Here is a 115,343-nt window from a genome sequence, read left to right as displayed (position 1 = left end):
GAGTACACGTCGCAGCTTTCTCCGCAGTATCCCTCTCGGTATGGCTGCGCTTTATGAGCTCAAGGCGAATGCAATGAAAGGCGACCCGCAGCGTATTTTTATCGGAACAAATGCAAAGGGCATATACACCGCATTGTGGAATCCTCTAAGCGGCGAAATCGGCGAGCCGGAACTGGCCGCCGAAGTGGCCAGCCCGTCGTTTCTGGCGTTCGGACGCAGAAAGAATTTTCTTTATGCGGTGAACGAAGTCTCATCGGAAGATGCATTCGTGGCGGCTTACTCCATTGCCGGAGGGAAGCTTACACAGCTGAACACGCAGAAGGCGATGGGCAGCGGACCTACTTTTGTTTCTGTGCATCCGGACGGCGGCAGCGTCTATGTTGCCAACTACGCCGGAGGAAGCGTGACCTCATACCGCGTGGATGCGAAGGGCGCTCTGTCGTCGCCCGTCTCGCACTTCCAATATCAGGGAAGCGGTCCAAACCATAGCCGGCAGTCGAGTCCTCATGCGCACTCCGCCGTTGTCTCACCTGATGGACGCTTTCTTCTGGTCAATGACTTAGGCCTGGACCGTATCGTTATCTACAAGGTGAATGCAGCGACTGCGGAGCTTACTCTGCACGATCCTCCGCATTGGAGCGCGCGCCCGGGAAGCGGGCCGCGCCACATTGCATTTCATCCGAACAAGCGGTGGCTCTATAACGTCAACGAGCTTGATTCGACGGTGGACTTGCTCGCATGGGATGCAGCGAAAGGAACGCTGACTTCGAAAAGTTATTTCTCGACACTTGCTCCCGATTTTCCAAAGAACAAAGCTTTTGCCGGAGAGATACTAATTTCCTCCGATGGAAAGTATGTGTATGTCGGCAATCGCATTGGATCGGAAACTATCGCCGCCCTCAAGGTAGATGCTGCAACAGGGAATCTGACTTTAGCGCAGCTGGCTTCGAATGGCGGCAAAACCACGCGCCATATCGGACTCGATCCGACTGGAAAGTGGATGGTAGCTTCGAACCAGGACAGCGGGAACCTTGTAGTCCTTTCACGTGATATCAGTACAGGAAAGCTATCCAGTCCTGTCCACACGTATTCATTGGAAAAGCCCATGTGTGTCGTATTTGCGTAGTTATTCTGCAAGGGAATCTGCCGCATGATTCAAGTAAACCGAGAGGACGCAAGATACAAGACACTGCGCAAAAGCCGCAACCTGCGCTGGCCTGCTTCAGAGTCTGAGTTCGCAGGACAGATTGTGCTCTGTGAAAGCGAAGATGAGGTTGCAGAGGCTCTACAGCGCATTGTGGATGCCGGCATGCGTCCTACAGTGCGGAGCGGTGGCCACTGCTATGAAGACTTCGTTGTCAATAATCCGAATGGCGCCATCATCGATCTGAGCCTCCTGAAGACGCCTCACCTGCCGAATGAAACTCATCCTTACAAGATTTCAGCAGGGATGCAGCTGGGCGAGGTATATCTCGATCTTTACAAGCGCCATGGAGTTACCATTCCTGCCGGTAGCTGTTATACGGTCGGCGCTGGCGGCCACATCAGCGGAGGCGGCTACGGAGTGCTGTCCCGCTTGTTCGGGCTCACCGTCGACTGGGTTTCAGCGATGAATATTCTCACCGTCGATGGAAAAGGGAAAGTCGTCAAACGGAAAATCGACAAGCATACCGATGCCGATCTTTTCCGTGCATGCCGCGGCGGCGGATGCGGGACGCTCGGAATCATAACGAGCTTTTTCTTTGAGAAGCTGCCTCCCGCTCCGACCGAAGTTGTATCCGCAGGCGTTTCTTTCGACTGGAAGGATATGACGGAAAGTAAATTCATCTCCATCCTGCAGACATACGGAAACTTCTGGGAGACGCGCGGGAAAGAGCCGGACACATGGGGCATGTTTGCTCTGATGGGCCTGACACATTCATCAGCGGGTCGATTTGGAATAGGGATGGAGTTTTGTAATCCTGACGGAACATGCCGCGATTTATCGGTTGTGAAAGAGTTCCTGGATTTGTTTCAGCCCTTCAATCCGCAAACCGGCGCCGGCGATTGGCATGGAGACAGAAGAACCGGCCGCGGTGTTTCCACTTCGCAGGAATATGCAGGCACTCATCCTGTGAGCAGGCATGAATGGCTGGTAGCAACGGTTCGTCCTGAAGGTGGCGGAGAAGGGCGCGCAAAGTATAAGTCCTGCTACATGAAGCGGAATTTCACTGCCGAAGAAGCAAGACGCATTTATAAGCATCTAACCCAAGACGCTGAAGGAGTAGACCTGAGAGGGTTTAATCTTGCGGTCGATTCTTATGGAGGCGCTACGAACAAGCAGGAAATTGGCAATGAAACTTCTATCTGGCAGCGCTCATCGATCATGAAGCTGCAGTACCAGTTTTACTGGTCAGATGCCGCCGATGATAAAGCCAACCTGAAATGGTTTGACGAGCTTTACAGCGATGTTTACTCAACTACGAATGTAGATTCGCGCTATACTTCTACTCCTTATCCGGGCGATTACTATGAAGGATGCTATATCAACTATCCCGATGCCGATATGTTGAGGTACTCATTCTGGCCACAGTTGTACTTTGGAGAAAGAGGTCTCTATCCATTTCTCCAGGAAGTAAAGCGTAAGTACGATCCCAATAATATCTTCCATCATTCCATGTCGATTCGCGCATAGTTGTACCGGGAGAAGAGCCATGCAGTTCAGCCGTCGAAGATTTCTTCAGAACGCAGGGCGACTTTCCGCGGCCCGGCTGGCTGCAGCTGTGTTGCCCGGTTTTTCAGAAACTGCGAATTCCATTCATTCGAAGTTCGCCTATGTCGGTGCGCGGCGCGGAATCCATGCATTTGCGCTGGATGGCTTGAACTGGAATCCGGTGCAGTTTGTCGAAAGCGCTGCTCCGGTCAGCCTGTGCCTTCATCCGCTGCAGCATGTGATCTATGCAGCCAATGGCATCGACAATGATCAGGGCCTTCCCTGTGGGACGATCGAGGCCTTCGCGATTGATTCGCGCAGCGGCAGGCTCTCCTTATTGCGCAGGCAGAGACTTTCTCTCTCTGGCATTCATCCGCGACATCTCGCGGTTTCTCCCGATGGCGCTTACCTGGCAGTAGCCACTCGCAGTGGGACCTACAATCTTATTTCACTCGACAAAGATGGAGTGCCTGAAGGAGTAAGTGCCATCTTCAAAGAGGCTGGATGCGGGCCACATCCATTGCAGCAGTCTGCCGCTCCTCGCTATGTAAGCTTCGATAGCCGCGGGCGACTGGTGGCGACTGACCGCGGATGCGATCGGGTATCTGTTTTTTCAGCAAGACGTGGTGCGCTGGTCCGCGAGCAGAGATTGGATGCAGCTATTGGCAGCGGACCTGCTTCGATGGCTATGAGCTCACGAACCGGCACACTCTATCTTGTTCATGAGCTGGATGGCTCTGTAACAACGCATAATTATGCCGAGTCTGAAGGGAAGCTGGGCGGCAAAACCCGGAGCTATCCCATTCACAATGACCAAATAACCGCAGGCCATTCAGCCATTGCGTTGCATCCTTCAGAAAGGTTCCTCTATGTATCTTTTTTGCAGGATAGAGGCAGGCATACAACCAGCGTATTCGAAGTATCAGGCAGTGATGGCAGCCTGACCCCGCAGCAAATGCTGGACAACATATCCATGCACGCTGTTGCCATCGACAAAGGCGGCGAAGTGCTTTTTGCCGCAGACCGGGCAGCGAATCGAGTTCTCTGTGCGGCGATTGAACCTGAAAATGGAACACTGAAGCAGCTCTCTCCTTGCGTCAGTGTGGACAGCCCTGTCTGTCTCGCGCTGAAGAATGCATGATCAGACCTGCAATACTTGATGAGGTATAGTTAGTCGAATCGTTACCATGTGATTTAACTTAGTTTCGAGAGACTGCAGATCGACTGACTCCTCATTCAAGGTTGCTTGGGTTCTATGAGTAAAAAAAAGACCAGCGGCAGCAACGGTTCGGAGCCTGTAACTCTAAAGGTCCTGGCAGCGTATCTGAAGCTTGATCCCGCAACTGTTTCTGTCGTGCTGAATAATGTTCCGGGCCGGTCGATTCCGGAGGCAACGCGCGAGCGCATACGGGCAGCCGCGAAAAAGTTCAACTATCAGCCAAGCTTCGTAGCGCGATCTCTGCGCAATCGCCGCACCATGACCATCGGCATCCTTGTTCCTGTTCTGGCGGATGGCTATCACACTGAGGTGATGAGCGGTATCGGCGATGAGCTGCTGGAAGAGAATTACTTCTATTTCATCGCGCACCACAGGCATCGCACCGATCTCATCGAGCAGTATCCGCATCTGCTGGTAGGCCGCGGGGCCGAGGGGATCATCACCATTGATACGCACCTGAACCATAAGCTCACTGTGCCTGTCGTGGCCGTTGCCGGGCATCGCAAAATCAGCGGCGTGACCAATATTGTGCTCGACCACAACACTGCCGCAGAGCTCACATTGCGGCACCTCTACGATCAGGGGCATCGCTCGATCGCGTTTATGCGCGGGCAGCCCTACAGTTCTGACTCGGAAGTGCGCTGGCAGGGGATCGTCAAGGTGGCTCGAGAACTAGGTCTCTCGATCCGCAGCGAATTGACCATACAACTGACGAAAGATCTGACTTCGCCCGAGTTGGGATATCCGGTAGTTCAGCAGTTGCTGGCGCATCATCGCCGTTTTACAGCCATTGTCGGCTTCAACGACATGGCGGCCATTGGGGCGATCCGCGCGCTGCATGATGCGCAGCTTCGCGTGCCGGAAGACATTTCTGTAATTGGCTTCGACGATATTCCTCAGGCAGCATTCCAGACGCCGAGCCTTACTACGATCCGGCAGCCTCTGCATGAGATGGGAAAACTCTCGGCGCAACTGCTGCTGCAGCGCCTGGCCTCGAGCGATGCCATACCGCCGGAAGTCGCGGTGAAGCCGCAGCTCATCGTTCGTGAATCCACCGGCCCTGCGCGCGATCTCGCAATCCGGAAGCATTCCAATAACAAGCGGCGGCCTACCAGGCAAGCGTCGTAATCGAGTCCGGCGGAAGCGTAAGCGAGAGCGACTGCTCTTGCAGCGCGCACTGCACTGTCTGTTCGCGGCCGGTATTCGTGAGCACTAGAACGCGGCTCCCATCCGGGTTCTCAACGGCAACATGATGGATGTCCTGCAAGTCTCCGGATGATGCAAAGACACGAGCGCCGCGCTGCATCAATTTGTAGTGAGCGAAGGCCCAGTATTGCCCACTGCGCGTAATCTCATGCGTCTTTGAGTTGAGAGTAACGACGCCTCCGCAAGTGAAGGGCCCGATATCCGGCTTGCCGTTTTCATCAAGCACGAGGTTCCAGCTCGTAATGCAGCGCGCCCAGTTACGCAGAATTCCAGTAAATGTCTTCGACCACTTGGCCCAGTCCGTAGCGTAGTCGGGAGCAGTGTAGTCGGGGCCGCCTTCGGTCCAGTAGGCGTGTTTTTCCGGAAACATATCGTGCACGCGCGTCATCGCCGCGGGCGGACCGAAATATCCGTGCCAGGCCACGCCATCGACCGCCTTATAGACATCCGGATCGCTGAACTCATCCACCACGCGCCCCCAGAGCGAGTAGTTATGGTCGAGAATCCATATCTTTGTATCGAGCGAGGCCTGTCGCAATGCAGGCGCCAGGTGCTCCTTGACGAATTCGATCTCATATTCCTGTCCCCAGAGGGCCTGCGGCATGCGGCCATCCTGATCGGTGTCCACTTCGTTCTGCACGGTTACGGCCTTGATGTTCACGCCGTCGGCGGCATAGCCCTGCAGGAACTTCACAAAGTATTGCGCATAGGCGTTGAAGTAATGCTTGCGCATCGAGCCGCCCAGCAATGAGCCTCCCGTCTTCATCCAGCCCGGAGGGCTCCACGGAGAAGAGAAGTAAAACAGCTCAGGATTGACCTGCTGTGCCTGTTTTAACAACGGGAGAATGTACTTGCGGTCGTGGTCAATGCTGAAGTGTTTGAGCTCGGGATCAGGCTCCTGCGTGTCGTCGTAGCTGTAGGCGTTCAGGGAGTAGTCGCTCGATCCGATCGTGGTGCGCGCGACAGAAAGGCGAAGTCCGGATGCGCCGAAGCACTCCTCGAGAATCACCTTGCGCTGTTTCTCATCCAGCTGCTCCAGCAGATAGCAGGAAGCATCAGTAAGCGCGGCCCCGAAGCCGAGCAGCTGCTGGAACTTCTGGTCGGGATTGAGGCGGATGCTCATGGGTGATGTAGCCGCCGATGCGTGCCATTCCGGAGGGTGGATCGTTTGCCAGCGCTGTTGACCCGTAGTGCGCCAGGCTTTTATAGGCCCAGTAACAGGCTCGGCGAAAGCTCTGCGTATGAACGGGGGACAGGCAGTAGATGCGGCGGTCAGGGCAGAGAGCTTGAGGAAGGTGCGGCGATTCTTGTTTTCCATAGGTTGACCTGCGGTTTCGCCTTCTCACTATAAGACAAAGGTTTGTCTAGATAAAAACAAAAAATAATTTTCCTTGACAACCGTATTTCTGAATTGTTCTGATTTCGACGGTCTTCAAGCGTGGCCGTTGGTGTGTATAGAAAACAAACGCTTGTCTTTAACCAAGCCCAGCTACTGTGTGGAGAAGCTATAGATAGCGACCGAGCGCAGAAAGAAATAGATGCTGGTTTTTTCAGGGGGCACTATGTGGAAGAGCATTTTAAGAGGCGTTGCCATTGCCGGAGCATTTTCTGCAATTACCTGCTTCGCCCAGAACACAAATTCCGGTGATATTCGCGGCGTCGTCACGGACGCTTCAGGCGCTGTCATTCCGGGCGCGACCGTGAAGGTCGAGGACGTCGACAAGGGAATATCTCACATCTACACAACCGACGGAGCCGGCCTTTACGATACCGGCTCCATTGTTCCGGACAACTACCTGATTACGATCACGGCGCCGGGTTTCCAGAGCTATGTCCGGGGCCCGATCACGCTGCACGTAGAGACCGTCACGATCAACGCGGCACTGTCTGTCGGCGCCGCTACGCAGGAAGTCGTTGTTAAGACCGATGTGCCTCTGTTGAAGACGGAAACCGGAGCACAAACGACCACGCTTGAATCGACGCAAATGCTTCAGTTACCGCAGGTTGGAGCCAACTGGGAGAACTTCGTCCAGTTGCTGCCGGGCGCATCGAGCGTGAATCCTAATGGCAGGACAGGTCAGGCGGCGTCGGTCAACGGCAACCTGCCCTATAGCACAGTGCTGGCGGACGGCGCGACCACTACTCTGCCGATGAGCCAGAACGCCGATGTGATGGTGCTGGAGACGGTCGCTGAATTGAAGGTCGATACGTCGGCGTTCTCCGCGCAATACGGCATCGGCGGGGTAACCTACAACCAGATCAGCAAGGGCGGCACGAACCAGTTCCATGGCGCGGCGTATGAGTATTTCCAGAACAATGCATTGAATGCTGCTGACTATGCCTTCGGCGCGAAGAGCACGGTTGGGCTCGTCCGCTACAACAATTTTGGCTTTTCGGTTGGCGGCCCGATCATCAAGGACAAACTGTTCTTCTACTTCAACTACGACAAGATAATCAATCCCGGAAGCGCCTCGACAGGTTTTGAAAATGTGCCGACGCCGGCGATGCTCAGTGGTGACTTCACGGGCTTTCCCACGATCTACGATCCAACGACGCAGACGGTTGATGCAAGCGGGGCTGTACATCGCAGGTCTTTCATAGACGAGTATGGAAACGGCAACAAGATTCCTGCGAACATGATTGATCCGGTTGCGGCCGCAATTTCGAAATACTATCCGGCGCCGAATACGGGCTCAGGCATCAGCAACAACTTCTTTTACAACGTGCCCAGTTCCAACCCATTTACGAAGTTTTTCGGACGGATCGACTATCAGCTCAATCCGAACAATCACTTCATCATTTCTGAAACAGAAAGCGACAACCCGGCGTCGTATCACAACCAGGGAATCTGCCCGGTCAATTGTCAGAATGGCGATGTGAGCCGCGACAATGCCCAGGTCTCCTGGGTATGGACTATCAGCCCGAATACGATCAATGAAGCTCGCATGGGTTTCACGGACCAGATGAACTTCTTTACGCCGTTCTCGATTAATCAGGGCTTCCCCTCCCAGTTGGGCTGGAAGTTCTCCAAGGCAGATACATTCCCCGATATCCAGATTTCAGGCAACGGCAATATGTACGAACTGGCCCCGCAATCGAATGCGGTTTATAAGGAATTTGTTTTTGATCCTTCGGATGTAGTTACGCTGATCCGTGGGCGGCACGTGCTGCATTTCGGAGGCGAGTTCCTGATCAATCGCGCGGACTCCACCGCATGGGGCAATCTCAATGCTGGCACGATGGCCTATACCGGCGTCTATACAAACTCCACCAATGGAGATACGGCAACCGGAATGGGCTTTGCAGATTTCCTGCTTGGTTATACGCAGAAGTGGAGCGCAAATGTGACTCCGGAGTGGGGCGGGCGACTGAAGAGTCCGCAGTTCTTTGTTCAGGACGACATCAAGCTGCGCCCGAATCTGACACTGAATGTGGGCCTGCGCTGGCAGGGTATGACCGGCTGGCATGAAGTGAAGGGCAACATGGCCTCCTTCGATCCGACAGTAACGAATCCCGCAGACGGTTCGCTGGGCGCCATGTGGTACGGCACGACGAAAGCAAACGGGCGTGACAGTCTGCAGGCGCCGAACTGGAGCACATGGCTGCCTCGCGTGGGATTCTCTTACGGCTTTAAGCCCAAGACGGTCATTCGCGGCGGTATCGGATTGTATGGCTACAGCTGGAGCGATGATACTTATGGTCCGGGCATGGGCGGCGCCTTCGGATCCAGCGGCAGTCTTTCGGACAACACGAACGGTGTGAATCCGGTCGTGCTTCTCTCCTCTGACGGAAATACGAATTATCAGGGGCCAGGAGGGCTGAGCGTGAATCAGGCTTACGTCACTTCCCCAACAACTCCGGACGCCAAGAACGGTACGAACCCTTCGTATCAGGCATACCACACGCCGGTGCCAAGGATACTTCAATGGAACGTTGAAGTGCAGCAAGAGTTGAATGCCAACACGATTGTGACTCTGGCCTATGTCGCTAGCCACGGTTACAACCTTCTCTTCCCGGTGGACATCAACCAGGTGCCGGAAGCCAACCTGGGGCCGAATGATGCCTCCCTGCGGCCGTACCCCTTGTTCCAGTCAATCGACAGTGGTAGTGGTAATACTGGGTCGGGTGGAACCAATAAGGGCGTCTCCAATTACAACTCGTTGCAAGCCACAGTCCAGCAGCGTCTCTCAAGAGGTCTCGATTTTCAGGCGAGCTATGTGTGGTCACACATGCTGGATACCATCGACTCCTCCGGATGGGGCAGCAGTTCAGGGAATGACTATTACCAGAGATCCTACGATCCGAGTGCGAACTATGGCGCGTCGAACTTTGATGTTCGCAATGCCTTCAAGACTGCTGTGCTCTACGATCTGCCAGTGGGTAAAGGCCGCCAATTCCTGAATAAGAGCTCGCTCCTGGATACGCTAATTGGCGGATGGCAGGTTGCGCCAACCATCGTATGGACCTCCGGTAGTCCGTATACCCTGACCATGAGCACTGACAATTCTTTCTCGCAATCAAATAATAGCCAGCAGTATCCAAACCAGGTTGGAAGTCCCCTCCTGTCCCACAGGGATCTCCAGCACTGGTTCAATACTGCCGCTTTCACGCAGCCGGCTCCTGCTACATTCGGCAACACGCAAAGAAATAACCTGTACGGCCCGAACTTCCTCCTGATCAATGGCGCACTTGGCAAGACGTTCCATCTTCCCTGGGAGAACATGGGCATTGAGATTCGGGCATCCGCAAACAACGTCATCAATCATCCCAGCTTCTCCCCGCCGAATGCGGTTATCAATGGTGGAACGGAAGGCCAGATCAACAGCCTCACCGTCAAAGGCCGTACCATGCAACTTTACGGGCGAATCTTCTTCTAGCTTTGCCTGCTGCAACCGAAAGGACGGCGCAACCACGCCGTCCTTTTTCTTGTGAACCCCCGGTATGATGTGAGTGTTATGTCCGCCAAAGCTGTGTTGTTTACCTTGATTTTTCTGGCGCCGTCTGTCCCTTCTGCTCTTTGTCAGACAGCGGCGAGCCGGCAAGACCAGATCAACCAGCACTCGCAGATGGCGCAGCAGTATTTGAGGCAGCAGCGTCCCGATCTCGCGATCCCCGAGCTGCAGGCGCTGGTTGAGCTTGAGCCCGAAAATGTCGATGCCCAGGCGAATCTTGGCGTGCTGCTTTTTTTTCGCGGTGATGCTGCCGGAGCTGTCCCGCATCTGCGCACTGCGGTCAAACTGCAGCCCGGCCTCTGGAAGATTCAGGGGTTGCTCGGCCTTGCCGAAACACGATTGAAGGATTTGAGCGCCAGCCGCGCCGATCTTGAAGCGGCTTTTCCTCATCTTGAAGAAGAGAAGTTCAAGATCGAAGTAGGCAAGATTCTTATCGATAACTACACTGCAACTGGCGATCTCGAAAAGGCGGCGGCAACCGTATCCGCTTTGCTGGCTTCGCAGCCGACGGATACAACTCTGCTTTATGACGGATATCGCATCTATTCCGATCTTGCAGGCAAGGCCATGATCACCATGGCGCTGGCTGCGCCGCACAGCGCGCAGATGCACCAGATCATGGCGCGTGAGCTGGCGCGTCATGGCGATGAAGCTGCGGCAATTGCCAACTATCGTGAAGCGATCAAGATTGATTCCACACTTCCTGGAATCCATTACGAGCTTGGGGATTTGCTCAACAGCTCTCAGGAAGAAGACCAGCGCAATGCAGCCGAGGGAGAATTCAAAGCGGCACTCGCGCAAAATCCGAATGATGAAAAATCTGAATTGATGCTGGGTGAGATCGCCGCGAAGCGCGGAGACACGAAGTCAGCGTATCAGCACGAGTCGCGCGCAGTGGAACTGCAGCCCAATGATGGAGACGCGCGCACGGAGTTCGCGAAAACACTGCTCCTGATGGATGACCGCGATAAGGCGCAGCAGCAGCTTGAACGCGCAGTCGAGATTGATCCGTCAGACTATGTTGCTCACTATCGCCTGAGCACGATCTATCGCCAGCAGGGAAAAACGGAAGCGGCGAAGAAAGAGCTGGATGACTACAGAAAGTACAAGGACATGAAAGAGAAGCTGCGGGGCATCTTTCATGACATGCGCGTCAACACAGGTGAGAAGCAGCCTGAGGACGCTGATCTTCCGAAGTAGAAACTTGTCTCGTCAGGACAGGTACTCTTTCAGAAATGGATCGTCTGAGTGCACGAGGTCGTGTGTTGAGCCATCGAAGGCGAGCCGTCCTTCATTCAGGACCAGGAAGCTGGTCTGCGGATCAGATTGTCCTTCCGGCAGAGGTTCCATCTCGTTGGTTTCCTGATTGAAGCGGTGTGAAGCCAGCAGGAAGGCGTCCTGCAGGCGGTGTGTCACCAGCAGGGAACTGGTGCGGTAGACATCGCGCTGCTTGACCACCAGCTGAATAATGGTGGTTGAGGTAATGGGATCAAGGCCGCCTGTTGGCGAATCGTAGAGCAGAAGATCAGGCTGGCTCACGATGGCGCGCGCAATGGCGACGCGTCGCCGCATGCCTCCGGAGAGCTCGGAAGGGAATTTAGCCAGCGTGTGCTCGAGCTCGACGAATCGCAACGCTTCGGTTACACGGCGCGTGATTTCGTCATCAGGCACCTGCTCTTCCATAAGCCGGTAGGCGACGTTGTCACGCACGGTGAGCGAATCGAAGAGCGCGCTTTCCTGGAAGACGATCCCGATGCGTGAGCGCAATGCGTACAAATCTTTTTCGCGCATGCTGCTGACTTCTTCGCCGAAGACGAAGATGCGGCCTTTATCAGGCTTGAAGAGGCCGTCTGCCAGTTTCAGAAGAACGCTTTTGCCCACGCCCGCGGGCCCGAGAAGAATACGCGTCTCGCCGGGTTTGACGATGAAGGAGATGTCCTTGAGCACTTCCTTGCCTTCAAAGCCAATGGAAACATTCTCAAAAATGATTACCGGCTCGTCCGGCGGGCGCTGTTCCATTGCAGGAGCAAGTGCGGCCTGGCTCATCTGTGCCTCATCTGCCAAAGATGCCGATCATGAACCGGCTGATGACAAAATCACAGGCAATGATAAGCACCGATGAGACAACCACTGCCTGGGTAGTCGAGCGGCCTACACCTTGCGTGCCGCCGCGGGTGGTCATGCCGTAATAGCATCCGATGGTAGCGATGATAAAGCCAAAGAAAATCGGTTTGATCAGCCCCTGAAGGATATCGGCATATCGCAGGGACTGGTATGTAGTGTGGAAGTACTGTGAACCATCCTGCCCAAGCATGAAGACCGAAACAGCTCCTCCGCCAAGAATACCGATCGCGTCGGAGATGATCGTCAGGAAAAAGAGCATGATGACGGTGGATACGATGCGCGGCATCACCAGTTTCTTGAGCGGATCGGTACCGAGAGCGCGCATGGCGTCAATCTGCTCGGTCACCATCATGGAGCCCAGCTCGCTGGCCATGCCCGAAGCATTGCGTCCGGAGACCATGAGGCTGGTCAGCACCGGCCCGAGCTCCTTGATCATCGAGAAGCTGACAAGCTGGCCGGTGACGGCTGCTGCTCCGAACTGCGCGAGCGTTGACGCGGACTGCAGCGCGAGCACGCCGCCGGTGAAAAATCCGGTAAGGATGACGATGGGAATCGAGCCCACGCCAATAATGTCTGCCTGCGTGACGAGATCCGCGCCATAGAAAGGGCGGCGGAAAAGATTGCCGAGAGCGCGGCCCGAAAGCAGTGCATATTGCTGGACTGCGCTGACGCCTTTCTTTGCAGCTCGATCCAGCGTGGCTAGTGGCATTGTTCCGTTCATTCGCTATGATCCGGCTTACAAAGTGAAGATTAACACAGCGTACAGCGCTCAGGGTGCAGCGTACAGGTTTGCAGGGGCCCAGTGAAAAGCAGGCTCTTCTTCTTCACTCCATTCAGAATCTGGATGGCAATTTTGGCAGCTGTACCTCCGTGCCCTGCACGCTGAGCGCTGTACGCTACTCCTTCACCCGTTTCCTGATCTCGATATTCAACCGCTTGATCTTCTGGTTGAGCGTGGAGAGCGGAATGCGGAATTGTTCGGCGGCATCTGTCTGGTTCCAGTTGCAGCGTTCCAGCTTGTCGATGATGATGCGCCGCTCCACGTCTTCGATGATGTCGAAGAGCGATGCGTTGGGATTGTGTTCCAGCAGGCTGGTGGAGTAATTGCGCCCCGTCAGGTGGCCGGGCAGCAGATCGGAGCCGATCGTCTGGCCTGAGGAGAGCACCACGCCGCGCTCGATGATGTTCTCCAACTCGCGCACATTTCCCGGCCAGTCGTAATCGATGAGCGCGCGTATGGCATCCGGAGAGAGCAAACGCAGCTGCAGGTTATTCTCGTCGGAGAAGCGCTTGAGGAAGTGTGTTGCCAGCAGTGGAATGTCTTCGCGGCGGCTTCGCAGCGGCGGCAGATCGATAGTGATGACGTTCAGCCGATAGTAAAGGTCTTCGCGGAACTTGCCTTCACGCACTGCCTGGCGCAGATCGACATTGGTGGCGGCGATGATGCGCACGTCCACCTGGATCTCCTGCACGCCGCCGAGCTGCATGAAGCGGCGGTCCTGCAGTACGCGCAGGATTTTGGCCTGGGTGTCGATGCCCATGGTGGCAATTTCATCGAGGAAGAGCGTGCCTCCATTCGCAACTTCAAAGAGGCCTTTCTTGGTTGCGATGGCTGAAGTGAAAGCGCCTTTCACGTGGCCGAAGAGCGTTGATTCAAGCAGCTCTGAGGGCATGGCACCAGTGTTGACGGCGACGAATGGCTTGTCGCGCCGCGGCGAGTTCGCGTGCAGCGCTTTCGCAATCAGCTCTTTGCCTGTTCCGCTCTCACCCTGAATCAGCACCGTGGAGCGGCTGGGCGCAACCTGCGCCACCAGATCGAAGATGCGCAGCATCGGCTCGCTCTTGCCGACGATGTTCTCGAAGTTATAGCGCTGCTTGAGAGCGCGTTTTAACTGGACGTTTTCTTCTTCAGCGCGATAGCGCGCAATGGCCGAGCGGATGTCGGCGAGAAGCTTTTCATTGTCCCAGGGCTTCTGGATGAAGTTCTGCGCTCCGGTGCGGATGGCTTCGACAACATTGTCGACTGTGCCGTACGCAGTGATCATGATGACCGGCAGCTCAGGATACTGCTGGCGGATGAGCGGCAGTATTTCGAGGCCGTTTTTACCAGGGAGCGCGAGATCGAGCAGAACCAGATCATAAGAAGCGCGGCCAAGGCGATCGAGTCCCGATTCTCCTTCCGGTGCGGTGTCGACAACATAGCCTTCCAGCGTCAACAACGTCTCCAGCGATTCGCGGATAGCAGCTTCATCATCGATGATCAGGATGCGGTGCGCAGGCTCTGTGTGAGATGAAGTGGTAGAGGCCGGTACTGCGAGGATGCCTTCAGACATGCGCATGTTTCCTTAACATGGGGAATTCAAGAAAGAACGTTGTGCCGGAACCAACCTGGCTTTCAACGTGGATTTTTCCGGCGTGCTCCTGGATGATGCCGTAGGTGACAGCAAGGCCCAGTCCGGTGCCGCGGCGCTGGCCCTGCCTGGGCGCAGTCTTCGTGGTGAAGAATGGATCGTAAATGCGCTGCAGATGCTCGGGCGCAATACCGGCGCCGCTGTCGGCGATCGAAACCGACACATGGCCGTTCATTTCTGTAGAAATGCGCAGCGTGCCGCCGTCGGTCATGGCGTCTTTCGCATTGAGAAACAGATTCAGGAACACCTGCTGCAGCTTGCCTGCATTGCCGAGAATCGGCGGCAGACCGGGATCAAGCGTAACCACGGCTTCGACCTGTGCTGTCTTGAATTGATGCTCAAGCAGCGTGAGAGTTTCGCGGATGATGGCATTCAGGTCGGTCTCGCGGAACTCCGTGCTGCTGGTGCGTGAGAAGTTGAGCAGGTTGTTGACAATCTCCGAAGCGCGGAAAGTCTGCGACGTGATCTTTTCCAGCAGCGGAGAAAGCCGCTCATCTCCACGCAGCTGTTTGGAGAGCATCTGCGTATAAGAGGAGATGACGGCCAGCGGCGTATTGACTTCGTGCGCGACGCCGGCAGCGAGCAGGCCGATGGACGAAAGTTTTTCTGACTGGCTCAGCTGCGCTTCGAGATCTGTGCGCTCGGTGATGTCATCGATCAGGATGATGCGCCCCACGGTTTCAAAGCTGCGCGAGACAAGCGGCGCAATGGCGATGTTTGCCGTGCGGGTTTCGCCTTCGCGCATCTCCAGCCGGAACTTATAGAGGTTGTGAACGCCCGGCTCGTCCTTGACGTGATGGAACTCCTCCATGAATGCAGCGGGGAAGACTTCTGAGAGATGCTTGCCCAGGGCCTCGCGACGGGGCAGCGCGCACAACACTTCCATCTGCGCATTCCAGCTCTCGATGTGCTCTTCGAGATCGACAGCCAGGATGCCGACGTTGATCGATTCGACGATGTTCTCGTTGAATTCCTTGAGGCGCTCGTACTCGGTGATTTTCTGCTCGAGGCTCTGATAAAGGCGGGCATTCTGGATGGCGATGCCGATGTAGCCGGCCAGCGATTCGAGCAGCTCCATGTCTTCGCTCGAAAGGAAATCGCCGTCCGTGGTGCGGCCCAGTCCGATCACGGCAATAGTGCGGTTCTGCAGGCGACAAGGCAGGTAGTAGTTCAGGTCGAGCAGCTCGGCCGTGCGGCGCTCGCTCTCGGTCAGATGCAGGGCCTGCTGCGGATTTTCTAGAAAGATGTGCGATCCCGCATCCGGCTGATCGAAGTCCAGGAAGCGGAAGTCGAGCTGTTCGCTGCCGTCGAGCGTTGACTGCGGGATTCCGTGACCTTCCGCGAGGCGGTACTGTCCGGGCTTCTCGGCAAGCAGAACGGCAACACGCGCTACCAGGAGCGTGTGCGGCAGGCCTTCGACAATCGAGCTGAGCAGGGCTTTCAGATCGGTCTGCGAGCTGAGGCCGCGTCCAAACTCGATCAGCGTGTCGCGGTAGTCATAGCGCTTGCGGTCAAAGACGCGGTCGACGCGCTCCTGAATGGCGCGCTTCAGAGGATCGAAGAGCTGCGCAGTGATGATGATGGCCGCAATCAGCCCCCAGACGCCGGCGCTGGGCAGGTTCGTGTGGACAATCTCCGCTGCAACCGCAACCACGGCGAAATAGAGGCCGACCAGAGTCGCCGTCGCCAGTGTGTAGGTAACGCCGCGCTTGAAGATGAGATCGGTGTCCATCAGCCGGTAGCGGATGATGGCCCAGCTGAAGGTCAGCGGCAGAAAGAGCAGCGAGATGGCCGCGATCTTGGTCAGCAGATCAGGAACTGTCCAGTCCGCCATGAAGGGAATGGCATAAAGCAGCGTGAAGGGGACAATCGCGACCACCGTGCCGCGCGTGAGCCACTTCAGCTGCTGGCGGCGCAGCGGCTGGTCTTCACGGTGATACTTGGCAAAAAAGACCGCGGCGGCCAGCACATAGTAGAACGCGAGATAGCCGGTGCCGAGCTGATCCAGCCGGTGCTGCAGAATCTCGGTTGCTGACCACTGTGTGATCGCAACCACCTGTAGTCCCACCAGCAGACACGCTGGCAGGTAGATGAGGGTCGTCAGCCAGCGCTGATTGCGGCGTCCTTCTGCGAAAGCCTGGGCAAAATGGAGAAAGAGCGCAGGCTGCAGGGCAATGGCGCAAATATTGCTCCAGTTGACGATCTCGTCGAATGTGTTGAGCTTGCCGGTGTACTTGAATGCATACAGGACGAACGACGCGAGGCAGAAGATGTAGAAGTGCATCGCGTGCGGCGCTGTCCAGCGGCGGAAAAGCACGTAGAAACCGATGCCCAGATAAACCAGCGCAATCAGGCGGAATCCCTGATTGATGCTGCGATCCTTTACGTTCAGATAGACCTGGACATTGGAAAGCTTTACGCCTGAGCGTTCAATCGTGTAATTGATCGTGCCGAACGGCCCGGTGAGGAACATTTCCCTCGCCAGCGAAGCGGAACGTGGCAGAGGCTTATCGTTGGCGAGAATGAGAATATCGCCGGTTTTGATTCCGGCCCGCTCTCCTGGACTGTCCTTGAAGACGTGTTTGGCTTCCAGTCCACCCTGGGTTTCCACCCACCAGACTCCATCGGTGGGCAGAGTGTAATTATTTTCCTGGATGAAATTGAAGACCGCAAAGACGACAGCAGCAACCGTAAAGAAGGCCAGCAGAAGAACAGTAAGCCGGGTTTGGAGCGACCTTTCCATGCGATGCAATGCTTGTCTTCAAAAGAGACGGGTGCAACGTTACCAATGCAAACCGGTTGCCATTGAGTGAACGCCCCTGACGCTTCCTAGTATAACGTTGATTTTGGTAGAGATATTGAATTTAGCGAGGAATCAAAATCATTCGTAATCTGGAACTTAGCCCATAAAAACTGAACTTTTTCAGATGCGATCTATGAAAAATCATAGAATGCTCTAGCGCTGATTTTTACAAAGTATTTTTCCCACAGGGAATCCACAAGACAAATACAGGAAAAGAAGCATCTTTTCCTTGAGAATTTTTGTCCAACATAGAGTTAATATTTTGTTAATTTATCTTTGGGGCGGCTTCCAGCTCGCCACAGCAGATTCTTGAGTTGAGGCAGAAATGGCATTGGCAAGTTGGATGCTGCTGGCGGATGGGCCACAGCCTGAGGAAAAAGATATCTGGGTCGACGGCCACCGGATGCATTGCCTGGTAGCGGGAAATGGGCCGTCTCTCCTTCTCCTGCATGGGTTACTGGGCGCGGCGGAAGCCTGGCTCCCCAGCCTGTCCTGGCTCGGCGACGAGTCATCGGTCTATGCAATTGACACTCTCGGCATCGGGCGCTCTGAGCGTGTGCCTGGCCTGAATGCAGGCCTGGCCGCACAGGCCGACCGCCTGGTGAAATTCATGGATGAGGCCGAAATCGACCAGACTGACGTTGTAGGCACATCCCATGGCGGAGCGATTGCCATGATGCTGGCTGCGCGTCATCCGGAACGCGTGCGCAGCCTGGTGCTGCATGCTCCGGCAAATCCCTACTCAAACCTGGCCGATCCGCTGCTGCATTTCTATCGCTCACCGCTGGGGCAGTGGTTCGCTCAGTTTGTGCCCAATATGCCGGAGAAGCTACAGGAGTTCGCACTGGGCCGCATGTACGGCAACTGCCAGCTCATCCGCGATGAAGTGCGCGAGATGTATATGCGTTCGCTGCGCGTGCCCGGAACAGTCGACCATGTGCTCGACATCCTGAACCGCTGGTTCAACGATATGCGTGCTTTGGAGCGCGCTCTGCACGCGATCCGCAATGTGCCGACACTGCTGGTGTGGGGAACGTGCGACCGCGCCGTGAGCCTTACTTCCGGGCGCATGCTGCAGAAGGTTCTGACCCACGCTGAAATGGCCATGCTGCAGGGGGTAGGCCACCTGCCGTATGAAGAAGCGCCGGACGCCTTTGCCGAGGCGGTCAATGATTTCCTGCGCAAAGAGCGCGGCAGCAGCGTGCACAAAGGCCTGCAGCTCGTACGGTCTTAGTTGTGAAACAGGCGAGGGCTTTAGCCCTCACGATTGCACCAACGAATTCAGTGGGCTTCAACCCCTGAGGTTCTCAGTGCGTGTCGTCCGCCTTGCGGCTTGCCCAGAGAATTCCGACGATAAAGATAGTCACAAAGCTGGCGATAGCAAACAGAGCCAAGGTGCGTCTCCTTCAGAAGAAAAAACTGACGCAATCAGCATAGCAAGAGAAGCAATCCTCTGTCAGAAGCCTTCAGCTCAGGAATTGACGGAAAGCAGAATCCGCAGATCGCGGAGATTGTTGCCCGTTGGCCCGGTGACGATGGTGTCGCCCAGCGCAGTGAAAAGCGGGCAAGTGTCGAAGCGCGAAAGATTTCCTTCCGGATCGAAGCGGTACGCGCGCGCCCTGGAGATGGTCGTCGTGTCGGCAATCGCGCCCGCGGCAGGGCTGTTGCCGTCGATGCCGTCCGACCCGGCGCTCAGCACAACCATGGGCTGGCCTTCATGCTTCACCAGCTCAAAAGCGGCTGCCAGCGCAAACTGCTGATTGCGCCCGCCGCACCCCGGTTCCGGACTCAGCTCAACCGTGACTTCGCCGCTCGAAAGCAGGCAGAGGCGTGGATGCTCCGCGCGCAGTTCATGAAAGCGCTTGAGGAGGTAACGCGAAGCATCGGCATAATCCCAGTCGTCGCAGGTGTTGTCGATAAATACTCGGAAGCCAAGTTCCTGGGCGCAGTCCCGCGCCGCATTGACGAAATCATGGTTGGAGAGCAGCGTATCGAACTGCGTGTGCTGGAATGCCTCATCGGCCGTGGCGCTGCGGATTTCTGCAGCTACCTCAGGCGGAAGCGATTCAAAGTACTCCCGCACTGCTGACGGAAATTTTTCGAGCAGATGATATTTCGCAAGGACCTCGCGGCAGCGCTCCGGTGTGGACTGGTCCGGAAGAGTGGGCGATGACGCAACCGAGCCCAGGTCCTTCAGAGGAACATCGGCCAGAAGCAGCGACAGCTTCTCTGCTTCAGGAGCAGCAAGCGCCAGACGCCCGCCTTTGACCGCGGAAAAATATTTGCGGACGGTGTTGATCTCGGTAATCGTAGCGCCGGAGGCAACCAGCGTTTCGTGAAAGGCGATGGTGTCTTCGAGCGAGATGTTGCGGTCGCGCGGCATCTCGAACATCGCCGAGCCTCCGCCGCTGATGAGGAAGAAGACAAATGTATCCTTGCGCGCGCGCTTGAGCAGCTTGAGTGCTGTTTCGGCTGCCGCGAATGAGTCTTTGTTCGGCAGCGGATGTCCGCCGGTAAAGTAGCGGATGCGCCAGTTGCGCTTCTTCGGCATCTCAGGAGCAGAGCAGACCCCTCGCAGCTGGATCTTCTTTGGCAGCCGTTCGAGCAGGGCGTCGAGCATCGTCAATGCTGCCTTGCCGAAAGAGATGACGAAGACCTTCTTGTATTTGTCGAGAGGGATCGATACAGGTTCGACTACAGTGGATGGATGACGGACGAGCGTTGTTCCATCAAAATGCAGGTGCCGGTCAAATGCCTTGCCGACATCGCAGGCATCCAGTGCGTGGCGAAAAATGTTTTCTGCTGCGGAATGGAGGTCGTCGAGCGTGGTACCTGTTTCTAGGCTCATGAGACTTTGGGGGGAACAAAGTGTGCCTGCACCCAATTGCGGATGGCGGCCTGCACCTCGTCCAGTTTACCCACGAAGAAGTGTTCTGCGCCGTCCACCCAGACAATTTCTGCCGGCTGCGCAGCAGACTGGAAGACAGTCTCAAGCTGCGCCTGCGGGCCGTACTGGTCGCGAGTGCCGCTGATAAAGAGCTTCGGCTGCGTGCAGGAACCGAGAAAGCTGTAACGATAGTCGCGTCCTTCAGCGTGCGTGGGAAGCCCAAGGGCGATCAGGCCCTTCACCCGCTCATCGCCGCAGCAGGCGCGCAGACCCATGGCAGCGCCGAAAGAAAATCCTGCAAACAGAACCGGCAGATTGAATTCACGTTTCAGCCAGTCGAGCGCGGCGCGGATATCGTCCTGCTCGCCATGTCCATTATCATGCGCGCCTTCGCTCAATCCTGTTCCGCGAAAATTGAAGCGCAGCACCGGCAATCCGAGGGACTGCAGCGCCTTCATCGCGTGATACACAACCTTGTTGTGCATCGTGCCGCCGCCCAGCGGATGGGGGTGGCAAACCAGCGCAGCATACGGAGCATTCGCTGCGCCGGCGTTGAGTAAAGCTTCCAATTTGCCGGCAGGGCCGCTCAAATCATCAATGGTCCGCAGCGCAGCGGCGCCGGGGTGAATCGTTGTCATCGTCTCTCATTGTATGCTTCAGACAGGATGACATTTGACCCTGTACAGCTGACGAGACGGCTGATCGATATCGAGTCGATCACATTTAATGAAGGCGCGGTTGGTGCATTCCTCGCCGATTTTCTTCAGGAGCGGGATTTTGCTGTCGAGCGCATGCCTGTCGAAGAGAATGGCGCGCGCTTTAACGTGTATGCGGGCAAAAATGGGCAGATGCCGGACGTCGTGCTCTCGACCCACATGGACACGGTGCCGCCTTTCATCACAAGCAGCGAAGACGAAGAGTTCATTTATGGGCGCGGCGCATGCGACGCCAAGGGAATCATCGCGGCCCAGATTGCGGCCGCCGAGCGGCTGCGCGACTCTGGCGTAAAAGTCGGCATGCTGTTTGTCGTAGGCGAAGAGCGCGATTCCTATGGCGCAAAGGTGGCGAACGAGCAGCCGAAGGGCAGCCGTTTTCTCATCAATGGCGAGCCCACGGATAATCGCCTCGCGCTTGCGTCCAAGGGAACACTGCGCGCAGTTGTGAAAGCGAAAGGGAAGATGGCGCACTCGGCGTATCCTGAACTGGGCGAGAGCGCGATTCACAAGCTTATCGAGGCACTGGACCGTATCCTCGAAATCAAGCTGCCGGTCACGGAAGGCGTTGGCCCCAGTACGATGAACATCGGCCTGATCGAAGGCGGCCGCGCGCCGAACGTCATCGCAGACCATGCAGAGGCTCAGGTCATGGTGCGGCTGGTTGGACCATCCGATGAGACGCGAAAAGCAATTCTCGATGCGGCAGCCGACCTTGTCGATGTCGACTTCGTATTGGAGATTCCCTTCATGCGCCTGCGCTCGCTCGATGGCTTGCCGACCATGGTCGCCGCTTTCACTACCGATATTCCCGCGCTGACCAACTGGGGCGAGCCATTGCTGCTCGGGCCGGGTTCCATTCATGTGGCGCACACGCCGCATGAAAAGCTTGCGAAGCGCGAGCTCTTCGAAGCCGTGGACTTGTATACGGAAGTCGCAAAACGCCTCGTCAGCTAAAGCGATACACTGCGAGAGATGAGCCAACTCAACTCGCTCGAACACGCCGCGTCCTCTTACCTGCGTTCTGCCATGCACCAGCCGGTGAAATGGCATGAGTGGTCGCCGGAAGCCTTTGCTCTGGCTGCGAAGGAAGACAAGCCTGTTCTGCTGGACATAGGCGCGGTGTGGTGCCACTGGTGCCATGTCATGGATCGCGAGTCTTATGAAGATCCGTCACTGGCCGAGGTTATCAACGACCACTACATCGCCGTCAAGGTAGACCGCGACGAGCGCCCTGATGTGGACAGTCGCTATCAGGCTGCTGTTTCCGCCATGAGCGGACAGGGCGGGTGGCCGCTGACCGCAATCCTCACCCCCGATGGAAGGCCCTTCTTCGGCGGAACATACTTTCCGCGCGACGAACGCTACGGCCGGCCCGGATTCGAGCGCGTTCTGCGCGCTCTCTCCGATGTATGGAAGACGAAGCGCGATGAAGCATTGGAAACCGCAGGCAGTGTGATCGCAGCCATTGAGCATGGCGAAAGCTTTTCCGGCCGCTCTGGGAGCCTGAGCCTCGACTTAGTAGACAAACTTATTGCCAGCGCGCTGCGTCAGTTCGATCAGCGCTATGGTGGATTCGGCTCGCAGCCGAAGTTCCCGCATCCGGCGGCCATGGATCTGCTGATAGACGTAGCCGCGCGCACCGGCAATGAGGCGGCAAAGCAGGCTGCAGTAGTCACGCTCGAAAAGATGGCTGCCGGCGGAATCTACGACCATCTTGCCGGAGGCTTCCATCGCTACTCGGTCGACGAGCGCTGGGTCGTTCCGCACTTTGAAAAGATGCTCTATGACAATGCGGAGCTGCTGAAGAACTACGTGCACGCCTTTCAGACATTTGTCGATCCGCAGTTTGCCCGCGTCGCCAAAGACATCATGCGCTGGATGGACGAATGGCTCACCGACCGCGAGCACGGCGGCTTCTATGCATCGCAGGACGCTGATATTTCGCTTGATGATGACGGCGATTACTTTACCTGGACGCCAGAAGAAGCCGCCGCTGTTTTAACCGATGAAGAGATGGCCGCAGCTGCTCTCTATTTCGATATCGGCGAGATGGGCGACATGCACCACAATCCTAAAAAGAATGTGCTGCATGTTAAGTATTCGCTCCATGAAATTGCGCAGAAACTCTCGCGCGATGTGAAGGAGGTCGAGCGCGATCTTGCATCCGCGAAGAAGAAGCTCTACGCCGAGCGCCTCAAACGGCCTACGCCGTTTGTCGACAAGACCGTCTACACAAGCTGGAATGCGCTTGCCGTTTCTTCCTATCTGGAAGCAACACAGGTATTGCAGTTGCCGTCAGTACGGAGCTTTGCGCTCAAGACGCTCGACCGGATTCTCCGCGAAGGCTGGAGCAGGGAAGACGGCCTGGCGCATGTGATTGCCTATGCCGATGGGCAGGCTTCCAGGCAGCGCGTTGCCGGAGTCCTCGATGACTACGCGTCTCTGATTCATGCCTGTGTTGACGCATGGCAGTCGACCGGTGAGATGCGCTATTACAGCACTGCGATCGAATTGGGAGAAGCGGTAATCGAGCGGTTTTATGACAAGGAAGGCGGCGGATTTTTCGATACCGAAAAACCGAAAGGCGAGGTGCTGGGCGCATTAACCGCGCGCCGCAAACCGCTGCAGGATACGCCTACGCCTGCCGGAAATCCCGCGGCTGCTTCCGCACTTCTCCGCCTCGAAGCATTAAGCGGGCGACAGGATTTCCGCGAGAAGGCCGAAGACACTCTGGAGCATTTTGGCGGCATAGTGGAACATTTTGGCCTGTTCGCAGGAACTTATGGACTTGCTCTGGTGAGGCTGCTGTTGCCTCCGGTGCAGGCTGTCATCATTGGCAATGATGAACAGGCACAGCATCTGGCGACGATGGCGACGGCCCGTTATGCAGTGAACAAATCCGTGATCGCATTGCAGTGCGATCAGGTGACTGCCGAAAACCTGCCGCCCGTCCTGGCAGAAACACTGCCCGCCCTGCCGCAGCTTCATTCACAGACCAGTTTCGCAACGGTGTGCCAGGGGAATGCCTGCCAGCCTCCGACAAGCGAGCCGGAGGAATTGCTCAGGGAACTGAGTGGCGTCTAGAAAACTTACCTGAAGATTTCTTCCAGCCGGTCCATATCGAAGCCGATCATGACCTCGTCATCGACAACGATGGTCGGCGTCGAGCGGCTGTTCAGCGCAACCAGCTCGCGCAGCGCCGCCGGATCCGTGGTCACGTCCTTGTACTCGAACGGAATCTCGTGGGTAGAAAAGAAATGCTTGGCAGCATAGCAGGGAGGGCATCCCGGCTGGCTGTAGAGAATGACACGCTTCTGAGACATAGCAAATAGTTAGATGCCGCGGCAGAAGTACGGGATTCAATGTGCCGCACGCACTGCTGCAGCAATGCGCATCGGTGGCCGTTGACCGGGCAGGTCACTGGGGAATGCTTCACCATCCTTGCCGGTGATCGCAGCCCGCATAAAGTCCATCCAGATCGGCAGGGCGGCCTTGGCTCCAGTTTCCTTGTCGCCGAGAGACTCGCGGCTGTCATAGCCAACCCACACGCCGCAGGTCGTCGAAGGCGAGAAGCCGACGAACCAGGCATCGGTATAGTCGCTGGTCGTGCCTGTCTTACCGCCGAGCGGATGATTCAGCGCAGCAGCCGCAGCGGCTGTTCCACTGTGCGTTACTTCGCGCAGAAAGACCATCATCGTCCGCGCTACCTTGGCGCTGGTTGCTTCGTTCACGTCGGGCTTGTCCTCCATCAGCGGAACGCCATCCGCTGTGGTCACACGCCGCACCAGACGCGGAGCGATGCGGATACCGTCGTTCGGGAAGGCAGAGTAAGCCGCCACCTGTTGCTCCAGCGTTGCCTCGACTGAGCCGAGCGCCACGGGAAGATACGCGGGGATGTTGGTCGTGATGCCGAAGTTGTGCGCTGTATCGATCACCTTGCGCATGCCCACGCGCTCCGCCAGCTTGATCGCTGGAATATTGCGTGAATCAGCGAATGCCTTCAGCAGCGTGATGTTGCCGAGATAATTGCCCTCGTAGTTATGCGGCGTGTAATTGCCGAAGGAAGTCGGCGCGTCGAGAATCTTCTCTTCAGGATTGGCCCCGGCTTCGACCGCAGCCGTGTATACATAGGGTTTGAACGACGATCCTGTCTGCCGCTCTGCCTGCGTTGCGCGGTTGAACTGCGACATGTTGAAGTCGCGTCCGCCGACCATGGCCAGAACATCGCCCGTGGCGTTGTCCATAGCCAGCAGCGATCCCTGCGGGCCTGAATCTTCCTCAAGCGTGCCGCGCAATACATTGCCGTCAGGCTGCCGCAGGTGAACATAGATGATGTCGCCCTGCTTGAGGAAAGCATCGCCCGTCTTGAATCCGGTCCACGCCCAGTCTTCCGGGCCGAGCACCAGCTCGCGGTTTCCAAAGCGCGCCGTCACCTGGTACGGCAGCACGCCGGTCACAAGCGCATGCACATAATCTCCAGCCTGCGGTGGAACAATCCAGTCCGGATGCTTGAAGCCTTCCATGCCCACTCCGCCCGAGATGACGTTGAGCAGCCGCCCGCGCCATCCGTGCCTTCGCTCATAGGCAACCATGCCGTCGAGCACCGCACGGTTCGCCACCTGCTGCAGGTCAAGATCGAGCGTGGTGTAAACCTTCAACCCGTCTTCATGCACCTGGTCGGGCCCAAACTTGTGCTCCAGTTCGCGCCGCACCTCCTCCACAAACCATGGAGCGACAGAGTTCGGCGGCGGTTGAATATGCAGCCCCAGCGGAGCTGAGCGCGCCACGTTGGCCTGGGCCGCGGTGATCTTGCCGTCCTCAAGCATTGCGTTGATGACCATGTTGCGCCGGCGGAAGGCTTTGTCCGGATTGAGCACCGGCGAGTATTCGACCGGTCCCTTGGGAAGGCCAGCCAGCAGCGCTGCTTCAGGAAGCGTCAGGTCATTGGCATGCTTGCTGAAGTAGTACTGCGAGCCTGCTTCAAAGCCGTAGACGCCATGCCCCAGGTAGATCTGGTTCCCGTAGAGCGTAAAGATCTGCTGCTTGGTCAGCGCGCGCTCCATCTGGATCGAGAGCAGCACCTCCTGCAGCTTGCGCCCGAAGGTCCGTTCATTGTTAAGGAACAGGTTCCGCGCCAGCTGCATCGTCAGCGTCGAGGCGCCCTGCGCGCGCGTCTTTGAAGTGAGGTCGTGATACGCCGCTCCCAACACGCGGAAGACGTTCACGCCCCAGTGGCTCTCGAAGTTCTTGTCTTCGATCGAAACGACAGCCTCACGCAGCAACGGCGAGAGACCATCATAGTTCACAGGAATGCGGCGCTCGAGCGCAAATGAGCCAAAGACGCGCCCATGCGTGTCGTAGAGCTCCGTGATGGTATTGGGGCGATAGCGCTCAAGGTCCTCAATCTGCGGCAGATTGACCGTATAGACCAGCATGAGCCCGCTGAGCGAGCCGACTGCCGCTGCGAGCAGAAGCAGTACAGCCAGCGCGACACCGCCGGCCACTTTGCGCCGCCCCGCACCGGGGCGAAAGGCGCCAGACGTAACTTGAGCGCGTTCGTTCAACAATTATGTCCAGATAGAGAGGGCCCGGCGCCGAGTTGCCTGGGGTCCCTAGACGTTCTTCTGTTTCAGCAAATCAAGTGCTTTGTTCAACTGGTCGTCGGTATGTGTTTCCGGCTTGGGAGTTGCAGCTTCATCTTCCGGCACATCCTGATCGCCACGGGATGCAACCACGACATTCGGTGTTACCGCTTCGTCCTGGATTTTCTTGCCCGAAGGAGATTCGTATTTCGCAACAGAAAGGATCAGGGCCGCGCCGTCGGGCAGCTCAATCGTCTTCTGCACGCTGCCTTCGCCAAAGGTGCGGTCGCCCACAACATCGCCGCGCTTGTTGTCGAGAATCGCAGCCGCAACCAGCTCGCCCGGGCCCGATGTCCCGCGGTTGACCAGAACAGCCAGCGGGGAAGCGGTGATGAACTTGCTTGGATCGGCGGAGAAAGTCTCCTTGCTGACCTTCTGGCCTTCCAGCATGGCAATCGTGCCCGTCTTCAGGAAGGCGTTCGACAGCCGCACTGCCTGCTGCTCGTCACCCGAGGCCACATCGCGCAGGTCCAGCAACACTTTCTTGTTGCCGTTCTTCTGCATAGCCTTCAGATGGCTCTCAATCTCGTCGACGCGCTCTTTCGTCAGCACAACGGGCTTGAGGTAGAGAATGCTCGAGTTTTCATACTGCTGTTCGCCCAGCGAAGGAGTGCCGATGACCGAGCGCGTCAGCGTAATCTTGTCCGGATCGTACTTGCCGCGGCTGGGGCGCACCAGTGAGAAGGTTACCTGCGTTCCCGGCTTGCCTTCCAGCAGCAGCTGAACCATGGCCAGCGACATCTCCCGGGTTGCCTGGTCTCCGATGGCGACTATGATGTCTCCATCCTGAATCTGTTCGTGTTCAGCCGGGCTTCCCGGCATGACCGAAATAACCGTCGCGTAGCCGCCGCGCTTTGAAACATTCAGGCCAACCTGCGCCGTTGCATGCTCGCTGGTATGCGTCTTGTAAGTGGTGTATTCGGCGGGAGTCAGGTAGCTCGAATCAGAGTCCAGGGACTCGAGCAGCCCATGAAGCGCGCCCGTGGTCACGTTGGTGAGGTTCGGCTCCGAGACATAATCACTCTGGATTTTGTGTAGAACCTCTTCGTAAACGCCCATCTGGCGGTAAGCGCCGTCGCTCTGCGAGCCCGCGCGCACGCCGTTCAGCCCAAAGCCGCCAAGAAAGACAACCGCAATAAGAAGGACGGAAATTCCGAGAACTGCGCGCTTGAAACTTTTAGACATGAATCCACTCAGACAGCCGGGAGCTGATAACGTCCATGATACTCCAGCTTATGGTTAGACGCTCATTTTCGGCGAGGGGCTATGGTCTCGGTGATTTTTCAAGCTTATGCGTGGCAGGCTCGGCGCAGGAGCACGCTTTCACCACACAGTAGTCAATCTTATAGTGCTTTCGGATCAGCTTGGCATACCCGCGCTTGAGCAGAGTCTGGCGCGTCGCTTCTTCGAACTGGAAAGATTTCGCCAGCCGCTCCACGGCTTCTTCTTTTGAGTCATAAACTTCAGAAAAATCAGGCTCCGGCGCATCGTGCAGGCCGCCATAGGCGATGTAGTGCTTTGGTGGAGTGGTCATAATATTCTGCGTCTGCCGAATATTATCCTAAAAGTTTTGAAAGGGAACGCTACTGGTGGCGGCGGGTGGGATCGAACCACCGACCTTGGGGTTATGAATCCCACGCTCTAACCATCTGAGCTACGCCGCCTGGTCTCAAAAAAGGAGGGAAGCCGCACAAAAAGCAGCTATTTCTTATGATACGGGCGATGCCCCAGCCGGTCAAACCACGTCTGTCGTTCCCTTATATGTCGTGATGGAAATCATAGAAGACACGAATGAGGTTGCCATCGGGATCGGCGGCCATAAACTCGCGCAACTTCCATGGTTTGTCCTCGGGCTCGGACAGTATCTTCGCTTGCGCGGCCTTCCACTGCGCGAAGAGTTCGTCCACCTGGGCCTTGTTGTCGAGATTCAGCCAGAAAAGAACGGGGCCTGTGTTTCCGTAGGACTCCCGGAAGGAGCGATTGGTAAGAAATAACCTGCAATTCCCCCTGGAGATACCTGCAATGCCGCCTTTGTTGTCTCCCCAATCGAGGGTGAAGCCCAGCGCATTGACATAATAGGCTGCGGATTTGTCGACGTCAGATGACGGGATTTCCGGGACAGCAGCGGGAAAAGTCATGGGGTTGTTGACCTCATCAATGCACAGTGTAGAACAGCGGTTTAACTCCTGGTTATTCTTACGCCTGCTGGTTCTGAGCATCGGGACTGTCTTGCGGCATTTGTATGTCCCCGTTGTCGTAACGATGCAGCTTTCGAAGGCTGGCTCGCGTGAGCGGTTTTCGATAACGGTGGGGCATGATGCTGGCCCGGTAATCCAGCCAGTTTGAAGCCACGATGTAGACGATAAACCATAGAGAAGCTGCCGCCATCAACGAAGTCAGCAAAAGTGACCACATCGAGATCACACCGTTCTGCAACAGTGTTGCCAGGTGTGGAATATTCATGCCGAAATAGCCGGTGATTAAAGCGCCGACGCCCAGGATCACGCTCATCATGGCGAGCCGGTTTACGGCGTCGTTATTGCGCAGCGCATAAAGTCGATCGATGTAGCCGGAAAGTTTATCGATCTGGTCTTCGAGTTTTGCTTTTGCGGTGCCAAGCTGATACGCATCGCACAACAACACAAAGCGCTCGAGTTCCTCGTCTTTGGTAGTCGGTTCGACGTGAAACCAATAGTTATTGAAATAGTGGAAGTCGGCCATTAACTGAGTGGCGAGCTGAATGTGACGATGACGCACCGCCCTTCCGGAAAACACCGGGAAAAGCTGACGGGAAACCAGAGCCGACTCTTTGGCAAACGCCAGCAGGCTGGCCCGGTAGAACAAAGCAATAATCGCGATAATAAAGTTCTTGGTGCGGAACATCCGATGAACCAGTGAGTGTACCGGAACATCCGTTACAACTCCCTTGCGGTGCGAGGGGCCCAGTTTGAAGTTTTTTTGCACTTGTTTCTGACGTTATTTTTCTGTATCTATGCTCGTCGTCGAGGCCGTGGAAATGTGGTAATCCCGAAGGGATTTCCAAAGAGTGTGGGAAGGGCGGGAAGCCGGCACTATGGCTTTCCGTGCTTTCCACACTCTGTCATTTCCATGGCCTGTTTTAAGGGCGTCGAGCGAACTTCAAGTCAACGTTCTACGCTTAGGTTTGGGAATAGACTGTTCAAATGAGCGAGAGAACAGCGAATCGTTTTAACTGGTGGCTTCCGTTTTATGGTTTGTTGGGGGCGGGTATCATCCTTCTCCCAAAGATGGTCCTCGGAAACGACATCGGAACATTTCTGGCGACAGCTCTGGTTACAGCCATCGTCGGCGTTATCCTCTTCGTGATTCTTTTCCGAACTGTGCGCCGCCAGGGCGTGGCTGCGTTGTCCATGGTGGTGATTTTTGGAGTGGCCTCCTGGCTGCTATTCAGGGTTTCTGATGACGTTCGCACGACCGGCCGATGGCTCATTGAATCGCGTAAGTATAAGGCTGAGATTCTTGCCCAACCCGACCCTGCCAACAGTGAACTGAAACATGCAGAATGGGATGGATGGGGATTTGCTGGATCTGGTGACACTACTGTTTACCTAGTATTCGATCCAAATGATTCACTAGCCGCTGCAGCCAAAAGTCGTTCCGCTGGAAAATACAAGGGCATACCCTGCGAAGTTCCTCAGGTCCGACGTTTGGAGAGCCGCTGGTACACAGTCCTGTTCTACACGGACACTGATTGGAACCACTGTAGCTGACGCGCTCGGATGCTCCATCATCGCAACATCTGCCTGGGCCTAAAACGCAGAGCTTCAACGTCGAACTCTCCGATCTCAACCTCACGGAAGAACACCTTGTAAAAGTCTTCCGCTACCAGTTCGAAGCCGAGATTCTCAAAGCGGAATACCTCGCTAATGAAGACCCGGTCCTTGTGCCAGCTAATGTCGCCGCTGTTGTTGACCCTCCGCGTCATAAAACCCGCCGGGTAGACGTACTCGATGGGCGTCCGCGGGAACATCGTGGAACTGGGTTGGTACAGACTGCCTGGCGTTGCATTGTTTAACGCTTCGTGCGGCCGCTCGTGGTTGAATATCTGCCGGAAACGGTCGAACTTCCTCTGCTGAAGCCGTAGCGTTGCAGCTGCAGGGTTCGTCGTGTCCTCCTTGAGAGTCCTATGCATTCGTTCATGACGCCCATTTTGCTGTGGCCTCCCGGGTTGGATACGTTCATGCACGATGCCCATCTTCATCCATTCAAGCGAGAGCTTAGATAATCCCAGTAAGCCCGTTCCAGCAAACGGCGCTCCATTGTCTGTTCGGATCCGCGCTGGCATTCCGTACTCGCGCATCGCTGCTTCGCATACCGCCCGGACCTGACTCAAGTCCATTCTGGAGACGATCTGGCAGCGAATCAGGTAGCGGCTGTGAGCATCAGTAATGGTGAACGGATCGCAACGCGAACCATCACCTGTACTGAAATAGCCTTTGAAGTCCATGCACCAGAGCTGATTGGGCGCAGTGACCTCCGAGAAAGGGTCCGAGTATGGTGTAGTGCGCCGCTTCTTCCGTTTGGGACTGGTCAAGCCAGCTCGCTGAAGAATGTTGCCAAACGTGCTCGCCGCGGGCCATTTTACGCTAGGTTCCAGCTGCTCCAATCTTGCCTTTAATTTCCGCGCTCCCCACGATGGGTGCCTGCTCCGCAAGGAAAGGATCGCGTTCTCGATCTTCTCAGGCGTTGCGTGAGCGCAGCTGTGAGGCCGGCTGCTCAGGTCCAGGAGGCCTTCCGGGCCAACTTCCTCGTAGCGATTGATCCATCGATAGCCCGTTGGCCGCGATATTCCGAACTCGCGACAGAGGTCCGAGACAGACATCTCCTCCTTTTGGTAACTCGACAGGAACTGCAAGCGTTGATCCACGATCCGACTCACTTTCCAGGGCATACCGCATCATCGTGCGTAAGGCCAAAGCTGAGGAACCATCAGGGTTCCGCTTCGCTGTAACGGATGTCTTTGGTCTGTTTTGTAACGCAAGTGCTAAGTACGCTCACCAGCGGATCGCCCCCCGGCGGTCCCGGAGATGCGAGTGTAGAGGTTACGTTGGAGTAGGAGGTCACCCCGTAGAGAGTTCCCTCATGCTGCCATCGTCTATATACCTGCCTTTCCATCTGGCTATGAGTAAACCCCGGATGATAGCGATAGCCTGGCCCGGCCCGGTCGACATAAAGAAGGCGGCTGAACGCAATTTCGTAATCTTCAGAAGTTTCAAATCCACGAGAGAGCCGCGTTCGGTCGAGGCTGACAAAGCTGTTCACGACCATGCGTTCATCCAAAGTGCTCTCAAATTCTTCATGGGTGTAATTGGCAAAGTGGAACAGGCTCAAGATAATCGCTGATAGCTGCGGGCGATAGCCGATTCCACGGCTTGTTTCCCATCGCTCTTGCGCGATAAGACGCTGTCCGCCGTCCGTTTCCTGCACCAGTGCAAGACGACTCGGGATACGCCCTGTCTCGATCTGACGCCCGCTGGAGGGATAAATCTTGCGCATCATTTCGTTGATCCACAGCGCCTGTGAATAAGGGATATTGTGGGCTTCCACGCCGATGGAAAGAATGCCTATTCCATTTGCGAAAATCATCAGCCCCAAATCCGTGATTTCAACCTTAGCGGATACGCCGCAGCCGTCTTCAGCTTCATAGAACAGGCGTGTGCCTGGTTTTGTCGGAATAACGTATCGATGAACAAGCGCTTCATGCTCCTGGTTCGAATCTCCCGTGTCGAAAAATGCCTTGCGGACGAAGGGATGGAAAAACATCATGTCCTCATATGCAGGCGAATGGAAATCCAGGCAGCTTTCCGGGTGCCGTTGCCACCCGCCCAACCGGGCCGCTGCCTCCGCATACTCTGGAACAACATGTCCAGTGACCCAAAGATCCAGTTTTTCGAACCAGGGCTGCGATTCGCGCCAAATCTCCGGATGCTCCTCCATCACCGCGATCCTATCGATCGATACGGGCAACAGAAAATATGTATGCAGATGGATGACTTCGGGCTCTGAGGACAAGCGAATTCCCCCTTCGCCGAAAGATTACGGTGGCGGCTATTTCATGGCATGAACGCTCGGTAAAACTATTGGGGTCGGTATGAATGAAAGGGGCTATGGGCAGAGAGTACTCCTGAGTGAGTGACGAAGCGTATGGATATCTGAGAGTCAGCTTGCCGGAAATGGCCTGCCAGCTGATACCATTCCAGCCATGAACAAACTTGCGCCATTCCTATGGTTCAACGACAACGCCGGAGAAGCCGCCGAGTTCTACCTGAGCGTCTTCCCTCACGCGCGCAAACTCGACGAACTGCGTTCCAAAGGTGTCGGTCCCTGGCCTGCTGGCAAGATTGCCACGATCACGATCGAGCTTGAGGGCCAGGAGATGGTCTTTCTCAACGGCGGTCCCGCGCATCAGCTCAACCCTGCCTTCTCGTTCTTCGTCCGCTGCGACTCCCAGGAAGAGATCGACAATTACTGGGACAAGCTGATTGAAGGCGGCAAAGCCATGGCCTGCGGCTGGCTTACAGACCGCTTCGGCCTGTGCTGGCAGATTGTGCCGCGCAATATCGGCGAGTTGGTCAGTCATCCCAAAGCCATGGAAGCCATGATGGGGATGATCAAGCTGGACCTGCCCGCACTGGAAGCCGCTGCGCGAGAGAGCTGAGAGCCGTTTCCAGTCAGAACATTTGCCGGTTCTGAGCAGGTACGGGCGAGCCGTACCTGCTCAGAATGAAATACGTCCTCCGAATTGCAGTTCACGATTATCCGCAGCTGTGCTCCCAATCGTGCCCACCGTTGCGGGAGTGCTGATGTTTGCTGCCGGGTTGCCGAAGTTCGCGCGATTTAAGACATCGAATGCTTCTGCGCGGAATTGAAAATTCACCCGCTCAGTAATCTTGATGTCTTTGAGCAAGCCAGCATCCCATTCAGAAAAAGATGGGCCAAACATCGAGTTTCTTTGTGAGTTTCCGAAAGTATAGGGTGCGGGTGCTGCGAAGGCAGCCGGGTTGAACCATTGTTTTACGGTTTTCTTTGCAGGATTCGGTGACACGCCGGCCTTCGTATCTGCGCGTCCACTGGGCCAGTTCGTTGTAGTGCTGGTAAAGCTGACGGAGTAGGGAGTGCCGCTCATCGCTTTCCACACGCCTACCATCTTCCAGCCGCCAATCAACCTGTTTAACCAGGGACCTGAGGATCCGAGAAAACGCTGCCCGGTGCCAAAAGGCAGGTTATAGCTGTAATTCAATGCCAAAGCGTGGTGGGCATAGAAATCCAGGTTGCCGTAGTCGTACCTGATGTTGCTGCGGTTGGTCACCAGCTCGTCGTTTGGTCCGTCGATGCCGAGCGCTTTCGTCCATTGATACTCTGCGTCGAACGTGAGCCCGGCAAAGCGGCGGCGGGCTCCCACCTGAAGCTGGTTCAGGTTTGTGCTTTCGCCATATTGATAGTAGGTAATGCCGGCCCATGGTTGAAAGGGCCGCGCTGCCTGCAGAGACGCAGGTTGTCCTGGTCCGCCAACAGGCTGCGGAATCGGATCATTCAGGGGGAAGGGTGTATGCAAATGTCTTCCCTCATTGCCTACGTAGCTGGCACGAAGGGCGATGCCTCCCCATGTCTCACCTTCCATGGAAAGGTTCCATTGTGTATTTCGCGGCGTCTGCAGATCGCGTTGCACGCCGGAAGCATTTGGATTCGCAGTCGCGGTTCCGCTGGACGTCGGGAATGGATTGTCGAATGTCAGTGTCGGAGTGTCTCCTGGAGCCGCGTTGTATGTCGTGCTCAGGACGAATGGCAGCTGATTGGCCATATTGTTCACGAGCACAGCCAGCGACAGGTTGTCGTAGAAGATGCCGAAGCCGCCGCGGATGACGAAGTTCTGATTGTTGAGCGGACGATAGGCAAAACCGATGCGTGGTTCGAGATTCAGGTTCTGCGTCCGGATCCAGTTGCTCATGTTGTATCCGATGGACGGGCCGTCAATGAGGGGATACTTGGCTGCGATATCGGGCGACGGTGTGCCGCGTATCACAACCAGACCGCCCAGATCAGGGTTGAAAGTGGCTAGACCGCCTCGCGTAAGTTGTGGCGTGAACAACTTGTCATAGCGCACTCCGAGATCAAGCGTCAGTTTTGGTGTGAGCGACCAGGAGTCCTTGGCATATAACGCAAAGGTTTTCGCCTGTATGTAGTATGCGAAATCGGCATTTGCCGTACCGCTGGTTGTCAGATTTCCCATAAGAAAGTCGGCAAAGGCATTGACGGGATTGTTCACCTGGCCTTTGCCGTTGTCGTATTGACCCGAGTATCGCCCATCGAAGCTGAATGTGCCTGTGTTATAGGAAGTGCCGGACTCGGCTTCTGCCAGGAATTGGCCGCCAAACTTAAACGAGTGATGTCCATACAGGATGCTCAGGTTGTCGTTTACCTGGGTTGTGTGCTGATGATTGACGCTGCTGCCCGTAGAGAAAATGCGCTGATAATTCGAAACATTCACCGTGGGCAGCAGGCCGAATCCGGAATCTGTTGCGGGCAGGCCGGGAACAAGTGAAGTTGGATCGATGCCGTTGTTTTGATCGATGCGCGGATCCGCTCGCTTATTCAGGCCAATCACAAATTCATTGACGATCGAGTTCGAGATGGTACGGGTGTAATTGCCTGCAAACTGGTTGATGATGTTACCCAGCTCCTTATAGTTTCCGAACTTGTCAGTTCCACCCTCATCGAAAGGCGCCGGATCGCGGCGGTTGTTATAGAAGCGGAACATCAGATGGTCTTTCTGCGTTGCCTGATAGTCGCCGCGTATGGAAAAACGTGGGTCCAGTTCCAGTGTTGGGCTGCTGAACGTAAAGTTGTTGCCCAGGCCGGTAGAGGTTGCCGTGTTGGGCGTGGAATAAAACTTGAAGAAGTTCTGACTGATCGCGCTGATACGGCCCTGCGGAATTTTGTTGTCCGGGAATGGAGTCCCGGTAAGAGGATCATAGATCAGCGAAGGATGACCGGCGTAGGTGGTGTATTGCGAGAAGTCGCCATTCAGGAAGGCGGGCAGCGGCATAGCGTATTGCCGCGTGACTGTCGTCAAGCTGTGAATGTTCTCGAAGGTTGTGAAAAAGAAAAGACGATCGTGGAGAAGAGGCCCGCCAAAGGAAAATCCATACTCATGACGGTTGAAATCAGGAATTCTTGACGTCGGAGTCAGGAAATAGTTGCGTGCCTGAAAGTAGCGATTGCGATTGAAATAGAATGCGCTGCCATGGAAAGTATTCGTCCCGGATTTAGTGACAATGACAACCTGGGCTCCACCACTGCCGTACTCGGCGGGCGCATTTACCCCAATCGTATTAAACTCGGCCATGTCTTCAAGTGACGGCACCTGATCGGACATGCGGGCATTCACGATATCGTCATTCGAAATACCATCGATGGTCTGGTTGGCTCCCCCTTTGAAACTCCCGCCTGAGATAAGCGCATTGGAATTCGGGCGCTGTACACCCGGAGCCAGGCCAAGCAGGGAATAGGCATTTTCGCGGCCGTTCAGAGGTGTCTGCTCGATTTGCTTGCCATCGACGATGTTGCCAACATAGGTGGTGTCAGTCTGGATAAGCGGAGTCTGCGACGTTACCTGTACAGTGGCGCTGGCTTCGCCGATACCAAGTGAGAAATCTTTGCGCAGAACCTGCTGAATATCCAGATTGAGATGACTGACAACCTGCTTTTGAAAGCCGGCGGCTGTGACGCTCAGCTCATAAGTTCCAGGCTGGATATAGCTGAAGGTGTAATCGCCGCTGGCATTGCTCGGCTGTGTCTGAACGACTCCGGTTGCTTCGTTGCGCAAAGTTAACGTAGCGCCTGGAATTACGCTTCCGCTGGCATCCGTGACGTGCCCAACGAAACTGCCGCTTGTTGTCTGCGCATATCCCGGAAGGGAGATAAAGGCTGCTGTAAAAACTAACAAGGCGCAAAAATATGAACTCGCAGGAAGAGCTTTTTTTCTCTTTGCGGGAGAATCCGCCGCCTCAACATTCTTGCCTGGTATCGCTATCAAGTCGCGTACTGATTTAACCAGGACCATTCCTGCCAATAGAACCTCCAGAACGGCCCTATGAGAAACCGCAACGAAAAGCAGATGCTCTGTTGTCATTGATTTTTCCCCGAAATCACGTCATATCCGCAGCACAGGACTAACGATCAGTTCACGCCGGGTGGTAGAACTGACAAGCAGCCGGTTGTTCCCTTGAGCTTCGATATTGGCCATCAGCGGTATCGGAAATTTTGCCATGCCTTATGGAATCGTTACCACGAATAGAACAAAATCTTCGGCTACTCATAAAAGACATGTCAAGATGCAAGAGCAAAAGCGTACCGCTTATCGGGATGATCGATCTCAATGACAGCCTGCATGAACGCAGTGAGCGCTCAGGAATCCCAGGGACGGGTAGTAGCAGTCCTGCGATTTCATAATCCAAAGGGTCGAAGTTCCGGCCGATCCATGGATTCACTGCCAGCCAGTTTTCACTGCTCACATGTGGCAGGAGAAAATTAACTATACACCGTATATCGAATTACTATACAGTGTATATCTAATGAAGGAGCAACCAACAGCCGAACGCATCTCCGAAGAGGCGCTCAGGATTCTCGAAAAGGAAGGCGAGGACGCCGTCAGCATGCGCCGCGTCGCGCAGGCCGTCGGCATCACGCCCATGGCCATCTACCACCATTTCCCCAATCGCGAAGCGCTGCTCAATTTTGTCGTGGATCGCGAGTTCGCCAAGTTCCTCGGTTACATCGAAGCCCGCCCAACGCGCGGCTCCATGGAATCCCGACTGGCGGGCTGCATGGATGCTTATATCGACTACGCCTTCGACCGGCCGCGCATCTTCGACTATGTTTTTTCCGAGCCGCGCCCCAATGCCCGCCGCTATCCCGACGACTTCCGTGCGCGCCGCTCTCCCACACTCAATCCCATTGCCGACCTCGTGGCTCGGGCCATGGATGCCGGCTTTCTGAAACGTCACGACATCTGGGAGATCGCCATGCAGCTCTGGGCGCACGCTCATGGATACGTCACCCTCTATCGCGCCGGACGCTTCAATCTGTCTGAAGATGAATTTCGCGCGCTCACCCGCCGATCCATCAGGAGAATGATCCATGGTCTTAAAGCCCAGTAATTCTGCTCTTGCTGCATTCTGCCTCGCGCTCTCTGCTGCGCTGTTCTTTCTCGGAACAGGCCTCGCGCCCTTCTGGCTGCTTACCTGGCTGGCGCCCGTTCCAGTGTTGTGGATTGCAGCGCGCATCTCAGGCAGTGAAGCCTTCTTTATTGCAGTTGCTGCCTATGCGCTGGGCGGGCTCAATGAGTGGAGCTACTCGCGCAACGTCCTGCCAACATGGGTGGTCGTGTCCATTCTGCTCTTCAGTTCCTGTATTTTCGGAGTGGCCGTGCTGCTCTTCCGCAGCCGCATCTTGCGCGGAAAACTCTGGCAGGCCGCTCTGATCGTTCCCGCCTTCTGGGTTGCCGTCGAATACATTGTTGCCATCACTTCTGTGCACGGCACCTTCGGCAACATCAGTTATTCGCAGATGAATTTTCTCCCCATCGTGCAGATCGCCTCAGTCACCGGCATCTGGGGCATCAGCTTCTCCATCTTTCTTTTCGCCGCTACAGGAGCTGCGCTTCTCAGTTCCGGTTCTGCCTCGGCAAAGGTTCCGCTGGCGGCCGGCGCTTTCGTTTTTCTGGCCGCGGTCCTCGGTTTCGGAATCTGGCGTCTCGCCGCAACACCGAAAGATGCGCCCACAGTCAAGGTCGCGCTCATTGCATCGGATGAAGCAGCAAACCTGGTCGGCCACACTCCTGAACAGGCGCAGCTCATCTATCAGCGCTACGCCGAACAGATGAAGCCGTTAGCTGCGCAGGGAGTTCAGGTCTTCGTTCTCCCCGAGCACAGCGGCCCGGTCACAGACGCATCGCAGGCAGATTTCGACAGCTATTTCGGACAGATAGCAAAGCAGAGCGGAGCGTATGTTGCCATCGGCATCGACCGCAACACATCCAATGCTTCCTGGAATCAGGAGCGGCTGTACTCACCTGAGGGCGCATTTCTCGCTTCCTACAACAAGCATCATCTTCTGCCGCGTTTAGAGCTGCAATCCTCCGGCACCACGCGCACTGTTGTTCTCGAGTCCACCGGTAAATGGGGGATGCAGATCTGCAAGGACATGGACTTTCCCCGTCTGAGCCGTCAATATTCTCAGGACGGCATCGGGCTCCTGCTTGTGCCTGCATGGGATTTTGTAGATGACGGCTGGCTGCATGGGCGCATGGCTGTTCTGCGCGGCGTCGAGGGCGGATTCAGCATCGCGCGCTCCGCCAAGCTCGGCATTCTTACCGCGACGGATGACCGCGGCCGCGTCCTGGCGGAACGCAATACGCTGCAGGTTCCATTTGCAACCGTGATAGCTACAATTCCCGTCCGCCACGATGCCACCATCTATTCGCGCTTCGGCGACTGGTTTGCCTGGCTCGACCTGGTTCTGCTCGTTGCACTGCTGGCGATGCCGCTGGTCCCGCGCCATTGATTACACTAGCTGCAGGAGCATTTTCTTGCCGGACAATCAGCGGATCCTTGCCGTCATTCCCGCACGCCTTGCCTCCACGCGCCTGCCGCGCAAAGTGCTGCGCGAAATTGCCGGTGAGCCCATGCTGGTCTGGGTCTATCGTGCCGCGCGCGCCTGCAGGCAACTCGATGAGGTGCTCATCGCCACCGACTCAGACGAGATCATGGACTTCGCCCACGCGCGCGGACTTCCTGCCGTCTTCACCCCCGAGGATTGCCCCAGCGGGTCCGATCGCGTCTATGCTGTCGCGGAGGCCATCCCCGCCGATATCTACGTCAACATTCAGGGCGACGAGCCATTGCTGCGCTCCGAACATCTCGACGCGCTGCTCGCTCCCATGGAGCGGCCGGAGGTGCAGGTAACCACACTCTCCACGCCCTGCGCTCCCGATCAGATCATGAACCCAAATGCTGTAAAGGTCGTAACTGCTGTTGATGGCCGCGCCCTCTATTTTTCCCGCGCCACCATTCCCTATAACCGCGACAGCGCCGAAGGCATCACCTACCAGAAGCATCTCGGCATTTACGCCTATCGCAGGGCAGCCCTTGAGCGCTTTCCCAAGCTGCCGCCAAGCCAACTGGAGCAAATCGAAAGACTGGAGCAGCTCCGCTTTCTCGAAAACGGCATCGATGTCTTCGTAACCTCCACTCCATACGACACCATCGGCGTCGACACAGAGGAAGATCTTGCGGCTGCCGAACTCCTGCTGCAGCAACGAAAATAAGCGCTGAAATTCACTGAATCTTTCATGAGACCTGCAGAATCCTAATGCCTGTAAGTTGTAAAATACTGAATTAGTTGTTGCAACAAGTTTTAATTGAAAAATCAAAAAATTCCGTCAGTTCTGTCGATTTTTGACGAACTTCTTCGTTATCCGAAGAGAAAAGAAACGCAGAGGAGATATTCCAATGGCAAGCTTACTGTTAGTTGAATCCAGCCCGCGCTCTGGATCGGTTTCGAGCGCCGTGGCCCGCGAATACGTAACTGAGTGGCAGCGCAAGTATCCGAACGGAACCGTCGTCCGCCGCAATGTCGCTGCAGAGCCCGTTCCCCATATCACTGAGGCGTGGGTCGGCGCCACATTTACCCCCGAGGAGAACCGCACGCCGGAGCAGAAGCAACTGCTCGCTCTCTCTGACACCCTGATCAAGGAGCTCGAAGATGCCGGCACCATCGTCATTGCTGTGCCCATGCACAACTTCGGTATCTCCGCCCATCTCAAGACCTGGATCGATCAGATTGTCCGCGCCGGACGCACTTTCACCTACACCGCCGAAGGACCGACCGGGCTGCTCGATGAAAACAAGAAGATCATCTTTGTGCTTGCGCGCGGTGGTGCCTACTCCGGCCAGTCCCCTTACAGCTCCTTTGATCAGCAGGAACCCTATTTGCGTGCTGTCTTCGGTTTCATCGGCCTCAAGAACGTGAACTTTGTTTATGCTGAAAACCAGTCGCGCGGCCCCGAAGCCGCCGAGCAGGGAGTCAAGGCCGGAATCGAAGCCGTCCTGGCCCTCGCGTAAATAGTTGTCATCCTGAGCGAAGCGCGTAGCGCAGAGTCGAAGGACCCGCAGGAACTCGAGAACCTGCCCTGAGTAAAAACCAGAGCGTTCCTGCGAATCGTTGCGAAGCAACGACCGCTTTTCGCTCCGATAGCTCAAAAAATTCTCCCCGGCCCTGTCGATTTTCGGCAGGGCTTTTCGTTATTGGCATGGAACAATTCCCATACAAGGGAATTTCCAGGAGGATAACGATGCCACAATACCTGCTTTTATTGCGCGACAACGGAGAAGCCTGGGCAAAACTCAGCCCTGAAGAACTGCAGAAGACAACCGAGAAGTACATGGCATGGCGCCAGAAGCCATTCACCCTCGACGGCCACCGCCTCGACATGCCGGGCCGTGTCATCCAAAAAAAAGCGAATGGTGTTTCCGTCAGCGACGGCCCTTTCAGCGAAGGCAGGGAAGTGCTCGGCGGATTCTATGCGATCGAAGCTGCGAATTTCGATGAGGCCGTAAAGCTGGCACTCACCAATCCGCACGTCGATTTCGGCACCATCGAAATAAGGGAAATCGTGCAGCGCCCCGACATAGAGCCGAAACAGTCGCACAAGCAACTGGAGCATGTTTCCTGACCACCAATGACCGAATCGAGCAGTCCGGTTCTCCTCGACCACCTCTTCCGCCGTCAGGCCGGCAGAATTGTCTCCTGGCTCGCCGGATTGCTCGGTCCGCAGCATCTCCAGCTGGCAGAAGACTCCGTGCAGGAGGCCATGCTGCGCGCCATGCAGGCATGGCCGTTTCAGGGAGTTCCTGAGAAGCCCGAAGCATGGCTCTTCCGCGTAGCGCACAACTATGCCATCTCGGTTCTCCGGCGTAGCACATCGTTTGAGAGCAAGACCGACGCTCTGACTGCGCTCCTCGAAGGCGGAACGGATAGCCTGGCCGACATCGGCATTGAGCATCACCTCCGCGACGACGAGCTGCGCATGATCTTCATGTGCTGTCATCCCGCGCTTCAGGAAAATGCGCGCGTCGTCCTGGGCCTCAAGCTGGTGGGAGGATTCAGCTCCGGCGAGATTGCGCGTGTCTATCTTGCCGATGAGAGCGTCATCGCGCAGCGCCTCGTGCGCGCCAAGCGCCAGATTCGCGACCAGAACATCGCACTCTCCATGCCGGATGGGACAAAAGCCTGTGACCGCCTCGATTCCGTCCTCAATGTCATTTATCTGATGTTCAGCGCCGGATACGCCGCTCACTCCGGCGAAGAGCTGATGCGCCGCGATGTCTGCATGGAAGCATTGCGGCTCGGCAAGCTCGTTGCCGATTCATCCATGGCCGCGCCGCGCGTCGATGCGCTGCTCGCGCTCATGGCATTGCAGGCTGCACGCTTGCCCGCGCGCACAGATGCTTCAGGCGATCTCGTCCTGCTTGAAGAACAGGACCGCAGCCTTTGGGATGATGCTTTGATCGCGATGGGTTTTCACTATTTCGACCGCTCCGTCACTGGCGAAGAAATCTCCGAGTGGCACGTGCAGGCCGCTATCGCCGCTGAATACGCCAAGGCCAAAGCACTGGGCATGATTGACTGGCTCGCGATTCTCGATCACTACGATCAGCTTGTGGCGATGAATCCATCACCCGTCATAGCGCTGAATCGAGCCGTAGCTGTAATGAAGGTGCATGGAGCAGAAGCTGCATTAACAGAAATCGCCCCACTCGAAATCCATCCCGCGATGCGCGAATATCACCTGCTCCCCGCGGTGCGGGGACGAATACTGGCCGAACTTGACCGCCATCTTGAAGCCGAGCGTGCCTTCCACGCCGCCCTGGCCTGCGACTGCTCTCAACCCGAACGCCGCTTCCTCGAAAAACAACTGGTCGCTGTTTCGTCCCCAAAGAAATAGCAAAGGCTCTGCGAGAACTCTGTGTTCTCTGTGGTGAAAAATGTTTTGTGGCGTATCTTAGCGCCCTTAGCGTCGATCGGGGTCCCCAGCACACGCGATTTTCGTGTGCTGGGGTGATTGGCGGTAGATTTTTGAGTGGTAGTTCAAGGCTGAGGCGACCGATACACCACCCCATCCTTCATCACGAAATCAACCTTCTCCATCACCGAAATCTGATCCAGTGGATTGCCCGGCACCGCCACAATATCCGCGAGCTTCCCTGATTCAATCGCACCGACCTTGTCATCCATCTTCATCAGCTTCGCCGCCTGCAGGGTCGCAGCCTCAATCGCCGCAGCCGGACTCATACCATCGCGCACCATCGCGGCAAATTCCTTTGCCGGATTAGTCGTCCACGGAAAAGCTCCGGCATCCGTGCCAAAGGCGATCTTGATATGCGCATCCATGGCGCGCCGGAACGTATCGGCATGGGTCTTGATCATCTGCTGGTACACGGTGTTGCCGTCGCTGGCGCGGCCTTCCGCCACCGCCTCAAGCGCATAGGTCGTAGGCACGTACCAGATGCCCTTGGCCGCCATTGTCTTCAGGTCTTCAGGAGCGATGTAGTCGCCGTGCTCCAGCGTGTCCACGCCCGCAGTAACGGCGTTGTGAACGCCGTGCAGTCCCATGGCATGCGCGGATACAGGATGGTTCTCCCGGTGCGCCTCATCCACAATCGCTGTCAGCTCATCGAGAGTAAAGGTCGGAATATCATCGAGCACGCCATCCGGACGCAGAAAGTAGCTGTGATCGACATACACCTTGATCCAGTCCGCCCCATAGGAGATCTGCTCGCGCACCGCCTTGCGGCACTCATCCGGCCCATCGCAAAGCTGAACTCCATGCGGCACATCGAGCCCGTAGGTATACCCAAGCAATGGATACGCCCCCGTCACATCAAGCGCGCGCGTCGCCACCTGCATGCGCGGCCCGGGAATGACACCCTGCTCGATGAGGTGCTTGATATCGACATCGGCATAAAGCGCGCCCTCGGTCTCAAGATCGCGGATTGTGGTGAATCCATAATGGAGCGCTTTGCCCGCAGTCGCTCCGCCGACAATGGCCCGGTAGGCGAGCGACTGCTTCAAAAGCTGATTGGCATAGTCAGCCGCCGTAGCATCGCCCTGCAGTATCACATGCGTATGTGTATCGATCAGCCCCGGCAGGCAGGTTTCTTTGGAGAGATCGGTGACAGCCGTACCCGCTGACGCTTGCTCTCCGGGCTGCACGCTCACAATTTTATTCCCCTGAACTTCAATGACAACATTCCTCCGAAGCGTGCCGCTGGCGCTATCGAAAACAGCTCCGCACTTGAGATAGTGTGTGTTCTGCGCGTGCAAAATCCCGCAGGCAAGCAACAAGGCAGAAAAGATCGTACGGCGAACCATGGAAGTCATTGCGGGGAAGATATCACAATCGGCAGAAAAATCTAGTGTTCCATCCGCGATTCAGCACTGCGACTTTAGAGCAGGGTAATTACCTCTGCGAAACCTCTGTGCTCTCTGCGTCCTCTGTGGTAAAAAGCTTTTTCTCTCATTGCCAAAGCTTAATACTCCAGCACAGCCACCCCATACCCCGGAAGCGCCACAGAACTCCGCGAACTGCCCGAAGCAAGTAGATCGTTCATCGCACGCGGCAGCGTGACACTCACATCCGTCTTGTTGTGATTGATCAGAATCAACACCGATCTGCCCTTGCCGGTGCGGAGGCATACTTCGACTCCCTCCGGAGCATTGGGCACAACCGGCTGCACGCTGCTTTGTTCCAGCAGAGATGAAGTCAGCTTCGCCAGCAAAGCATCATCCAGCCATGCTCCAACGTAGGTAATGCTGCCCTTGCCCACCTTGCGCGTGATCGCTGCAGGCTGGTTATCGAGCCAGCCGTTGCTCGCGCCATAATTCAACAGTGTCTTCGTCTCCGGAGATTTGGTGCTGAGCTGCTCCGCCCACATCGAAGCCGTGCCTGATCCCAGCTCTCCACTCACCAGAACCTTGTTGTCCAGCGCATAGAACTGCTCCACGCGCCCGCCAAGCGCCTCCGCCAGCGGCCCCGGCTGGCGCTCGACATGGAGAGCGTTGTACTCATCCTTCATTCCCGAGCGCGGCCCCAGTACCAGATTGCCACCCTGCCTCACATACGCCAGCAGATGTTCGGCAACATCCTTCGGAAGCACATTCAGCCCCGGAGCAACCACAAGCTTGTACTTCTCGAGCGGTGCATGCGCCGAAATCACATCCACTCCCTGCGCCTGGTTGCGCAGAGGCCTGTAAAACGCGACCATCTCCGCAGTAGGGTCGAAATCGCGATTGTGCCGCTGGAAGTTGATCGCCCAGCGGCTGTCAAAATCATTGATCAGCGCAACCGGCGATTCCGGCGAAGTTCCGGCCAACGCCTTGCCCGCCTTCTCAAACTCATCGCCAATCCGCTTCACCTCGTCATATACCGGAACCGGCGTCCCATCCGCGCCCACCAGCACGCCGTGGTATTGCTCCTGTCCGTTGAGAGCGCTGCGCCACTGCCAATACTCCACCGCATCCGCGCCATGCCCGATCGCCTGCCACGCCATATCGCGCACCTGCCCGCGGTCGATCGCCCCATTGATGCGCTGCCAGTTCACAAACGCAGGCTGCGTTTCCATCACCCAGAAATTTTTGTTTTTGAATCCGCGCGTAAGGTCATGCCGCGCTCCGTTGTCGATGTACTCATAATGGCCGCCCACATAGTCGTCCCACGCCGCAATATCAAGCACCGAATGGACGACGTACTCATCGAAGCCATCAAACCAGCCCATCGTGTTCGTCGTAATGAACTGACGCTTGTCCGCATGCGGACGGATCGCGCTGATCTGGTTTTCCGAATAGCTCTTCCACGTATCGCTGACAAAGTGCTTCCAGTCGAGCAGCAGCGCCGGATTCTCTTCTTTCTCCCTTACCGGAATCTCGTCGAAGCTGTCATAGGTCTGGCTCCAGTAAGCAGTCGTCCACTTGTTGTTCAGGTTCTCCACTGTGCCGTACTTCTTCTTGAGCCACTCATGGAACTGCGCCTTCGCCTCAGGATCGAACGACGGCGCAGCGTATTCATTGTCAAGCTGCCACCCAACCACATTAGGATTGTGTCCGTAGCGCTCCGCCATCTTTTCTGCAATTTCATGCGCGAACCTGCGGTAACGCGCGCCGGCAAAGGAAAACTGCTGGCGGTTGCCGTGCTCATCGCGCACGCCATTCTCATCCATGCGCAGCGTGTCCGGATACTTCGTCGTCATCCATGCCGGAGGAGCGGCCGTCGGCGTCCCCAGCACCACGCAGATATGGTGCTTCGCCGCCTGCTCAACCGCATGGTCGAGCCACGCAAATTCGTAGCGGCCTTCCGCCGGTTCCATCGTGCTCCAGGCAAACTCGCCCACGCGCACCAGGTGGATATGCGCCGCTTCCATCAGCGAGAGGTCAGCTTCCCAGCGCGACTCCGGCCACTGCTCCGGATACCACGCCGCCCCCAGCAGAACCGGCGGCATATCAGAGTAAGCCGTGGCCTGCGCCGCAATCGGTTGTGCCGAAGAAACAGAAAGCAGCGCAGCAATAATAGCGGCAGCAAAACAGCGAAGGCACTTCATGTAAGCGATTACCTCCATGAGACAAAGCAGCTACTTTGAATGTGCTGCTCAAATCAATTAGCGAATCAGAATGTCCGCAGCAGGATAATCGATTCCATCTACTTTTGTATCGATTTGCGGAAGGGAAGGAGTCAGCGTGAGCACTTCCGTCGAACCGTTCTCGAGCAGCACCGTATCCTCGACCTTCGCCCCGCGAATGCTCGGGTTCCAGGCGAATGCTTGCGGATCGGCAACCGTTTCGCGGCCAGTAGGTGAGGCTACCCATTCGCGCTCCAGATACCCGGCAGGCCCGCCCTGATGATGCAGCTTTTCTCCGTCTGCATAGCCCGCGTCTTTATATGCCTGTTCAGCAACTGCATAAAGCTGAGCTGAAGTCACTCCCTTGCGGCCGGCATGCAGAAGCTTCGCATTCACATTCGCGCAGGCCGCGAACGCATCGGCCAGTTCCTGCGGGGGAGCGCCGAAATGCACATAGCGGGTGATCGAAACCGCCAGCCCCCATTTGCGTGCGCAGAGGTTCAGCATCCCGTAGCGCTCGAGAACGCCACCCCGCGCCACCGCATGCTTGTATTTGCGAATGCGGTCATCCACCGCCATCAGCAGCACGGTAGGAAGGATTCCTTCACCCAGAAGGCGAGCCGCTACAAGACCGGCCATTTCGTCTTCCGTGATTCCCGGCTCAAGCTCAAACAGTGTTTCCTCTGTGATCTTCGCCGTATGCTGCGCGACCCAGCGGAAGCGCAGGATCTCAGCCTTCGTCAGCGGCGCACGCAGTGGCGCAAGATCAACATCCGTGAAACCTGCCAGAGCAAGGTCAGTTCCTGCTTTGCCCGCACCCACAATTCTCCGGACAGCATTGCCCGTATCAGCCTCATACCAGGGCGACACAACAGCCTCATAGCCCAGGCCCTGAAACTCCTCATCGGCCAGTCGCGCCGCCTCATTGTTCGTCGTCAGATAAAATTTGCGCCCATCGCGCGTTAACAGCAGCGAAACCACCCCGGTTCCCTGAGGAATGGCGACCCGCGCCTCAACCTGTCCCGCCGTGGTCCACGCCAGATTTTCATTGCGCCGGATCAGAATCGCGTCCAGCTTCAATTGATCGAGCAGCCCCGCCAGCCGCGCCTGTTTTTCTTCAAGCTCGGCGGCGCGCAGCTCAGGACTGCTGACGGTATGGAGAAGGTCGATCGTGGTCGGGGCAGCTTGCTGTGTCGGGTTCGTCATAGTCCCTTGAACTAAATCGATTTCACAGGGACAACTCTATCGCGTGCGCCGCAAATGTGCAAAAAAAGACAGCCGCCATACAGGCGGCTGTCTCTCAATCCAGGCGGAATTCTTACCGCTGAAGCCTGATCGAATTACGCAGACGGAAGGTGATGACTGTCTCGGGCCCGAGCGTAATGTCGCGGTTGTTTCCCGTCAATCCCGCTCCAGCCGTTCCAGCACCGCCTCCCGCCAGCGCGCCAATTACTGCGCCCTTGCCGCCTCCGGCCAGGCCGCCGACCAGAGCGCCAAGTCCAGCGCCGCCGCCGATGAATCCAGCCGTGCGCTTGCCCTTGCCGGTGGTCTGCTGGGCAAAGGCGCTGGTCGTGATCGGATAGCTCGTTCCCCGAATATTCACCGACTGCAGAACGATGGCCAGGCTGGCCGCGCCCTTGAATCTGCCCGCCGATTTAGCGTCAGTCACCGTCCCGGATACAGCCGAACCGGCAGGGATTGCTGTAACTCCGCCGACCACGACCGAGTTCGACAGCGTGCCGTTAAAGCCCTCGCCCGGGCTGCTGGTCTTTGAGCTGATTGCATTGCCGAGCCGTACAGACAGCCTGGTGCCTGCGGGAACTACGATTGGTTCAGGAGCAGGTGGCGGAGCCGGAGCTTCGGCAGGCGCGGGAGCTGGAGCAGCCGCAGGCGGAGGGGCTGCTGCCGGCGCAGGTTGCGAGGAAGCGGACTGCGCAGGCGCAGGATTCGACGCAGCCGGTGGTGGAGCGGCCGGCTGCTGGCTCGCATCAGGCTGGGCGGGCTGACTTTGCGGAGTGGCCGCAGGCTGCTGCGCCGCCTGTTGCTGCTGATCTGTAGAAGATTTGTGGCAGCCGGAAAATAGCAAACCCGCCGAGAGCAATGTCGTTAACAGAAGCTTTTTACGGACCATAACCTTTGACCTTTCGTCGTGCACGTGGGTTCTAACACTCTCTACCGCCCGAAGATTACCACTCTTTCCCAATCTCTGCACGCGGGCAAAGACGGTTTGCTTTTCATCGAGATGCGAACAAATCCTGCTCAGTCTGCCTGAGCGCGGCGATTGGAATCGAAGGTCTTCATCGGAAGTGACTCTCCTGAATTTTTGGATGCAACCATGCGGGTCACGGGCATCAACCTGCGACAGGTTCCAGCTGATGGGCTCGATAGCCTTCCTCCTCGCCTGCCGCAAAAGAAGCTGGCTTCTGGCCGCGGCTGTATTGCCGAGGTGAACAGCCCATGACCCGCTTGAAGGCGGTGCCGAAAGCGCTTTCCGATTCGTAGCCGAGCGACAAGGCAATTTCAGAAATGGAATCGCTCGAGTTCGTCAGCCTGTCCCCAGCCAGCATCATGCGCCAGCGCGTCAGGTATTCCATGGGCGATTTTCCGACCACCTCTTTGAATTTCTGGGCAAAGACCGACCGCGACATGCCGATGTGTCCGGCGAGTTCCTGCAATGTCCAGCGGTGTCCCGGATCATCGTGCATTGCGGTGATCGCCGCGCACATCTGTGGATCGGCCAGGGCGAAGAGCCACCCAACTCCGCCTTTAGGTCCTTCCCCGGGGTCCCCAACGTGCGCGATGTTCGCACGTTGGGGTGGATCGGCCAGATGAAGTCTCAGGGCCTGAACCAGAAGCATGTGGGCGAGGTGCTGTGCAACCAGAGAGCTGCCCGGCCGCGGCTCGCGCAGTTCCTGTCTCATTCGCTCAAGCGACCAGCGCAGCGTCTCCTTGTCCGTCTCTTTCCGGATGTGCACGATCGGCGGCAACCCACCCAGCAGAATGCCGGCATGATGCCCGGAAAAGGTAAAGAATCCGCCGACGATAAAGCATTTCCCGCCGCCGTTGAGCGAGGAAATGCTGCCATTTTGCCCCTTCGCAAAAATTGTCTGGGCATCGACAGGCGTCGCGCTCAGATCAGTCGCCAGGCGGAAAGGCCGGCCAAGTGGCAGCAGAAAACAATCGCCCGCCTCAAGGAGCACTGCGTCAGGAATCCCCTCCACGGCAAGCCAGCCTTGGCCCGAGACCACCGCATAGCACTTGATGCCCTCATGCTTGCCGAACTGAACGGATAATTCTCCACCCACATCAAGGCCGCCGCACTTATAGGTGTGCGGTTTCAGCAGCGACAGAACATCAGAAAGCGGATCCATAAATCACCTCGGACGATCGCGAAAATAATACGGATTTTCTAGATAGATCGTATCTCCTCCCTGACCAATCTTACGAATACCCGACTGCAAATGCGGTCTCGGTTATGCAACGAAGCACAAAGGAGAATTCGTAATGCGTGTCTTTGTCACCGGCGCTACCGGTTTTGTCGGTTCCGCCGTAGTTCAGGAACTCATCCGTGCGGGCCATCAGGTCCTCGGCCTGGTGCGCTCCGATGCAGGCGCAAAGTCGCTTGCCGCCACAGGGGCGGAAGTGCATCGTGGCGATCTCACTGACCTTGAAAGTCTGCGCAGCGGAGCAGCCGTGTCAGACGGCGTCATCCACACCGCCTTTATCCACGACTTCTCAAAGTTTGTAGAAGTTTGTGAAGTCGACAAACGAGCCATTGAGGCCCTAGGCTCAGCGCTCGAAGGCTCTGCCCGTCCCCTGCTCGTCACCTCCGGGATCGCGCTTCTCGCCCAGGGCCGCGCCGCAACCGAGGAAGATGCGCCGCCTCCGCCAAATCCCACAACGTACCCTCGCGCTTCAGAAGCAGCAGCCGCTGCGCTCGTAGAGCGTGGCGTGCGCGCGTCGGTAGTTCGTCTTCCACCGACGGTCCATGGCGAGGGCGATCATGGCTTTGTTCCGCGTCTTATCGACTACGCGCGTGAGCAGGGCGCGGCCGCCTATATCGGCGAGGGGCTCAATCGCTGGTCTGCAGTGCACCGGCTCGATTCTGCCGTAGTTTACCGGCTCGCGCTCGAAAAGAACGCCGCCGGAGCCCGCTATCACGCCATCGCCGAGGAAGGCGTGCCATTCAAGGACATTGCCGGCGTTATCGGTCGCCGCCTGAACCTGCCTGTCGTGAGCAAGACCCCCGAGGAAGCAAACAGTCACTTCGGCTGGTTCGTGCGTTTCGCAGGGCTGGACATGGCAGCCTCCAGCCAGCGGACGCGGGAACTTCTGGGCTGGGAACCAAAACAGCCCGGGCTGCTTGCTGATGTCGACCAGCCGTACTATTTCAAAGCCTGAACAGAACAAAGGCCTCCTTCTCAGGGGAGGCCTTTTGACTGAAATGCTGAGGTTAGCTCTTGAAGAATGCCAGGAGATCGGCATTTACCTGGCTCTGGTGCGTGGCAAACATGCCGTGCGGTCCGCCCGGATAATAGATATCCTTCGCGCCTTTCACAATGCGTGCCGTCTTCTGGCCCGAGTCCTTGACAGGCACAATCTGGTCAGCTTCGCCATGCAGAACGAGCGTAGGAATATCGAACTTCTTCAGATCGTCCGTGAAGTCGGTTTCCGAAAACTGCTTGATGCATTCATAGGCGCTGAGGAGTCCGCACTGCATGCTCCACAGCCAGAAGGAATCCAGAATGCCCTGTGAGACCTTGGCGTCCGGCTTGTTTGCGCCGTAGAAGGGAACTGCCAGGTCTTTATAGAACTGGGAACGGTCCTTCAGCAGATTGGCGCGCAGATCGTCGAATACCGATAACGGAAGACCCTCGGGGTTGGCGTCGGTCTTCAGCATGATCGGGGGCACTGCAGACAGGAGCACCGCTTTGGCAACCCGCTTTGTGCCGTGGCGGCCGATGTAGCGCGCCACTTCGCCGCCTCCGGTGGAATGCCCGACCATGATTACATCCTTCAGATCAAGCTCTTCAACCAGCGCAGCCAGATCGTCGGCGTAAGTGTCCATGTCATTTCCGGTGGAGGTCTGTGTGGACCGGCCATGGCCGCGGCGATCGTGCGCAATCACGCGGAATCCATGCTGAACAAGAAATACCAGCTGCGGGTCCCAGGCATCGGCATTCAGCGGCCAGCCGTGAGAAAAGGTTACGACCGGTCCGGTGCCCCAGTCTTTATAGAAGATTTGTGCTCCGTCTTTGGTAGTGATCGTGCTCATACGAAATTCTCCTGAATGGTGCTGGTGTTGCGAAGCGCGAGCATTCGCGGTTGAGGTTTCTGCTTGGTCACAGATTCATATTTACGCTGATCCAGGCTTTCACTAAATTGGCGATAGTGACATTCTCAGAGGCAAAAGTGACACCAGGAAAAAATCGCGATGAATATGTTGGGATCGGTATTGTTAAATATCCCGAATATCTCGAGTCCGGCGTTTTTGGTTTGACCGAACTATTCATTGTTGCCAATCGCTTTGCGAGTTCCCATAAGGACACCCAGCATACATCCATCCGGGTCACCCACTGGCAGGCGTCTCCGGCTAATCCTCAGAGGATTGAACAGGTGTTCGACACTCATCCCGGAATTGGCCGCAGCATTCCCAGGATTCTCATCGCGCCGCCAAGCATCGCCAAGCCCATCACGCGTGAAGCGGCAGCGCCTTACGCCGCATGGCTTGCCCGATTGCATGCCGCCGGCAGCATCATCGCCTCCGTCTGTGGAGGAGCATTCCTGCCGGCAGAAGCAAAGCTGTTCGACGGAAGAACGATAACGACACACTGGTACTATGCCGATGCGCTTCAGGAGCGCTACCCGGCAGTTATCGTTGAACCCGACCGGATTCTCATTGACGATGGCGACATCATTACCGCCGGCGGAATGACATCATGGACGGATCTTGGGGTGCACCTGATTTACCGGGTGCTGGGGGCTGCTGTCATGTTTGAGACAGCCCGCTTTATGCTGGTTGATCCCGCTGGCCGGGAGCAGAGTTTTTACAGCAGCTTCTCGCCGCGCCTGCATCACGGCGATGTAGAAATTCTCAAAGTGCAGCACTGGCTGCAGAAGAATAACTGCCGTCATGTCGATCTGGCGCAGATGGCAAAAATCGCAGGTCTTGAGCTGCGCACATTTATCCGCAGATTCAAGAAAGCGACCAACCTGAAGCCGACGGAATATTGCCAGCGTCTTCGCATCGGGAAAGCTCGTGAAATGCTTGAATCGACCAGGCAGCCCATAGAAAGGATTTCGTGGGCTGTCGGCTATGAAGACCCGGCTTCATTCCGCAGAGTCTTCCATCGGATCGTGGGGCTTTCTCCAGGAGAGTATCGAAGCCGTTTCGCAGTGACACGCGAAGCATCCATATAACGGCAGCCATCAATTGTTCTGTTTTGCGGCCCGACAAGGACTCGATAAGCATGGAGGCTCGATCAAGAGAAATGAGTCGCGCTTATTCGTCGCGGAGAACTCGCATCGGATCGACTCTTGTGGCTCGCCATACGGGCACGAAACAGGCTACGCAGAAGACGATTCCGAGAAACGCGAAGCAAGGCAAGATCGAGGCATCCGAGAAAGCGACACAGGGACGTGCGCTGTCAAGCCCCCTGAATTAGAAGAATTCCCATAACACCCACAACCAAAATCACTTACAAGCCAAAGAAATTTGGCATGTTTTCTACTCGAAATTTGCTATCCTGAAAATAGAGGAAGAATTCAGGAGAAAAGCCCGCAGAAGCGGGCTTTTTGTTTTGTATTTCTGTGCCCTGCGAAGGTAACACTAAAAAACAGACCCCCCGTTAAATATCTGAAAACACTGGAGTAGTGCACAAGCAATAGAAGAATCAACAAGATAGCAGGGGGTAATCCCCAGCTATCTTGTTGAAAATAAATAAAACCATCCGCTACATAGGGGGAGGGGGGTACCCCCCTTTGAGATGCTTATCCCACTTCCTTCGACTGGGTCTGCGAGACGAAGTGAATCCGGCCCGAGGGAGCGGCCAGGATGATATCCCCCTGCGACTCCAGAACAATCGCCGGCCTGCCGGTCTCGTTGGCCTTCTCCGTCATCATGAAGCGGTTGCTCTTCGGGGTGGCCGCAGTGAGCGTCTCCTGTCCCGAAGTGTCGACGGCGGTAATGCGGTGGCCGGACTTGGTGACGATGCGCTTGATATTGTTCTGGGCAAACTCCGAGCCGTTCAACGCTCCCGGCGACCAGTAACCCTGCGTCGGAGGCTGCTGCACTCCATTCCAGAGCGATCCTGCGATGTACGGCCGTTCCGGATCCCCACCCTCGAACAGAATCGCAACTTCGTCGCCGATCTCCGGATGCATCAGCGAGCCGCGCCCTGCGCCGGCATGGCCTGTAATGAGCCGTGCCCAGGTCGTCTCCGACTCATCCTGCCAGTAGTAACGCACCTTGATGCGCCCCTGGTTATGCGGGTCGTAGTTGTCGACAACAGCCGCCGGATAAATGCCCGACAGCGACGGACGCGGCGCGCGGACAGGCTGCGACCAGCGCTGCGCCGGCGTAGCGGTGAACGAGTTCTCGTAACCTTTGGGGGTCCAGTGGTGGGTGCAGGAGATGACTCCGTAGGTCGCATCCACTCCCTGAAGACCGGAAACCGTAACCGTGTCTCCAGCGCGCACCTGCTGCTCGCGGCTCAGCCCATGGCACACCACCGAGGAGGCCAGGGCCCGCCGCGACTCACGCTGCAGCCGCTGGTTGTAATCGCCTTGATTCACAGCGCGGTGGCGCTCGACCACATAGGCAGCCGGCAGCTGCGTGCCCTGCTGCTTCGCTGCCGAGACCAGCTCGGAAGCTCCGCCGTAGACCGGAACGTCATCCGTCACATCGGAGTGACGCTGGCTCTCCATGGGGAGGGGGTCGTAGTGGTAGCCCTCCATCTTGAGGGGACGCAGCCTCGCCCCGGCGCGCCACTCGACGAGTCCGTATTCGCCCTGCCGCCATTCGATCGTCGGCCCGCTCTGGAACGAGGTCTGCACCTCAATGCCGGAGCTCCCGTCCAGGCTGGGACGCAGCCACGCTTCGGTGTCGTCCACCAGGCGCAGCACAAACTCGAAGTCCGTCTCGTCCCACTGGGCGTAGCTCAGCTCCGCGCCGGCAGGCATGTTGCCGGTGATGCTGAGCCCATAGTTTCCGGCCACCTGTTTGGCGGCGCCGCTGGCGGTCTGCTTCTGGAAGTAGGCATGCCTGTCCGCCTGGTCCATCTTCCAGCTGTCGGAAACGGCCTCGACCACTGCGCCGTAGCTGCCGGTGACTTCATAGATCAGCTGCGCTGTGATGATGAAGCCGGAGAAGATAATGCTCTCCTCGCCCAGCAGGCTAAAGGTCGAGACCTTCAGCGGCTGCCCGATGAATTCCTCCACCTTGGGCTTCTCGTCCGGAGTGTTGCGCAGTTCAATGCGGCACGTCCAGTGCTCGTTGAGTGCCTGTCGAACCTGGATGTCTTTCCAGAGCGTGTCGGAAATGCCTTGGGAACTGATATGAACTCGAGCTTGTGCCATAGTTTTCTCTGCGGGTTTCCAGCGATGAATGAAACGACTAGTTAGATGCGGTTTTACAAATGGCGGATATGAAAACCAGATAACATCCGGCGGAGAGCAGAATAGCCAAACTTAGGGGTTGTTAGCAACTTCAAATACAAGTAATTCTTCAAAATATAACCCATGAAATGGGCGAGCCATGAGCCTGTAATCTCAAGACTACAAACAGACTAACTTATTTAGTCGTTTACCCGGATAAGTTTGATAGCCGCGGCCGTACACGATTTTGCGCTTTGTCTGGAAACAGGGAAGTGACGTCGAGAAACCGGCTTTGAACTCCCATCTGTTGCAGTTCCTGTTCTACAGCCTTCGCATGGGAAGGACGTTCCTTCGGTTCTTTTGCCAGCAGCCGCTCCAGCAGGTTGCAGAACGGATGGTGCTCTGTGCGCAATGCATCAGGAATCGGAATGGCCTGATGCAGCTGATGGTCTTCGACTTCCTCGATCGTCTTCCCCTCAAAGGGCGAATGTCCTGCGGACAGATGGAGCAGGAGAATCCCCATCGAATACAGGTCAGACCGGATGTCCGGAGGATTGCCGCGGATTCGTTCCGGGCTCATCGCATATGGAGTGCCTACCTTGAAGCGGCCGGTCCTGTCACTGGACATGTTGAGTGACTGCGAGAGGCCAAAGTCCAGCACCAGCACCCGTCCAAAATGATCGATCCGGATATTTCCCAGCGTAAGGTCTCCATGCAGAATCCCCAGCTCTTCGGCATAGGCAAGCGTCTTCACGGTTTCAAGAGCAACTGTGAGCGTGTCGTCCATGGGAAACTTGCCGCGGCGGTGCAGTGCTTCATCCAGGTCCCACCCGGGCACATAAGGCATCACCAGATAGTGCAGAGCATCGGCTTCGCCTGCGTCGAAGACAGGCACAACATTGGGATGGTCAGCCAGCCGCGCCGTATGAAGCGCCTCGCGATGAAAGGCTTCGCGCAATTCAGAAATCTCAGCCAGAGAGGGATGCAGAACCTTGACGGCAAACAACGCGCCATGCATTCGATGCCGCACCAGCCAGACCGTCGCCATGCCGCCCGTGCCAAGCTGCTGCAGAATCCTGTATTTTCCCGCAAGAATGACGCCAAGCCGTTCCTGTATGTCCTGCGCATCGGCCATCGGGGTCTGACTCAGTGTCACGACAACCGCCTCCTGTGAGGAAGAGAAATACTTTCCCACGTTTCGCTCACTTCGATCCAGGGTTCGCGCGCCAGCGGCAGCCGTGATCGAACCTCTTCTGAACTCTGATACCAGGCAAGCGCTTCAGGCTGCATCAGGTGAGGTGCATCTGCATTGTAAAGACGCCATGAAAGAACAGCCGCGAGTTTGCTCAAGGCATCTGCCGCTGTATTGGCTACCCGATGCCGGCTCCAGAGGCAAACAAATCCATTTATCTTGTCTATGTTTGGATGAAAGACAGGCTCTTTGAGAAATACTTCGCAAGGTAAGGCTGGATAGTATCTGGGAAAGGCAATAGTTACTATGTGCCGGTCTTTTATAGCTGGCTGCCAGTGATCTCCCGGTTGTTCAGCCAATGCCGGCATGCCTGCGACAGAAACGAGAAATGCTTCGTCATCGATGTGCTGCAGTCCGGAAAGCCTGTCTGGAAATTCGGTAACAAGCTTGTGAATCCGGTCCCATTCATAAGCGAGCCTGCGCTCGCGCTGGGAAAGCTGCCTATCCATTCGTAGCAATGGTGGATACGCGAAGCACGTCATTTGCCCGAACCCCTTGCTGGAATAAGGGAAGCGAAAAATCGAGGCTCTGCCCATTCCAGACGACCTGAGGCTCGCCTTCGCCGGTTAAGACATCGCCGCGCTCGCGCAAGTCGAAGAGTATCTCTTCGAGCGTCTCATCGAGCGTTTCATTTTCATCGATATCAACGTTGTAGCGGGTTTCTCCGCGGACAGTATCGAAATAGACCTGATATTTCGGCATCTTCAGTTCTCCATCTGGACCTGGGCTGGTATGTGGACGGCGACGCTCTTCAGCGGCTCCGGCAGGTTTGGCATCACCCATCCGCAGCGGCTGCACTCTCCATTGTTCTGATCCCAGCAGTCACGGCACTGCGCGCGACGGCAATGTCCGCAGTTGCGCAGATCGGACTGTTCGGGGGACGCCATGCAGATCTGGCAGCGTCCCTGTATTACACGAGGACCCATGAATCGATCCCACCACTGGCTCTGCGCGGGCAGGATGGGGACATGGTTTTCATCACACATGCGGCAGCGACGGTGCTCAAAGCTCCAGCAGGTATCATCGCAGACCTCGAGGCCGCAGCGCGGGCACCCAAAAGTGATTGCATGCGGGCCAAGTCTCCGATGACAGAGAGCACAACGGCGTTTCGACATGTTGCTCAGCACGGATGCGCCCACAATAATGGCGAACAATGCCAGCGGGATTGCCCACTCTGCTGAACTGAAATGACGGATCACAGCAAGCACGCCGAGGGCAGCAAAAAGCGTTGCCGTAAGAGCTGTGGGCAGGACCCACCAGCGGCGAAACTGCATGTCGAATGTCTGGGCCAGAAATGGCGCAGCGACGCCGATAAGAACAACGGCGACAGCGAGCGCGGCAAGGCCCGTAAGTGCCGCAAGCAGAAGAATCGTGAATGCAAGAGCAAGCACTCCAGCCTTCTGTGTTGTTGTACCAACGCGTCCCGTCATAGCTGTTTCCTGCCGTTATGATAGACCGGAGCATAAAGATGCTCTGCGGTGAAAGACAAGTCCCCCGGCGAGTATTGCCCGGATGCATCATTTGCCGCGATTCGCGTCAGCATCTGAAAGCGGAAGTGGCTGGATTCTCCGCAGCGTTGGCACCTGGAGTGCCGCCGGACCCATGCCCCCCGGCGCATCGGATTCCACTCGTAGCCGCATTTTAAGCACGTAGCATGGGTTGCAATAGGCCAATCCAGTTCGACTGCCTCCACGTTTAACGCGCGCAAGGATTCCCGAAAAGGCCGGTCAAGCGGTAACGAGATCAAAGTGCCTTTGTCTTCAAACTGGTGAAACGGGCAGGTTGATGATGCGGACAAATCGTGCGCGCGTAGACACGGAGTGTTTTCGAGGCTTATATCCCATGCAAAGGATTGGTCCTTGCCTGCAGACAGGCCATGACGAAACGCGAGGTCGATGGCCATCCCTGCTATGACGGAGGACATTGTCGGCGTGCTGGGCATCTCGAGATTCTCCTCAGTCCATTGACAGCTGAGTGTGGAAGAGTGAGACAGCGCCAGAATTTCGGCGCGGCGGTTTTCAGTCAATTGGCAGAAATAGCAAGCGGCGTCGCGTCCGGATGAGAACCAGGCCGCCCGTCCACGCCAGTATGCAGAACCCAACAGCCCGGCATCAACCATGGGAATATCCAGACGGCAGGCGGCATATGCAGTTTCCACACGTGCCAGGGCGCTGTCTGTGGCACTGAAGATGATAGAACAGCGCGATAAGTGCTCGAATCCAACGTCGGCTATCTCAGATACCAGGGGAATCCACCGGGTTTCTGGGAAATAGATAACTCCCATATCTGCAAGTACTTCTGCTTTTGATCGCGATAAGTTGGATGGATCACGAAAAAATATATTTTGATATCTATTGACTGACTCAACAAGTCCGTTATCAACTAAGGCCACTGTACCGATGCCCAGGAGTCCGAGAAGCCGCGCAATTTCGGACCCCAAGGCGCCAAGGCCCACCAGAGCTATGGACATGGACTCGGTATTGCACCGATGGTAGTCAGTTTTATCTAGCTTTGAAAGAGAACGCATAATAGACAACCTAGAAATCCAAGGTATGATTCTAAGTGTTCTGCGCTAGGGGAGTAAGCGCTGGAATTTTTCCCCAGAAATTTTTGTTAAAAGAACTTGAATTTAAGTTCATCTGATGACAATTACATGGCCTGATAAGGCCTTATTAAGTTAGACGGAACGTATGGGCTTCCTTCCCCTCCTGTATTTCTCCGCTCTGTCTGGAGCATTGGCTGGCCTCGCAGCATGGGGCGCAAATGCGCTGATAGGCGCGGCTGTACAATCGACGTCGGCCGATTGGCTGGCTGACGCGATACTTATTCTGCTGCTCGCCTTACTGCTCACCCCGTTTCTCTTCGTTCAGCTGGATCGTTATTCCGGCAGGTCATTCCGCTGGAAGACCCTTGGTCTCGGAGTCTTGTTCGCTATTGTCACCGCTGCATTCGCGGTTTTGATGCTCTGGTTTCTCCGCACCAATGTATCTGCGGAATCGCCGGTTTTGTACCGATTGGCGAGCTGGGCTCTGGCAGCTTCGATTCTTGGATTGGGCATTGGCATGCGCTGGGTACAGTCAAACCGAATGCGGATCCTTCATGCCTACACGGGCGGCCTTGCAGGCGGTCTGCTTGGCGGCTTGTTGTTTGTCGGCCTCGGCGCGCGCCAGCCTGAACTATGCCAGGCAGCAGGGCTCATGCTTACCGGTGCAGGGATTGGTCTTGGCGCAGGGCTTGCGCCGCTGTTAATCCGCGACGGCGCAGTGCAGTTCATCAGCAGCGCCGACCCGCGCGCGCAAAGCAAATACGGACGCTCGCGCAAGTTCTGGGAGTTGAAGCACGAGGAAACGTATGTCGTGGGGAGCCTGGCTACCTCGCAATCAGAGACACGCTTCCAGCCCGGGGCGGAAATCTTCATTCCCGATGCTTCGATGGCTCCGCGCCATGCCGTGATCTATTCCAAAGAAGGGCGCTTCTATATCGCGAGACACCCTGATGCCGGCGGTCCGGCAGGAATTGCCAAGCACGTTCTCCGTGTTCGTGGAAAGACAGTGACAACTTCACAGGAAGTGACGGAAGCGGACGACATTCTGATCGGACGCACGGCGCTACGATTTACAACGGCGAGGCAGAGCGAATGAAAATACGGCATGTCACTTCCGGAACTCTCGCCGGCGCGCTTTTTCTCTTGTGCGGCGCGCTTGGAGCGGCCACTACCCCAAACACGCTACAGGTGACGGAGCCCCCATCCCTTCAGGACTGCGCACCGGTCACGCTTATACCATGCTTCCGCCTTGGAGTGATCCCGGTAGATAGCACTGGAACTCCGGCAGGCGTGCTGCTTCCTCCCGAGGACAGACTGCTAAAGGCTGTTTCGATTGAAACGCCCGACGGTGCAGTTTCCCCATTCTACGTAAAGGCTGGCGGAACGAACGCAACTGCCAAGCCGAATATAGTGCTCATCGAGGTTGATATCAGCGGAAGCATGAGCCAGCAGGTAGCACCGGGAACAAGCCGCTTTGAGGCCGCTCGGCAGGCCATCCAAAATTATCTCGCAACGATGCAGGATGGCGTGGACGAGGTAGCCATCGTTCCTTTTGAGAGCCATCATGTTGTGCCTACGCTCCAGGCGGCGGTCTTCGCCACCAGGCGCGAGCAAGCCATTGCGCAGCTGAAAGAGCTCCCATCTCCCGGCCCAAAGAACAACACCGCGTTGTATCAGGCGGTATTTACCGGCGTGAATGTGCTGGAGTCCGAAATGTCACGCTTGGAGAAAACCGGTACATCCCGCAGCAACATCACTCCGCAACTCATCGTTATGACCGACGGAAAAAATGAAGTTTTCCGCGGCGACGACGATGCTCTGCTCGATGGGCCTCTCGGGCTGGAACAGGCCACCGCGAAAGTGCGTTCTGCCGGTGCAGAGGTGATCGGAATCGGCTTCGGCAACCCCGCCGATATTGATGTGAATGCGCTGCATGTCTTATCCACGCGATCTTTCCTTGCATCCGATCCGCTGCAATTAGCGCAGGCCTTTCGTTCATCGACTCCAGTTCATCCCAGCAATCTTGAGATTGCATTCCTGGCTCCGGCCAGCGACAGGCAATCACTGTCGGCGCGCAATTCGCATTTTGTTGTAAGCCTGCATTTGCTCGATGGGAAAATCCTGACCAGTCCGGCGATCGAATACGCCCCGCCTGCAATGGCAACACCGATGTACAAGGGACACATCGGTTACGAGGCCCTGCGGGCTCTGTCGGCATTCGAGCCTCCGGCTACTTCCGGATGGAGCACGGTTCTGCGCGGCATCCTCGTTTTCATTGGGCTTGGGGTGCTGCTGTTGCTCCTGTGGTTCTGGGTTCCGCGTATCGTTTGGCGAAATGATCTAAGCGGTGTGACTACTGCGCGACGCCGCTGGAGTAAGGAACCTGCGACAGTCCAGGCGTCGGGAGTGCAGGTGCGCAATGCCCCGAATGGTTTTGATTCCGAGTCCGCGGCCAACCAGCCGCAGCGAAACGCCACGCAGATCACTCAGGTCAGGCTGAGGGAACTGACCAATGCTGGAACCGCAGAACGCAAATAAGAGAACGAAAAAGGAGAAAATAAATGCCGCTGATCAAAGTCGTTCGAAAAGGAATTACACCGCACGTCCGCAAAGTGCCTACTTCGACGTGCGCCATTATGATGCCGATGACGCCTGAACGTGTCGGCGCAGAGGCGGCTTCGGAGAATGAAGAGCTGGCAAAAGTGGAAGACCTGAACGACTCTTTCCGCAAGTTCCAGCCGAAATTGAAATTTACCGGAAATGCCGGGGAAGACGAGGCCGAATTCAAGGCCGAATTCCGCTTCCGCAGCATTAAGGATTTTGATCCCGAGAACCTGCAGAAGAAGCAGGAGATTCGCAAGGAAGACGGCGAGGTGGAATATCTGCGGAATGATATCGCCGACCTGAAATCGAACATCGACCTGCTTTATCGCTTGAAAGACCGCTGGAAACTGCCGACTGTCCGCAGGGCATGGGCCAACGAGGGGCAGCGCAAGGAGATCATCGAGGCTCTGAGCAAACTGCGCGGTGAGCTGGAACGGGTTGCGAACGGGGGTAAACAGTAATGGCTGATACGCAGACACTTACAAAAACAAAAACCACAGAAGAGCTGATCGCGGACTCGCCCGCACGTGAGTTGCTGCAGGATATCTTCGCTGACCTGCATCCGGCTCTGATAGACGAAAAGCGTGAGCTGGCAAGCATCTTCACTGCTCAGTCAGCAAAGGAATTTCTGTCACAGCTGACAAACTTCGATCAGCTTCTGCATGAAACCGACAGCTACAACGACACGGTGAAGAAACTGCAGACGCAGATCGATAAAGCCGAGGGTGTGCGCGATGAACTGCTGTCCCAGGTGTTTGAGCAGGTTCGTCCTATCGAGGAAAGCTATCGTCAGCTGCAGCTTTTCTTTGAAAACAGCAAGGTGATGGACGGCAAGGTGCGGAAGCCGGTTGAAGTCTATGTGCTGAACGTCGATCCCGAAGCGATGAAAGACATTTTCAGCATGAGCGTTGCCGCCATCGAGAACTTCGTGCGCCAGCGCAATGACAACTTCAACTTCCGCGACGACATCTGCAACCTGGTAGTTCCCGGCTTCTATCCGCAGAGCGTCCGCGAGAAGTTCGAGCAGATCGCTAACCAGTGGGGCATGCTGCTGATCGGCGACCTTGATGATGAGAAGTCCTTCAAGAATGTCGAGCGCAACTTCCTGCCCGGCGGGAAATACGAATTTCTAAAGCGCCCCGAAGACCAGGCCGCTGCGGATGTCTGCCTGATGGGCTATCTGCAGCTGCGCGCTCCTTACTGGTTTGAAAAGGACAGCGCGAAGGATGGCCTCTATGCTCCGCCGTCGGTGGCATTCGCCGGCGCGGTAGCGCGTGCAGATGATGCGGCCGGAATGGCGCAAGGCCCGGTGGGATCGCGCTTTGGACGTGTCCATGGTATAGAGAAGGCCCGCATCGAGCCGCTCATCGGCGAGATGGAGCACCTCAGCATGGAGCGCCAGTTGATTCCGGTCATTCGCGACGCCGACAATCACCTGTGCTTCTTCGGCTGCCGTACGCAGGCTGACGACCCTTATGGCGTGCTGAAGTTTTTCACGTCGTATCGCATTCTGCGTTATCTCGAGCGCTGCTGCCGGCATTATCTGCTGCAGGTCGCAGGTCAGGTGCTGACGCGCGATTTCATGGACCAGCAGATTGAAACGCCGCTCAAGAGGCTTCTCGACGAGCAGGTAGAGCAGGGAACCATTCTCAGCTACGACCTGTTTGTCGACAAGGATTCCAACAAGCGCATGCAGGGAATTTGCGACATCACTCTGAGCGTGATGCCCACGGGACCTGCAGAAACTTTCGTACTCAAGATTGATGTGCCGGAATTTTCCAAGCCAACAAACCCTGAGGCGAAACCAGCAAAAGCTTAAACCCATTTTTTGAAAGAGACCTAATGTCTTTCGAGCCGCATAAGCAGAGGATCGAACCGGGAGACAGCGCGCGCAAGGCGGAGCAGGAACCCCGCCCTGCGCCAGTCCGCCGCATCGAAGGTGGTACAGCCGCAAGAGAAGCCGAGAACAGCCGCGACCGTGACGTATCGATCGGCCGCACTGTGCACGGTTTTACTCTCTCTGCCCGTGTTGGCAAACCTTTTCGTTTTGAAGATGGAGCACCAGGCGCAGCAGGCGAAGCTCTGCCTGTGAGCGAAGCAGTCGCTCCACCAATTGAAATCAAGAAAATTACTCAAACAAATCATGAAAAACCTATCAATCAAGCTGCCGACGCAAAAGAACAAGCATCTGAAGGCTCGGCAGAATCTACATTTACTGCCTTTCCTGGTTCTTTTTTGAGAGCCTTATTCCGGCGTCGTAACCAACCGGAACCACGGGAAACCGACAAATCTTAAAACCCAGCAGTGAGCAGGAGAGATCAACGTGGCATCATCACCGTATCGCACCACAGTGACGATTGACGGCACCAAATTTGACGCCGTTTCGTCGAGTGTCCGGTTCAGCACCGAGAAGGACCGGGCGGGAGTTCCGCAAATGGGCAGTCTGGCTACTTCCGTCCGGATCTGGGCTGACTTCCATGACGACCAGAACGTGCCCTTCAGCACGCTTCAGAAGCTGTTCAATCTCGCGAATGTCGTCACCCGCGACAAGATCAAGTCGATCAAAATCGAATACTGGAAAGACGACAATAAGCAGGATGCACTGGTCAGCTACAGCTTCAACGGCTGGATCCGCCGTTTCGAAACCAGCAACCCGCTGGATTTCGTTAAGACATCAGCGACCAACAACGACGAAGAAAACTTCGTCAGCGGCATCAACAACAGCATGAACCATCTGCTTGTTCTGGATGTTGAGCCTGCGCTCAACCAGCAGAACTTCCAGAACGTGCAAGTAAGCAACTAGTAAAGGAGACGAAAAGACATGGCAGCCTCACCGAATCGCAGCACCGTGACCATCGATGGAAATAAGTTTGATGTTGTTTCCGTCTCCGTAGCCCTGCAGACTGAAAAGGATCGCGCAGGCATGCCGCAGATGGGCAGTCTCAGCACTTCCATCAAGGCATACGTTGACTTCCACGATGATCAGAACCTTCCCTTCAGCACGTTGAAGAGCCTTTTTGATCTCTCCAACGTGGTCACGCGCGACAAGATTCGCTCCGTGAAAATTGAATTCTGGAAGGACGACAACAAGCAGGACGCCCTTTTAAGCTACAGCTTTAATGGATGGATTTCCTCATTCCATACGCTGAATCCGTACCAGAACGGCAACGGCAATGGCAGCAGCCCCAACACAAGCACCAGTGATCCTGATCACATCGGTGTGAACCACATGCTGGTTCTTGAACTGGAGCCGGCATTGAATCAGCAGAACTTCAAGGACGTCACGGTCAGCAACTAAGCCGGGCGCAAAAGTGAAAGGGTGAAGAAGTGTTTCTTTCCTTTCCAATGCGGATAGAGGACGGCGGATTTCTTCGGCGTACGGAGCGATCTGCCGCAATCCTCTCTCTGATGCAGTTAATGGCCAGGACTCCGGGAGGCTCATGGCATGCCTGCCCGGATTTTGGCATTCGTGACCTGCTCGAAAGCGGCAGGCAGCGTGCCGACGCACCCAGGATTGCTCTGGAACGGGCAAACTCAGCATTGCAGGAGCTGGGTTTCATTGATTTCACCGTGGAAGAGATCGTGCGCGAAGTTTCCGAGCGTCGCGATTACGACGTTTACACGATCACACTTGTTTCAGGTGCAGACCGTTTCACCACAACAGTTCAATCTGAATTAACTTAGCGATGAGCTTCCAGACCCCTAGCATTCTCGAGATCGACCACAAACTCAGGGAGGACTTTCGCCGCAGACTGAAGGATTTTGGGATCGCTGTCGACGTTCTCGACCCTGTGCTGTCTGTGATCTTCCGCACGTTTGCCCATCAGATCGAATCCGTCTACGCAAATACAGGACGCATTCGCGAGACGCTGCTGGATGAACTGATCTCCGGCGTCAAGCTGCCGCATCGTCATGCGCATCCAGCGCAGACTGTCGTGCGCTTTGTTTCTGCAGGGCCGCACTCCAAGGTACTGCGTGCCGGCACAGAACTGAATGCGAAGGCCTCAACAGGCGAACGTCTCAGTTTCGGAACGGACGTCACCATCGAATTGTCTCCCGCGCGTATTGCTCTGGCGCTCGTCTATCAGGAGCAGCGGTTGCAATTACTGCCTGGCGTTGATATCTCTGAGCAGTTTGCTGCTTACCGGCCTTCCTATGATCCGGTCCGCGTCAATCTTGGACCTCAGCCGGCAATATTTCTTGCGATTGAAGATCTTGCGACAACACATCTCAGCCGGCACGGTCTCTTTTTTGACTTGAGTGCCGGCGCGTATTCCCTTCAGCAGGGGCTTTCTACGGAGCCATGGTGGCTTTTCGGCTCGGAAGGCGATTTAAGCAGCGAAGGCCTGATGCGTCCGCGACGCACCAATCGCGGCGTGCATCAGCTTGAGTGGCAGATTGGAGCGCCTGCAAAGGCGCATAAGGAAGAGGGATTACCCAACCTCTCCGATGGATTTTACGCAGGCCGCGTGTTTATCTTCCCCGAGATTAAGGAAGACCGGCGACTGCTATGCGGTGTGCCGCGTCTGCTGGATGCTCCTCTTTCCCGGATTACAGGTCGCGATTTGCGTACCTTCTTTGAGACGCCGCGCGCGTGGATAAAAATTCCGCTTCCTCCGAATGTGCCAGCACTGCAGACAGCGATTCACAACATCGTGCTGCATGCGACCACTGCATCGAACATCTTCTGCCAAAACCAGACGGTCTTCTTTGACAAGGACGGATACTCCATTCCCATCAGCCGCGACCAGTATGGGCTCCGGCAGATGCTGGTTGCTCCGCTCTCCGTGATCGGTCTCGACAACGAGGTATACCGCTCGAGCCCCGGCAACGCTTTGAGTCCTTCTGATGGATGGTTCGAGCTGACCGATGAACGGATTACGTTGCATCCCGGCGTCCGGCCTGACGGTTCTCCCCAGGAAGGTGCAAATATCCGTCTCTGGCTCACCAACGGCGGGCTCGGCAACCATGTGGCGCCGGGCGATATCACTGGCTTTGGCACGAGCGCCACATTCGATCAGATACGCGTCAATCACCTCACAGCAGCCGCCGGAGGCACGGATGGCGAAATCTACTCTGACGCGCGTCGCCGTTTTGCTGACGCGTTATTGACCCGTGGACGCATCGTGACCCGAACGGATCTTGAATCAGCCACATTGAGTTTTGATCGGCGGATTCTTGGCGTCGATGTGCGAAGTGAAATCGAGCGCGGCGAGCACGGACTGCATCGTGTAGAACGCCTCTGGGTCACGCTCGATATAGATGCCTTTACACATCCGGACCTGGAATTGCCGGTGCTTCAGCAGGAACTGAAGGAGTCACTGGCGGGCCGCATGATGCATGGCACGCATCTTGATGTGCAGTTTGAGTGGAAGCCGAGGGCCAGCGCATGAGCAGCCGTCCTGTACTCTCATCGCTGGTTATGCCTGACTTCATTTCCGGCGGGCACGCGTTCCGACATGATGTGCATTCGGCAATGGCCTGCCTGGCGCGTCTGCATGTACCCGCATCGCGCATCCACATTCAACCTATAGGTTGGCATAGCGTTCCTTCAGGGACAATTGTTGGGCAGTTGCCTGCGGCAGGTCAGCCTCTTGAAGGAGATATTCAGCTCCAGATCGCCGGCCCTGCTTTTCACCACAGCCTGCCTGTCGCTATGTGGGACAGTGGCGGCGAAGCCGAGCCGGGAACGCGGGAACTTCTCGAAGCGCTCGATGATCCGTTGGAGAAGCTGGGCCATTGGATGTACGAAGGCGCATCGCTGCTGCGTCTCTCTCCGGACAATCTTGCGGCCTGTGCGCGCTGGATCAACCTTTTCGGGCTGGCTCCGGAGGACTGGCCGCGCCAGCACTGGTATAAGCTGGCGCTGCTGCTGCTGGACCTGCCGTCTGTTGCCGGAAGCGAAGAGGCTGTCCGCCTTGCCTTTGAGAGAGTGCTGAACCTGCAGGTGCGCACTACAACTTTTCGCCGTTCGCTCGCTGTGCTCAAGCACCCGACGAAAACGCGTCTGACAACGCGGGCATCGCGGCTGGGACTCGACTTTATCGTGGGAGACGCATTTCACGACATGGCGCATCTTCGGGCGGAAGTCGGCCCCGTATCACTTGCAACCTATGAAAAATTTGTGAATGGTGACGGAGCCGAACTGCTCGAGCGCGTGCTTTCGCTGGTGTTGCCCGTACACATGGACTACGAGTTGCGTTGGATTGTGCTTGATCCTGAGCAGGCACCGCGCCTTGGATATGCCGAAGAGAATTGCCGTCTGAACATCAACAGCTATTTAGGATCTGGACGAACACAGACAGATCTCACGTTATAGGAATCGAGGAAGAGATGGATTCGATTCGTTTGCGATCAGTGAACTGGGAACACGGAATGCTTCTCACCCCGGAGCATTTCCTGCGCCTGGAACAATATTTTGAGTCGCTGTTCCATTGGGAACTGCGCTACATGACTACAGGCCATGGCCTTATTGGAGGTGGCACGCGTTTGCCTGCTCCTGATCTCGGCGCAGTGCGGCTCGATCCGATTGTCTATCTGGATGAAAGCACGGAGGCTCTGAATGTCTCTGTAAGCCAGTGCCGTGGCCTCACGTCTGCAGGCTTTTTTGTGGACATTGACGAAAGCGGAACCATCTCCGAACGCTTTGACAAAGAATCGTTGGCCGGAGTGGCTGAGGCTGAAATCTATGTTGTGCTCGATCCGTCGCAGCGAATCAAGGTGGATGGAACCGCCGATGAATTCAATCCTCAAATGAGGAGTGAGCGCGTCAGCAGTTATCGCATTGCACTCAAAGTCACAGCAGCGGAGCGGGAGCGCGCTCTTTCGGTTGCCCGCATACGCCGGCCGGCAACGGGCGCGCACTTTGAAAAAGATGCAGCTTTTATTCCTCCATGCATGACGCTTTCCGCTCATAGCGAGCTCATGGCTGGGTGGCGGAGGATTGTCGACGCGATTCACAGACTTTCTCAAGGGTATGCCGAGCTGCATCGCGCCATGCGCGAGTTCATGGTGCTGTTCACCGAGCGCGGAATAGAGACAGAACTCGACCGCGACGCTATCCAGTTTGCCGAGCGCATGGTCCTGGCATTCGAAGAGATTGCCTATAGCATTCTTGACCGTACGCAGCCGCCACAGACATTTTTCATTCAGGTCCGCAAGCTTCTGCATCAGTCTGCGACATTCTTTGATCTTGCGCCGAATATGCAGCAGTATTACGAAACGCTGCGCGAAACCGGCGAGACAGAATTGGTATCACTCGTCGAAGGCCAGCGTCGTCATCTTGACGTTACCAGGACTCTCAAGCTTGCCGACGACCTGAGCCTTGAAGTGCGCTCAGCTTTGCAATCGCTCACAGCATTGGAAAAACTGGAACGTGCACTTGAAGGCAAGTACATTGATTTCCGCATCAGCCCGTCGCTCGATGGCATGAATTTCATCTTCGATCGTGGCGGCAAGGTGCTCTACAAACTCGCTGCGAAGCCAAGTCGCGTTCAGGGCGTTGCCGACGAACTGACAATTTACTTCTCGCAGCTGCGACTGGAAGGCCGTGACCGCTACCGTCTCATTCTTCTGGGCGAAAGAGATGCTCCTTTCGTTCGCGGCACAGCGATCAGCGCGGAAATCCGTTTGAATGAGGGTACGGGGTTCAGGCGCGAGGCAATTATTCTGTCTGCGGAAGCCAAACTCGACGAGCAATATAACTTCGAGTTTGATTTTGAAGCACCGGATGTTCCTACTATCACCGACGTTCGTGTTACTGTGCAGGCTTTTCATCCGATTCGCACGGCATTGTTGTTCAGCCGCCACCGCTTCTATGCGGGACGTGCGCAGGAACATCAGCCTGTGCGCAACCTGGAGCCGGATTATGGAAACCTGCGGAGCAATATCTCGTCCGCTACAGCGCCAGGTATTCCAACACAGTCTGAAGGATCGGTGCCAGTTGCAAATGGTCGCTCTGTAGCAGTCAAGACTGCTGATCCTGAAGCAAACGAAAAAGCTGAAGAGACTTTGCCGCCGTGGGTTCCGCGAGAGCGGAGTAATGCCGTTTCATCGGATGAGCCGCTGAACCGCCCGCGCCGCCGGAGGCTGGAGTAACGGAGAACCATGCAGCTAGATCTCAGTGCGCTATCTGATGCAATGGAACAGGCCCTGGAGCAGGCCCGCCTTCTCGCGGCCGAACGGCAACAGGCCCTCATTCAGCCTGAACACCTGCTCTACACCTTGCTCGACCACGAAAGCAGCCTCTTCGCACTTCTCGAACGAAATGGCATCGCTGTTGGCCCTCTGCTCGACGGACTGGCCTCGCGCCTGAACCAGAGTGTTTCCGGAAAGCTGGAGCCGGGCCGTCGTCCTGTCGCCTCGAAGGCTCTGCGCAATCTTTTGGAACGCAGTTTTGCCAATGCAACGGAACGCAACTCGCCTTCAGTGGAACCGATTGACGCAGTACTCGCCGCTGTCGATCAAAGTATTGGCGATCTGCGTGACGATGTACGCAAGGATTTGCGCGAAGCGGGCGTGACCAAAGAGAGCGTGCAGAAGATTGAAGGCACGCAGCGCACTCTGAATGAAACCTATCAGCCGGAAAAGAAGGAGCATGGCCACGGTGCGCCGGTTCCGGAAAAGATGCTTGAACGGTACGGACGCGATCTAACTGCAGAAGCTGCGGAAGGGAAGATCGATCCGGTGATCGGGCGCGATGAAGAAATCCGCTCGATGATTCAGACGCTCTTGCGCAAGACGAAGAACAATCCTGTGCTCGTTGGTGATCCAGGGGTAGGGAAGACCGCAGTCGTGGAAGGTCTTGCCCTGCGCATCGCCGCAGGCGATGTTCCTGACAGCCTGCGTGCCTGCCGCTTGTATGCGCTCGATCTGCCGGCGCTGGTGGCCGGTGCAAAGTATCGCGGCGAATTTGAAGAACGCATCAAGTCAGTCGTCGAAGAAGTGCGCGCCCGGCGCGGCGAGATCATCCTTTTCATGGATGAACTGCACCAGCTTGTCGGAGCCGGCGGCACTGAAGGCGGCATGGATGCCGCCAACATCCTCAAGCCTGCATTGGCTCGCGGAGAGCTTCGCTGCGTCGGTGCCACGACATTTGATGAATACCGCGAACGCATCGAGAAAGATGGAGCACTCGCCCGGCGTTTTGAGCAGGTTCAGGTAAAAGAGCCTGACGACGAGGCGATGCTCTCCATTTTGCGCGGCTTGCGCGAGCGCTATGAAACATTTCATGGTGTGCGGCTTTCGGATGATGCATTGCATGCAGCCATCAAGCTGTCCCGACGCTACATCCGTGACCGTTATATGCCTGATAAGGCGATCGATGTGATCGATGCCGCGACTTCGCGGCTGCGCATGCAGAAAGAGTCCACGCCGACGCACATCGATCAACAGGCTCGCCTGCTTACGCGCAAAAGAGCTGAGCTGGAAGCGCTGCGCAATGGCCCTGACAGCACGCAGAAAAAGAAAGCCATACCGCTTCTCGAAAAAGAGATTGCAGAGCTTGCCCCGCAGGTGGAAGCTTCAACCGCAGCATGGCAGGAAGCACGAAACTCTACAGCAGATTTGCAGAAGACGCAGGCTGCAATTGAGGAACAGAACCGTCTGCTCAAGCAGGCTGAAACTTCCGGCGACGTGGCCAAGGCAGCAGAACTCCGTTATGGAAGTCTCAAATATCTCGAGGAGCAGCGCAGCGATCTCGAAGCGCGCGTGAATACACTGCGCGAAAATCCTATGATCCCGTCTGAGGTCACTGCCGAGCATATTGCAGAAGTCATCGGCGAGCGCACTGGTATTCCCATTCAGCGGTTGATGGAAAGCGAGCGCGAGCGTCTGCTCCATCTCGATGAGCGCCTGGCAGCGCGCGTCTTCGGCCAGTCTGCAGCTATTACTGCAGTTGCAGAAGCAGCACGGCGCATGCGCGCCGATCTCGAGCTGCGCCAGACACCGAACTCATTTCTCTTTGTCGGCCCAACCGGCGTTGGCAAAACAGAATTGGCAAAAGCGCTCGCAGAAGGCTTGTTTGACGATGAGCACGCGCTCATTCGCATCGACATGGGTGAGTACAAGGACAAGTCCTCCGTTTCCGGCCTGATTGGCTCACGTCCGGGATTAGTCGGTTCTGACGAAGGCGGCTTCCTCACTGAACAGGTACGCCGCTCTCCATTCTCCATTGTCCTGTTCGATGAAGTAGAGAAAGGTCATCCGGAAATCCTCGATCTTCTGCTCGGCGTGCTGGATGAAGGCCGGCTGACTGATGCGAAGGGCCGCTTCTGTGATTTCTCCAACACCATTGTCATCTTCACATCGAATCTTGGCGTCCGTGAGGCGATGGCGAGCAGTGAAGATCCGGAAGAGCGGCGCAACATCATTCTTGAAGTGGTTCGCGCCAGCCTGCGCCCTGAGCTCTACAATCGCATTGGGCAGATCGTCGCCTTCAATGCGCTTTCTGAAACAGAGCTGGAACGCATTGTCAGAATGCACCTCAATAAGCTTGCGCGCAAGCTGGACGAAGACCGCCAGCTGGTTCTTGACGTAACGCCTGAAGCAATCGCATATCTGGCAAAGCAATCCTACGATCCTGAGTATGGCGCGCGCCCTGCACAGCGCACGATGCAGCAGCTGGTGTTGTCGCCGCTTGCCAGCCTGTTGCTTTCGGAAGAATCGCATCCTGGTGATCGCATCACCATTGATCTCGAAAATGAAAATGAACTGAGCTTCAGTCTTACTGAAGCTGATCAACCTGCAAATCCGGAAGAAACAGTGAGGGTAAGCTGACCATGCGTGTACGAGGCAATTGGAAGAAGTGGCCGGCTGTATTCATATTGGCAAATGTAATGGCATTCTGCCTGTCATATGTTTTCGCGGACCCGCTTACGCCGGCAGAGATGGAAGAAGGCTGGTTACGCCTCTTTGACGGAACATTGTCCGGATGGAATGGGGGCGGCGATTGGCAGACAAAGGACGACATGCTGTCGTCGGACATGGGTTTCACCCGCCACATTATTACGGCATATCCATTGGCCGACTTTATTTTGAAGTTCGATTACCGCATCAATGCAACTCCTTCAAGCGCCGCATTGCGTATTCGTACAAGCCACGACGGCGAGCCCGCCGAAAGCGGTTATCGCATTCCGCTGTCTGACTCAGTAAAAGACTGGCCGGCAGGAAGCGTCGTCAACCGTAATGCCGCACAGCCTGCTCCTGTATCTCTGAACACATGGCACAGTGTCACCGTAGAGGCAAATGGCAGCCATATCAAAGTAGAAATCGACGGCCGTACAACAACTGATATCCACGATGACGCTGTCCATGCCGGATATATCGAATTTGAATCAGCGCGCGGAGCAGGGCTTGATCTGCGGAATCTGCGCGCAAGACCGCTGGACGTAAAACAGGTATTTGACGGAACAGACTTGTCCGGCTGGAAAAATATCCCTTACCAGCATCAGCCCGGCAAAGGTCTGTTTCATGTCTTTGGCGGTGGAAACAGCAAGCCGCATAGTGCCGACTGGAGCGTGAAAGACGGCGCGGTGCATGGAGAAAAAGGTCCTGGCGCGATCGAAAGTGGAACACAGTATGACAATTTCATCCTCAGGTTCAGAGCCACCGCAAACGTCGATGCCAACAAGAAGGATGCCTATCCCGCTCTCTATATCCGCAATCAAGCCGGCACCATCGGTACCGGATATCCATTAGGGATAGGATCGCATGTCGGAGAGATTGGCACGCTGGCGAAACCGCGCAAGCCTGTAGACAACAGCAATGGCAGTGTGCTCGAAACCGTTATCGCAGATGGGCGTTCATTGTTCATTTTCCTGAATGGCGCACTCGCGACCGTCTACACGGACACGCGCCCTGAGGCTGCCGCGCTGCAACAAGGCGCGCGTGTTGGAGGTGGCGCTATCAGTCTTGCCATCCCGCCGGAAGCACATGCTGTTGACTTCAAAGCCATCGCTGCCGCAGCCATTCCACAGGCTGGCGGCGTAGTCAAATACGAACCGCCTGCAGTGGCAAAGGCGACGCCAGCGGCTGCCACAAGCACTAGCACTCCCACTACAACGGATACTTCCGCGCAAACAGCCCAGATCGCAGCTGCTCTTGGTGTCCCGTCTCCCCAGGTGCGTTCGAAGTCCGCTGACTTGATCAGCCGTGCGGTGAAAAGCTCCGATCCGCAGGAGCAGATGAGTCTCTATGATCAGGTCATAAAAATGGATCCAAGCAATGCTGCCGCAATTCAGGGATATAAGGAAGCGCAGCAAAAGCTGGAGCAGCAACAGGCACAGGCGCAGCAGCAGCAACAGCAACAACAGGTGCAGACGCAGACGCAAAGTGAAAAAGAACTGCAACTGCAAAGCAGCCTTGCATCCGCGCAGGCCAGCTTCCTTGGTGGACATATCAAGGATGCTGATCGCTCTCTGCGCATTGCTGAGAGGCTCGCTCCATCCAATCCTATCGTGAGTGATCTGCGGCGGCGCATCGATGCAGCAACGAATCTGCGCCATCGGCTGTTCTTTACCGGAGGCGCTGTAGGCATCGCCGCGCTCTTCGGCGGGAGCTTCTTCCTGTTCCGCAGGCGCCGACTGAGCCGTCACCCAGTGCTCGAAGTGGTGCAGGGGTTGGATCAGGGGCGCCGATATCCATTGGACCGCGATGTAGTGCGCATTGGCGCCATTGTGCAGGATGGAGGACAAAAGAACGACATCGTTGTCCGCGATGTCGAGCACATGGTCTCGCGCTTCCACTGCGAAGTGCAAAGGAAAAACGGGCATCTGCTGCTCAAGGACATGAACAGCTCAAATGGAACCAAAGTCGATGGCAAGCCTGTGCAGCCAGGAGCAGCTGTTCCATTAAGCAGACGGGCGCGCATTGATCTCGGCGGCACCGTCGTGCTTCGTCTCGGCTACGAACGCAAAAAGGCATAACATTTTATGGAGATTCGCATCCGGGCTGCGGCGGAAAGTCATGCGGGCCGCAGACGCATCAATGAAGATGCATTCGGCTTCGATCTTGAGCGAGGCCTGTTTGCCGTGTGCGATGGAGTCGGCGGCAACCGCGCGGGTGAAGTGGCAAGCAGGCTTGTGCTCGATACCGTCCTTGACCATTTTCATCCCGGAGTGAATGGGCATGGCGGCGGCTCTTCCTTGCATCGTGTAGTCCAGAAGGCCAATCACGCATTGCGCGAGGCCGCGGAGCGTGAAGCGCTCTATGCAGGGATGTGCACTACCATCGTCTCCGCGTATCTTGAAGGCAGCCGTATGTGGATTGTGCACGTAGGAGACAGCCGCGCATATCTGTTCCGCAATGGAGCTCTGCACCGATTAACCGAAGATCACTCACTGCTGGCAGAACGTCTTCGGAGCGGATTGAGCGGCCACGCGCCCGAGCTGGAAGGAATTCTGACGCAGGCTCTAGGCGCAGGAGATTTCGTCGTACCGGAAGTCACGTCAGTTCGTGTTCAAATAGGAGACTGTTTCCTCTTGGCTACCGACGGTCTGACCAAACCATTATCCAACTCGGAAATTCTAAGCACCCTGATTGCATCCATTTCGCCTGAACACGCCTGCAGCCAACTGGCAGACGCCGCCACAAGAGCTGGCAGCACCGACAACATCACATGTCTTGTTGTGGCGATTGACTAACTACAGGCCAAGATGCGCGATATGCCTGCCTGTTGTTCGTCTGTTTTTCAAGGTTTATTCAGTACTGAGCGGTAGAGATCAATGGTTTTATCAACCATGGTTTCTATAGAAAATTCTGCTGTTGCGCGTTCTCGTGCCGCATCGCCAAATCGCTTCCGAAGCTCTGCATTATCCAGTAGGCGATTCATTGCCTCTGAAAGAGCTTCCTCACTTCTGGGAGGGACCGTTATCCCAGTCTGCCCATTTAACGATACATCCGGAACTCCGGAGGCAATATCAGTATTAATAATAGGAAGGCCTGAAGCCATTGCCTCTATCTGAACAACTCCAAATGCCTCGGCACGGGTGATGGAGGGGAGCACAAATATATCTGCAGCAGAATAATATGGCGCAATCTCGTGCACATGCCCTAGCATGTGCACTTTGTTCTGCACGCCACACTCACGAATGCAAGCTTGTAACTGATCATGAAGAGGTCCGGTTCCGACCAGGAGCAATGTTCCATTCACGTTTTTCATGCTCCGGATAAGGTATTCAAAGCCTTTATATGGAACGAGACGTCCAACGGACAGGACCAGCCGTTGGCCATACTTCTGACGAACGAGCTTGCTAGCCTGACTTGAGGTTCCTTGAAAAGGGGTTAGGTCTATACCCAAGGGAATGACGTGGCACTTATGCGTCCAATTTTGTAACTCTTCGGAGGACCTCATATAACTCTTGGAAGTGACGATAATTGCCTCTGCACGGTTCATTACTTTATGAACAAATGGATCACTAAAGCGACGGAGTACTTTACGGCCTAAAGTGTCTGCATGATGGGTGACAATCACTTTCCCTTTATGGATACTTAAGAGAAATGCTAAAGCCGCACCCGGATTCGGCACGTGGATGTGCACCAGATCAGTAGGGGATTGTTTTATTATTCCTGCAAGCGAAGGGCAGATCGGCATTGATGCAATCGTTCCCAGGCAAGGAACTCTGGTTACGTATACTCCGTCGATCATTGCTTGTTGATACCGGGCAGAATGATTGGAAACAATCACTTTGACTGATGCGTGCCGTGCCTGGCGTATTGCAAGTTCACGCAGGTGTGTTTCCATTCCTCCCATATGAGGTGGGTAGAATTTTCCCAGATGAAGTATCGAAAAATCGTCGAGCATTGCCTGCTACCTGAGTATAGAGCAGAATGTGGCGATTCAATCGAGTGCAAATAGCTCGATCGGCTGGTCGGCGTAGGCTGTGTGCTCCGTCAGTCGAAATTTCCACGGGCAGAATGTCGCCGCACTGATCCCGTGTTCTTGGTAAAAGCTCGCCATCTTCGTCCAGCCTCGTGCTTCAATGCCCTCATAATGCAGATCCCAACGGGAGATTATTATAGTTATACCAGACATGCATACTGATTTTAGCCAGAATGAAGCAGTGGTCAAAAGGTACAAGGCTAAGTATAAATTCCAAGATGTGATGTTTCGCGTATTGGATGTTATAGCACATCCCTTGCGCGCGGAAGGATATAGCCAAACTTTTGTCGACAAGACTGCTATTAGAAAAATACTCGTCGTTAATGGTGGACATATTGGAGATGTTGTAATTTCGACAGCGTTGTTGCCGCTTTTGCAGAAGGCCATCCCAGGAGTCAGCATTGGCTTCTTGACAGGCACATATTCTAGTAAGGTAATTGAAAAGCACCCTAATATAGCACGCATACATTTTATAGATCATTGGTATCTAACGCGCAGCAGTCAGAGTAGGATGAGGTCAGTTTGGAACTACCATCGCCAGCGACAAAAAGTAATTCGAGAACTTCAAGCGGAAAACTACGACATAGCCATTGAGCTGCGTGCATGGTTTCCAAACTTCATTTCAGTTCTATATGAGGCACATATTCCAATTCGCATTGGCTATGATCGGGTGGGAGGTCGTCCATTATTGACGCATTCTTACAAATATCAATACGACCGCAGACACGAATTGCATCATCAATTGGATTTGCTGAAACCACTAAACTTAGATCCTGATTTAATTAAAAGCGCATGGCCCTGTCTGCCAAATATCTCCGAGGACGTTCCTGACTATATAAATGCCTTGCTTTACGACCAAAGGAAGTTTTGCATCCTGCATCCTGCCTCCAGTACCCCCACGAGGGATTGGCCGCAACAAAATTGGATAAGACTGGCCCAGAACCTCGTTGATCATGGAATTGTTCCTGTCATTACCGGAAAGGGCAGACGAGATGCGGCTATGGCTGAAGAAATATCGTCCGCTGTGCCATCAGCAATTAATCTGTGTAATTCATTGTCGTGGGAAGGCCTGGTGAGTGTAATTAGGAAAGCCGAGGTTGTTTATAGTGTCGAAACATCCATCGGACATATCGCATCGGCCTTAGGGCGGCCTGTAATCTCGATTTACGGCGGCATGGCTGATCCAATGCATTGGGCTCCGCTCGGCGCTCATATTGTGACCAATTTGCTCCCATGCCACCCCTGCTTTAGGAAACAGGGATGCTTGCATCGTTCATGCTTAACGGGGATTACCGTGGATCAGGTGGAGAGCCATAGGAAGTAGCCCGTTCTCTGCAAGTTAACGTCTTGCTTAACGTCTTGCCAAAGCTATTCTCAGTCGCTTAAGCATCTTTCCGCGCAGCAGCAGCCAAATCGCCTCCTTATTACTAATATTGCGAGACAGCAGATGTGTGCCATTTGAGACCGCAGTATAATCCAGACCAAACCGCGTGCCTAAAATCCGCAGTGATTTACGGGAAAATAAAGAGGCATGTCCATTACGTGGTGCTGCGTACCACCATGCCAGACGTGTCTGTAGTGACACTGCCGAGTCATGAATCCCGGTGCTAATTAGCACAATCAGCCGATCAGGTGAGGCTCTCTCTACAATGGCGCCTAGTGCTTTAATGGGGTCTGGTGTGTGTTCGAATACTTCAAAGGCTGAGCAAAAATTATACCTTCCAACTCGTTCTGGAACCATATCTGTGTGCCCGAATGGATCGTATGTGTCATAGGCCCAGCCTCTCTGACGGAGCAATTCAGCGGTCTTGCCATTGCCACCGCCATAATCCAAGCCAATGATCTGCCTTTTTCGACCTAAGAGAAGCGATGCTAACTCTGCTGCATTGTGCAAAGGCCGCCTGTCTAGATATTCGGGGTCAATCTTCGTATAGTCGTCATTGTAAACATAGCGCTGCCATTGCTCACTGCTGAAACCATCAAAGAAGTCGGTGAAGATAAACTGACAATCTAAGCAGATTCTGTAAAAAACTGGAATGCTGGCTAATCCTAGTGGGTACAAACTTGGAGTGCACGATTTATTGAAGTCAACAACATCGAAAAGTTTTGTTTCGCAGCCACAAATCTTGCAGGGTACCGGGATTCGTCCCGTTTCATGAAGTCTGTCAATGGCGTGATTCAGAAGATCTCTTGCCACGTTCTTTCCATCCATATTTGAGACCTCGTATTTGTGGGCGTTAAAAAATGGTTCAGATTCTTTATTGCAAGGCCGATAACAGAGCGTTTCGATAATGCAAGAACACGTAGCTGCCCGCCTCTTCTGAGTAAGAAAATAAACCCCAGGTGAACTGAGCCAAATAGAACAGGACAAGAGAATAGGATGCTAATGGCTGCCAGTTTCGATCTTTCATCCTGGCCAAGATGAGAGGGAATAGCACTATTTGAAAAATTAGAAAGAAATAGGCTAATCGTGTGAGATCTCCAAAGTCGCGAGTCAAATTTAAAATGATGACGCCAAACACAAAAAGATTTAATGGAATATGGGAGGTGCTCTTATCTTGCCTGGGAGTCTGCCAATGGATAAAACACATGGCCAGGAGCGTGTAAATCAGAGATTTTAGAAACTGGCCCGATCCTGCTAAACTCGTTTGAAGTTCTAAAAATATATTGATGTACGCCTGATACTTAGCAGGCAGGAAAGGGTATGCTGTTATCTGTATTAAATATATCAATACAGAAGTAGGGATGAGTAGACTTAGAACGATAAAAAATAAATAGGTGGTAAATGAATAGGTTTTCTTTATTATTTTTTGCGATATGAATAATATTATCCAATATATGATTGCGGAATAATGGAATGAAACCGATAATGCTGCAAAAATCAGACATTTCAGGGTTCTAAACTTTATATCGCTTCGTCCTAATAGACTCGTTGCGTAGAAGGCAATAGCAGCAGCGCTTACTTGCCTCATCTCAACAAACATATTGAGAAAGCAGCCAGGAAGTAGAATATAGAGTAGAAGAGGTAGCTTGATTTGATTTGTATAATTCTTGATACCCAAATAAAGAAACAACAATGTAATAAGGGTATATGTAAAAAAGAGTGCGTGATAATCGAATCCTAGCACGTTGAGCAGTTTCGAGATAAAAAAGAAAGATGGCTCAACTGAGATAGCATTCAATGCACCAACATCTTCGTACATATCTCTATATCGTTCCATGTCTGGTGTCATCACTTCTCTAAGCCCAGCAAAAAATAAGAGAAGTCCCAGTGCTGGCACGGAAAATGCTCGATTCCTTAATAGCTCGCTCTGGAGTGACAGGAAAAAATATATCGCCAGAAGAATTACATAAGGTATCAGGTGTTCAGCATTGGCGAGTAAAAGCTGCATTGTGAAGTCCCCTAAATCTCGCTAGTCTCCAAAGACATCTTTCTGATTACGCAATACTGAGATATAAGAGAAATATTTCATCAATAACGTATAGTTATTTGCGCCAATAATGCGAAGAGTCATCCTGAATAGGAAATGAATGATTTTCAGTCGATAGTCTGTTCTTGGATAAGACATGGATGTATACGATCTAGCCATATCCGTAGAATCTAAAATATGTGACCGCTTGGCCCAGGCATAAATTGACGATGAGGTGCTGAACGGGTTTTCAGAGGCAAACTTTTCAAGATTTGCCGCATACAGTGCTCGTGTCAACCAGTTTATTATCTGGCCATTATCAAACATTCCGAATGCATATGGATATTTGAATGCTTTCCTAATTCCATGAGAAATCAAGTGCTCACGATATTCTTGAAACAATTCCTTTAGCTCGGGGCGGGTTTCCAAAGTAAATTGATCCGTATACTTAGATATACGATTGCCGCCATCTACATCTATGCCGCTAAAATGAAAAAAGATCAAAGGTTGATCGTCTACCAGCCAATCGTAGCCACGTCGCCTAATAGAATGCTCGTGTAAATTCCAATAGGCAACATTGCATCCGGAGTGACGTAAAATATGTACAGCTTCAAAATAAGCGGGAACCAGGTTAATCCATTTTTGGTCTACGAATAAACCTGTTCGCGGTTCATCAAATGCCATATCTAAACACCGTTTTTCCCACCAATCCAAAAAACGCCTGCTCTCTTGAGTATCTGAAATAGCGATAAAACCAAGATTATATGTGCCTGCTACCAGCAGAGATATTTCAGACTCAGGGTTCGTTAAATTCGGAGATGTAGAGTGAGGAATTAGGATAATTGAACACTGATTTAAACAGTCAAAAATAGGATTGAGCGGTGAGTAAATATAGATGTCCGGGTCCAGATAAACCAATTGCTGTATACCTTTGTCGAGCAGGAAATGCATGAAACTCGGTTTCACATTGGTATTCAACGCAATCACGTCATATTTGAAGGCAACTGACAAAAAGTCAGGTATTTTTAGTTCATCTACAAAAACTATCTCAAAGTCGGCTGAGAGAGTTGTATCTGGAGGCAAGCGATCAACTATTAGGACATAAAATTTCCAATCGGTATGGAATTTCTGAAATGACTCATATAGCGTTCGAGCATAAGGCAGATAATTAAGAGATATAATTGTACAAATTGCTCGCGTCATTTCTATAGTTGTCCTTCTTGCAGGGTAAAGGCTGTAAGTGGGCCCGTATAAATACAAAGTAACAAGGATTTCTTAATAAAACAGATACTGCTTAGATTATTAAATCCTTAAGCATGCTATAGATACCTTGAGAGTATAGCGAGTAATTCTGGTATTCTAGTAAAACTGTCTTAAAGCGTTTAGGGCGGCTAGGGTTAAGGTTGGCTCGAAACTTGGAATGTTTAATTTTCATCTGCACTTTGGATCCAAGAGATGGAATACTTTCGAATCCTTCGATCTGCTCCTTCAGAGCCGAGAACTGATCTGCTATGAGATTATATTCTGCAGTCCCGGTAGCTCGGGCCTTCTGTATCCTCTTTTGAAGAGAGGCTGAAGGAACGCCAATCTGTTGCTCTCGATGTACTCGATAGCGGATAAAAGGTGTTGGCAGAAAAGACAGTTTTGAATAAAGGCTAATCATCCAGGCAAACCAACCATCGTGTACCCAGCATTGCGGAATGGGCAATAAACAATCCCGCAAATTCTGCCTGAACATCAGTGTTGCTCCTGTGACGACATTCCGTTTAAGAAGAACGGACGGCCAGTCGCCTTGAACCCAGGCTTGCTGTTCCGTTGGAGTGAAGAAAATAGACTTCCACAACGTTTGTCCAGTTGTTTTAGAACCATCATCCATCAATTCTCCGTCTGTAAAGATCCCTCCAGCTCCTGTGCAATTCATATACTCGGTTAGCGTTTGCAGTTTACGGGGAAGCCAATAATCATCTTGATCGCAAAGCGCAATAAAATCGCCCTCGCAGAGCACAATAGCTTTCTCGAAATTCTTCGTCGGACGCAGGTTCAATTCGTTCTCGTATATCCGGACTCTGAAGGGAGCTGTGGCTCCAAAGTCGCGCAAAATGTCAATGGTGTCGTCGCTTGAGCCATCGTCGCAAACGACAAGTTCGTACGGAAGGAGGGTTTGGCGGGCGATGCTGTCTAACTGCTCGCGGAGGTAGCGCGCGCCATTATATGTACACATTGCAATGGAAATACGTTCAGATGGCTGCACAGTTTATCCTGCCCGTCTCGAGGGTGCTCCGCTTAAGCGTGACCGCTGCAGGTTAAGAACAAGAGCCAATAATTCATTCTGCAAGGGATACCGATTGAACTCCTTATCTCTTTCCTTAACATGCCGGTTGCATGGAACGCAATTGTGACAGTGTTCCACTATCCTATCTCAACAGGCACGCTGCTCTTACGCAGGCGTAGCAGTCTGAAAATTATTGCACTAAGGCGATCCCGGTCTGCACCTGTCAGGGCGATCCAACAAATGGGCAAAAGCAGTTGCTAGATTAAATGCAGCAAGAGTACGCTAAATGAGCTACGACAAGCCTGATATCCGTCGCGCCTTGCTTCGCAAAATACGGAAAAAATCGGCTCCATCGCTGCCCTATGAAGTTATAACAGCCTCTAGAGTCCGGATAGCAGATCGCCTGACACATCGGTTTCCGCTGGTTGTTTGAGAGAGTGCCCATAGATGGCTATATAGCTGTGTGTAAGTATGTAGCAAAAGCTGGAAGCGAAGTTGAAAAAGATGGCTTCGCGCGTCGTTCTGACTCCGATAATAAGAAAAAATCCGACCTGGACGAGCAAAATCAGTGCCAATTCCAGGATAGTTCCTCTCCAGAATATCCATTTGCGCGAACGGTTCATAATCCACATCAGGCCTGCGACATAATTTATACAAGCTGTGGTAATCACCCACCCTGTCAAGTTTTCAAGCGTGTGATACTTGGGGCCCAGTATCCAGATGAAAGGACTAGGGAATAAAAATGAAAATAGGCTGAGAATGGCGGTAGCCAATATTCCCCCGGTCAGCAGTTTCAGATATGTCGCTCGCAGCCTGGCTCTGGGCAACCGAGCCACATATGGCTCAACTATCACAATGTTGAAGGTCATGAAAACCATGGATATCTGGCCCAGTCGACCGAGGGCTGCAACTTGCGCAATGCTAGTGGTAGAGCCGAAAATGCTGATTAGAAAAAGGGAAATCCGATCCTGAAATGCTCCAAGCATTATGACTGGGGCTGCGGGCAGAATATACCGTATCATCTCCTTTTCAGTACTCGGATCATTATGATCAGGCCAATCGAAATGTTTTTTACTTGCTCTGCCGATTAGCCATCCGTTCGCTGCAATGTTTAACGCATTCAATAGGGCCGCTCCCATCGAATTCAGGGATTTCTCGCATCCGAGCGCTAGATACAGAAGGAGACGCCCAAGAGCCCCGAGCGTTTGTGGTGCGTAATAATTCTGTATGCGGCGATGCAGGAAAAGTGGAGCCGAAAAACATGAAACCTTGCCACTTGAATAGAGAGAGAGCAATACAGAAAGCAGCAGAAAGGCTTCGATCTTGATGCCCCAGCCGTGCTTATATGTGGTGAACAGGAAGGCGGCAGTTACAAGCGGAGAAGTTATCCAGAAAATTCGATCGCGCAGGTGCGTTGCAGCGCGTACGTACTTGCCAACAAGGCGGCGGTCTGCAAATTGCTCACCGACCAAAGGTATAATCGTGCTAGCCAAACCAAAGTCCATCAGGGCTGAGGCCGTGGTTTGAAGGCCAAAAGCAATTCCAAACTGGGCATATGCATCTATGCTCAGCGTTCGAACCAGATAGAGGCCTGCGAGCAGTGAAACCCCTTGCAGCGCTCCCTGTCCGAGGAAAAAGGATCCTAGAAGGCGGATTACCCTTTGAAGGCGGCTGCCGTGGTGTCGAAGACCGGACTTCATGCGTAAATAATCAAATTCTCCATGTCCCCAGCCAGGCAGCGATGCTCGTACGCGAATGGCGGAAGTCAAATTGTCGGGATACGCTTGCAAGACTATCCAGCAAAGCCTAACGCTGTCGTCAAGATAACAGATCATCAGCCCGGTTCCTCAGTGGCGTATAGAGAGTTCCGGTTGAAAATCGCTCCAACCAATACGAATGACCCTTCGAGATTTACGCTACAGGGCAATAATCGTTAAACTACATTTTTCCAGCTTGATTTGCCGGCTCTAGCGGCTGTTTTATTGAAGAGTGATATGCACGATTCTCGGTTTCCGCTTGCAGTTCTAATACCTACCTACAACCGGGTTGATACTCTCCTCCAGTGTCTGGACCATCTCGAACGTCAGACATGTAGGGATTTTGAAGTTGTGATTGTGGATGATGGAAGCACGGATGAGACCTGGCCGGCACTCCAGTCGTACGCACATAGGACCTCGTTGCATATGCGCTTTGTGCGTCAGGAGAATGTCGGTCCGGCACGTGCTCGAAATCATGCTGTTTCTTTGGCTGATTCACCTATTTGTCTAATGATAGGTGACGATATTTTTGCTGCTCCACAGCTTATTGAAGAGCATTTGAACCTACATCGATCGCATAATAGTTCAAAGGTTGCTGGACTGGGTTTGACCCGCTGGTGCGAAACAGGCCAGACCGTTACTGCTTTCATGCGCTGGATAGACCAGGAAGGAATGCAATTTCATTACGGCGAGCTATTGCGTGGTGTAAAACCCAACTGGCGGCACTTTTACACAAGTAACCTGTCAGTCAAAACGGATATGCTCAAGAAGTTTCCTTTTGACGAGTCGTTCCCGCACGCGGCCATGGAGGATATCGACCTGGGCTACCGCCTGGAGAAGGAACAGGGGCTGGAAATGGTCTTTCTCCGGGAAGCGGTGGCCTATCACCTGCATCCAACCTCGTATCTTCAGCAATGCCGTCGCATGGTAAAGGTGGGTGAGTCAGTTGCATACTTTAATTCAAAATGGCCGAATGTCATTGAACAGAAATCAAGCATCCGGACGCGTGTTCTCCATGCAGCAATTCTTTCAACCCCTTTTGCCTTGGAGGGCCTTGCAAGATTAGGCAACTGGTCGATTGGAATGGCGTGCCCGAACCGGCTCATGAACTTTGTTCTACGTTGCTACCTAGCGAAAGGTCGGGCTCACTATCTGCATAAGTCATAATAATGAACAATCATCCATCTCAGGTCGGCTCGGTTTGCGCCATCATCATCGCATATAATCCCGGGTCGGATTTGCTGCACAATGTTTCTTTGCTTAACCGCCAGGTGGATGCCATCGTCATTGTAGACAACGCATCATCGGATGCAGCCCTTTATAGAATCAACGAACTGCGAATGACGGTGCCATGCACCGTCATTCGCAATGAGAAGAATCTTGGCATCGCCGCTGCTCTTAATGTCGGCTTTTGCTTCGCCATAGAGCAAGGCTACGAATGGCTTGTCACTTTCGACCAGGACAGCAAAGTCACGGAAGGCTTCATCGATGCTTTGCTGGATGCGGCCCGCAGTTCAGCCGATATCGGAATTGTCTGTCCGACCTACATGGATCAACCTTCCAGGACAGCCATCACACTGCCAAAAACGCCTTCCGGTGAGCCGCTGACCACGATGACTTCGGGCAGCATGTTACACCGCGACACTTTTCTAAGAGTTGGACCATTTGATGAGAGGCTTTTCATCGATTCGGTTGATACAGAATACAGTTTCCGGGTCCGGTCGATGGGGCTGCATCTCGTCCAGAGCGAACGTGCAGTCCTGCTTCACTCGCTGGGGAAGCGAACCATTCACCGTTTTTTGGGAAAAAGATTAATTACGTCGAATCACAGTGCAGCTCGGCGTTACTATATGACCCGAAATCGTCTGTTCATCTTCAGCCGTTTCCCGCAAGAATCGTCCTGGCTCCGTTTTGAATTGCGCGCGATGCTCATGGAGACTGTTGGCATTGTTCTGTTCGAAAAGCACAAGCTTGCCAAACTCCGCTTTATGCTAAAGGGAGCCATCGACTACGCATGCGGCAATTGGGGCCCACAAATCCCTCTTTGAGGCTCTGGGGCAAAAGTCTGGTGGATCGCCTTCATTTTGCGCTGCATGCAGCGCCATCGGCAGGATTCGCCGAGCGTATGTGGGGTGGTGAAGTAGGGCCTTGCCTCAGCCTAGCTTAAGCTCTGCATTGATTATGCTAGCCTACAGCAATGCAACTGGTTTGGCGCTAAACGATTATAGCCAGCTCAAATTCCGGGGAGGGAAAGTTTTGCTCAATTGGGCAGCGCGATATTATCCAATTCTGCGAGTTCTAAAACAACACAACCTGTTTTCAAGGGGCTCTATATTGGAGATCGGTTCTGGGCCTGTAGGGTTGGGGAAATTCCGTAAGATACCTTTTATTGGTTGCGATCTGTCGTTTCCGTGGCAGCCACAATGGCCCATGACCCCCGTCGTTGCTTCAGCAGCAGAGCTCCCATTCGAGGACCACGCCTTCGATGCAGTAATCGCTTCCGATGTGCTCGAACATGTGCCCCCTGAATTGAGAATAACGGTGATTCACGAAAGTCTTCGCGTGACGCGCAACCTGGCGATCTTTTGTTTTCCCTCCGGCAAAGCTGCTCATGATGCGGATCGCGCCCTAAGAGAGACTTATCTGAAGAAACATCTCGAAGTTCCCGTATGGCTGGATGAGCACATGCTCGCGTCCTTTCCTGATGGCTCTCTTTTTGAGGGCCTTCCCGGCTGGAATATTTCCAAGTTCGGGAATGAGAGCATCCGGTTTCATTCATGGATGATGCGGCGAGAATTTCGCCGGTCCTTTGTCCTGGCTTCACTCGCAATTATTAAGTATGCGCCTCGGCTGCTTGAATCTCTGTTACGTTTCGCCGATGGCGAGCCGTATTATCGGCTGATCGTCGTGTTGAGCCGGCAGGCCTGATCCGTTCCCTAGTGGATCGTCTTCATTTTGCGTTGCATGTAGTCCATCAGCAGGTATTCACCTAGTGTGTGCGGAGTGGTGAAGTAGGCCTTGCCGCGGCACATGGCTGTGACCCGCTGCACGAACTGGACGAGGCCGAAGTCGGAGGCGAGCATGAAGGTGTTGATCATGATGCCGGAGCGCTTGCAGTGCGAGACTTCTTCGAGCGTCTCGCTCACTACCAGCGGGTCGAGGCCAAAGGCATTTTTGTAGATGCGGCCGTCGGGCAGAGTGAGCGCCGAGGGTTTGCCATCGGTGATCATCACGATCTGCTTCATATCCTTCTTCTGGCGATCGAGAATGCGCTGGGCCACCCGCAGGCCTTCCTTCGTGTTGGTGTAGTAGGGGCCGACCTTGACCCTCGCCAGCTGCGAGACCGGCATCTCCTCGGCTGAATCGTGGAAGAGCACAAGGGACAGGGAGTCCCCTGGGTACTGCGTGCGGATGAGGTGCGAGAGCGCCATGGCGACGCGCTTGGCCGGGGTGAAGCGGTCTTCGCCGTACAGGATCATCGAGTGCGAGCAGTCGAGCATCACCACGGTGGCGCAAGAGCTCTGGTACTCACATTGGTGGACGTGGAGGTCGTTGTATTCGAGGTTCAGGGGCAGGGAGAGTCCCTCCCGGGCGATGGCTGAGGTCAGCGTGGTTACAGTGTCGAGATTGAGCGTGTCGCCGAATTCATAGGGCTTGGAGGCGCCGATGGCCTCGATGCCGGTGGCCCAGTGGCGGGTGTCGTGGCGGCCGTAGCTTGATTTGCCCAGCGAGCCCATCAGGTCACGCAGCGTCTTGTAGCCGAGGAAGTCGAGGCTCTTGTCGGTGACTTCGAATCGAACCTCAGATTCGTTTTGGCCGACTTGTCCGGAGGAAGATGGAGATTGTACTGACTCTTGCGGGCGCTCGATGGAGATGTAGTTCTCCTGCTCCATGCGCTGGATGATCTGGTCGATCAGGTCGTCGAGCTGGCCTTCGGCGGAAAGCTCGTCGATCTTCTGCTGCATCCGTTCGTCGAACAGCTCGCCTGATTCGAGGGCCTGGCGGAGGGCCTCCCTCAGTGCCTCCATGGTCTGGTCGAGATCGCCGAACTGCGACCAGGGGTTCTGGAAGCCGGAGTCCAGGAGGAGGTCGGAGAGGGCGTTGAGCAGGTCTTCCATGCTCATCTCGCCGGCGAGGCTGCCGTCGTACTTGGTGTAGCGGACGCGCTTCATGCGCTTAGTCTGCGCTTAGTTGGGGATTGTGGCAAATGGGGGGTACCCCCCTCCCCCTATGTAGCAATTGGTTTTGTTTATTTTCAATGACTTACGAGGGGGTTACCCCCTGCTAAGTGATTGATTCTTCTATTGCTTGTGCACTACTCCAGTGTTTTCAGATATTTAGAGAGGGGTCTGTTTTAAGTATTACTTTCTTTTCAGGGCCCAGGTCTCAGAGCAGAGGGCCCAGAATTAAAAAGCCCGCTTCACAGCGGGCTTTTCCTACTCTTATTTCCAGTTTATCAATTTTCCTCATAATGTTATGCCAACTTTTTGCATTGAGTTTTTGCTTTGGTTTGTTAGGGTTGCAGGGTTTTCCGCGTGCCTGGGGGCTTGACAAGAGTTCGAGCGGGGATGGCAGGACAGGAAAGTCATTCCAAGTTGTCCCAAATACGGATCAAAAGTTATAACGAAGCCCAACGGTGACAGTGCGCCCGGTCAGGAAGTGCGTTCCTGAGAAAGTAGAGAGAAAGTTATAAAGGGCACTCGTGTTGTTGAGGTTGACGACCTCCGCGCGCACTCCCAGGCTCTGGTTTTCGTGACGAATAAGATCGTCGTCTCCGATGGACAGATCGACGGTATTGCGGACTGCGATACGCGGCGGATTCGTATCGTCGTTTTCTGTGCCTGGAGCAGGTATGCGAAGCCGTGTAGCGCTCATCGGTCCTGAGCAGGACCGCAAGGGCATAGAGACGGTGGCGAAGACTGCGCCGCAGTGAAGACCCATTTGCTGCTGCTCATCTCCAGTGAGTTGGAGAGCGGTTGGGATGTTGGGCACGGCGACGGCAACAAGTCCTCCGTCGTAGCGATACGAACTGCTGATCCATGGTCCGTGGTGGCCGAACTGATAGCGGAGGTTAAGATTCATGGCCAGGCCCTCGTCGTGATCAGGGCGAGCGACGTTGCTATAGGGAGCGCTGAAGCTGATGCCGCCGAGCTCCGGCCCAAAGAGACGCGAGCGCACATGGCTGACAGTGAGAAATCCGTTGAAACCATGCGTGGGATTCAGCGTGAGGCGCATAAGGCCGCCGTCAATCTTCGATTTGCGAAATTGCGTAGGGAAGGTGAGCGGGCTGTTCAGCAGGACATCAAAGTCGTAGGCGCCGTAAGTGAATTTCCAGAAATACTCACCGCTCAGGGAGAAATGGTTCAGAGCAGTCTCGAAGCCAGTGTTGAACTGGTTGCGATGGCCCGTGTTGAGCACTGCAGAATTGGCAGCACCGATGGAGGCGGACACTGAGCCCGGGCCGCTGGAGCTGGCTACGATCAGGTTTTCGTTATATGGCGTGATGAAAATACGCGAGTAGTTGAGATGCAAGCTGGTATGCAGAGCAGGAGCGCTGTAAACCATGCCGACTCGCGGCTGCCCGCCGTAGTTCCCGGCCAGGCCGTTGTATTTGTCGAAGCGAAGGCCGAGATCGGCAGTGAAGTCCCCGAATTTGATGAAGTCCTGCCCGAAGAGGGCCAACTGCTTGATATCGGTATACCCCTGGAAGTCATAGATTTTGCCGCCTCGGGTAAGGTCGATGCTGAGCAGGCCAGGAAGAAAGGATTTGTTCGGGGTAAGGCCGGCGGCGGCGCACTGTGAGGGATCGGTAACAGACGTGTCTGAAGATGGCGCGCCGTCCGGCCCGAGGCACGGGCTGTTGTAGGTGGGAGCTGTAATGCCTGTCGTGAATTGTTCGGCGAGAAAGGTGTGTTTGAATTCCACGCCGCCAATGGCATTGTGCCGCCCCCGATTCCAGGTCAGCTCGGAGCGTAGTCCCGCATTTGTCAAACGCCTGCCTTGCTGAAGATATGCCGGCGTGTCGGAGAAGATGTCATCCGAAGGCCGGTAGCGAATCTTATCCTGGCGCACCCAGAAATTCGTCTGGCTGAACGCATGGCTGCTGAAGGTATACAGGATCTGTGGCGCGACATTGAAGCTCACCACTGTCTGGCGCTGGTTCTGTCCGAGCGCCTGCTGGTCGAAGGTATTCGGTGTCTGGAACCAGGAGCGGCTCAGGCTGGCATTGAGCTGCAGACTGGTCTTTTCCGTTGCTTTGTAGTCGAGGCGCTCGATCAGGTTTTCTGCATTGCCGCTGGCATGAAGAGCCACAGTTTCAGGCGTGTCCAGAAAGCGGCCGCTGTTCAGCGCATCCATCGCGGTGAAGGAGCCAAATCGGGCCGTGCCGAATCCTAAATTTCCGCTTGCGGTAGAGGTTGCGTATGATCCCCGACTGAAGGCGAGCGATCCGTGGGGTGTGCGCTGATCGAGCCCTGAACGCGTCTGCGCCACAATGACCATGCTGGTTTTGTCGCCTACATCGGCTCCAGGAGCGCCTTCGCGCACCTCTACTGATTGCAACGCGTTCAAGGAAACCTGAGTGGAGAAAGTGCGGCTCTGCTGATCGGTGACAGGTTGTCCGTCCACGACGAAAGAGGCTTCCGCGTGATCGCCGAGGGGATGGAAGGAGCCGTTTGAATCGGCCGCGACTCCAGGAGCCGTCAACGTAACAAGGGAGCTGAAGGGCGAGCTTACGCTCTGGGCCGGCATGCGATCGATCTGCTCTGCCGTGATATCGACGTGTGCCGGTTCGGTGGGATCGTTATTTGAGGCGTTCACTGTGATCTCGGTCATGGCGGCTGCAGTCGACAAAGAAATGTTCAGATGGATAGGGACTCCCTGATATTTCACCTGCTGCGTGCTGGTTGCGAAGCCGGGAGCTTCGACGTTGACGCGATAATCGCCCGTGCTCAATTGCAGGAAGAGAAAACTGCCCTGAGAGTCAGTGATTGCATCTCGCTGCGCTCCGCTTCTGATGAAAGTCAACGTCACTCTTGCGCCCGGCAGCACCGCGCTGCTCGGATCGGTCACAATGCCGGAAAGCGCAGTCGCGGCTCCGCTTTGCGCAGGCAGATGAGGAACAGCAGCCGAGGCCATAAGCAATGCGAAGGCAAAGTGAATCAGCTGTTTTAACTGCAGTTTCATGATTGGCCCCCAGTTGCAATGCCTGCAGAAGCAGAGTGGTGGTTTGCCTGCGAAATGCACGCCGTCTCTTAAATTCAGTATGCCATAGTAAATTAACCATAGTTAATTATATTTTGATTGCTAATGTTAATTGAAGGTTTGGGATTGATGAGGATTCGGGCACAAGAAGGCCTCGCACGCTTTTCGCGGACTGGTCAGGGGCGCGCGTCGCGTCTGAGAAGCCCAGGCTATTCGGACGGTTTTATGACTGTTTCAATCAGCGAGCTGGCTTGGCTCCCAGAAACTTCCGCCCTGTGACGGGAACCACAGGACGGGGAGTTTCTGGTGAAGTTTTTATTGGGAGACCGGAACAACCGGCAGTGAGATATAGCTGGCTTTTCCCGGTTCATGCCAAATACGCTGAGTCGCTTTGATGAAATCCGACGGCTGCGCATTGAAGATGTTGGGCACGAAGGTCTGCGGGTTACGGTCATAGAGCGGGAACAGCGAGGACTGTATCTGCACCATGATGCGATGTCCGGGCAGGAAAGTATGGTCTACGTTCGGCAGCGCGAATTTATATTCGAGCGGCTGGTTGGATGCGATCGCCTCGGGATGGGAGAAGCTGGTGCGGTAGCGGCCACGAAAGATGTCGATGCCGAGCGGCAACTCATAACCGCTCATGTCGGCTGTTACGCCCAGCGTGCCCGGGAAGGTCCCTGCAGCGTCGAGCCTCGGGGACTGATCGATAGGGTAGACATCAATCAGTTTCACCACCCAGTCGGAGTCTGTTCCGCTGGTAGAAGCGATGAGGTGCGCGATGGGCTCGCCGGCAAGCTTCATCGGCTCGGTCAATGGAGCAGTCTCGTAAGTCAACACATCGGGACGTCCGTCGACGAAGCGCTGGTCGGTGAGCAGCCATGTGCGCCAGCCACTTCCTTCTCCCTCCACCGGGCGCGGACGGTAAGGCACAGGTTTGGCAGGGTCGGCGACGTACTGATCGTAGTGATCGTCCTTCGCCCTGGGCTTCGGAGCGTCGAAGCTCAACTTGCCATCGGCGTCGAGATAGAGCTGCTTCGCGGGAATGCTGCAGCCTTCTTCGCAACTCACCGGCCACTTCTGCAGTCTGTCCCAGTGGTCGGCGCCGGTGTCATAGACCCACACCGGCGGCGTGTCGGCTTTAGGCGAGCCTGGCTTCAGATACTGGTTGAAGAACGGCAGCAGCATATCGCGGCGCCATTGCTCGGCGGTGTCAGTAGCCCATGCAAAAGGCCCGATGGCCCGGCCCTGGCGGTTGATCTGCGAGTGGAACCACGGGCCCATGACGAGATAGTTCATAGTGTTGGCGGTGTCTTTCGGCTCCCAGGCGCGGTAGCTATGGTTCGCCCCATACATGTCCTCCTGGTCCCACAGGCCCTGCTCCCACATGGTAGGAACGGTCAGCTCGGTCTTCGCGATCAATTTGTCCAGCGCCTGCGCCTGCCAAAAGCCGTCGTAGCTGGGATGGTTCTCGATGTCCTTCCAGAAGGGAAGCTGGTCCATGTCGCGTGACCGCGCGAAGTTGCCTGCCGTACCTGCTTCAAGGAAGTTGGTGTAGTCATCGCCGGGATGCGGGACGGAGATACCTGAGCCGCGGCGAGTGGTCTGCCCCAGGACATAGTCGATGTTGGGCACGCGGAATGCTCCATAGTGGAACCAGTCGTCGCCCATCCAGCCATCCACCATGGGGCTCTCCGGCGCAGCGACCTTCAGCGCAGGATTGGGATGCAGCAGCGCCATGACAACGGTGAAGCCTTCATACGAGCTTCCGATCATGCCTACGCGGCCGTTCGATGCGGACACATTCTTTACCAGCCAGTCGATGGTGTCCCACGCGTCGGTGGTATCGTCAGCGCCAGAATTGTTGTAGCCCGAACCGAGCGGCGGCGGGGTCATCAGATAGGCACCCTCGGAACCGTATTTGCCACGCACATCCTGATAGACACGAATGTAGCCAGCCCGCACGAAGTTCTGGTCGGAGATCGGCAGCGCATCGACCAGGTGCATTGCATTGGGTGTGCCAATCCGGTGCGCGGCGTCGTAAGGCGTGCGCGTGAGAACGATGGGCGCATCGTGTGCGTTGTTGGGAATCCAGATCACGGTAAACAGCTTCACGCCATCGCGCATGGGGACCATCGCTTCGCGCCGGGTGTAGTCGAGATCCGCGGCCGGAGCTTTGTAGTTTACATTCAGGTCGTCGGTATAGGGCTTTTGCTGTGCATGAACTGCAGCCGCCGCGGCAAGTACAACGAGGCCGAGTGTCAATGCGTTCTTCATAAGGTCTCCATTTAGAAGTGATTCAGTGCAGAAAGCTTTGCGCCGGATGTAACCAGTATGCAAGACAAAGCTTTTTCCAACCATAATTTACTGCCCGGATTGCATGCTGCGGCTCTCTCTTTCCGAAAAAGATGGGCGAAAAATGACTATCTGCCTCCGTTTACTTTTGATACAACAATCGGACACTTGTTTTTGGAGACTGAAATTGCGCTTCAAGAAAGTCCTAATGATTTCCATGCTTATGCTTTTTGCCATAGCGAGCAGGCCTGCTCATAGTGAAACCGTATTTTGCTCGGCTCCTGAAAACAGGCAATTCGATTTCTGGGTGGGCGAATGGGACGTGTATGACGTCAAGAGCTCATCGAAAGTGGCGTATGCGCGCATCGACCGCATCCTTGATGGATGCGTTATCCATGAACGGTACGAGCGGAAGAGCAAGAGCCTGATCGGCGAGAGCTTCAGTATTTACGACGCGTCCACAAAGATGTGGCGGCAGAGCTGGGTCACCAACCAGGGCGAAAACCTCATCATCGAAGGCTCGCTTCAGGATGGGAGCATGGTCCTGACAGGCGCGGACCACGCCAATCGGGTCCTCGAGCGCACGATATGGAAACCGGTGCACGAAGGCGTGAGAGAAACCGCTGTGACTTCCCCGGATAACGGCAAAACGTGGCAGCCTTTGTTCGATCTTTTATTCCGCCCTATAGAGAAACAGTGATTTCACACATAGGACAGGATGGATTTTTCGAAAAGTATAATCAACGTTTATGCCGGTGATTTCCGTTACCCGCTTACGCGTCCGGTCATGGCGATATTTTCCGTCTTTTATCTTTTTTGCTCTTCGCTCTTTCCGGCAAGCCAGGAATTCTCAGGGTAACCTCGCAGCGTCGTTGCTACGTGATGCCGACAAAACATTCTGGACGCGAACTGTATGGGCGACAGAATCCGCGATGAGGTCTTTCATGCTGGCTGGACCGCACGGACAAGTGATGCGATGGCTCCTGGAGTGGTGCGACGAAGCTGCTCTGGTGCATTGGGAGCAGGAAACCGATCAAGAGCCTGACTGGCAGGAAGCATACCGAAGACTGCAGCTGGACGGGCGGCGTTCCAAAGTGAACCATCCGTCTGCTGCTCACGAAAGCTTTCAAATTCGACCACCTGAACTACGCCGCGATAACAGAACCTGAGAAAGTCGCCTCCGTTGTGCGATGGGACCGACTCGTAAGGAGGAGCGGTTCATCCAGCACCTCCTTTAGCCGTTCGCGGCGCGGCATAGATGATGAAATGCATCGTGCCTGAGCTGCAAGATGGTTTTCTAATTCTCTTTGCCGGGGTTTGCCAAAGGTCTTCCTTCGCTTGCCGGAGGAACGACGCCGTTCATGCGCAGGTATTCGACGAGCTGGCCGTAGTGGTCGCGGGCGTGGGCGATGGCATACATGGCCTGTTCGGCGCGGGTGTCGTCAGGGCCGCGTCCGGCGTGTTCCCACGCATTTTCGGGAGTGAGGGTGGCGACGGCGGTGTGGGCGGCGGCGAAGGAATCCTTGAGCGCCTTTACCAGGCTGTCCTTATCAGTGAGCTTGCCGATGGCGGTCATCTTTGCGCCGAAATCACTGTCGGGTTTCTGGCCCTGTACTCCGAGATAAACAAAATAATTTGCCTGGGCGAGATGGGCGATCATCTGCCCGAAGGTGCGTACGCCTTTATAGTCGGGGCTCAGGCCGGGCTTGAACATGTCGGCGCTGGGGGCGAAGTTGTACTTGTCGGCCGGCATGGCTTCGGCAAGCGGGACAAGATCTTTTTCGAGGCCGCTGAGGGCAGTGTCGATGCTTTTTGCCGGGGATATTTTTGCTGCTGCGGAGGGTGCTTGTGCGGAGAGGGAGGCGGCAAGCAGGAGGCAACAGGCCGCCAGGGCAGTCATCGTACAGGTCCGTTTGAGGTGCATAGCTTCTCCTTTGAGAAAGCGTTGGTCAGGGAAGATCCAGTTGGCGAAGGGACTACCCACTCAAGCTATCGCTGGAGAAGGACAAAGGCAAGGGCCTGGTAAAGCGGTCCAGCCATAGAAATCTAAAACATTTTTTGAAGGGATGGAAATTTGTATTGCCTTTCGCCAGATTTGTCTGTTACTGTTCGTAGCATTATGCAGCGTAACACTACACTGAGTCACGATCCCGCCGAGCTTGGGGAGCTTGAACGCAGCACCCTGCAGCTGGTCTGGCGGCATGGAGCAAAAAACGGAGGCGTGAGCGCCGAGCAGGTGCGCGAAGAACTGGCACGTCCGCTGAAGGACTCGACCGTGCGCACGGTGCTGCGGCGTCTCGAAGAGAAAGGCTACCTGACGCACAAAGTAGAAGGCCGGACGTATCTTTACAGTCCGGCAGAAGCAAAACAGGTGGTCGCCGGGCGCGCGGTGAAGCGCATCATTGACTGGTTCTGCGACGGGTCAGTGGAAGCGCTGCTGGTGGGCATGGTGGATTCGAACGTTCTCGACAAGAAAGAGCTGCAGCGGCTCGCCGAAAGGATTGCTGCGGCGAAGAAAGGAAGGAAGTGATGACAGCCTGGGTGTTGGAGTCGGCCCTTCGTTCTCTGATGATGGCCATGGTGGTGTGGGCCGGGATCAAAACGCTGCGCGTGAGAAGCGTGGTCGCGCAGAAAACAGCATGGATACTGGTGCTCGTTGCGGCCATTGCCATGCCGCTGGTGATGCGCTGGCAATTGTGGCAACCAAAAGCGGCGGTGGTGGTGCCGATCAGGCACTTTGTCGATGAGGCTACGTCTCCGAGAGTGGCCAACAACATCACGCTGCTTCCTGCCATGGCATCGCTGCCTGCGGTGCAAAAGCAGCCCGTCATGCAGTGGAGAGATTTTGTGGCGCCGGCTTATCTGCTGATTGCCGGAATTCTGCTGCTGAGGATTGCAATCGGATTGCTGCTGAGCGCCCGCCTGTGGCGCCGCGCTGAATCCGCCTCTGTTCTCGTCGAGCCGCGGGCATCGGTGCGCATCAGCTCTGATGTTGAGACGCCGGTGACGATCGGCTCGACGATTCTGCTGCCTGCGTCCTACGAAGGCTGGGACCGTCGCAAGCTGCGCGTGGTGCTCGCGCATGAGCGCTCGCATGTGCGACAGGCGGATTTTTACCTGCAGCTTGCGGCAGGTTTGTATACCGCGATCTTCTGGTTCAGTCCGCTGGGGTGGTGGCTGAAGAAGGAGCTTTCTGATTTAGGAGAAGCCATCAGCGACCGCGCCGCGCTGCGCGAATCGGAAGAGGCAGACCGCACTCACTACGCTGAGCTGCTGGTGGAATTCGCTGCAATGCCCAGACGCACAATGGCCGGAGTGGCGATGGCGCGCGTGAGCAATATCCGCCGCCGTGTCGACCGGCTGCTGACGGAGCAGAAGTTTCGCAGCGCGTTTACGACGTGCAGGTGGCATCTGGCATCTGCCGCCGTGCTGGTTCCGGCTGCACTGGTTGCTGCCGTGACCCTGGTACGCGTGCAAACTGCGGATGCAATGAAGCTGCCCGTATTTCCATTAAATATGCCTTCTATGGCTGCGGTTCCGGTATCGGCTTCGATTCCGGTGCGGGTTCTGGGGCACGCTGCCAATTTCCTGAGTCGTGCGCAGGAGCAGTCGACGACAGGGGATTCAGGGCACAGCACATCCTATGCTTATATCGGAAGCGATGTGCAGGATTCCTATGCAGTAGTGAGTGGGGATTCGACGAATATCAAAAGCTCGTGGGATTCACGCAATACGGTGGATCAAGTGAGAAAGAAAATCCATGGAGACTTTATCTGGTTTGCACGGGATGGGAAGTCGTATGTGATCGAGGACTCCGCGCTGGTGAAGCAGGCGAAAGACTATTTCCGGCCTGTAGAGGAATTGGGGCGCAGGCAGGGAGAGCTTGGTGAGCAGCAAGGACGTCTTGGAGAAGAGCAGGGGCGCCTTGGCCAACAGCAGGCCACAGTATCAACACAGATGCCCGATGTTTCCAAAGAGATGGCGAGCCTTGAAGCAACCCTGCAACGGCTGAAGCAGCAGTCGGAAATAAAACAGGAAGATATTGCCGCGTTTCAAGGAAAACTGGCAGACCTGCAAGGCCGCCTGGGTGATTTACAGGGCAGGCTGGGAAGCAAGCAGGCGGAGTTTGGCGCGCAACAGGCAAAGCTTGGTGAGCAGCAGGCAAAGCTCGGGGCGCAGCAAGCCGAATTAGGCAGGCAGCAGGCGGCGCTTTCCAGGGAGGCTGATCAAAAGATGAAGGCCTTGATTGATGGCGCTCTGCAGCAGGGAAAGGCGAAGCCAGTCGAGTAGGACTACTCCATTCAAACCAATGGAAGGCTTGAATGGAGCATCCCGTACTTTGGACAGGTCCCTCCCAGGTTAGCTACGCGAACCTGGGGCACCCATTCATGCGGCTACCGACGCGAACAGCAGGTCCTTCGCTTCGCTCAGGATGACAATATATATGCAGAACTGGCGGAAGCATTCTGTTTAGTGAAACAGCGACAAGTCGATGGCTTCGCCCATGGCTTTGTATCCTGCATCTTTCGGGTGCAGGTGGTCTCCGGAATCATAGGCGGGATTGAACATGTCGTTATGCGCGGGGTCCTGCGTGGTCTTGTCGAAGTCGACTACGCCGTCGAAGATGCTGCTGGTCCTGATGAAGTGGTTGTAGGTCTGGCGAACCTGCTCGCCTTCCGGTCCTGAGTAGCCCGCTCCCATATAAGGAGTGAGCGTTGCGCCGAAGACCTTGATGCCGTGCTGATGTGCGCGCGTAACCAGCTGCGTGAGTCCGAAGATGAGGTCATCGGCGGTGATCATGTCGGCGGGAATCTCAGGCCGCTTAAGCCGGCCGATGTCGTTGATGCCTTCAAGGATGATGAGGTACTTGACGCCGCTCTGCGCGATTACGTCGCGGTCGAAGCGGGCGAGAGCGCTCGGGCCGGTTCCGTCATGCAGAACGCGATTGCCTCCGATGCCCTGATCCAGCACGCCAAGGTGTGCGGTGCGCTTGTCGGCCTGCAGGCGCGCGGCGAGCACGTCAGGCCAGCGGTGATTGGCGTCGCGCTGGGAAGCCGCTCCGTCGGTGATGGAGTCGCCGAAGGCAACAATGGATGCTGCGTGATCGGATGCTCTGGTGCTGACATCAATTCCTTTTACGAAGCACCACGAGTAAACCGGATTGGCATTTTCCGCGGCAGGAGCGGCTGTGGCATCGCCTTTCAAGATGTAGTTGGTGGCGTCGGCGAAGGAATGGCAGCTCATGTTTCTGACGTGCTGCTCGGGCAGATACACGCTGACGGCAAGATCGGAGAGCGGCGCAGCCTGTATGGAAACAGGATCGCTCAGGATGAATGCTCCCGGAGGAATGATGGCCGATGGTTTTCCATTAAAGGTGAGCGCGTGGTCGGTCCCGGATTGCACCGCGCCTCCGCCGGCGCTGACGGCGACGTGTGCCGCGCCGATGGTGAGAGGGTCGGTGCCGAATTCATTGGTTAACTGTACGCGGATGGAACTTCCGCCAAGGCTGATGTGGACGATGTTGCGATAAGTGGAGTTTCCGGGAGCGATCTGGCCGGGATTGACCGCCTGCATAACCGGCGAGGCGGCCCAGGTTCCAACCCAGTTTTCTGAAGTTTGTGCGAGTGCCGTGAAGCTTGAGAGAGCGATGAGTGCAGAGACAAGGGTGGTCCTTCGCATTGTGGTCCTTTCCAGAAAAAGTGAAGCAAGGTTCCAGCATAAATGCAGGAATTGTTTTTATGGGCTTAGCGTCCCGTTTGCCGAAACGCCAGGCGGGCACTGTCTCAAATAGAATAAGGAGAGAAGGAAACTGACTGCTGATGAAATTAAAGCTGCCCGAAGGCGAGTTCAAGGCCTATCTGTTTGATTGCGACGGCACCATTGTCGATTCCATGCCGCTGCACTACGTTGCCTGGAAGCAGATTCTTGGCGAATGGAATTGCGAGTTCGAAGAAGAGCTGTTCTATGCGTGGGGCGGGATGCCGGTTGCTGAGATCATCTCGACGCTCAATCATCGCCAGGGACTGAGCATGCCGGTGGAAGCGCTGACGCAGCAGAAAGAGGCTCTGTATTATGAGCTTCTGCCGGATCTCAAGGCAGTGCCTGAGGTGCTCGAGCACATCGAGTCATCGCATGGGCAGCTTCCATTTGCCGTTGTTTCCGGAAGCACTCGGCACTCGGTGACACGCTCGCTGGAGGTTCTTGGCTTGCTGAGCAAATTCGAGACGCTGGTCTGCGCCGGAGACTATAAAAACAGCAAGCCTCACCCTGAAGGGTTTCTGATGGCTGCCGAGCGGCTGGGAATTGCGCCGGAGAATTGCCTTGTTTTTGAAGATACGGACATGGGCATTCAGGCGGCGACTGCGGCGGGAATGGCTTCTGTGAAGGTGCCCCACCCGAAGGAACGAGGGACTGGCCCCTTCGCTTCACTCAGGGCAGGCTAGGCGAACGCACCTCCGGCGCCATTCTTGCTTGAATTGATTGCATAGACTTCTGCTCCGCTCCCGTTGGTCGCTTGATTTCATGGCGCGGGTATGAATCTTATTCAGGGATCAGGATGACAACTTCAGGGTGGCGACAAACCTCTGCCAAAAGTGCTACGATCACAGGTTTTCGCTCGTTTGATATTTTGATTTGCACCGGAGTCATCCATGTGTCCTGAAACCGTTCTTGAGGAACCATCCACTTATCCCTTCAACCTGACTGATGAGCAGCGGCAGCTGCGCAAGGAGATTCGCGAGTTTGCCCTGCGCGAAATTGCGCCCAACGTGATGCGCTGGGACGAGGCCAGCGAGTTTCCTGCCGATATCGTCAAACAGCTTGGCCAGATGGGGCTGATGGGCGTGATCTTTCCCACAGAATATGGCGGTTCGGGGCTGGGCTATGTCGATTACGTCACTGCGATCGAGGAGCTTTCCGCAGTCGACGGGTCCATCGGAATTATTGTTGCCGCGCATAATTCACTCTGCACAAACCACATCTTTCTTGCTGGAAGCGAAGAGCAGCGCCGTAAGTATGTTCCGAAGCTTGCGAGCGGAGAGTGGCTGGGAGCGTGGGGGCTTACTGAGCCGAACTCGGGTTCCGATGCTGCGGGTGCGAAGACGACAGCAGTCCTCAAAGGCGACAAGTGGGTGCTTAACGGCAACAAAACCTTCATCACGAATGGGCATTATGCCGATGTTGCCGTCGTGATTGCGGTGACGGACAAGAGCCAGGGCACGCATGGGCTCTCGGCTTTCGTCGTCGAAAAAGGCGCGCCGGGATTTCGTCCGGGAAAGAAAGAGAACAAGCTCGGGTTGCGCGCGAGCGATACATCGGAGCTGATCTTTGAGGACTGCGAGATTCCGGCAGAGAACCTGCTCGGCAAGCTGGGCGAGGGCTTTGTGGATTCGATGCGCGTGCTCGATGGCGGACGCATCTCGATTGCCGCCCTCTCACTGGGCATTGCCCGCGGCGCTCTCGAAGCGAGCCTGCACTATGTGAAAGAGCGGCGGCAGTTCGGCAAGGCCATCGCCGAGTTCCAGGGAGTGCAGTGGAAGCTGGCCGACATGGCGACGGAGCTCGATGCCGCGCGGCTTCTGACGCTGCGCTCAGCGGTATTGAAGGACGCGGGGCAGCGGGTGACGCGTGAGTCTTCGATGGCAAAGCTCTATGCGAGCGAAGTAGCGGTGCGCATCTGCGATCAGGCAGTGCAGCTGCATGGCGGCTACGGATTCATCAAGGACTACCCGGCGGAGAAGTACTACCGCGACGTGAAGCTGTGCACCATTGGCGAAGGTACCAGCGAGATCCAGCGCATGGTGATTGCGCGCGAGATTCTGAAGGTGATGCCGTCGCGCGGGTAGGCATCAAAGCATCATCTGCTGATGCTATGATGCTTCCATGAGAACCACGATCACGCTTGATCCTGATGTCGAGCGACTGCTTAAGACTGCAGTCAAAAAGGGTAACCTGACGTTCAAGCAGGTGGTGAATGACGCAATCCGGATCGGATTGAAGGAAAAACCTGTAAAAACGAAACGCTTCCGGCAACGGACTTATCGCATGGGCCCAATGGGTGCGAACTGGGACAAGGCGTTGAGCATGGCGTTTGCCCTCGAGGATGAAGCAACGATAAGAAAGATGGCCCAGGACAAGTGACATTTGTCGACGTAAACCTTCTGCTTTATTCCGTCAATTCACAGGCTGTGCACCACAAAGCAGCAAAGAACTGGTGGGAGTCCGCTCTTTCAAAGGGAGAAGGCATAGGTCTGGCGTGGAATGTCCTGCTCGCATTTGTGCGGCTTGCAACCCTGCCGGGTCTCGTACATCAGCCTCTTGGGGTGAGTGAAGCATTTGATCTTATAGAGAAGTGGATGGAACACCCTTCGGTATCTCTGATCGAACCGGGCCCACGCCACTTGCCGATTCTGCGTGATCTGCTTGAGCAATGTGGCACAGCCGGGAACCTGACATCAGATGCTCACCTGGCTGCGCTTGCGATAGAGCATAACGCGGAACTTTATTCCTATGATCGTGATTTCGCCAGGTTTCCGGGGCTGCGCTGGCGCAATCCTCTTGGAAGAGAGTTCAGGCGCTAAGTTGAATGCAATGGGCGAATCCAGCGCAGAAGTTTTGGATTTAGTCGATCGTCTGCGTGCTGGAGATATGCGCGCTCTTGCCCGAGCGATTTCTCTCGTAGAGAACGATTCGCCGCTGGCTTCTGAAGTTTTGTCTGCCTGCTTTCCATACAGCGGACGCGCCTTGCGCATCGGAGTCACCGGAGCTCCAGGCGCGGGCAAGAGCACGCTGGTCGACCGGCTGGCGAAGCACTACCGCAGTATTGGCGTAACGGCTGGCGTGATCGCTGTCGATCCCACGAGTCCGTTTACCGGCGGCGCGATTCTTGGCGACCGCATCCGCATGCAGGAGAATCTGCGTGATTCCGGCCTTTACGTGCGCAGTATGGCCACGCGCGGTTCGCTCGGCGGGTTGGCGCGGACAACGGCCGATGTTGCCTCTGTCATCGAAGCCAGCGGCAAGGATGTGATCCTGATCGAGACGGTCGGTGTCGGGCAGGATGAGATCGACATCGTGCGCCTGGCCGATATCACGCTGGTTGTTCTTGTGCCGGGAATGGGCGATGATGTGCAGAGCCTCAAGGCCGGCATCATGGAAATTGCCGACATCTTCGTCATCAACAAGGCGGACCGCGATGGCGCAGAGCGCGTGGAGAAAGAAATACGGGCGATGCAGTCGCTCGCTATCCGGCATGAGAGCTGGGTACCCTCAGTGGTGAAGACGGTGGCGACGACAGGCGAGGGAATCGGCAGGCTGGTCGAAGCGATCGATCAGATGAAAGAATGGCTTGGTACAGACGGCAATCTCGAAGCACGCCGCGCGAAGTACTGGCGTGAACGCCTGACACAGATGATGATTCACGATCTTATGCGGCAGCTGCATGAGCAGGGAATCGACGACGCACAGCTTGAGATGCATGCCGAGCGTGTTGCGCGCAGAGAAGAAGACCCCTACAAGCTCGTTCCTGAATGGATCGCACGGAGAGCGAAGGCAGCTTTATGACGAAGATCGATCATCTTGGAATCGCGGTAAAGAGCATTGCCGCGGCGCGCGGGTTTTATGAGTCGCTGGGGCTGCACGTGGTTCAGGAAGAGACCATAGAGCACGAGAAGGTGCGCGTTGCCATGATTCCTGCAGACGAGAGCCGCATCGAGCTGCTTGAGCCGACCGAGGAGGATTCGCCGATAGGGAAATTTCTCGCCAAGCGCGGCGAGGGGCTGCATCACGTGGCGCTGCATGTGGATGACATATCGGGAACGCTCGAAGAGCTGAAGGCAAAAGGAGTGCGGCTTATCTCTGATGAGCTGCAGATCGGCGCCGGAGGGCATCTTTATTTCTTTGTGCATCCTTCGAGCGCAGGCGGAGTGCTCGTGGAAATCTGCCAGGATTCCATCTCGGACGTATAGATGCTCTTAGCCATTGATACCTGCGGAAGCACAGGAACTCTTGCACTGGCTCGGCTCGAGGCCGGACAGGTGAGTGTCGCTGGAGAAGCGGAGCTCGCCGGCAAGACGTATTCCGCCATGCTGACGCCGCGCATTCGCGAACTGCTCGATTTACACGACGCCGGCCTGCAGCAGCTGGAAGCGATTGTCATCGTTAATGGCCCAGGGAGTTTTACCGGCGTTCGCGTTGGAGTAAGCACAGCCAAAGGACTGGTCGAGGTTCTGAATATTCCCGTTGTGGCTGTCTCGCGCCTTGCCGTGCTCGCGTGGAAGGCGCAGCTGCAGTATGCCGCGCTCGATGCAGGCCGGGGAGAGTTCTACTTCGGCGACTATCGAGAGGCAGAGCGAGAGGCGTTGTGTTCTGTTGAGGAAATACGCGCCGTCTGCTCCGAGCGCGAGCTTGCTGTCTGCGAAGAAAAGGCCACGCTCGCGTTTCCTCAAGCGAAAATGACCGCACCTCCCACAGCATCTGACGCTCTTCAATTTGCGCTGCCGCGGATTGTGGCGCGCGACTTCGACGATCCGGTGCTGCTTGATGGAAACTATCTGCGGCGCGCCGATGCCGAGGTCAAGATGAGCGCGCTCAAGGCATGAAGTATCACGTGAGGTTTCTGGAAGAACGCGACCTGGACACACTACTTGAGCTGGAACGCAGAATCCCTGAAGCTCCGCACTGGAGCCGCGTGGACTACGAGCGCTGCCTTGCCTCGGACCCGGAAGCAAGTCCACGCCGCGCTGGTTTTGTTGCGGAATCAGAAGGTCGTCTGCTGGGTTTCGCCGTGGGAAAGCTGGTTGCGGGAACCTGCGAGCTCGAATCGATTGCAGTTGTGGAAGAAGCACGCAAGCAGGGGATTGGAATAGCCCTGATCCAATCGTTAGTAACCTGGGCGCGATCTGCCGGAGCCTCTCGTCTGGAGCTTGAAGTCCGCGTGTCAAACTACAGAGCAATCGGACTTTATGAGCGACTTGGAATGTTTCGGGAAGGACTGCGGCACGGCTACTATCAGGCTCCGGATGAGGACGCTGTGCTGATGGAAATGGCCCTCATGCCCGGTGGAAAACTTCCCTGAAAACTCGATTGCAACCGAGCCACCCCGGTGCTAGCTTGGTACGTCTTAGAGAAGTACGGAGGTGTCCACAATGGATATAGAAACATACGGTTCGCCGAATAGTGATGCAATTCGTCAACTGGAAGAGCAGCACCGCCACTATTCGGAGAAACTGGAAGACCTGCTCCAGAAACCCTATCTTTCCACCGAAGAACAAATCGAAGAAGTCCGGCTAAAGAAACTCAAACTGTCAGTCAAAGATCAGATCGTCCGTGTCCGCAGCGGCCTGCTGCATCACGTGGCCTGACTCGGCCATGGCCCGGGCGCGCCTCGCTCGCCGGCAGTGAGGCGAAGGGTGGTTCCCTGTCCCCATATCAATGTGCGCGTAAATACCTCTTTATAATGAGAGAATCATCTCTGATGGTTCGTGACGGTTATTACTACGGGTTTGCGTTGCTTGCAGTTGCTGTTGTGGTCTATCTGCTTACAGGCGGATGGGCGTGGACACTGTTGCCTCTGTTGCTGGCGGCATTCTTTCTCTGGTTCTTCCGTGACCCGCAACGCGCCATCCCTCAGGGCGACGGGCTGGTGGTTTCTCCTGCTGACGGAAAGCTGACATCCATCGAGCATGTCATTACTCCTACGGGCGAGCGCCTGCGCCTGAGCATCTTTTTGAGCGTCTTTGATGTGCATGTGAATCGCTCGCCGATCGGCGGCACATTGCGCGAGGTGCGCTATACAAAAGGCGAATTCCGCAACGCGCTCGACCCTCTGAGCGCGGAGAAGAACGAGCAGAATCTTGTTGTTGTCGAAAGCGAAGACGGCCATGAAGTGGCTTTCAAGCAGATTGCCGGCCTGCTGGCGCGCCGCATTGTCTTCAACCCCAAGGCCGGAGACTATCTTGAGCGCGGCGAGCGCATCGGCATGATCAAGTTCGGCTCGCGCGTGGATGTTCTGCTGCCCGGCCATGCGGTGCTGCGCGTGAAGCAGGGCGACCGCGTGAAGGGTGGAGCGACCATTCTTGCGCAGATTCCTGATCTGATTGCCGAGCCTATGCTGGCGGAGCTTGAAGTGGAGACACTGGTTTGATGGCGAGAGGCGCTCCCCGCCGGCGCGGAATGTATGTGCTGCCATCGCTGTTTACGGCAGGCAATATTGCCGCGGGATACTTCGCCATCATGCAAAGCCTGCAGGGATCAGCGCAGGAGCCGCACCACTTCGACTATGCGGCCCTGGCCATCGGCTTTGCCATTCCCTTTGACGCGCTCGATGGCCGCATTGCGCGCATGACCAACACCACCAGCGAGTTCGGCAAAGAGCTCGATTCGCTGGCCGACGTGATTACCTTCGGCGTAGCTCCCAGCGTTCTTGCGTTTACCTGGGGCTTCCGCATGCTTCCCGCGGGGGATGACCTGGCAATGCGACAGAAGATCATCCAGTTCGGCGCATTCGTCTGCTTTCTTTTTCTCATCTGCGGAGCCAGCCGCCTGGCGCGTTTCAACATCAGCGTTAATCCGGTGCCGAAGAACCCGGGCCGCCCGGGGAGAAAATATTTTGTCGGTATGCCAATTCCTGCGGCAGCCGGAATCATTGCATCTGTCATCCACTTCTTTCATGGCATCCCAATTTCTATCTACTGGGTTGCGGCGATCTGGATGGCGCTGGTGGGGCTCATTGGTTTTCTTATGGTCAGCACCTGGCGCTTCTGGAGCGGCAAGGAAATCAATCTTGCCAACCGTCATCCTTTTCAGTGGATGGTGTTCATCGCGCTGATCATTTATGCGCTCGTCTTTTTTTCACAGTACGTGCTGATAGTGATGGCGCTGATGTACATGTTTTCCGGTATTCTTGCCCGAGTGGCCTATTCCTGGCAGCGCGCTCGCAGGCTTCTTCCTTCAACGACGAAAACGGGTTAAATGGCAGATATATACAAGATCGCAATCGTGGGAGCAGCCTCCCTGCGCGGCAAGGAACTGAATGAAGCTCTGAACGACTCGGCGTTCAGCTCGGCGGATTTCGTGCTGATGGACGACGACTCCGTGCTCGGACAGCTTGAGTCTGTCGGAGACGAGGTCACCTTCATCCAGCGCATCGAGCCTGGATCCTTCGACGGCATGGACTTCGTCTTTTTTGTCGGGCCGGAAGAAGTCACGCGCAAGCACTGGCAGAACGCGCAGCGCGCGGGAGCGAGCATCATCGATATGAGTTATGCGCTCGAAAGCGAGCCGGGAGTTCTGGTGCGCGCGCCCTGGGTGCAGGAATCGCCCCAGATACAGGAGTCGAAGACTGTCCCTGACCTGAAGACGCCTGCGGTTTCGCCAGCGCATCCGGCGGCTGTGATACTGGCCCTGCTTCTGCAGCGCACGCTGACTGTGGCTGCGGTGAAATCGGCATCGGCTACTGTGCTTGAGCCTGCGTCGGAGTATGGCCGTGCCGCGCTCGACGAGCTGCATCAGCAGACGGTGAGCCTGCTCAGCTTCCAGGCGCTGCCCAAAGAAATGTACGACATTCAGGTTGCCTTCAACGTAGTTTCGGCACTGGGTGAGTCGCCCAAGATCTGCCTTGCGGCCAGCGAGTCCCGCATTCGCAGGCACTATGGGCTTCTCTCAGAAGGCCACCTGCCTGACGCTGCAATCCAGCTTCTGCATGCGCCTGTTTTTCATGGTTATGGCATCTCGCTCGCCATCGAGCTCGACGAGCCGGTAACGGTTGAGCACCTGGAGGCTGCGCTGAATGGCGAGCACGTCGAGGTTGTCCTTGGCGATGCAGATGAGGCGCCAAGCAACCTCAACTCTGCGGGACAGAACGATATTCTGGTGCGCATCCGTACGTCTGATGGCAGCGAGCTCGCCACCACGCGCTTCTGGCTGTGGGTCGCTGCGGACAACCTGAAGTTTGCCGCGCTCAACGCGATTGCCTGCGCGCAGGAACTACGGCGTCTGCGGCCGCAGGGCAAGGTTCAGTAGCTGTCATATTCACTGTAATCCGGCCAATACTGAACAATTCCGAGCGATGTGCTTAGATGAATATGTGAAACTGCTGAGCCCAGACGTTCGAGGCGTGGAAGTAGACACGAAAACGCGCTGCGCACATTACCACTCGGCACTCGACATTATTGCTATCAGGATGGCTTGCTGCGGCGTGTACTATGCCTGCAAGGATTGCCATGAAGCCCTGGCCGGTCATGAGATTCAAGTCTGGCCACGTTCAGCGTGGGATATCCGCGCAATCTTATGTGGAGCGTGTGGGCACGAACTGGCAATCCGCGAATATCTGGATAGCGGCTACCAGTGTCCGCATTGCGGGGCTGCTTTCAATCCTGGCTGCAGGAATCATTATCACTTCTACTTTGAGTCTGAAGCGACCATTTGAGTCCGCTCGATAAAGCCGCCTACAATCGCGGCGCACTGTTCGAGGAATTTCCTGTCCCCGATGGAGAAGGCTGCGAGGTCATGACTGTCGATGTCGATCTCGCCTGCAACCGCGCCACTGACTCGTATCGGAACGACGATCTCGGATTTTGTTTCCAGCGAGCAGGCCAGGTAGCGTGGATCGGAGTTGACGTCATCCACGATCACCGTGTCGTTTTGCGCAACGGCTGCTCCACAGATTCCCTGACTAACAGGAATGCGCACGTGCTCGGTTGGCGCTCCGCGAAATGGCCCAAGAACAAGCATCTCCGGATCGTCAGGGTCGAGCATGTAGAAGCCCGTCCAATTGTAGTGAGGCAGTTGCTGCGGAATGATCTCGACGATGAATCGCTGCAAAACAGCGAGCTCGTTTGCAGATTCCGCAAACGTACTTATTTCGGAAAGAATCCGGGCAAAGATTTTCTCGGACATTCCTCTATTCTGCGCCCTTCGAGGTACTAAGCGAACTTCACAAATTTGAGCGCCACCGAGTTCATGCAGTAGCGCAGGCCAGTCGGCTTCGGTCCATCATCGAAGACATGCCCGAGATGAGCATCGCACCGCCGGCATGAGACCGCAGTGCGCTGCATCCCCAGGGAGACATCAATGATCTCGCGAATATTTTCCTTGGCGATCGGCTGCCAGAAGCTGGGCCATCCTGTGCCCGATTCAAACTTTGTATCGGAGCTGAAAAGAGCGGTATCACAGCAGATGCAGCGATAGAGCCCCTTGTCATGAAGGTTCCAGTACTCTCCAGAGAAGGGCCTTTCCGTAGCGGCATGCCGTGTTACCTCGAATGCAGCGGGCGACAGCTGCTGCTTCCACTCGGCATCGGTCTTAGTCACTACCGGCAAAGCGGCAATATCTCCCCGCTGACCTGCGGCGGAGAATTCAACGATCCTGACTTCTTTCAGCGCCGCGCTCTTTGCTTCGACCGGTTCTATTCCAGATCGAAGATGGAAGGCCATCGCGGCCGCCGCAGCGCTTCCGGTGATAAGAAAAACCCGGCGAGTCATATGGCCCGCACCCTTGTCCGGCTTCTGAACCATAAACACCTCCTGCTGACCTTTATCCGAAGGTGAACGCGTATGCCTGTACACCCGGATCGAGGAATTCGATCGCAAAGACGTGATCCATGACTGGGCCCTGCTGCCGCACAAGCTGGTACAAACGGTGATCTGTCACAACTCCGTTGCCCTGCGCGTCAGTATCCACTCCATGATTCTCTCCGGGAGCATGCCCGTCAATTGTCACTCGAAAGCGAATTGGTTTTCCATCCGCAGCTGGACCAAGCACCAGATGCAGGTCGCGGGCATGGAAACGGAAGACGATCTTCCCGCCGGCAGACTTCGACACAGCGACCTGTTCATGATTGACCCATTTGCCGGCAAGTCCCCAGTCGTTTAATCCGGGATGTTCCGGGACAGCATAAGACTGCTCCGCATCCCGCTTGATTCCGCCTGGCGACGCAAAGTTTTCAGCCCGCGCATAGCCGATATAGGTTTCAGGAGAGCGCACATCGTTCATATCCGCGGCAGCCTGGGCCCCCTGCCCACGCACACTGACTGTGCTGGCCGGCATCGGTTTCGCATTCGCGTTCGCCTCTTTCAGCAGCTCCTGTATCCAATGCTCGGACTGCTCATACTCTCCCTCGCCGAAGTGCTCGTAGCGCACTTTTCCCTTTGCATCGATGAAGTAATGGGCCGGCCAGAATTGATTATGAAAGGCATTCCAGATGGCATAGTTGCTGTCCAGCGCAACCGGATAACTGATTCCATACTTCTCAATCGCCTTTTGTACATTGGGCGATTCTTTTTCGAAGCCGAACTCCGGCGAATGCACCCCGATTACTACCAGGCCGCTGTCTTTGTACTTATCCGCCCACGCGCGGATATAGGGCACGGCGCGCAGGCAATTGATGCAGGAGTAGGTCCAGAAATCGACGAGCACAACCTTGCCTTTGAGCTGTTTTGCCGTCAAAGGCTTCGAGTTGATCCACCCCGTCGCGCCGGACAGGCCATACAGCGGTGAACTTCCGACAATGCTCGGCGGCTCCTGCGCTTCGACTGCGGTGCAGCACAGGGCGACAGCAACCGCTGCCATCATCAACAGTCTCACTCTCCGCCAACTGCAAATAGCAGGCATCAGGTTTCAATCCTCTCCGTCAGACACTATAAAGGTTAGTGAGGTGCACAGCGTGTCAGACCAGGCCACCCCAGTAGACGCATTGGAAGAGAGAAGAGTTACAGAGCTTCTCATGGCGCAGAGCAAGGCAGAACAACTTTTCCATGAGGTCAAAACACGAGGATTGATCCGCTCCGGCATCACGGAGAGCCAGCTCAACCAGGAGACCTACGACCTGGCAAAGGAGATGTTCGGGATTTCCACGTATTGGCATAAACGGATCGTCCGCGCTGGAGCCAATACGCTGCTGCCTTACGCTGAGAACCCGCCCGACTTCACGATCGGTGAGGATGACATTCTGTTTCTCGATCTCGGCCCTGTGTTCGAAGAATACGAAGCAGACTTCGGCCGCACGTTCGTCATCGGGTCAGATCCCATCAAGCTGAAGATGCGTGATGATGTGGCAAAAGCGTTCGCTGACGGAAAACGCTACTTCAGGGAGAATCCAGACATCACTGCGAGTCAGCTTTATGCTCATGCCGTGTCTCTTGCAGAGAAGTACGGCTGGGAGTTTGGTGGACCCATCGCCGGGCACCTGATCGGCCAGTTTCCTCATGAAAGGATCGCAGACGATAAAGTGACCCTCTACGTCCACCCGAAGAGCAACCTTCGCATGTATTCAACGGATGAAAAAGGACAGATACGCCACTGGATTCTTGAAATTCACTTCGTGGACCGCAAGCGCCAGATCGGCGGCTTCTTTGAAGAGCTGCTCAGCGTGGGTTGAGTCAGGGCAGGATGACAATCATTGGTCTAAGGCTTTGCTGCAGCCAGCTCCGGCTGGTGCAGTTCAGGCAGGCTCTCTTCGATGTCGGAGCGGTATTTCTCGAGCCATGAAGGCAGCTTCAGCGTCTGCCCCAGCGATTCTACCGGCTCATCTACCGCAAAGCCCGGCGGATCGGTGGCCACTTCAAAGAGCACGCCTCCCGGCTCGCGGAAATAAATCGACTTGAAGTAATTCCGGTCCAGCACCGGCGTCACGTTCAACCCGATCTCGCGGACTTTTGCCTGCCACTCGACCTGCGCTGCTTCGCTGGGAACGCGGTAGGCGACGTGGTGCACGCTTCCTCCGGCAACCACGCCGCGCAGAAATTCCGGGGTGCAGTGCAGATCGACATTCGAAGCGCTCTCGCCTTCGCCAAAGGTGTAGCGGAAGTAGTTGCCTTCCTCCCTGGCTTTCTTTGCGCCCATCTCCGTCAGCACCTCGGCTGTCTGCTCCATGCCGTCTTCGCACAAGGTCACGGTGTGGAAGCTGCGGACCGCCTCTTTGCCGGAGATGCCGTTTGCCTCCCAGGCAGGCCTGCTTTCAATGCCGGGAACCCCGATCAGCTCCAGCGCCAGGCCGTCGCGGTCGCGGAAGGCCAGCACAGGCTCATCAAGACGGCGCTCAGGTTTGCTGTATTCCACACCCAGCCTGGTGAAGCGCTCAATCCAGAAGCCGAAGGATTCTGCCGGCACAGCAAAGCCGATGGCCGTGGCCTGTCCGGTGCCGCGCCTGCCGCTCTGGATGCCGGTCCAGGGGAAGAAGGTCAGGATGGTGCCGGGATTGCCTTTTTCGTCGCCAAAGTAAAGATGGTATGTGCCGGGATCGTCGAAGTTTACCGTTTTCTTGACCAGGCGCAGGCCGAGCACGCCGGAGTAGAAATCGACGTTGCGCTGCGCGTCGGTAGCGATGGCTGTGATGTGGTGGATGCCAGGAATCGGATCGGCCATTTTCCCCTCCGGAAACTGCTGACCGATCATACTAAACCAGTTTTATGAATCTCAGGTTCCGGCCCGGAAATGGCCTTTCCAGCTAAATTTCGAGAGCGCAACTTTTCTCCATTATGGTGTTCAAATAGATAGGTTCCCGATGGCCTGGGACAGGCCACAAGGGCCACGTCATTCGTCCGCTAAGAACGCACTGCGGCAACTGGCGGGGAGGTTTCACTTTGCGTATCCTGCGTTCAATTGCATTGCTCGCGGTTCTCGCTGTTCCGGCAGCCCTGATTCCATCGGCTGCCCATGGACAGATCGCCGTAGGCATCGGCATCGGTCCAGTGGTGGATTATCCGGCCCCTGTATATGTAGCAGGCCCTCCGGTCTGCCAATGGGGATATTACTCTTACTACCCATACGCCTGCGCCCCTTATGGCTACTATGGCGCTGACTGGTTTTCTGACGGCGTCTTCATCGGCGCCGGTCCGTGGTTTACCGGCTGGTTCGGCGCGCCCTGGGGCTGGGGCTGGGGTCATCCGTGGGGCGGCTGGGGCTGGGGCCGTGGATACTACGGTTACGGCCGTGGCTATGGATATGGCTACGCCGGCGGTTATGGCCATGGGTATGTCAATGGCTTTAACAATGGCTATCGCAACGGCGGCGCCTATGGTGTTGCAGGCCGCGGCTTCAACAATGGCTACCGCGGCGCGTATGGCGGCACCGGATTCCGCAGCCCGTACACCGGCACTAACGGTTTCCGTGGCGGCGTAAATGGCGGCGCTACCGGCTTCCGTGGATATAACGGCGGAACTGCCGGTATCCACAGCTTCAATGGCGGTGGGTTTAATGGCGGCACCCGCTCGTTCGGCGGCGGCAGCGTTGGCGGCTTCCACGGTGGTGGATTCAGCGGTGGCGGTTTCCACGGTGGCAGCATGGGTGGCGGCGGCTTCCATGGCGGTGGAGGCGGCGGATTCCACGGAGGCGGCGGACACCGCTAATCCCGGTCAACTTACTTTGAAATGCCCGCTTGAAAAAGCGGGCATTTTCTTTTGCATCGATTTCTAAGCCTTAAAATTCCGGACGTTGTTCTACTGGTTTACACGGTTGTTTGGATGCTTCATTCGCTGTATCAGGAAAGGGAATGGAGTGGTCAAACAGCTGCTTCCACAATTCATCAATGTCAGCTTTTTCATAAGACTGACCTTTGCTGTAGACAGCCTCGTTTATGACCTGCCCCGGAGTTCTGCCAAACGAATCCCAGACAACAAGTTCATTTGTCTCACGCACGCGCAAGAAATCCCAACCAAATGAGTGGTCAACGAGGCCTCTGTCAATGTTGTAGTACCGGACATTCACTTTAGCGTCTTTCATGATGAGGTATGTTTTGCAAAGCTGCCCATTCGGCATATCTCCATGCCCACAAAGTATTCTTGTGATACTTCCACCGAGCTTACAAAACTCTCCCTGACGGTCGATTAGTTTTTCTGCCAAAGGATGTTTTTCCTTGTCCCATATGTCCATCTCAACGCTATGTATGGCCTCGACATGATAGGGTTTTAAATCTCCCACTCTTTCCTGCACTTTTGCCATCAGTCTCCAAAAATGAGCATAGCTTCTGATTGCAAAATCGGGATCGCCAACCTTAAACCTGTCCTCCTGGACGTCAAGGATTTTAGTTAGTTCCAGGTTCGTATCACTTAGAAGATCTCCTAGTACAAGATATTTCCGCGGAGGAAAGCTCCCAATCTTTTTCCGTTCGTCGTCAGTTGCAGAAAGTACGCCAAGTTTGTGGCCTACTTCTATGAACTGTTCAGTGATGAACAGCAACAGGGTTACAACAACGGCGGCATTCAGTTCATCGGGAATCTTATTGATGTGATAGAGAAGCCCATAAACCAGACCTGTCAAAATGATGATGACACGGATAAGCATTGGCACCGAGATAACAGTTTTTGTCCGGGGCATATTCAGGACTTTCCTCTCTTTCCCATTTGGTTTCATGGAGCGTCGACCGAAGCTAAAGCGCGAGCCACGCATAGACCTGCAAAAGCCCAGGACTGGGATGGAGAGGCGCCAGAAGCTTCAAGATATCGAGGGGGAGTGGGCAGCAATAAGAACGCTAAACACATTAGCATATTTCCAGAGATTCGCTATCCGTCGAATCGGCCAGTGTTTCCAGAAAGGTAGTCCTTAGGCGTCATGATGCTGCGAGTTTCTTTGTCAAGAGGCTGTATCATCTAGTCGTTTGATATGCAGTTATTTACGGCTGCAGGGGAATTTCCTCTTAATTTGCTTAAACTGAAAACAGAGGGAGCAGCCCCAAAGCAGCTGTTCCCTTTGTTTTTCTGCAACCCATTGAAAACAAATAATCTCCGTGCAAATTACCCGGGAAGGGGTGGGCTTCAATCGCCAAGGTCTTCTACCCGGACTGGCTCTCCAGATTCAGCCCAGCGTCTCCGCGATATCCAGTAAAAGACTGGTCCACCCAGCGCAATCAGCAGTCCGAAGAGCAGGGCCGGCATGTGGGCCATCCGCTCGTGGCGGGCCGCATACATCACATATACAATCAGCAGCGCAGGCGGAATCCCCAGCGTGCAGGCCAGGAATGTGTTTCCTGCCCGGAAGGGGCGGGGCAGCTCCGGCTCCTTGAAGCGCAGCACCGCCAGAGCAATGAATTCGAGCACCAGGCTGGTGCCATAGAGGATCAGGTCAAGCGAGATCAGCTCCTCGAAGCGGAAGCCGAGCGCCGCCGCCCATGCGATTCCGCAGACGATGACTGCCGCCCAGGGAACGTTGTGACGGTTCCGCAGTGTGAGCCAGCGGGGAAGCATTCCGTCCTCGGCCAGAACCATAGGCAGGCGCGTGTAAGACAGCACCAGCGCATTGAACATGCCAAGACCGTTGACCGTTCCACAGAGCACGATTGCACCGGCCAGCAGCGGGCCTCCAAGCGTGCGCGCGGCGTCAGCCCATGAGCCAGTGGAGAACTGCTCGATCGAAACGCCGGCATAGGCAACCGCCGCAACCGGAAGGATGTAGGAGGCGGCGACCACGAGAGCGCTCACCATCATGCCCAGGGGGTAGTTGCGGCGCGGGTTCTCCACCTCTTCAGTAATAGTGGATGCATTGTCCCACCCCATGTAATTCCAAAGCGCCACAATGACAGCCGTGCTGATGCTTCCTCCGTCGAATGCGGCCGGGCTGCCGTGCCCGTGCGGGCCACGCAAAAATCCGAGTACGACGAGCACTGCGAAGGGCGACAGCAGAATGACGAAGAGAGCGACGGAGCCTTCACCAACAGCGGGCGCGCCGCAGAGGTTCCAGACACAGCAGGCGGCGATCATCGCCAGTTCCCACATCGCGCCGCGTGAGCCGGCCGTCCAGGCAGGGAAGAACTTGCCCAGGTAGAGCACGAAGATGGTGGGATAGATGGCCATGTCAAAGATGCTGGCGGTGAGCGAGAGCCATGCCTCCTGATATCCCCAGAACGGCCCCAGGGCACGGCGAACCCACACATAGAAGCCGCCTTCAGCCGGAATAGCGCTGGCGAGCTCGCCCAGCATGAGCGTGGTGGGAAGGCTCCAGAGAAAAGGAAAGACCAGAAGGAGAATGAGCGCCCGGGTGTAGCCCGCTCCGCCAAGAATGTCTTCGATGCCATAGGGGCCGCCCGATACCATGAAGTAGGTGGCTGCAATCAGCGGAACAAGACCCATGCGGCGCGCGCGGCGGAATTTCGATTTCGGCAGGGTGATGACAGGGCTGGCTTCAGAAGGCACTATGACGCAACTCTAAAAGAACTGGAGCGAAATTGAGCGGGAAAATA

103 protein-coding genes and 1 tRNA gene (1 of these 104 cut by a window edge) are annotated in these 115,343 nt (G+C 55.5%); 58 read left to right on the top strand and 46 right to left on the bottom strand.

Annotated elements, in window-relative coordinates; genetic code table 11:
- From AC5S16_RS11195 to AC5S16_RS11180, 4 genes are all read left to right on the top strand, one after another.
- Nucleotides 1-1,126, top strand: partial view of a lactonase family protein gene (locus AC5S16_RS11195; RefSeq protein ID WP_493930145.1) — the 3' portion only. Its footprint begins 5 nt before the window's first position; the window shows 1,126 of its 1,131 coding nt (coding positions 6-1,131); its start codon lies off the left edge, out of view; it ends in the stop codon at nt 1,124-1,126.
- 24 nt (nt 1,127-1,150) lie between these two features.
- Entirely contained in the window at nt 1,151-2,674 is a 1,524-nt protein-coding gene (locus AC5S16_RS11190) for an FAD-binding oxidoreductase (protein ID WP_493930144.1), read from the top strand.
- Between the two features lie 19 nt (nt 2,675-2,693).
- The gene (locus tag AC5S16_RS11185) at nt 2,694-3,833 is read left to right on the top strand and encodes a lactonase family protein (protein WP_493930143.1); all 1,140 of its coding nucleotides are present in this window, start codon (nt 2,694-2,696) and stop codon (nt 3,831-3,833) included.
- A 114-nt stretch (nt 3,834-3,947) separates the two neighbouring features.
- Nucleotides 3,948-5,039, top strand: coding sequence for a LacI family DNA-binding transcriptional regulator (locus AC5S16_RS11180; protein ID WP_493930142.1), 1,092 nt, complete (start codon nt 3,948-3,950; stop codon nt 5,037-5,039).
- On the opposite strand, the gene AC5S16_RS11175 is transcribed toward AC5S16_RS11180, so the two are convergent.
- A complete protein-coding gene (locus tag AC5S16_RS11175; protein WP_493930141.1) occupies nt 5,020-6,435 on the bottom strand; it encodes a glycoside hydrolase family 30 protein in 1,416 nt (471 codons plus the stop codon). The two genes, AC5S16_RS11180 and AC5S16_RS11175, sit on opposite strands and share 20 nt — an antisense overlap.
- 244 nt (nt 6,436-6,679) lie before the next feature.
- Here AC5S16_RS11175 and AC5S16_RS11170 point away from each other — a divergent pair, with 244 nt between their 5' ends.
- Together AC5S16_RS11170 and AC5S16_RS11165 are read left to right on the top strand one after the other, a co-directional pair.
- Nucleotides 6,680-9,994, top strand: a complete 3,315-nt coding sequence (locus tag AC5S16_RS11170) for a TonB-dependent receptor (protein WP_493930140.1) — start codon at nt 6,680-6,682, stop codon at nt 9,992-9,994.
- A gap of 78 nt (nt 9,995-10,072) precedes the next feature.
- A complete protein-coding gene (locus AC5S16_RS11165; RefSeq protein ID WP_493930139.1) occupies nt 10,073-11,269 on the top strand; it encodes a tetratricopeptide repeat protein in 1,197 nt (398 codons plus the stop codon).
- A 12-nt stretch (nt 11,270-11,281) separates the two neighbouring features.
- On the opposite strand, the gene AC5S16_RS11160 is transcribed toward AC5S16_RS11165, so the two are convergent.
- The 4 genes from AC5S16_RS11160 to AC5S16_RS11145 all read right to left on the bottom strand — a co-directional run bounded on the left by AC5S16_RS11160 (nt 11,282) and on the right by AC5S16_RS11145 (nt 17,347).
- Entirely contained in the window at nt 11,282-12,115 is an 834-nt protein-coding gene (locus AC5S16_RS11160) for an ABC transporter ATP-binding protein (protein WP_493930138.1), read from the bottom strand.
- A gap of 7 nt (nt 12,116-12,122) precedes the next feature.
- Complete coding sequence (locus AC5S16_RS11155; protein ID WP_493930137.1) at nt 12,123-12,902, bottom strand: MlaE family ABC transporter permease; 780 nt, start codon at nt 12,900-12,902, stop codon at nt 12,123-12,125.
- Between the two features lie 187 nt (nt 12,903-13,089).
- The gene (locus tag AC5S16_RS11150; protein WP_493930136.1) at nt 13,090-14,526 is read right to left on the bottom strand and encodes a sigma-54-dependent transcriptional regulator; all 1,437 of its coding nucleotides are present in this window, start codon (nt 14,524-14,526) and stop codon (nt 13,090-13,092) included.
- Nucleotides 14,519-17,347, bottom strand: coding sequence for an ATP-binding protein (locus AC5S16_RS11145; protein ID WP_493930135.1), 2,829 nt, complete (start codon nt 17,345-17,347; stop codon nt 14,519-14,521). Before AC5S16_RS11145 ends, AC5S16_RS11150 begins: the two co-directional genes overlap by 8 nt.
- Nucleotides 17,348-17,732: 385 nt before the next feature.
- On the opposite strand from AC5S16_RS11145, the gene AC5S16_RS11140 reads away from it, so the two are divergent.
- Complete coding sequence (locus tag AC5S16_RS11140) at nt 17,733-18,641, top strand: alpha/beta fold hydrolase (protein ID WP_493930134.1); 909 nt, start codon at nt 17,733-17,735, stop codon at nt 18,639-18,641.
- Nucleotides 18,642-18,878: 237 nt separating this feature from the next.
- On the opposite strand, the gene AC5S16_RS11135 is transcribed toward AC5S16_RS11140, so the two are convergent.
- Together AC5S16_RS11135 and AC5S16_RS11130 are read right to left on the bottom strand one after the other, a co-directional pair.
- Nucleotides 18,879-20,255: a glycerate kinase type-2 family protein gene (locus AC5S16_RS11135; RefSeq protein ID WP_493930133.1), complete on the bottom strand. Its 1,377-nt coding sequence runs from the start codon at nt 20,253-20,255 to the stop codon at nt 18,879-18,881.
- Entirely contained in the window at nt 20,252-20,932 is a 681-nt protein-coding gene (locus AC5S16_RS11130) for an alpha/beta hydrolase (protein WP_493930132.1), read from the bottom strand. Before AC5S16_RS11130 ends, AC5S16_RS11135 begins: the two co-directional genes overlap by 4 nt.
- A gap of 27 nt (nt 20,933-20,959) precedes the next feature.
- On the opposite strand from AC5S16_RS11130, the gene AC5S16_RS11125 reads away from it, so the two are divergent.
- Nucleotides 20,960-21,964 carry a M20/M25/M40 family metallo-hydrolase gene (locus AC5S16_RS11125; RefSeq protein WP_493930131.1) on the top strand — a complete coding sequence of 335 codons (1,005 nt, stop codon included), beginning with the start codon at nt 20,960-20,962 and terminating at the stop codon, nt 21,962-21,964.
- Nucleotides 21,965-21,982: 18 nt separating this feature from the next.
- On the top strand, nt 21,983-24,094 hold the full coding sequence (locus AC5S16_RS11120) for a thioredoxin domain-containing protein (RefSeq protein WP_493930130.1): 2,112 nt from the start codon (nt 21,983-21,985) through the stop codon (nt 24,092-24,094).
- Between the two features lie 5 nt (nt 24,095-24,099).
- Here AC5S16_RS11120 and AC5S16_RS11115 read toward each other — a convergent pair whose 3' ends face one another.
- From AC5S16_RS11115 to AC5S16_RS11085, 7 genes are all read right to left on the bottom strand, one after another.
- A complete protein-coding gene (locus tag AC5S16_RS11115; RefSeq protein ID WP_493930129.1) occupies nt 24,100-24,333 on the bottom strand; it encodes a glutaredoxin family protein in 234 nt (77 codons plus the stop codon).
- Nucleotides 24,334-24,369: 36 nt separating this feature from the next.
- Nucleotides 24,370-26,574, bottom strand: a complete 2,205-nt coding sequence (locus AC5S16_RS11110; RefSeq protein WP_493930128.1) for a penicillin-binding protein 1A — start codon at nt 26,572-26,574, stop codon at nt 24,370-24,372.
- A 48-nt stretch (nt 26,575-26,622) separates the two neighbouring features.
- Nucleotides 26,623-27,837 (bottom strand): S41 family peptidase, encoded by a 1,215-nt coding sequence (locus AC5S16_RS11105; RefSeq protein ID WP_493930127.1) that lies wholly within the window; start codon nt 27,835-27,837, stop codon nt 26,623-26,625.
- Between the two features lie 79 nt (nt 27,838-27,916).
- Entirely contained in the window at nt 27,917-28,186 is a 270-nt protein-coding gene (locus AC5S16_RS11100) for a hypothetical protein (protein WP_493930126.1), read from the bottom strand.
- A 53-nt stretch (nt 28,187-28,239) separates the two neighbouring features.
- Nucleotides 28,240-28,316 (bottom strand) — tRNA-Met (locus AC5S16_RS11095).
- Nucleotides 28,317-28,409: 93 nt separating this feature from the next.
- Nucleotides 28,410-28,790: a bleomycin resistance protein gene (locus tag AC5S16_RS11090; RefSeq protein ID WP_493930125.1), complete on the bottom strand. Its 381-nt coding sequence runs from the start codon at nt 28,788-28,790 to the stop codon at nt 28,410-28,412.
- Between the two features lie 58 nt (nt 28,791-28,848).
- A complete protein-coding gene (locus AC5S16_RS11085) occupies nt 28,849-29,535 on the bottom strand; it encodes a CorA family divalent cation transporter (RefSeq protein WP_493930124.1) in 687 nt (228 codons plus the stop codon).
- A gap of 299 nt (nt 29,536-29,834) precedes the next feature.
- Here AC5S16_RS11085 and AC5S16_RS11080 point away from each other — a divergent pair, with 299 nt between their 5' ends.
- Entirely contained in the window at nt 29,835-30,401 is a 567-nt protein-coding gene (locus tag AC5S16_RS11080) for a hypothetical protein (protein ID WP_493930123.1), read from the top strand.
- A gap of 17 nt (nt 30,402-30,418) precedes the next feature.
- Here AC5S16_RS11080 and AC5S16_RS11075 read toward each other — a convergent pair whose 3' ends face one another.
- Nucleotides 30,419-31,582, bottom strand: coding sequence for an IS481 family transposase (locus AC5S16_RS11075; RefSeq protein ID WP_493930122.1), 1,164 nt, complete (start codon nt 31,580-31,582; stop codon nt 30,419-30,421).
- Between the two features lie 38 nt (nt 31,583-31,620).
- Entirely contained in the window at nt 31,621-32,703 is a 1,083-nt protein-coding gene (locus tag AC5S16_RS11070) for a hypothetical protein (RefSeq protein WP_493930121.1), read from the bottom strand.
- A gap of 190 nt (nt 32,704-32,893) precedes the next feature.
- On the opposite strand from AC5S16_RS11070, the gene AC5S16_RS11065 reads away from it, so the two are divergent.
- Nucleotides 32,894-33,349, top strand: a complete 456-nt coding sequence (locus AC5S16_RS11065) for a VOC family protein (RefSeq protein ID WP_493930120.1) — start codon at nt 32,894-32,896, stop codon at nt 33,347-33,349.
- A gap of 60 nt (nt 33,350-33,409) precedes the next feature.
- Here AC5S16_RS11065 and AC5S16_RS11060 read toward each other — a convergent pair whose 3' ends face one another.
- On the bottom strand, nt 33,410-36,637 hold the full coding sequence (locus AC5S16_RS11060; RefSeq protein WP_493930119.1) for a TonB-dependent receptor: 3,228 nt from the start codon (nt 36,635-36,637) through the stop codon (nt 33,410-33,412).
- Nucleotides 36,638-37,265: 628 nt separating this feature from the next.
- Here AC5S16_RS11060 and AC5S16_RS11055 point away from each other — a divergent pair.
- From AC5S16_RS11055 to AC5S16_RS11030, 6 genes are all read left to right on the top strand, one after another.
- Nucleotides 37,266-37,850, top strand: coding sequence for a TetR/AcrR family transcriptional regulator (locus AC5S16_RS11055; RefSeq protein ID WP_493930118.1), 585 nt, complete (start codon nt 37,266-37,268; stop codon nt 37,848-37,850).
- Nucleotides 37,831-39,255 carry a nitrilase-related carbon-nitrogen hydrolase gene (locus tag AC5S16_RS11050; protein ID WP_493930117.1) on the top strand — a complete coding sequence of 475 codons (1,425 nt, stop codon included), beginning with the start codon at nt 37,831-37,833 and terminating at the stop codon, nt 39,253-39,255. The genes AC5S16_RS11055 and AC5S16_RS11050 overlap by 20 nt, the downstream gene beginning before the upstream one ends.
- 25 nt (nt 39,256-39,280) lie before the next feature.
- A complete protein-coding gene (kdsB, locus tag AC5S16_RS11045; protein WP_493930116.1) occupies nt 39,281-40,018 on the top strand; it encodes a 3-deoxy-manno-octulosonate cytidylyltransferase in 738 nt (245 codons plus the stop codon).
- Nucleotides 40,019-40,202: 184 nt separating this feature from the next.
- Nucleotides 40,203-40,814 carry an FMN-dependent NADH-azoreductase gene (locus tag AC5S16_RS11040; protein WP_493930115.1) on the top strand — a complete coding sequence of 204 codons (612 nt, stop codon included), beginning with the start codon at nt 40,203-40,205 and terminating at the stop codon, nt 40,812-40,814.
- 230 nt (nt 40,815-41,044) lie between these two features.
- Entirely contained in the window at nt 41,045-41,425 is a 381-nt protein-coding gene (locus tag AC5S16_RS11035; RefSeq protein WP_493930114.1) for a YciI family protein, read from the top strand.
- A 6-nt stretch (nt 41,426-41,431) separates the two neighbouring features.
- Complete coding sequence (locus AC5S16_RS11030; RefSeq protein ID WP_493930113.1) at nt 41,432-42,697, top strand: RNA polymerase sigma factor; 1,266 nt, start codon at nt 41,432-41,434, stop codon at nt 42,695-42,697.
- Between the two features lie 143 nt (nt 42,698-42,840).
- On the opposite strand, the gene AC5S16_RS11025 is transcribed toward AC5S16_RS11030, so the two are convergent.
- From AC5S16_RS11025 to AC5S16_RS11005, 5 genes are all read right to left on the bottom strand, one after another.
- A complete protein-coding gene (locus AC5S16_RS11025) occupies nt 42,841-44,124 on the bottom strand; it encodes a metal-dependent hydrolase family protein (protein ID WP_493930112.1) in 1,284 nt (427 codons plus the stop codon).
- 158 nt (nt 44,125-44,282) lie between these two features.
- A complete protein-coding gene (locus AC5S16_RS11020; protein WP_493930111.1) occupies nt 44,283-46,346 on the bottom strand; it encodes a beta-galactosidase in 2,064 nt (687 codons plus the stop codon).
- 57 nt (nt 46,347-46,403) lie between these two features.
- The gene (locus tag AC5S16_RS11015) at nt 46,404-47,570 is read right to left on the bottom strand and encodes a M24 family metallopeptidase (RefSeq protein ID WP_493930110.1); all 1,167 of its coding nucleotides are present in this window, start codon (nt 47,568-47,570) and stop codon (nt 46,404-46,406) included.
- Nucleotides 47,571-47,682: 112 nt separating this feature from the next.
- Entirely contained in the window at nt 47,683-48,495 is an 813-nt protein-coding gene (locus tag AC5S16_RS11010; protein WP_493930109.1) for a hypothetical protein, read from the bottom strand.
- 220 nt (nt 48,496-48,715) lie between these two features.
- Nucleotides 48,716-49,735, bottom strand: coding sequence for an AraC family transcriptional regulator (locus AC5S16_RS11005; RefSeq protein WP_493930108.1), 1,020 nt, complete (start codon nt 49,733-49,735; stop codon nt 48,716-48,718).
- A gap of 133 nt (nt 49,736-49,868) precedes the next feature.
- Between AC5S16_RS11005 and AC5S16_RS11000 the strand changes: the two genes are divergently transcribed.
- Complete coding sequence (locus AC5S16_RS11000; protein WP_493930107.1) at nt 49,869-50,765, top strand: SDR family oxidoreductase; 897 nt, start codon at nt 49,869-49,871, stop codon at nt 50,763-50,765.
- Nucleotides 50,766-50,817: 52 nt separating this feature from the next.
- On the opposite strand, the gene AC5S16_RS10995 is transcribed toward AC5S16_RS11000, so the two are convergent.
- Entirely contained in the window at nt 50,818-51,639 is an 822-nt protein-coding gene (locus AC5S16_RS10995) for an alpha/beta fold hydrolase (RefSeq protein WP_493930106.1), read from the bottom strand.
- Nucleotides 51,640-51,776: 137 nt separating this feature from the next.
- Here AC5S16_RS10995 and AC5S16_RS10990 point away from each other — a divergent pair, with 137 nt between their 5' ends.
- Both AC5S16_RS10990 and AC5S16_RS10985 read left to right on the top strand, forming a co-directional pair.
- Complete coding sequence (locus AC5S16_RS10990; RefSeq protein WP_493930105.1) at nt 51,777-52,784, top strand: GlxA family transcriptional regulator; 1,008 nt, start codon at nt 51,777-51,779, stop codon at nt 52,782-52,784.
- Between the two features lie 71 nt (nt 52,785-52,855).
- Complete coding sequence (locus tag AC5S16_RS10985; RefSeq protein ID WP_493930104.1) at nt 52,856-53,029, top strand: hypothetical protein; 174 nt, start codon at nt 52,856-52,858, stop codon at nt 53,027-53,029.
- Between the two features lie 325 nt (nt 53,030-53,354).
- On the opposite strand, the gene AC5S16_RS10980 is transcribed toward AC5S16_RS10985, so the two are convergent.
- The 6 genes from AC5S16_RS10980 to AC5S16_RS10955 form a co-directional block, all read right to left on the bottom strand.
- Entirely contained in the window at nt 53,355-54,941 is a 1,587-nt protein-coding gene (locus AC5S16_RS10980; RefSeq protein WP_493930103.1) for a type VI secretion system Vgr family protein, read from the bottom strand.
- 226 nt (nt 54,942-55,167) lie between these two features.
- Nucleotides 55,168-56,115: a serine/threonine-protein kinase gene (locus tag AC5S16_RS10975; RefSeq protein WP_493930102.1), complete on the bottom strand. Its 948-nt coding sequence runs from the start codon at nt 56,113-56,115 to the stop codon at nt 55,168-55,170.
- On the bottom strand, nt 56,112-56,660 hold the full coding sequence (locus AC5S16_RS10970) for a ubiquitin-conjugating enzyme family protein (protein WP_493930101.1): 549 nt from the start codon (nt 56,658-56,660) through the stop codon (nt 56,112-56,114). Before AC5S16_RS10970 ends, AC5S16_RS10975 begins: the two co-directional genes overlap by 4 nt.
- Nucleotides 56,653-56,913: a hypothetical protein gene (locus tag AC5S16_RS10965; protein WP_493930100.1), complete on the bottom strand. Its 261-nt coding sequence runs from the start codon at nt 56,911-56,913 to the stop codon at nt 56,653-56,655. The genes AC5S16_RS10970 and AC5S16_RS10965 overlap by 8 nt, the downstream gene beginning before the upstream one ends.
- 2 nt (nt 56,914-56,915) lie before the next feature.
- Nucleotides 56,916-57,641 (bottom strand): hypothetical protein, encoded by a 726-nt coding sequence (locus tag AC5S16_RS10960; protein WP_493930099.1) that lies wholly within the window; start codon nt 57,639-57,641, stop codon nt 56,916-56,918.
- A complete protein-coding gene (locus AC5S16_RS10955) occupies nt 57,638-58,681 on the bottom strand; it encodes a ThiF family adenylyltransferase (protein WP_493930098.1) in 1,044 nt (347 codons plus the stop codon). The genes AC5S16_RS10960 and AC5S16_RS10955 overlap by 4 nt, the downstream gene beginning before the upstream one ends.
- 265 nt (nt 58,682-58,946) lie before the next feature.
- Between AC5S16_RS10955 and AC5S16_RS10950 the strand changes: the two genes are divergently transcribed.
- From AC5S16_RS10950 to AC5S16_RS10885, 14 genes are all read left to right on the top strand, one after another.
- Nucleotides 58,947-59,852, top strand: coding sequence for an FHA domain-containing protein (locus tag AC5S16_RS10950; protein ID WP_493930097.1), 906 nt, complete (start codon nt 58,947-58,949; stop codon nt 59,850-59,852).
- Nucleotides 59,849-61,294: a vWA domain-containing protein gene (locus AC5S16_RS10945; RefSeq protein WP_493930096.1), complete on the top strand. Its 1,446-nt coding sequence runs from the start codon at nt 59,849-59,851 to the stop codon at nt 61,292-61,294. Before AC5S16_RS10950 ends, AC5S16_RS10945 begins: the two co-directional genes overlap by 4 nt.
- Before the next feature lie 23 nt (nt 61,295-61,317).
- Nucleotides 61,318-61,821 (top strand): type VI secretion system contractile sheath small subunit, encoded by a 504-nt coding sequence (locus AC5S16_RS10940; RefSeq protein WP_493930095.1) that lies wholly within the window; start codon nt 61,318-61,320, stop codon nt 61,819-61,821.
- Nucleotides 61,821-63,179, top strand: coding sequence for a hypothetical protein (locus tag AC5S16_RS10935; protein ID WP_493930094.1), 1,359 nt, complete (start codon nt 61,821-61,823; stop codon nt 63,177-63,179). Before AC5S16_RS10940 ends, AC5S16_RS10935 begins: the two co-directional genes overlap by 1 nt.
- 23 nt (nt 63,180-63,202) lie before the next feature.
- Nucleotides 63,203-63,655, top strand: a complete 453-nt coding sequence (locus tag AC5S16_RS10930) for a hypothetical protein (protein ID WP_493930093.1) — start codon at nt 63,203-63,205, stop codon at nt 63,653-63,655.
- Between the two features lie 28 nt (nt 63,656-63,683).
- Nucleotides 63,684-64,163, top strand: a complete 480-nt coding sequence (locus AC5S16_RS10925) for a hypothetical protein (protein WP_493930092.1) — start codon at nt 63,684-63,686, stop codon at nt 64,161-64,163.
- 18 nt (nt 64,164-64,181) lie between these two features.
- Nucleotides 64,182-64,658, top strand: a complete 477-nt coding sequence (locus tag AC5S16_RS10920) for a hypothetical protein (RefSeq protein WP_493930091.1) — start codon at nt 64,182-64,184, stop codon at nt 64,656-64,658.
- Between the two features lie 119 nt (nt 64,659-64,777).
- Nucleotides 64,778-65,044, top strand: coding sequence for a hypothetical protein (locus AC5S16_RS10915; RefSeq protein WP_493930090.1), 267 nt, complete (start codon nt 64,778-64,780; stop codon nt 65,042-65,044).
- 2 nt (nt 65,045-65,046) lie between these two features.
- Nucleotides 65,047-66,753 (top strand): hypothetical protein, encoded by a 1,707-nt coding sequence (locus AC5S16_RS10910; RefSeq protein WP_493930089.1) that lies wholly within the window; start codon nt 65,047-65,049, stop codon nt 66,751-66,753.
- Entirely contained in the window at nt 66,750-67,679 is a 930-nt protein-coding gene (locus AC5S16_RS10905; RefSeq protein WP_493930088.1) for a type VI secretion system baseplate subunit TssG, read from the top strand. Before AC5S16_RS10910 ends, AC5S16_RS10905 begins: the two co-directional genes overlap by 4 nt.
- Nucleotides 67,680-67,693: 14 nt before the next feature.
- Nucleotides 67,694-69,457, top strand: coding sequence for a type VI secretion system baseplate subunit TssK (tssK, locus tag AC5S16_RS10900; RefSeq protein WP_493930087.1), 1,764 nt, complete (start codon nt 67,694-67,696; stop codon nt 69,455-69,457).
- A 9-nt stretch (nt 69,458-69,466) separates the two neighbouring features.
- Nucleotides 69,467-72,136 (top strand): ATP-dependent Clp protease ATP-binding subunit, encoded by a 2,670-nt coding sequence (locus tag AC5S16_RS10895; protein WP_493930086.1) that lies wholly within the window; start codon nt 69,467-69,469, stop codon nt 72,134-72,136.
- Nucleotides 72,137-72,195: 59 nt separating this feature from the next.
- Complete coding sequence (locus tag AC5S16_RS10890) at nt 72,196-74,283, top strand: 3-keto-alpha-glucoside-1,2-lyase-like domain-containing protein (protein ID WP_493930085.1); 2,088 nt, start codon at nt 72,196-72,198, stop codon at nt 74,281-74,283.
- A 6-nt stretch (nt 74,284-74,289) separates the two neighbouring features.
- The gene (locus AC5S16_RS10885; RefSeq protein ID WP_493930084.1) at nt 74,290-75,000 is read left to right on the top strand and encodes a PP2C family protein-serine/threonine phosphatase; all 711 of its coding nucleotides are present in this window, start codon (nt 74,290-74,292) and stop codon (nt 74,998-75,000) included.
- A gap of 47 nt (nt 75,001-75,047) precedes the next feature.
- Here AC5S16_RS10885 and AC5S16_RS10880 read toward each other — a convergent pair whose 3' ends face one another.
- Nucleotides 75,048-76,160, bottom strand: a complete 1,113-nt coding sequence (locus AC5S16_RS10880; protein ID WP_493930083.1) for a glycosyltransferase — start codon at nt 76,158-76,160, stop codon at nt 75,048-75,050.
- A 229-nt stretch (nt 76,161-76,389) separates the two neighbouring features.
- On the opposite strand from AC5S16_RS10880, the gene AC5S16_RS10875 reads away from it, so the two are divergent.
- Complete coding sequence (locus tag AC5S16_RS10875; RefSeq protein WP_493930082.1) at nt 76,390-77,562, top strand: glycosyltransferase family 9 protein; 1,173 nt, start codon at nt 76,390-76,392, stop codon at nt 77,560-77,562.
- 27 nt (nt 77,563-77,589) lie between these two features.
- Here AC5S16_RS10875 and AC5S16_RS10870 read toward each other — a convergent pair whose 3' ends face one another.
- The 5 genes from AC5S16_RS10870 to AC5S16_RS10850 form a co-directional block, all read right to left on the bottom strand.
- Nucleotides 77,590-78,435 carry a class I SAM-dependent methyltransferase gene (locus tag AC5S16_RS10870; protein WP_493930081.1) on the bottom strand — a complete coding sequence of 282 codons (846 nt, stop codon included), beginning with the start codon at nt 78,433-78,435 and terminating at the stop codon, nt 77,590-77,592.
- 61 nt (nt 78,436-78,496) lie between these two features.
- Nucleotides 78,497-79,630, bottom strand: a complete 1,134-nt coding sequence (locus AC5S16_RS10865) for an EpsG family protein (protein WP_493930080.1) — start codon at nt 79,628-79,630, stop codon at nt 78,497-78,499.
- A 21-nt stretch (nt 79,631-79,651) separates the two neighbouring features.
- On the bottom strand, nt 79,652-80,851 hold the full coding sequence (locus AC5S16_RS10860) for a group 1 glycosyl transferase (RefSeq protein WP_493930079.1): 1,200 nt from the start codon (nt 80,849-80,851) through the stop codon (nt 79,652-79,654).
- Between the two features lie 91 nt (nt 80,852-80,942).
- A complete protein-coding gene (locus AC5S16_RS10855) occupies nt 80,943-81,899 on the bottom strand; it encodes a glycosyltransferase family 2 protein (protein WP_493930078.1) in 957 nt (318 codons plus the stop codon).
- A 401-nt stretch (nt 81,900-82,300) separates the two neighbouring features.
- Nucleotides 82,301-83,755, bottom strand: a complete 1,455-nt coding sequence (locus AC5S16_RS10850) for a lipopolysaccharide biosynthesis protein (protein ID WP_493930077.1) — start codon at nt 83,753-83,755, stop codon at nt 82,301-82,303.
- Nucleotides 83,756-83,914: 159 nt separating this feature from the next.
- On the opposite strand from AC5S16_RS10850, the gene AC5S16_RS10845 reads away from it, so the two are divergent.
- The 3 genes from AC5S16_RS10845 (at nt 83,915) to AC5S16_RS10835 (ending at nt 86,605) form a co-directional block, all read left to right on the top strand.
- Complete coding sequence (locus AC5S16_RS10845) at nt 83,915-84,844, top strand: glycosyltransferase family 2 protein (protein ID WP_493930076.1); 930 nt, start codon at nt 83,915-83,917, stop codon at nt 84,842-84,844.
- A 2-nt stretch (nt 84,845-84,846) separates the two neighbouring features.
- Nucleotides 84,847-85,725, top strand: a complete 879-nt coding sequence (locus AC5S16_RS10840) for a glycosyltransferase family 2 protein (protein ID WP_493930075.1) — start codon at nt 84,847-84,849, stop codon at nt 85,723-85,725.
- A 133-nt stretch (nt 85,726-85,858) separates the two neighbouring features.
- Nucleotides 85,859-86,605 (top strand): class I SAM-dependent methyltransferase, encoded by a 747-nt coding sequence (locus AC5S16_RS10835; protein WP_493930074.1) that lies wholly within the window; start codon nt 85,859-85,861, stop codon nt 86,603-86,605.
- 8 nt (nt 86,606-86,613) lie between these two features.
- On the opposite strand, the gene AC5S16_RS10830 is transcribed toward AC5S16_RS10835, so the two are convergent.
- The 3 genes from AC5S16_RS10830 to AC5S16_RS10820 all read right to left on the bottom strand — a co-directional run bounded on the left by AC5S16_RS10830 (nt 86,614) and on the right by AC5S16_RS10820 (nt 93,157).
- The gene (locus AC5S16_RS10830; protein WP_493930073.1) at nt 86,614-87,849 is read right to left on the bottom strand and encodes a vWA domain-containing protein; all 1,236 of its coding nucleotides are present in this window, start codon (nt 87,847-87,849) and stop codon (nt 86,614-86,616) included.
- A 439-nt stretch (nt 87,850-88,288) separates the two neighbouring features.
- The gene (locus AC5S16_RS10825; protein ID WP_493930072.1) at nt 88,289-90,862 is read right to left on the bottom strand and encodes a TonB-dependent receptor; all 2,574 of its coding nucleotides are present in this window, start codon (nt 90,860-90,862) and stop codon (nt 88,289-88,291) included.
- Nucleotides 90,863-91,195: 333 nt separating this feature from the next.
- Entirely contained in the window at nt 91,196-93,157 is a 1,962-nt protein-coding gene (locus AC5S16_RS10820) for a CocE/NonD family hydrolase (RefSeq protein WP_493930071.1), read from the bottom strand.
- A 57-nt stretch (nt 93,158-93,214) separates the two neighbouring features.
- Here AC5S16_RS10820 and AC5S16_RS10815 point away from each other — a divergent pair, with 57 nt between their 5' ends.
- Genes AC5S16_RS10815 through AC5S16_RS10805 form a run of 3 tightly spaced genes read left to right on the top strand, consistent with a single transcriptional unit; the run spans nt 93,215 to nt 94,344 of the window.
- A complete protein-coding gene (locus AC5S16_RS10815; RefSeq protein WP_493930070.1) occupies nt 93,215-93,433 on the top strand; it encodes a hypothetical protein in 219 nt (72 codons plus the stop codon).
- On the top strand, nt 93,384-93,875 hold the full coding sequence (locus tag AC5S16_RS10810) for a hypothetical protein (RefSeq protein ID WP_493930069.1): 492 nt from the start codon (nt 93,384-93,386) through the stop codon (nt 93,873-93,875). Before AC5S16_RS10815 ends, AC5S16_RS10810 begins: the two co-directional genes overlap by 50 nt.
- Nucleotides 93,876-93,924: 49 nt before the next feature.
- Complete coding sequence (locus AC5S16_RS10805) at nt 93,925-94,344, top strand: DUF3291 domain-containing protein (RefSeq protein WP_493930068.1); 420 nt, start codon at nt 93,925-93,927, stop codon at nt 94,342-94,344.
- Between the two features lie 128 nt (nt 94,345-94,472).
- Here AC5S16_RS10805 and AC5S16_RS10800 read toward each other — a convergent pair whose 3' ends face one another.
- Nucleotides 94,473-95,099: a DinB family protein gene (locus tag AC5S16_RS10800; RefSeq protein WP_493930067.1), complete on the bottom strand. Its 627-nt coding sequence runs from the start codon at nt 95,097-95,099 to the stop codon at nt 94,473-94,475.
- A gap of 195 nt (nt 95,100-95,294) precedes the next feature.
- Here AC5S16_RS10800 and AC5S16_RS10795 point away from each other — a divergent pair, with 195 nt between their 5' ends.
- A complete protein-coding gene (locus AC5S16_RS10795) occupies nt 95,295-95,705 on the top strand; it encodes a BlaI/MecI/CopY family transcriptional regulator (RefSeq protein ID WP_493930066.1) in 411 nt (136 codons plus the stop codon).
- The gene (locus tag AC5S16_RS10790) at nt 95,705-97,465 is read left to right on the top strand and encodes a M56 family metallopeptidase (RefSeq protein WP_493930065.1); all 1,761 of its coding nucleotides are present in this window, start codon (nt 95,705-95,707) and stop codon (nt 97,463-97,465) included. The genes AC5S16_RS10795 and AC5S16_RS10790 overlap by 1 nt, the downstream gene beginning before the upstream one ends.
- Before the next feature lie 180 nt (nt 97,466-97,645).
- Here AC5S16_RS10790 and AC5S16_RS10785 read toward each other — a convergent pair whose 3' ends face one another.
- Nucleotides 97,646-98,854, bottom strand: coding sequence for an SGNH/GDSL hydrolase family protein (locus tag AC5S16_RS10785; protein WP_493930064.1), 1,209 nt, complete (start codon nt 98,852-98,854; stop codon nt 97,646-97,648).
- Nucleotides 98,855-98,994: 140 nt separating this feature from the next.
- Between AC5S16_RS10785 and AC5S16_RS10780 the strand changes: the two genes are divergently transcribed.
- The 13 genes from AC5S16_RS10780 to AC5S16_RS10720 all read left to right on the top strand — a co-directional run bounded on the left by AC5S16_RS10780 (nt 98,995) and on the right by AC5S16_RS10720 (nt 107,600).
- Complete coding sequence (locus AC5S16_RS10780) at nt 98,995-99,618, top strand: HAD family hydrolase (protein ID WP_493930063.1); 624 nt, start codon at nt 98,995-98,997, stop codon at nt 99,616-99,618.
- A 207-nt stretch (nt 99,619-99,825) separates the two neighbouring features.
- Nucleotides 99,826-101,019, top strand: a complete 1,194-nt coding sequence (locus tag AC5S16_RS10775; RefSeq protein ID WP_493930062.1) for an acyl-CoA dehydrogenase — start codon at nt 99,826-99,828, stop codon at nt 101,017-101,019.
- 37 nt (nt 101,020-101,056) lie between these two features.
- Nucleotides 101,057-101,314, top strand: a complete 258-nt coding sequence (locus tag AC5S16_RS10770; protein ID WP_493930061.1) for a YajG family lipoprotein — start codon at nt 101,057-101,059, stop codon at nt 101,312-101,314.
- The gene (locus AC5S16_RS10765) at nt 101,311-101,754 is read left to right on the top strand and encodes a type II toxin-antitoxin system VapC family toxin (protein ID WP_493930060.1); all 444 of its coding nucleotides are present in this window, start codon (nt 101,311-101,313) and stop codon (nt 101,752-101,754) included. The genes AC5S16_RS10770 and AC5S16_RS10765 overlap by 4 nt, the downstream gene beginning before the upstream one ends.
- 67 nt (nt 101,755-101,821) lie before the next feature.
- Nucleotides 101,822-102,736 (top strand): methylmalonyl Co-A mutase-associated GTPase MeaB, encoded by a 915-nt coding sequence (meaB, locus tag AC5S16_RS10760; RefSeq protein ID WP_493930059.1) that lies wholly within the window; start codon nt 101,822-101,824, stop codon nt 102,734-102,736.
- Nucleotides 102,733-103,140 carry a methylmalonyl-CoA epimerase gene (gene mce / locus AC5S16_RS10755; protein WP_493930058.1) on the top strand — a complete coding sequence of 136 codons (408 nt, stop codon included), beginning with the start codon at nt 102,733-102,735 and terminating at the stop codon, nt 103,138-103,140. The genes meaB and mce overlap by 4 nt, the downstream gene beginning before the upstream one ends.
- Nucleotides 103,141-103,773 carry a tRNA (adenosine(37)-N6)-threonylcarbamoyltransferase complex dimerization subunit type 1 TsaB gene (tsaB, locus tag AC5S16_RS10750; protein WP_493930057.1) on the top strand — a complete coding sequence of 211 codons (633 nt, stop codon included), beginning with the start codon at nt 103,141-103,143 and terminating at the stop codon, nt 103,771-103,773.
- Nucleotides 103,770-104,249: a ribosomal protein S18-alanine N-acetyltransferase gene (gene rimI, locus AC5S16_RS10745; protein ID WP_493930056.1), complete on the top strand. Its 480-nt coding sequence runs from the start codon at nt 103,770-103,772 to the stop codon at nt 104,247-104,249. Before tsaB ends, rimI begins: the two co-directional genes overlap by 4 nt.
- Before the next feature lie 70 nt (nt 104,250-104,319).
- Nucleotides 104,320-104,535: a DUF465 domain-containing protein gene (locus AC5S16_RS10740; protein ID WP_493930055.1), complete on the top strand. Its 216-nt coding sequence runs from the start codon at nt 104,320-104,322 to the stop codon at nt 104,533-104,535.
- A 113-nt stretch (nt 104,536-104,648) separates the two neighbouring features.
- The gene (locus AC5S16_RS10735) at nt 104,649-105,317 is read left to right on the top strand and encodes a phosphatidylserine decarboxylase family protein (RefSeq protein WP_493930054.1); all 669 of its coding nucleotides are present in this window, start codon (nt 104,649-104,651) and stop codon (nt 105,315-105,317) included.
- Complete coding sequence (pssA, locus tag AC5S16_RS10730) at nt 105,317-106,144, top strand: CDP-diacylglycerol--serine O-phosphatidyltransferase (RefSeq protein WP_493930053.1); 828 nt, start codon at nt 105,317-105,319, stop codon at nt 106,142-106,144. The genes AC5S16_RS10735 and pssA overlap by 1 nt, the downstream gene beginning before the upstream one ends.
- The gene (locus tag AC5S16_RS10725; RefSeq protein WP_493930052.1) at nt 106,145-107,194 is read left to right on the top strand and encodes an Asd/ArgC dimerization domain-containing protein; all 1,050 of its coding nucleotides are present in this window, start codon (nt 106,145-106,147) and stop codon (nt 107,192-107,194) included. It abuts the gene before it with no gap.
- Between the two features lie 46 nt (nt 107,195-107,240).
- The gene (locus AC5S16_RS10720; protein WP_493930051.1) at nt 107,241-107,600 is read left to right on the top strand and encodes a CHY zinc finger protein; all 360 of its coding nucleotides are present in this window, start codon (nt 107,241-107,243) and stop codon (nt 107,598-107,600) included.
- Here AC5S16_RS10720 and AC5S16_RS10715 read toward each other — a convergent pair.
- From AC5S16_RS10715 to AC5S16_RS10705, 3 genes are read right to left on the bottom strand one after another with little or no spacing between them, the layout of a single operon-like run.
- Nucleotides 107,573-108,070: a GAF domain-containing protein gene (locus tag AC5S16_RS10715; protein ID WP_493930050.1), complete on the bottom strand. Its 498-nt coding sequence runs from the start codon at nt 108,068-108,070 to the stop codon at nt 107,573-107,575. The two genes, AC5S16_RS10720 and AC5S16_RS10715, sit on opposite strands and share 28 nt — an antisense overlap.
- Before the next feature lie 26 nt (nt 108,071-108,096).
- Complete coding sequence (gene msrB, locus AC5S16_RS10710) at nt 108,097-108,687, bottom strand: peptide-methionine (R)-S-oxide reductase MsrB (protein WP_493930049.1); 591 nt, start codon at nt 108,685-108,687, stop codon at nt 108,097-108,099.
- Between the two features lie 19 nt (nt 108,688-108,706).
- Entirely contained in the window at nt 108,707-109,744 is a 1,038-nt protein-coding gene (locus AC5S16_RS10705) for a thioredoxin family protein (RefSeq protein ID WP_493930048.1), read from the bottom strand.
- Nucleotides 109,745-109,895: 151 nt separating this feature from the next.
- Here AC5S16_RS10705 and AC5S16_RS10700 point away from each other — a divergent pair, with 151 nt between their 5' ends.
- Nucleotides 109,896-110,549 carry a M24 family metallopeptidase gene (locus AC5S16_RS10700; protein ID WP_493930047.1) on the top strand — a complete coding sequence of 218 codons (654 nt, stop codon included), beginning with the start codon at nt 109,896-109,898 and terminating at the stop codon, nt 110,547-110,549.
- Nucleotides 110,550-110,575: 26 nt separating this feature from the next.
- Here the strand turns inward: AC5S16_RS10700 and AC5S16_RS10695 are convergent, their stop codons facing one another.
- Nucleotides 110,576-111,535: a ring-cleaving dioxygenase gene (locus tag AC5S16_RS10695; protein ID WP_493930046.1), complete on the bottom strand. Its 960-nt coding sequence runs from the start codon at nt 111,533-111,535 to the stop codon at nt 110,576-110,578.
- Nucleotides 111,536-111,753: 218 nt separating this feature from the next.
- Between AC5S16_RS10695 and AC5S16_RS10690 the strand changes: the two genes are divergently transcribed.
- Nucleotides 111,754-112,518: a hypothetical protein gene (locus AC5S16_RS10690; protein WP_493930045.1), complete on the top strand. Its 765-nt coding sequence runs from the start codon at nt 111,754-111,756 to the stop codon at nt 112,516-112,518.
- 70 nt (nt 112,519-112,588) lie between these two features.
- Here AC5S16_RS10690 and AC5S16_RS10685 read toward each other — a convergent pair whose 3' ends face one another.
- Both AC5S16_RS10685 and AC5S16_RS10680 read right to left on the bottom strand, forming a co-directional pair.
- On the bottom strand, nt 112,589-113,485 hold the full coding sequence (locus tag AC5S16_RS10685; protein WP_493930044.1) for a hypothetical protein: 897 nt from the start codon (nt 113,483-113,485) through the stop codon (nt 112,589-112,591).
- A 437-nt stretch (nt 113,486-113,922) separates the two neighbouring features.
- Nucleotides 113,923-115,296: an APC family permease gene (locus AC5S16_RS10680; RefSeq protein ID WP_493930043.1), complete on the bottom strand. Its 1,374-nt coding sequence runs from the start codon at nt 115,294-115,296 to the stop codon at nt 113,923-113,925.
- Nucleotides 115,297-115,343 lie beyond the last annotated feature (47 nt).

This window comes from Acidobacterium sp. FHG110202_01 (genome assembly GCF_059115305.1).
Note: the sequence above shows the minus strand (reverse complement) of the source record. Positions and strands in the feature narration are given on the sequence as shown.

What these genes read in the sequence shown, in the direction of transcription:
- AC5S16_RS10840 (WP_493930075.1), top strand. Translation starts at nt 84,847, where the DNA reads ATGAACAATCATCCATCTCAGGTCGGCTCGGTTTGCGCCATCATCATC.
- AC5S16_RS10915 (WP_493930090.1), top strand. Translation starts at nt 64,778, where the DNA reads ATGGCCAGGACTCCGGGAGGCTCATGGCATGCCTGCCCGGATTTTGGC.
- AC5S16_RS10930 (WP_493930093.1), top strand. Translation starts at nt 63,203, where the DNA reads ATGTCTTTCGAGCCGCATAAGCAGAGGATCGAACCGGGAGACAGCGCG.
- AC5S16_RS11175 (WP_493930141.1), bottom strand. Translation starts at nt 6,435, where the DNA reads ATGGAAAACAAGAATCGCCGCACCTTCCTCAAGCTCTCTGCCCTGACC.
- AC5S16_RS10815 (WP_493930070.1), top strand. Translation starts at nt 93,215, where the DNA reads ATGCAAGACAAAGCTTTTTCCAACCATAATTTACTGCCCGGATTGCAT.
- AC5S16_RS10775 (WP_493930062.1), top strand. Translation starts at nt 99,826, where the DNA reads ATGTGTCCTGAAACCGTTCTTGAGGAACCATCCACTTATCCCTTCAAC.
- AC5S16_RS10725 (WP_493930052.1), top strand. Translation starts at nt 106,145, where the DNA reads ATGGCAGATATATACAAGATCGCAATCGTGGGAGCAGCCTCCCTGCGC.
- AC5S16_RS10945 (WP_493930096.1), top strand. Translation starts at nt 59,849, where the DNA reads ATGAAAATACGGCATGTCACTTCCGGAACTCTCGCCGGCGCGCTTTTT.
- AC5S16_RS11000 (WP_493930107.1), top strand. Translation starts at nt 49,869, where the DNA reads ATGCGTGTCTTTGTCACCGGCGCTACCGGTTTTGTCGGTTCCGCCGTA.
- rimI (WP_493930056.1), top strand. Translation starts at nt 103,770, where the DNA reads ATGAAGTATCACGTGAGGTTTCTGGAAGAACGCGACCTGGACACACTA.
- AC5S16_RS11025 (WP_493930112.1), bottom strand. Translation starts at nt 44,124, where the DNA reads ATGGTTCGCCGTACGATCTTTTCTGCCTTGTTGCTTGCCTGCGGGATT.
- msrB (WP_493930049.1), bottom strand. Translation starts at nt 108,687, where the DNA reads ATGGTTCAGAAGCCGGACAAGGGTGCGGGCCATATGACTCGCCGGGTT.
- AC5S16_RS10955 (WP_493930098.1), bottom strand. Translation starts at nt 58,681, where the DNA reads ATGTCCATAGCTCTGGTGGGCCTTGGCGCCTTGGGGTCCGAAATTGCG.
- AC5S16_RS11120 (WP_493930130.1), top strand. Translation starts at nt 21,983, where the DNA reads ATGAGCCAACTCAACTCGCTCGAACACGCCGCGTCCTCTTACCTGCGT.
- AC5S16_RS11130 (WP_493930132.1), bottom strand. Translation starts at nt 20,932, where the DNA reads ATGACAACGATTCACCCCGGCGCCGCTGCGCTGCGGACCATTGATGAT.
- AC5S16_RS11180 (WP_493930142.1), top strand. Translation starts at nt 3,948, where the DNA reads ATGAGTAAAAAAAAGACCAGCGGCAGCAACGGTTCGGAGCCTGTAACT.
- AC5S16_RS10805 (WP_493930068.1), top strand. Translation starts at nt 93,925, where the DNA reads ATGCCGGTGATTTCCGTTACCCGCTTACGCGTCCGGTCATGGCGATAT.
- AC5S16_RS11140 (WP_493930134.1), top strand. Translation starts at nt 17,733, where the DNA reads ATGGCATTGGCAAGTTGGATGCTGCTGGCGGATGGGCCACAGCCTGAG.
- AC5S16_RS10850 (WP_493930077.1), bottom strand. Translation starts at nt 83,755, where the DNA reads ATGATCTGTTATCTTGACGACAGCGTTAGGCTTTGCTGGATAGTCTTG.
- AC5S16_RS11100 (WP_493930126.1), bottom strand. Translation starts at nt 28,186, where the DNA reads ATGACCACTCCACCAAAGCACTACATCGCCTATGGCGGCCTGCACGAT.
- AC5S16_RS11145 (WP_493930135.1), bottom strand. Translation starts at nt 17,347, where the DNA reads ATGGAAAGGTCGCTCCAAACCCGGCTTACTGTTCTTCTGCTGGCCTTC.
- AC5S16_RS10905 (WP_493930088.1), top strand. Translation starts at nt 66,750, where the DNA reads ATGAGCAGCCGTCCTGTACTCTCATCGCTGGTTATGCCTGACTTCATT.
- AC5S16_RS11135 (WP_493930133.1), bottom strand. Translation starts at nt 20,255, where the DNA reads ATGAGCCTAGAAACAGGTACCACGCTCGACGACCTCCATTCCGCAGCA.
- AC5S16_RS10940 (WP_493930095.1), top strand. Translation starts at nt 61,318, where the DNA reads ATGCCGCTGATCAAAGTCGTTCGAAAAGGAATTACACCGCACGTCCGC.
- AC5S16_RS10735 (WP_493930054.1), top strand. Translation starts at nt 104,649, where the DNA reads ATGGTTCGTGACGGTTATTACTACGGGTTTGCGTTGCTTGCAGTTGCT.
- AC5S16_RS11020 (WP_493930111.1), bottom strand. Translation starts at nt 46,346, where the DNA reads ATGAAGTGCCTTCGCTGTTTTGCTGCCGCTATTATTGCTGCGCTGCTT.
- AC5S16_RS11030 (WP_493930113.1), top strand. Translation starts at nt 41,432, where the DNA reads ATGACCGAATCGAGCAGTCCGGTTCTCCTCGACCACCTCTTCCGCCGT.
- AC5S16_RS10715 (WP_493930050.1), bottom strand. Translation starts at nt 108,070, where the DNA reads ATGTCCGAGAAAATCTTTGCCCGGATTCTTTCCGAAATAAGTACGTTT.
- AC5S16_RS11055 (WP_493930118.1), top strand. Translation starts at nt 37,266, where the DNA reads ATGAAGGAGCAACCAACAGCCGAACGCATCTCCGAAGAGGCGCTCAGG.
- AC5S16_RS10830 (WP_493930073.1), bottom strand. Translation starts at nt 87,849, where the DNA reads ATGAAGCGCGTCCGCTACACCAAGTACGACGGCAGCCTCGCCGGCGAG.
- AC5S16_RS11080 (WP_493930123.1), top strand. Translation starts at nt 29,835, where the DNA reads ATGAGCGAGAGAACAGCGAATCGTTTTAACTGGTGGCTTCCGTTTTAT.
- AC5S16_RS11040 (WP_493930115.1), top strand. Translation starts at nt 40,203, where the DNA reads ATGGCAAGCTTACTGTTAGTTGAATCCAGCCCGCGCTCTGGATCGGTT.
- AC5S16_RS10770 (WP_493930061.1), top strand. Translation starts at nt 101,057, where the DNA reads ATGAGAACCACGATCACGCTTGATCCTGATGTCGAGCGACTGCTTAAG.
- AC5S16_RS11035 (WP_493930114.1), top strand. Translation starts at nt 41,045, where the DNA reads ATGCCACAATACCTGCTTTTATTGCGCGACAACGGAGAAGCCTGGGCA.
- AC5S16_RS11010 (WP_493930109.1), bottom strand. Translation starts at nt 48,495, where the DNA reads ATGGTCCGTAAAAAGCTTCTGTTAACGACATTGCTCTCGGCGGGTTTG.
- AC5S16_RS10795 (WP_493930066.1), top strand. Translation starts at nt 95,295, where the DNA reads ATGCAGCGTAACACTACACTGAGTCACGATCCCGCCGAGCTTGGGGAG.
- AC5S16_RS10910 (WP_493930089.1), top strand. Translation starts at nt 65,047, where the DNA reads ATGAGCTTCCAGACCCCTAGCATTCTCGAGATCGACCACAAACTCAGG.
- AC5S16_RS10800 (WP_493930067.1), bottom strand. Translation starts at nt 95,099, where the DNA reads ATGCACCTCAAACGGACCTGTACGATGACTGCCCTGGCGGCCTGTTGC.
- AC5S16_RS10695 (WP_493930046.1), bottom strand. Translation starts at nt 111,535, where the DNA reads ATGGCCGATCCGATTCCTGGCATCCACCACATCACAGCCATCGCTACC.
- AC5S16_RS10960 (WP_493930099.1), bottom strand. Translation starts at nt 57,641, where the DNA reads ATGACGGGACGCGTTGGTACAACAACACAGAAGGCTGGAGTGCTTGCT.
- AC5S16_RS11125 (WP_493930131.1), top strand. Translation starts at nt 20,960, where the DNA reads ATGACATTTGACCCTGTACAGCTGACGAGACGGCTGATCGATATCGAG.
- AC5S16_RS10810 (WP_493930069.1), top strand. Translation starts at nt 93,384, where the DNA reads ATGATTTCCATGCTTATGCTTTTTGCCATAGCGAGCAGGCCTGCTCAT.
- AC5S16_RS10880 (WP_493930083.1), bottom strand. Translation starts at nt 76,160, where the DNA reads ATGCTCGACGATTTTTCGATACTTCATCTGGGAAAATTCTACCCACCT.
- AC5S16_RS10790 (WP_493930065.1), top strand. Translation starts at nt 95,705, where the DNA reads ATGACAGCCTGGGTGTTGGAGTCGGCCCTTCGTTCTCTGATGATGGCC.
- AC5S16_RS10825 (WP_493930072.1), bottom strand. Translation starts at nt 90,862, where the DNA reads ATGAAACTGCAGTTAAAACAGCTGATTCACTTTGCCTTCGCATTGCTT.
- AC5S16_RS11050 (WP_493930117.1), top strand. Translation starts at nt 37,831, where the DNA reads ATGGTCTTAAAGCCCAGTAATTCTGCTCTTGCTGCATTCTGCCTCGCG.
- AC5S16_RS10980 (WP_493930103.1), bottom strand. Translation starts at nt 54,941, where the DNA reads ATGGCACAAGCTCGAGTTCATATCAGTTCCCAAGGCATTTCCGACACG.
- AC5S16_RS10685 (WP_493930044.1), bottom strand. Translation starts at nt 113,485, where the DNA reads ATGCCCCGGACAAAAACTGTTATCTCGGTGCCAATGCTTATCCGTGTC.
- tssK (WP_493930087.1), top strand. Translation starts at nt 67,694, where the DNA reads ATGGATTCGATTCGTTTGCGATCAGTGAACTGGGAACACGGAATGCTT.
- tsaB (WP_493930057.1), top strand. Translation starts at nt 103,141, where the DNA reads ATGCTCTTAGCCATTGATACCTGCGGAAGCACAGGAACTCTTGCACTG.
- AC5S16_RS11090 (WP_493930125.1), bottom strand. Translation starts at nt 28,790, where the DNA reads ATGACTTTTCCCGCTGCTGTCCCGGAAATCCCGTCATCTGACGTCGAC.
- AC5S16_RS10885 (WP_493930084.1), top strand. Translation starts at nt 74,290, where the DNA reads ATGGAGATTCGCATCCGGGCTGCGGCGGAAAGTCATGCGGGCCGCAGA.
- AC5S16_RS11085 (WP_493930124.1), bottom strand. Translation starts at nt 29,535, where the DNA reads ATGTTCCGCACCAAGAACTTTATTATCGCGATTATTGCTTTGTTCTAC.
- mce (WP_493930058.1), top strand. Translation starts at nt 102,733, where the DNA reads ATGACGAAGATCGATCATCTTGGAATCGCGGTAAAGAGCATTGCCGCG.
- pssA (WP_493930053.1), top strand. Translation starts at nt 105,317, where the DNA reads ATGGCGAGAGGCGCTCCCCGCCGGCGCGGAATGTATGTGCTGCCATCG.
- AC5S16_RS11015 (WP_493930110.1), bottom strand. Translation starts at nt 47,570, where the DNA reads ATGACGAACCCGACACAGCAAGCTGCCCCGACCACGATCGACCTTCTC.
- AC5S16_RS10820 (WP_493930071.1), bottom strand. Translation starts at nt 93,157, where the DNA reads ATGAAGAACGCATTGACACTCGGCCTCGTTGTACTTGCCGCGGCGGCT.
- AC5S16_RS11190 (WP_493930144.1), top strand. Translation starts at nt 1,151, where the DNA reads ATGATTCAAGTAAACCGAGAGGACGCAAGATACAAGACACTGCGCAAA.
- AC5S16_RS10845 (WP_493930076.1), top strand. Translation starts at nt 83,915, where the DNA reads ATGCACGATTCTCGGTTTCCGCTTGCAGTTCTAATACCTACCTACAAC.
- AC5S16_RS11005 (WP_493930108.1), bottom strand. Translation starts at nt 49,735, where the DNA reads ATGGATCCGCTTTCTGATGTTCTGTCGCTGCTGAAACCGCACACCTAT.
- AC5S16_RS11115 (WP_493930129.1), bottom strand. Translation starts at nt 24,333, where the DNA reads ATGTCTCAGAAGCGTGTCATTCTCTACAGCCAGCCGGGATGCCCTCCC.
- AC5S16_RS11165 (WP_493930139.1), top strand. Translation starts at nt 10,073, where the DNA reads ATGTCCGCCAAAGCTGTGTTGTTTACCTTGATTTTTCTGGCGCCGTCT.
- AC5S16_RS11170 (WP_493930140.1), top strand. Translation starts at nt 6,680, where the DNA reads ATGTGGAAGAGCATTTTAAGAGGCGTTGCCATTGCCGGAGCATTTTCT.
- AC5S16_RS11160 (WP_493930138.1), bottom strand. Translation starts at nt 12,115, where the DNA reads ATGAGCCAGGCCGCACTTGCTCCTGCAATGGAACAGCGCCCGCCGGAC.
- AC5S16_RS10970 (WP_493930101.1), bottom strand. Translation starts at nt 56,660, where the DNA reads ATGGATAGGCAGCTTTCCCAGCGCGAGCGCAGGCTCGCTTATGAATGG.
- AC5S16_RS11185 (WP_493930143.1), top strand. Translation starts at nt 2,694, where the DNA reads ATGCAGTTCAGCCGTCGAAGATTTCTTCAGAACGCAGGGCGACTTTCC.
- AC5S16_RS10835 (WP_493930074.1), top strand. Translation starts at nt 85,859, where the DNA reads ATGCTAGCCTACAGCAATGCAACTGGTTTGGCGCTAAACGATTATAGC.
- meaB (WP_493930059.1), top strand. Translation starts at nt 101,822, where the DNA reads ATGCGCGCTCTTGCCCGAGCGATTTCTCTCGTAGAGAACGATTCGCCG.
- AC5S16_RS10785 (WP_493930064.1), bottom strand. Translation starts at nt 98,854, where the DNA reads ATGCGAAGGACCACCCTTGTCTCTGCACTCATCGCTCTCTCAAGCTTC.
- AC5S16_RS10865 (WP_493930080.1), bottom strand. Translation starts at nt 79,630, where the DNA reads ATGCAGCTTTTACTCGCCAATGCTGAACACCTGATACCTTATGTAATT.
- AC5S16_RS10995 (WP_493930106.1), bottom strand. Translation starts at nt 51,639, where the DNA reads ATGAGCACGATCACTACCAAAGACGGAGCACAAATCTTCTATAAAGAC.
- AC5S16_RS10920 (WP_493930091.1), top strand. Translation starts at nt 64,182, where the DNA reads ATGGCAGCCTCACCGAATCGCAGCACCGTGACCATCGATGGAAATAAG.
- AC5S16_RS10985 (WP_493930104.1), top strand. Translation starts at nt 52,856, where the DNA reads ATGAGTCGCGCTTATTCGTCGCGGAGAACTCGCATCGGATCGACTCTT.
- AC5S16_RS10740 (WP_493930055.1), top strand. Translation starts at nt 104,320, where the DNA reads ATGGATATAGAAACATACGGTTCGCCGAATAGTGATGCAATTCGTCAA.
- AC5S16_RS11155 (WP_493930137.1), bottom strand. Translation starts at nt 12,902, where the DNA reads ATGCCACTAGCCACGCTGGATCGAGCTGCAAAGAAAGGCGTCAGCGCA.
- AC5S16_RS10875 (WP_493930082.1), top strand. Translation starts at nt 76,390, where the DNA reads ATGCATACTGATTTTAGCCAGAATGAAGCAGTGGTCAAAAGGTACAAG.
- AC5S16_RS10895 (WP_493930086.1), top strand. Translation starts at nt 69,467, where the DNA reads ATGCAGCTAGATCTCAGTGCGCTATCTGATGCAATGGAACAGGCCCTG.
- AC5S16_RS11075 (WP_493930122.1), bottom strand. Translation starts at nt 31,582, where the DNA reads ATGCCCTGGAAAGTGAGTCGGATCGTGGATCAACGCTTGCAGTTCCTG.
- AC5S16_RS10965 (WP_493930100.1), bottom strand. Translation starts at nt 56,913, where the DNA reads ATGCCGAAATATCAGGTCTATTTCGATACTGTCCGCGGAGAAACCCGC.
- AC5S16_RS10860 (WP_493930079.1), bottom strand. Translation starts at nt 80,851, where the DNA reads ATGACGCGAGCAATTTGTACAATTATATCTCTTAATTATCTGCCTTAT.
- AC5S16_RS11105 (WP_493930127.1), bottom strand. Translation starts at nt 27,837, where the DNA reads ATGTCTAAAAGTTTCAAGCGCGCAGTTCTCGGAATTTCCGTCCTTCTT.
- AC5S16_RS11065 (WP_493930120.1), top strand. Translation starts at nt 32,894, where the DNA reads ATGAACAAACTTGCGCCATTCCTATGGTTCAACGACAACGCCGGAGAA.
- AC5S16_RS10935 (WP_493930094.1), top strand. Translation starts at nt 61,821, where the DNA reads ATGGCTGATACGCAGACACTTACAAAAACAAAAACCACAGAAGAGCTG.
- AC5S16_RS11150 (WP_493930136.1), bottom strand. Translation starts at nt 14,526, where the DNA reads ATGTCTGAAGGCATCCTCGCAGTACCGGCCTCTACCACTTCATCTCAC.
- AC5S16_RS10705 (WP_493930048.1), bottom strand. Translation starts at nt 109,744, where the DNA reads ATGATGGCAGCGGTTGCTGTCGCCCTGTGCTGCACCGCAGTCGAAGCG.
- AC5S16_RS10700 (WP_493930047.1), top strand. Translation starts at nt 109,896, where the DNA reads ATGGCGCAGAGCAAGGCAGAACAACTTTTCCATGAGGTCAAAACACGA.
- AC5S16_RS10780 (WP_493930063.1), top strand. Translation starts at nt 98,995, where the DNA reads ATGAAATTAAAGCTGCCCGAAGGCGAGTTCAAGGCCTATCTGTTTGAT.
- AC5S16_RS10890 (WP_493930085.1), top strand. Translation starts at nt 72,196, where the DNA reads ATGGCATTCTGCCTGTCATATGTTTTCGCGGACCCGCTTACGCCGGCA.
- AC5S16_RS10720 (WP_493930051.1), top strand. Translation starts at nt 107,241, where the DNA reads ATGTGCTTAGATGAATATGTGAAACTGCTGAGCCCAGACGTTCGAGGC.